A 115,343-nucleotide genomic window follows, 5' to 3' on the forward strand; every position below is an offset into this window, starting at 1 on the left:
AGATAAAAACCCTCCTACACTAATGTGTGGAAGGGTTTTTTATTTACTGAGGTTAGTGTGATATTTATCTCCTTGTATATGGTATTTAGCATTTACATATTGTCTTTGTTTTATTTGATGTTTTTTTAAGTTTTATTTTATTTGTTTGGAACGCAAAAGAAAATATTTTCTTAGTATCTTACGTTATTATATTCTATTTAACCATCAATCTTTTATCAAAATGAAAACAAAAACAAATTTATTTCTTATTACGGCTTCTATTTTAGCCATCACATCCTGCCAAGACAAGAAACAAGATATTGAAGGAACTTCAAAGAAACAAAATGCTGAAAAGCCATTGACTGTGCAATGTTACAAAGCTATATATGAACGTGATACAATAAATTTACAAGTTGAGAAATTCAATGGTGGTAAGATTGGAGGCAATATGCAAATTCAATTTGATAAAATGCCGATAAAAAAAGGTGCAATTGCAGGTAAATTTAGTGGTGATACCTTATTTGTTAGTTATACCTTTATTGAAGGTAGTAATGAAAAAATAACTTTCAAGAATCCTATGGCTTTTTTAAAACGTGGAGAGCAGCTGATTTTAGGGAATGGCAAAATGCAGACTACTATGGGTGCTACCTATTTCGTAAAAGGAGAACCTATTGATTTTGATTCTGTCAAGTTTAAATTCGACAAGGTTGCATGTGAATGATTTTAAAATCACATAATAACGGTTTGTTAGTTTTTTAAATAAATGCTATTCTAAGGTCAAGAGTTTATTTAATTTGTTCTATTCTCAAGACGATTGCTTTTTTTGTAGCGTAGCAAAATTAAAATGCTTCCGTCACTTCGAGTGCTTTTGTGTAGCGAAGCATAACAAAAGTGTATCGAGAAGTCGTCTTGTTTGCAATACTGTTCTCGATAAACTTTTAACAATAAAGCTATGGCATTATTGTTAAAAGCACTCGAACTGACGGCCTAGCTATCGGTATTGTGAGTGGTTTTGTGTAACGCAGCTTATCAAAGTTTATTTCACCGTCACTTCGAGTGCTTTTGTGTAGCGTAGCGAAACAAAAGGGTATCGAGAAGTCGTCTTGTTTGCAGCATTGTTATCGATACACTTTTTACAATAAAGCTATTGCATTATTGTAAGAAGCACTCGAACTGACGGCCTAGCTATCGGTATTGTGAGTGGTTTTGTGTAACGCAGCTTATCAAAGTTTATTTCATCGTCACTTCGAGTGCTTTTGTGCAGCGAAGCGTAACAAAAGTGTATCGAGAAATCTTCATGTTTGCAGTACTGTTCCAGATACGCTTCGTACAATTAAGCTATTGTATTATTGTACAAAGCACTTGAACTGACGGCGTAGCTTTCGATACTTGGCGAGCTTTTGAGTATCGCAGCGTAGCAAAAGTATATCGAGAATTAGTATTGATTAAATAAATTCATTTTATTCTACTGCTTGGCCAAAGGTGAGTAAGTTGTGATCCGGATCAAGTAACGCAAATTCCTTCTGTCCCCATGGTTTGATGTTTAATGGTGCATTTGGGTGTATAGCTGTGCCTTTGTCAATCAATTCTTTGTAAAATTTTTCTATTTCGTTGGTCCTGATGTAGGTACCTGAGTAGTTTTCTAACGAGTCTAATTCTTTAAATTCAAAAAAGTGAATTTCTACTTGGTCTCTTTTTACTATTAAATAGCCTTCATAATCATGGGCGCTCACATCAACAAATCCGAGTTGCTGTGTGTAATAAGCTTTGGTTACAGCTTTATTGCGCATTGGAAGTTTAGGATGAATTTGTGTCAACATTTTGGTTTATATTTTTGTTGGTTATATTTTTGTTTTTACTGTCTGATATAATAGCTTTTAGTCGATAAAACGCTAAGGTAATTATTTTAAACTTCGTTTTTTACTGCATTTTTACTTATTCTTGGTGATTTTGTTATTGTGTTTCAGATAATTGATAAACGGCGACCTAAGCATCCACTTTATTTTATTACCATTGCTATTTGTACGAATATTTTAGTCGGTAAATCAATAAGTGGTTGTTTTTGCATTTGTTAAAACCATCCTAAAATTGTTATATTTGTTTACTTTATTTGACCAAGCATATTTGTTGGTTAGGCTTACAAAGTTCAATCCAAAAACTATGACCCCAAACGAACAAACCAATACCACGTGGCTGTTTGAAATAACACCTAAAAATAAATTTTTCTCCCTCAATTTAAAGGAAGTATGGCAATACCGTGACTTGTTATTTTTGTTTGTAAAACGTGACATTGTAACGGTTTACAAACAAACTGTTCTCGGACCACTGTGGTTTTTCATTCAACCTTTATTTACCAGTATCACTTTTACCATCATTTTTAATAATGTAGCAGGGATTAGTACAGGCACAGTCCCTCCTTTTTTATTTAATTTGGCTAGTATTACGGTTTGGAATTATTTCACCTCTTGTTTGAACGGTACTTCCAATACGTTTGCAAACAATGCTGGTATTTTCGGAAAAGTTTATTTTCCCCGAATTATCGCACCTTTAACAGTGGTAATTTCAAATTTGGCTAAGTTTTTAATTCAGGTGTTTATTTTTCTTTGTTTTTTTATCTATTACTATAGCCAGAATGCTGCAATTTCTTTTAACAGCGCTACTGTTTTTTTTCCTTTAATTGTTATTTTATTGGGAGTGCTTGGACTTGGGTTGGGTATGATGATTTCGGCATTAGTAACCAAATACCGTGATCTAACGTACCTTATTGGCTTTGGTGTTCAATTGCTCATGTACATTTCGGCAGTCTTTTTTCCTTTAGAGTTAATTGCAATTAAAATGCCCAATTATGCTTGGCTTGTAAAATACAACCCCTTAGCGTATTGCATAGAAGCTACTCGTTATATGTTACTAAGTACGGGTGAATTTCCAATTTGGGGTATGATCTATACGGTGATGATTACAGTTAGTGTTTTTTTAATAGGGTTACTTTTGTTTAATCATACTGAAAAGAAATTTATTGATACGGTTTAAAGTAAGAATTGAGAATTGAGAATTGATTTTTAATTATTCACGATTCACTACTCACGATTCACAATTGACTATTCACTACTCACCACTCACGATTCAGCAAAAAATAATGAAAGACATAATATTAAAAGCAGAAAACATCTCTAAACAATACCGACTTGGAGTAGTAGGTACTGGCTCATTGATGCATGACCTTAATCGTTGGTGGCATCAAATACGAGGGAAAGAGGATCCGTACTTGAAGATTGGCGAAACCAACGATCGTTCTACGAAAGGCGATAGTGATTATGTGTGGGCGCTTCAGGATATTAATTTTGAAATTGGTCGCGGTGAAGTTATTGGGATAATCGGGAAGAATGGAGCTGGTAAATCGACCTTATTGAAAATTTTATCACGTGTTACGGCTCCTACAACTGGAAGCATTAAGTTTGGTGGTCGTGTTGCCTCGTTGCTCGAAGTTGGCACTGGTTTTAATGGCGAAATGACAGGCCGTGAAAACATTTATTTAAACGGTGCTATTTTGGGTATGACCAAAAAAGAAATTACTTCTAAACTCGATGAAATAATCGAATTTTCAGGCTGCCAGCGCTATATTGATACTCCCGTAAAGCGATACAGTAGCGGGATGTACGTTCGTTTGGCTTTTGCCGTAGCTGCATTTTTAGAACCTGAAATTTTAATTATTGACGAAGTTTTAGCAGTAGGCGATGCTGAATTCCAAAAAAAGGCCATTGGCAAAATGCAGGATATTTCTAAAACTGGTGGCCGAACGGTTTTGTTTGTGAGTCATAATATGGCGGCAATAAAACAATTGTGTACCAAAACAATAATGATGGAAAATGGTACTGTAGTTTTTGAAGGAAATACTAATGACGGAATTGATTATTATTTACAATCAAACCAGTACGAAGGATACAAAGGGCATTATGTCAACGATGAAGTCAAAGAATCCGGATTTGTAAGTATTTCTATTGTAGATAAAAATGATGCAATTCGAACAGAGTTCGGTTTTGATGAAGCTATTGCAATCAAGATAACAGCACAAGTGGCAGAACAACATCTCAATTCTCAAATGGGTTTTAGAGTTGTAGATAGAAATGAAAGGGTAATATTCACTTCCGAGATAAAATTGGTTGAAGAAGTTAAGAAAGCAGGTTTGCATCAATTTGAGGTTAAATTACCACAGCAATTTTTAGTAGCCAATAAATTTAACCTTACTTTTGGCATGCATATACCCAATGTTCAACTTATAGATTATCAGGAAAACTGCTTGTCTTTTGAGATTGTGGAAACTGGTTCTGATTTTCATATCTATGGGACAAATGATTTTGGTTGTGTTATTGTAGATTGCAATTGGAAAGTTGTATGAAAATGTTAAAAAAAATATTGAAATATATCTTCAGAAGGAATAATGGTAATGTTACTTTAGATGTCAACTCGAAATTTATTGTATGTCCGCAGTCGTCTAATATTGCCAACATAAATATTTCTATGAGAAATCCTTTAGTAGGCAAGAAGTATCTTGAAATAGGTGAAAACTGTTTGTTAAATGGAACTTTTGTTTTCGAAATTAGTGAAGGTAAAATTACAATAGGTGATAGAACTTTTATTGGCGGAGGAACCTTTATTTGCATTGAAGAAATTAAGATAGGAAGTGATGTAATGTTTTCATGGGGTTGCACAGTAGCAGATAATAATTCACATTCGCATGTTTGGTCAGAAAGAGCGAATGATGTGATTTCTTGGAAAAAAGGTGTTGATGAAAATAAAATTGGAGGATACAAAGATTGGACAAATGTAAAGAGGGGAAAGGTTGTAATTAAAGATAAAGCTTGGATAGGTTTTAATAGCATTATTTTGAAAGGCGTAACAATCGGTGAGGGAGCAATTGTTGGGGCTGGAAGCGTAGTTACAAAAGACGTTCCTGATTGGACAATTGTAGCAGGAAATCCAGCGAAAATTATTAGAGAAATTCCTGAGAATGAAAGATAAAATGACCTGGGAAGAAACCATAAAATATATTAGAACGCAGCCTGCTTTTGCAGCCTTAGTTCAAAAGGCTTACTTCGAGGAAAATTTGCATTTGAATGTAGAGCGCTTTCGCAAAAGTGACGAATTTATTGAAACACTTGGCTTGATAAAGCAATCTCAACCCCATGCAAAAACTATTTTAGATATTGGTAGTGGTAATGGAATTAGCGCAGTTGCATTTGCTCTTGAGGGATATAATGTTGTAACAATAGAACCCGATCCAAGTGATACAGTGGGAGCTGGTGCAATCAGAAAATTAAAAGTGCAGTACAATTTATCAAATTTAGAAGTATTTGAAGCTTTTGCAGAAGAACTTCAATTGCCAAATAACAGTTTTGATATCGTTTATGCACGCCAATGCATGCATCATGCATACGATTTAGGAAAATTTGTCGCAGAAGCAAGTCGAGTAATAAAAAAGGGAGGATTATTTATCACTATTCGTGATCATGTGATTTTTGATAAAAAAGATAAAGAATGGTTTTTAGAGAATCATCCACTTCAAAAATTTTATGGAGGAGAGAATGCTTTTACACCTTTAGAATATAGAAGTGCAATGATTGCTTCAGGTCTTGAAATTCTTAAAGAAATGAGATATTACGATAATGTAATTAATTATTTTCCTATTTCAAGAGAAGAAATGTTGGACATGTTCCAAATTAAAAAAGGGAAAGCAATTTTATATTTGAACGAAAAAATAGGAGTGTTGGCAAAAGTGCCATTTTTTCAAAGAATGTATTTGAGGAAAATTAAGTTGAATAAGGAAACTGTATATGATGAAAATAAAGTGCCTGGTCGAATGTATTCTTATTTATGTATAAAAAAATGAAAATATTAATCATAGGTTCAAAAGGATTTATTGGAAGTCATTGTGTTGATTATTTTCAATCCAAAGGATATGAGGTTTTTCAAGCAGGAACTAATACAGCTACGGAAACTAATTATTATCAAATTGAGCCTCAAAATTCTAATTTTTCATTACCTTTTCAGGAGCATCAATTTGATGTTTGTATTAATGCTTCGGGTTCTGCACATGTGGGCTTTTCATTTGAAAATCCTTCAAGAGATTTTGAATTAAATGTGGTCAATGTTCAAAAAATATTGGTAGCAATCCGGGATTACAATCCTACTTGTAAATTTATAAATTTTTCAAGTGCAGCTGTTTATGGAAATCCCAAAATGTTACCTATAACTGAAAACACAGCATGTAAACCATTATCTCCATACGGTTTTCATAAATTGCAAAGCGAATTGTTATTAACGGAATACCATAATTTTTTTGGATTACAAACGTGTAGTTTGCGAGTCTTTTCAGCTTACGGACCAAGGTTGAAAAAACAATTGTTTTGGGATTTGTATCAAAAAGCCCTTCAAGATGATGTTGTTTTGCTTTTTGGGACAGGAAGTGAAACCCGCGATTTTATTTACATAGATGATTTGATGCAAATTATTGATTTGGTTATCCAACACTCATCCTTCCAAGGTGCAATTTACAATGTGGCCAGCCAGCACGAAATTACAATTGCAGAAGCGGCACACCTTTTTATTAATGAGTTTTCTCCTGAAAAGAAGGTATTGTTTAATGGCCAAGTGAAATTAGGAGATCCTAATAATTGGCTTGCTGATATGGAAAACCTTAAAAAATACGGTTTTAAAGCGCAATTTAATTTGTCTTTAGGGCTAAAAAAGTACTCAAAATGGCTAAAAGAAGCAAAGTAGGAATCATTTATAATTATGATGAGAATTGGATTGGGGGTACATATTATATTGAAAATATGATACGTTCTTTAAATTTTCTAGCTAAAGAAGATCAACTAGTGCTTGATATTTTAGCCAAGGATAAAACAATTTTTAAAAACTTAGCCAAGGTTACAAAGTATTCTAAACTCAAATTTTCTAACCAAACAATTAGGCATAATAAGATCAAAAGATTGATTAATTTTTTTTCAGGGAAGCTTTCAGGTAGAGAGGTTTTTAAAAAGAAAATTAAATTTGATGTCATTTTTCCTCTTTTTGACGTTCAAAACCAATTTAAACATGTAAAAAAAATAATTTTTTGGATTCCTGATTTACAAGAAAAATATTTGCCTAATTTTTTTTCAGTAGGTGAGATTCAAGCACGAAATGGTCGGTACGAAGAAATTATAAAATCTAATCACACTATTGTTTTCAGTAGCAATACTGCAATGCAAGATTTTATGAAGTTTTACCCTCATGCAACTAATGATAAAAAAATATTACGGTTTGCTGTTGTACATCCAACTATTGAGCAAAATCTTTTCAATGAAATTGCAGCAAAATATAGAATAATTGGAGAATATTTTATTGCGCCAAATCAATTCTGGCAACATAAAAATCATATTGCTATTATAGAAGCAGTTAAAATTTTAAGGGATAAAAATGTCAAAGTGAAAATTGTTTTCACTGGTAAAGAAAATGATTATCGCAATCCAAATTATACTGATTTTTTAAAAGAAAAAGTTACTTCGTATGGATTGGACAATCAAATACTCTTTTTAGGATTCATTGACAGAAATGAGCAACTACTTTTAATGAAAAATGCAGTAGCTATCATTCAACCCTCTTTGTTTGAAGGTTGGAGTACGGTTGTGGAGGATGCTAAAGCTTTAAATCAAACTCTGATTGTTTCAAATATTGAAGTCCATAAAGAGCAACTTGCTGATAAAGCGTATTACTTTGATCCTTCTGATTCTCAAGAATTATCTACAAAAATGCAAGATGTGTTTATAAATCCTAGTGATAAAATAAAATATGATATAGATTATAAAGTTAATATTGAAGAATTTGCACAGAATTTTAGAAATCTAACTTACAATCAAGAAGACATTCAGTAAAACAATGAACAAAAAACTCTCTATCATCACTGTTAATTACAACAATGTGGCTGGTTTACAAAAAACCGTCGAAAGTGTGCTAAGTCAAACTTGGCGCAACTTTGAGTATATTGTAATTGATGGCGGCTCAACAGATGGTAGCGCAACCTATTTGGCCTCGCACAATACGGAACTAACGTATTGGGTTAGCGAACCTGATCAAGGTATTTACGATGCCATGAACAAAGGTATTGCCAAAGCTACAGGTGAGTATTTGTTTTTTTTAAATAGCGGTGATCATTTTAATCACAATGACGCCTTGGCTCAAATCGAAAAAGAGTTGCAGCAAGATGGCTTTATCTATTTTGATATTAATGTTGTCACTGCAAGTACTAGCTTTACACTGCATAATCCAGAAAAATTTTCATTCGTTTATTTGCATAATAATTTACCTTGCCACCAATGTACCTTTATTCATAAAACAGTTTTTGAACGATTAGGGTATTACGATACGACATTAAAAATAGTAGCCGATTGGAAATTATTGCTCCTAGCGGTTTTAAAATATAATTTTTCGTACCGCAAGGTTGCCGGAGTTTTTACTACTTTTTACCAAGACGGTATTAGCAGTCTTCCTGAAAATAAGGCCACGATCGATGCCGAACGCGCAACGGTATTGGCAACTGAATTTCCGATTTTAATGCAAGACTTAAAAGAGTATAATTATTTACAACGAGTCCTTCGAAATTTGCGAAAATCACGCAAAATTCAATGGATGATTCGTTTGGGTTGGTTGGATCAATTTTAAATAAAACAATGACGCAACATTCAAACACTTTATCAGTCATAATTCCGGTTTACAACTGTCAGCGGTTTATAGCAAAAACCATTGCTTCTGTGGTTGCACAACCACAAGTTACTGAGATTGTCGTGGTTGATGATGGCAGTACAGATCAGTCTTGGCCCTTGCTAAAGCAGCTGCAACAAGAGTTTTCGCTGCTAAAATTGTATCAACATCCTAAAGGCGTTAATAAAGGACGCTCTGCCACACGTAACCTAGGAATCCAAAAAGCTACGGGAGACTATGTTGCTTTTTTAGATGCTGATGATTATTACCTTGAAAATCGTTTTGACAATGATTTTAAAATATTTGAGTCAATCCCGAATTGTGATGGAGTGTATAATGCTATTGGTGCTCATTTTTACACAGATGTGACTACTGAACTGCAAGCAAATTTGGCACTCTATACCGTTTCTGAAATCATAAAACCCCAAGAGCTATTTGAAAATTTACTACTTGGTTGCAGAGGTCATTTTTCAATAGACGGCTTAACCGTAAAAAAAACTGTTTTTGATAAAATAGGATTATTTAACGAAAAACTACAAGTCGCAGAAGACACTGAAATTTTTTGGAAAATGGCTTTAAGATGCTACTTACAAACGGGTGTTATTGATAAACCTTTGGCAATTAGAGGTGTTCATGAAGCAAATGTCTTTTATAATGAGGTACTGTATAAATCGAACTATTTCGAAATGTTACAATCGATCTTGATTTGGGCTAGTAAGAATAAAATACAAAAATCGCTTTTGGATATTACTTTGAAACAAATATGGATGTTAAAACATAAACAAAATGATAATCTATTAGCGGAGCTTCAATTATGGTTTAAGTTGTTTTTTTCAAGTAGAAGACTGTTTTATTCTACTTTAAATATAAAATATTTCCCTTTGGTCAGAAGACGAAGACAATATTTTAGTTTTTTTTACTCAAAATGATCACTTAACTATGTGCAAATGAATTTTTCAATATCGGTAGTGATACCCGCTTACAATGTAGAGCAATTTATAGAGACAGCAATTGTTTCAGCCTTACAACAACCGGAAGTAAGTGAAGTTGTTGTAGTTGATGATGGTAGCACGGATAGCACTTGTAAAATTGTTAAGACACTGCAAACTTCAAATCTGGCAATTAAACTTTACTTTCATCATAATCACATTAATAAAGGTCGCTCAGCCACTCGTAATTTGGGAATAAAAAATGCAAGGAATAATTACATTGCATTTTTAGATGCCGATGATTATTATTGTCCTGATAGATTCTTGAACGATAAAGAAATTTTAGCAAATAATGCTTCATTAGATGGTACTTATAATGCAGTAGGATTTTATTATTACCGCAATGCTTCAAAAGAAGAAATTTTAAAAAATAAAATAAGTACACTTTGTCAACGTGTTCCGCCAGATGAATTATTTGATGCTGTTATTACAAGTAAATATGGATATTTACATTTGAATGGCCTAACCCTTAAGAAAACTGTTTTTGATGTGATAGGTTATTTTAATGAAGATTTAATGGTTGCCGAAGATTCCGATTTGATTTATAAATTGGCTTTAAAATGTAGCTTAGTTTCAAGTAATATCTTTAGTCCAGTTGCCAAAAGAGGCGTCCATAACACCAATATTTTCAATCAGGATGAAATCTATAAAGTATATAATATTAAGTTGTACGAATCAGTTATTTTTTGGAGTTGTAAGCATGAAATTGCGTTACAACAAATAGATAAAACGTTGTATTGGTTGTGGGTTTTTAAAATTAGAAATTGTAATAGCATTACAAATGATACTTTCTATTGGTTTTATCTATTTTTTTCAAATCCTAAAATTTTATTTTCTTATTTAAGTATTAAATATTTTCCAATAATTAGACAAAGACAAATCCTTTTTCCATTTTTGTATCGTTAGAACCAATTGTAAACCATGTTACCACCAAAACTTTCCATCATAACCGTTAATTACAACAATCTTTCTGGCTTACAAAAAACAGTCGAGAGCGTTGCCAGTCAAACCTGGCAGGAATTTGAGCACATCATTATTGATGGCAGTTCAACTGATGGGAGTGTGGCATTTTTAGAAAGTAAATCACAACAATTTTCATATTGGGTAAGTGAGCCGGACAAAGGCGTGTACCAAGCCATGAACAAAGGCATTGCTAAAGCGAAAGGTAAATACCTACTTTTTTTAAATAGTGGGGATCATTTTTTTTCGAATACGGTGCTAGCGCAATACCATCACCACCTTGCAGCACAGCAAATTATTTACTTTAATTTGCAAGTAGTTGAAGGCGCAACTCGTTTTATTAAGGAATATCCTGAAGTGCTGTCTTTTTCGTATTTTGTACAAGATACTTTACCGCATCCCGCAACTTTTATAGCCAAAAGCGCTTTAGAACAAACCAAAGGCTACAAAGAAGATTTTAAAATTCTATCCGATTGGAAATTCTTTATCGATAGTATTTGCAAAAATCAAGTATCCTATAAAAAGGTAAACAGCACATTGGCTACTTTTTATATTGGTGGTATGAGTTCCAATCCTGCCAATTGGTCTTTAAAACAAGCAGAACGGCAACAGGTTTTAGACAATGAATACGCTTTGTTTGTACAAGATAGTGCAGAGGCCGTGCTTTATAAAAATATAGTAACTACCTTTAAAAAATCAAGAATTATAAGATTGTTGGTGCAGTTAAAATTTCTTAATCGTTTTTAAAAATGAGTGCACTAGTTTCTATCATCGTTCCCTGCTACAAGCAAGCTCATTTTTTAAAGGATTCTCTGCAATCAGTTTTAGATCAAACCTATACTAATTGGGAATGCATTATCGTGAATGATGGCAGTCCAGACAATACCGCTACATTGGCGGCACAATGGTGCGCTGCTGACAGTAGATTTCGATATGTAGAGAAAATAAATGGCGGATTATCCTCGGCTCGCAATGCCGGAATTGCTACTAGTAAAGGCATTTATATTTTACCATTAGATGCAGATGATGTTTTACATCCCGAGTATTTACAACAGACTGTTCCTGAATTAGAGCAAAATGATGAAGTAGCAATTGTATCTTGTCATACCAAATTTTTTAAGGATACCATACAAAATACATTTCAAGAACAAAAACCAATTGGTACGACCTATCACGCCATGCTTTTTGAAAATAATTTGGTTGCTACCTCTTTGTATAGAAGAAAAAGTTGGGTAAACGCAGGAGGTTACGATGAAGGTATGAAGCTAGGTTTTGAAGATTGGGATTTTTGGATTTCGCTTCTAAAAACGGGTAAAACCTATCACGTTGTACCAGAATTTCTGTTTTTTTATCGAAAAGCACAGCAATCCATGTTAACAGCTACTTTGCAGAATCATAGGATTGCAATTTTGCAGTACATGATGACCAAACATAAAGAGTTGTACCAAAAGCATTTTGATAATACGATTTCATATTTGTTTTTTTTAACTAATATGTATCGTAACTCTGAGCAAAAAATAAAATACTCGTTCGCGTTCAAAATAGCAAAAATTATAGCAAAACCTTTTTCGATTTTTAAATCAAAAAGTAAAATAAACACCAACTCTACGCTATGATTTCAGTAGTCATCAGAAATAAAAATCAAGCTACGGCTTTGTCTTTTTTGTTAAAAAATCTAACAGAGCGATACAGCGCGGACATTGCTGAAATTATTGTTGTCGATAATCTTTCAACAGATTCCAGTAACGAAGTTGCGGAACAATATGGCGCACGTTTCATTACTATCGAACATTTTAGCTTTGGCGGCAGTGCTAATGTTTGTGCCAATGCAGCACAGCATCCAATAGTGGTTATTTTTAGTGCTCACTCGTATCCGGTGAGTCCAGATTTTTTTAAGGTGATTCAAGCAAAATTTAATAATAATCCTAAATTAGCGGGCTTGCGTTGTTTGCATCGCACCAACGATTACCGCAATTATATCAATAACATCTCAGCAAAGGCAGACCCTAACAAATCAGGCTTGATATTTTCAGGTTCGGCTTTCAGTAAAACAGTTTGGGAAAAATATCCGTTTCGAGAAGACGTATCTACTTTTGAAGACAAAGAATGGACCGTTCGGCTACTCAGTCATGGCTACGATATTGAATTTGCTCCTGTGGTTTTTAGTTACGAAATAAAAAGAACACCCAAACAGTTGTTTTTTAGATTCAAAAATGATGTGGTAGGCAATTATCAATTGTGGCATCAAGAGGTAAGTTTAGCTAATGCTTGCAAAGGATTTATGGGTGGAATCTGGAACAGTGGTAAACAGTTTTTCATCGATTGTTACTACCATAGTAAGCGATTATTGTTTTTACTATCTTTTATGGGTAATAAACCTAAAAAGTTCTAAATCAAGTCAAGTCTATATTTACAAAGTATAATTTCAAAATTCCATATATGTTTACATCTGCAATAGAACAATTAAAAAAACACTTTCGAACCTTAAAAAATGGATTGGCTGTGCATCCGTTGTTTTCGCGCTATGATAAGTATCAATTGGATCAAATCAATAGAAAAACAAATACTACAAGACACATTCACTTGAAACCCAAAGGCTTGAAATATGGTATTACAATCCGCCAAAATTTTGTTGATAAGGATGTAGTTTTCTATGTGCTGCAAGAGCAATATCATTTGCCGCCTACTGAAGCAACACTTCGGTCCAATCCAGTTATTTTAGACTTAGGAAGTAACATCGGTTTAACAGTGGCTCATCTTAAAAATCAATATCCTTCAGCCACAATTATTGGATATGAAATGAATCAGGAAAATTATTTTTTGGCTGTAGCCAACACTCAAAAGTATCCTGATGTACAAATAGTAAATACAGCGGTTTGGATAGAAGATGCTACCGTGAGTTATGCTAAAGAAGCTAATTTTGATTCCTATTCTATAGTAAATCAAGCTAAAGACAGTGCTGCCAGTCAGCAAATTACAGTGCCTTGTTTACAACTTTCGACTATTTTTAAAAATCATAATTTAGATTATGTTGATTATTTGAAAATGGATATTGAAGGCGCCGAAGAGTCTATTTTGCGTGCAGCTGATTTGAGTTGGATGCAAAAGGTAGGAGCCATGAATATTGAAATGCATTTGGACAATGAAGCTGATTTGGACCAATTTAAATTGATAATTGAACAACAAGGTTTTAAAGTTTGGAAAGATCACAAGCATTGGTCTAGTATATTTGCTGTACGCGAATTAACTTTGTCGTAAAACTGTCATTATAAAGCGATAAAAGGTAAAGCAAACAATGTAAATATGAACGATAAAGTATCCGTGATTATTCCGTGTTTTAACCAAGCACAATTTCTAGAAGAGACTTTGCAATCAGTTATAAATCAAACTTTTACCAATTGGGAATGTTTGATTATAGATGATGGAAGCACTGATACTTCCAAAATTATCGCGGAGAATTACTGCAATTTAGATCCTCGATTTCAATATGTTTTTCAAACAAATGCGGGTTTAAGTAGTGCTCGTAATACCGGATTAAAATTGGCACGAGGAACTTATATTCAGCTTTTGGATGGTGACGATTGGTTACATCCGCAAAAATTCGAATTACAAATACAAGATTTAAAAGAAGCTTCGATTAGTATTGCAGATTATTTTTCTTTTCTAGACGGAACGCCCAATACAGCAGCGCCTAATAGGTATTTAACGCCTTTTGTATCTGAGAAATCGTATGTAAACCAAATTATTTTAGATTGGGAATATAGATTGTCTATACCTTGTCATTCTGTTTTATTCGAGAGAAATTTACAATGCCAGAATGCCATTTTTTTTGATGAAAATCTTCCCAACCATGAAGATTGGGTTTTTTGGGTGCAATTGTTTTACAAGGCAAAAAAGATTAAGAATAATAGCAAGGTATTAGCCTATTATCGTATCCGCCAAAAGTCTATGAGCAGCAATTATACGGTGATGCGACAAGGTTTTTTACAAAGTGCAGATATTCTAATACAATATTTTGAAGCACAAAAGGATCCTTTCTATCGAAAAGTAGTCAAACTCAAAAAAAGAGAAATTTTAAATAAAAATAAAAACACTATTTTTAAAAAATTAAAGGCTCGCATTAAAGCCAAAATTCTTCACTTTTACCAATATGTTAAAAACAATTAAACCCATAGCTATTTATTTACCACAGTTTCATCCCATTCCAGAAAATGATCAGTGGTGGGGCAAAGGGTTTACAGAGTGGACGAACGCGGCTAAAGCGCAACCGCTTTTTAAAGATCATTATCAACCCCATTTGCCTGCAGATTTAGGGTTTTATGACTTGCGACTTGAAGAAGCCCGGCTTGCTCAAGAAGCATTAGCAAAGTCATATGGAATTTACGGTTTTTGTTATTATCACTATTGGTTTAATGGTAAGCAAGTACTTGAGGAGCCATTGCAACGTAAAATTAGAAATCCAAAAGAAGATTTGCCTTTTATGATGTGTTGGGCCAATGAGAATTGGACAAGAACTTGGATTGAAGCAGAACGCGATGTATTGCTTAAACAAGAATACTCACCCGAAGATGATGAAAAACATATTGAATTTTTAATTCCATATTTTAAGGATGACCGCTACATAAAAGTCAACGGTAAACCTGTTTTTATGGTGTATCGTCCAAATTTGTTTCCAGATATGTACAAAACCATTCAAACATGGCGTAAATTGGTACAGCAAGCAGGGTTTCCTGATTTGTATATCGGATTTGCTCGTAAATCTGTCAATAAAGTTTTTATGGATTGTTTTGATTTTGCCTTTGAATTTCAGCCCAGTTTTTCAGATACTCCTGTGGCACCAAAAGCAACCTTATGGGAAAGAGTTAAGATAAAAACAAAAAAAATAACAGGTACATCCGCACCACCAAAAGTCATCATAAATGATTATGAGGCGTATGCGAATCATCAAATGAATAACACCTTCGATCCAAAGGTATATCCAGGTATAACTCCCATGTGGGATAATACTGCTAGAAAAAAAAACTATCCTTTCATTCTGCATCAATCAACACCTGAAAAATACAAACAATGGCTGCAGCATATTGCTGATAATTTTCCTTGGAGAAAAGCGTCAGATACATTTTTGTTCATCAATGCATGGAACGAATGGGCCGAGGGAAATCATTTAGAACCTTGCCAAAAATGGGGTACTGCATATCTTGAAGCAACCCAAGAGGTAATAGAAGGTCAATCAAAAAAGATTTCCAAATGAGCAATATTACCGTAAGTATTTTTATGCTCACCTACAATCAAGAAGCGTTTATTGCTCAAGCGATTGAAGGCGTTTTAATGCAAAAAACTACTTTTAGAATCCAGTTGGTCATTGGGGAAGATTGTAGTATCGATACTACCCGACATATTTGCGAAAGCTATGCGGCAAAATATGGTGACCTTGTAAAATTACTGCCAAGCCCAACTTCAAACCAAGGCTTGATTGCCAACTATATGCGAACAATAGCGGCATGTGATGGAACCTATGTTGCTATTTGCGATGGGGATGATTATTGGATTGACGAAAATAAATTACAAAAACAAGTTGATTTTTTAAATAGTAATCCTGAGTATTCAATTGTTTATACGGCTGTGAATAAATTGTTTATTGATGGGGGTATAGAATCCTATGGATATTCATTCAACAAAACAACGTTATTTTACGAAGATTTGATACAGCAAAACAGTATTTTTTCGGTAAGCGCTTTGTTTGAAAACCCTCAACTGCAAGGAGCGGGTATTCCCTCTTGGATTGGAAAATTCCCTTTTGGTGATTGGCAAACCTATCTCTGGATTTTGAAAGATGGTTCAAAAGTACATTATATGGATGAGGTAACGGCTGTTTATCGCATGAACATTGGTGTCTCATTTGGCATCATGAAAAAAAACAGTACATTTATTGAGGTTTTGGTGCGTATTTTACAAGATGTACTTGCAGATGCCAACTTTAAGCATAAAAAGCATGTCACAGCAGTCAGTCTTTTTGATCGCCAAAAAGATTTGATAACTTGTTACCATCGTGAAGCTTCGTATGGCAAAGGTTTTCAACTTTTTTTAAAGAATTTAATTGGAGTACCACAGCAAATGCATTGGATAAAATTTTATTTGTATTCTCTGTTGAAAAGTTAAAATTTATGTACAAACAAACTTCAAATTAAGATGCGAATTTTGATGGTATCTATCCCCAATCATCATTTTTTTCAATGGGTAAACCAATTGGAAAACAGTGGGCATGAGGTGATCTGGTTTGATGCTTCAGACGGAGGAGCAGAGGTGCAACGCATTAAATGGGTACATCAAATTAAAGGTTGGAAATTGAGATGGGATTTTCCATTTCGACAAACCATCAAAATGAATTACCCAAAAATTTCTCAATGGCTCGCTAGATTCAATGAAAAAGACATAGCCGTAGTTTTTGAAAAATTGATTGATCAGTTTCAGCCTGATTTAATTCATAGTTTTGAAATGCGTTTAACGGGCTTACCCTTGATTAAGGTATTGCAAAAACACGGTTCGATTGCTTTAGTGTATTCTTCTTGGGGCAGTGATTTGTATTATTTTAAAGCATTAGGCGTTTCGCAAGAACGTGCATATCAATTTTTACAAAGGGTAAACTATTTAATCACTGATTGCCATAGAGATCATGAAATTGCAAAAGCTACAGGTTTCTCAAATACTTTTCTTGGAGTGTATCCTGGCAATGGAGGAATAGCTATTAAGCACGATTATATAAAAACGAGAGAAAATCGCAATCAAATTATTGTGAAAGGTTATGATGATGGGGTAGGAAAAGCGCATGTTGTTCTACAAGCCTTGAAAATGGTAAAAAAAGAACTTTTATCTCCTTATGAGTTGTTTGTTTACAGCGCTGATGAAATAATTGTTCAAACTATAAAAATGGATTTATTTTTTCAATCATTGCCTTGTAAAGTGATTCCTAGAGGTCAGTTTCTGGCCAATGAAAAGCTTTTACAAATAATGGGAAAAGCAGTGCTACACATTGGCAACAGTGTATCAGATGGAATGCCAAATGCTTTACTTGAAGCAATGGGTATGGGCGCTTTCCCTATTCAATCTAATCCAGGAGGTGTTTCCGAAGAGGTGATTTCAGATGGTAAAAATGGATTTTTAATTCAAGACCCATTGGATGCAGCCGCAATTGCAAACCAAATTGAAAGTGCTTTGCTTGATGTTGATTTAATTAGTAATGCAATGGATTACAATATTGAATTGATTAAGCAACGATACGATCGTACGATGCTTAAAAACAATATTATTAAAATGTATAATGATATCTTTGATTTAAAAAGACAATAATTAATTAATGGTCACACTTGTATTAACCAATCGCAATCGCGATTTTCGAATTGTAAAAAAATGTTTGGATTCGCTCTTGAATCAAACCAATGATGCTTTCGAGTTGTTTTTTATAGACTATGGTAGTGACTCAGAATATGTAGTGGCTTTAAAAGTAGCAATTCAAGCGTATCCAAAAATTAAACTGATTCTATGCCCGGTAAACGGACAGCTGTGGAATAAAAGTCGAGCCATTAATATTGCATTGAAACAAACAACTACACCCTATTTTTTAGTAGGTGATGTCGATTTAATTTTTGCACCACATTTTATTAATACAGTTTATACTTTAATGAATGACCAACAAGTTTGGTATTTTCAATACGGCTTTTTAGCCCAACAAGAATCTCTTTTAAATAAATCTTTTGAAGACTATACCGTTGATTTTAAAGGTAGTCCAGAGGTTACAGGTACTACATTATTTCCTACTTCTGGTATTCAAAGTATCAACGGTTTTGATGAGTTTTATCATGGTTGGGGTGCCGAAGATACAGACATGCATGTTAGGATGCAGTTGCTCGGTTATGCAATCAAATTTTATGATTCAGATTGTATCATTAAGCACCAGTGGCACGCCAAACAATATCGCAATAAGAAAAGTAAACATCCATTTCACATCGGTTTAGAACAAATTAATCACGAATATTTACAACTTACCAAGACAACAAAGCGATTGATTGTAAATCAAAAACAACCTTGGGGTTTATTAGCAGAAGAGTTTTTATATCAAAAATTGAACAACGCAACATTTGATAATTCGCTTCAAATAACAAATTCAGTTAAAAAAGTGAATGCAGTTTTGTCACAGTTGCATAATTTTAAAGATGAAAGTATTCATTTAAAAATTGTTTCAATTGGGGTTAAAGAAAGATGGAAAAACAAAATTAAGAATCGAATAGCAAACAGAATTTACGATGAACTGGAATTAGAGTCAATAAACTCGTTGATTCTGGAACAGATTGTGCAATTTCATCGCAATAATCCGTATCATTACACTTATGATCGAAAAGCTAAATTTATCGAATTGAAAATGATATTCTAAAAATTTGGAATTCTCGTTGAGTTGATTGATAATCAAAATAAAAGATACTTATCTAAAATGAAAAAAATAGGACTTATTCCACTACGTAAAAATTCGAAGGGAATCCCAGGAAAAAATAAAAAGAAAATGGTCGGACGCCCTCTGTTTACATGGGTGCTTACGGCTGCTATTTTTTCTGAGCTAGATGAGGTATATGTTTTTACAGATGATCAAGAAGTTATTGATTTTGTGCAGCGGGAATACCATTGGACTGCTAAAGTAAAAGCACTACTACGAGTGGATGAAAATGCTACTGATACCGCATCGACTGAAAGCGCTATGTTAGAGTTTTCAGAAAAAATAAATCACGATTACGATATCATATGTTTATTGCAAGCAACTTCACCTTTTACAGAGGCTTGCGATATCAATGCAGTATTGCAACAGCTTGTTGAACAACAAAAAGACAGTGCCTTAACGGTAGTAAAAACTCATCGCTTTACTTGGAATACTGATGGAACACCTCAAAATTACGATTTCAATCACCGTCCAAGAAGACAAGATTTCAATGGTTTGTTAGTCGAAAATGGTGCCGTTTATGCTAGTACGAAACTGGCATTCATAGAATCAAAAAGCCGTTTGAGTGGTGCAGTAGGTCTGGTAACAATGGAAGAAAATAGTTATACCGAAATTGACAGTCCTACCGATTGGCTTATAGTTGAAAATTTGTTGATGGAACGCCAAAAGAAACGAAAACAAAACCAAAGGATTGACTATCTGGTACTAGATGTAGATGGCGTGTTTACAGATGGTTCCGTTTATTACGATAAAAGTGGAGAGCTAGCCAAACAATTTGACATGCGCGATGGTATGGGCCTCGAAATACTACGTCAGCATGCGGTTGAGGTGCTCGTATTAACCTCCGAAAATTCAGACTTGGTGGCGCAGCGTATGAAAAAATTACAAATTGAAGCTACTTTTTTGGGTGTAAAGGACAAATATTCCTTTTTGAAACAAGTTCTTGCGAGTAAAAATAGTAGTTTTGGAGCGGTGGCTTACATGGGCGATGATGTAAACGATTTGACCAATATGTGCACTGTTGGACTTTCTTTTGCTCCAGCAAATGCAACATCAACAATAAAACATCATGCCGATTTTGTTCTCGGATCAGCCTCAGGTGCTGGTGCAATAAGAGAGGTATGTGAAACGATTATAAAGTACAATAAAAGATATGAGTAATTATAAAAAGCCATATGTGATTGCCGAAATTGGTTGCAACCACAAAGGGGATATGGAAATAGCTAAGGAACTAATCAAGATTGCTAAAATTTTCTGCAATGTAGATGCGGTGAAGTTCCAAAAAAGAAACAACAAAGAATTATTGACCGAGGAGCAATACAATGCGCCGCACCCCAATGCCTCTAACTCCTACGGAGATACTTATGGCGCACATCGAGAGTTTCTAGAATTCAATGTGGAGCAGCATCGTGAGCTAAAAGAGTACTGCGAATCGATTGGGATTACCTATTCTACTTCAGTTTGGGACACTACTTCAGCTAAAGAAATTGCTTCTTTGAACCCAGAATTTATTAAAATTCCGTCGGCTTGTAATAATAATTACGACATGTTAGCCTGGTTGTGCGATAATTATCAGGGAGAAATTCACATTTCAACAGGAATGACTACTAAAGATGAAGCGGACACTTTAGTTAACTACTTTCTCGAAAAAGGTCGTAATAAAGATTTGGTGTTGTACAATTGTACCTCAGGCTATCCAGTACCTTTTCAAGATGTATGCTTGTTGGATATCAACTTGCTACAACAAAAGTACGGTGACAAAGTAAAGCACATTGGATTTTCAGGTCATCATCTAGGTATTGCCGTAGATGTAGCAGCATATACACTTGGCGCGAATATCATAGAACGACACTACACCATTGATCGAACCTGGAAAGGTACGGATCATGCAGCCTCTTTAGAACCTATGGGCTTGCGTAAACTTGCACGAGATTTGCATGCAGTGCATAGTGCTCTGGCTTTCAAATCAACCGATATATTGCCAATAGAGCAAGTGCAGCGCGATAAATTAAAAAACAGAAAGTCGTAAACGACTACAACATATTCTCGTCACTTCGAGTGCTTTTGAGTAGCGTAGCGAAACAAAAGTGTATCGAGAAGTCGTCTTGCCTGCAGTACTGTTCTCGATACATTTTACACAATAAAGCTATCGCATTTTTGTTTAAAACACTCGAACTGACGATTATGGTCGAGTCGGTAAGGGCGTCACTTCGAGTAGCTCAACGAAACAAAAGTATCTCTTTACCGTCACTTCGAGTGCTTTTGAGTAGCGTAGCGAAACAAAAGTGTATCGAGAAGTCGTCTTGCTTGCAGTACTGTTCTCGATACATTTTAAATAAAAAAGCTATCGCATTTTTGTTTAAAACACTCGAACTGACGATTATCATCGAGGAAGAAGTTCCCGTCACTTCGAGTAGCGCAACGAAACAAAAGTATCTCTTTACCGTCACTTCGAGTGCTTTTGAGTAGCGCAGCGAATCAAAAGTGTATCGAGAAGCCGTCTTGCCTGCAGTACTGTTCTCGATACATTTTAAATAAAAAAGCTATCGCATTTTTGTTTAAAACACTCGAACTGACGATTATGGTCGAGTCGGTAAGGGCGTCACTTCGAGTAGCGCAACGAAACAAAAGTATTTCTTTACCGTCACTTCGAGTGCTTTTGAGTAGCGCAGCGAAGCAAAAGTGTATCGAGAAGTTGTCTTTTTTGCAGTACTGTTCTCGATACATTTTACACAAAAAAGCTATCGCATTTTTGTTTAAAACACTCGAACTGACGATGTATTAACGTCACTTCGAGTAGCGTAACGTATCAAGAGGTCAAAATAACTTTTAAAAATAAAGCTAAGGATGAAAGTATCTTATGTCTATATCTTAAAATGTTCAGATGAAACTTATTACACAGGAGTAACTAGTAATTTGGATGCTAGGATGATTAAACATGAATCTGGCTTTTATCCCGACTGCTATACCGCTAAGCGCAGGCCATTAGATCTCGTTTTTTATGCTGAATTTACAGATATAAATATGGCCATTGAAAAAGAAAAACAAATCAAAAAGTGGTCGCGTGCGAAAAAACAAGCACTCATAAATGGAGATTTTGATGCCTTGCCCAATTTGGCTAAAAAGAAGTTTTAATCTTTTTTAATTGATAAATGTTTTTTATCGTCCTGTTCTCGATACACTTTTTAAAATAAAGCTATCGCATTATTTTAAAAAGCACTCGAACTGACGATTATCATCGAAGATTTATTTTCGAGCACTTCAAGTTGTTTTACACAGCGCGCCAAAACAAAAGTGTATTTATCAACCGTCACTTCGAGTGCTTTTGAGTAGCGCAGCGAAGCAAAAGTGTATCGAGAAGCCGTCTTGCCTGCAGTACTGTTCTCGATACATTTTAAATAAAAAAGCTATCGCATTTTTGTTTAAAACACTCGAACTGACGATTATCATCGAGTCGGTAAGGGCGTCACTTCGAGTAGCGCAACGAAACAAAAGTATCTCTTTACCGTCACTTCGAGTGCTTTTGAGTAGCGCAGCGAATCAAAAGTGTATCGAGAAGCCGTCTTGCCTGCAGTACTGTTCTCGATACATTTTAAATAAAAAAGCTATCGCATTTTTGTTTAAAACACTCGAACTGACGATTATGGTCGTGGAAGAAGTTCCCGTCACTTCGAGTAGCTCAGCGTATCGAGTTCTCGATACATTTTTTAAAATAAAGCTAACGCATTATTTTAAAAAAACACTCGAACTGACGATGTATTGTAACGTCACTTCGAGTGTTTTTGCGTAGTGCAACGGAGCAAAAATGTATCGTTCGTCACTTCGAGTGTTTTTGCGAAGTAAAACGAAGCAAAAATGTATCGAGAAGTCGAACTAACGAATATGATTTAAGATTTAATTCACCGTCACTTCGAGTAGCGCAGCGTATCGAGAAGCCATGTTCTTCGATTGGCTTTACATTTTTTGTACCCAAACTAAATGGCATCAGCAGAAAAAGCAGTAGGTTTGTAGCATTCAAAAAAGTAGTACACTTGGTCGTGTACGTATATAAACCAAGCATGCATGAGTAAAAAAATATTTGTGTTTTTCCCTGATGGCGTAGGATTACGAAATTTTGCTTTCACCCAATTCAAAACTTTGGGAGAGCAAAAAGGTTTTGATATTGTATATTGGAACAACACTGTTTTTTCTTTAGAAAAAGAATTAGGCTTCAAGGAAGTAAAAATCGAAAACCATCGCATCAGCAGGCTAACTCCCATTTATACCCGAATACGAAAACACATTGAGTTGAATGTATCTCGCAAGAAATTCAACGATGACGTGTATCCCACCTATAAATTTCCTTATAGCTACAACGGAATCAAAAATACCTTGATCACGCTTTTCACCAAAGTGATGATTGGATTAAATTCTTCAGAAAAAGGAATTGTTCGTATTCGCAAACGAATCAATAGTTTAGAGCGTGCTACTGAAAAATACCAGTATTGCAAAGCGCAATTGCAAGCGCACCAACCTGATTTGGTTTTTTGTACCACACAACGTGCAACACAATCTATTAGTGCCTTATTGGCTGCTCAAGATTTAGGAATCCCGACGGTTTCTTTTGTGTATTCGTGGGACAATGTACCCAAAGCCATGCAAGTTGTAGAAACCGACTATTATTTTGTTTGGAGTGAGTTAATGAAAAATGAGGTTTTAACATACTATCCTTTTATTAATGAGGGACAAGTTATCGTAACAGGTACTCCACAATTTGAACCGCATTATGATGCGGAATTATTGCAAACCAAGGAAGATTTTTTTACATCTTATAATTTAGATCTTTCCAAAAAATACATTTGTTACTCTGGTGACGATGAAACTACTTCGCCACTAGACCAATATTACTTGGAAGATTTGGCTAATGCCGTTCGAAGCTTAAATGCTAAAGGTCATAATTTAGGTATAATTTATCGCAAATGTCCTGTAGACACAACTACGCGCTACGATGCAGTATTGGCAGAAAATAATGATTTGATTGTGGCAATTGACCCGTTGTGGAAACCCATGGGAACCAGTTGGAACGAAATTTTACCCACTAAGGAAGACCTTGCGCTATTGCACAACATTTGTGCACACACCGAACTAGTGACTAATGTGTGTTCGTCCACTGTTTTTGATTTTGTTGCCCATCAAAAGCCATGTATTTATTTTAACTACGAACAACCACAACTTAAAAAAGGAATTCGCGATATAGGACAAAATTATAAATACGTCCATTTCCGCAGTATGCCAAGTCAAGAAGCCGCCATTTTCTGCACCAATAAAGCGGATTTAGAAAGCCTAATCGAAAAAATAGTAACAGGTAAGCTCACCAATGTAAGCGAATGTGAAAAATGGTATGCAATTGTAGCTGGACCAACGCCAACACAAGCTTCTCAAAAAATATGGGAAGGTATTTCTGGAATATTACAAGAACAAGAAGGCAAATTAGCAGAAGTATAAATCCTATAGCATGAGGAAATTTGGTGTTTTTATTGGAATTTTCCTGTTCTTGGGTTTGTCACTAGCAGTTGCATTAGACTATGGTTTTACCACTATTTATAAACAGGCGGTACCTCGTACTAAATTTCAATATTTGCGAAGTTTATCCAATACCAAAGTCAATTATATTTTTTTAGGATCTTCTAGAGTTGAAAATGGAATTGATCCCAAAGTAATAGAACAATTGACTCAAAAGTCGGTTGCAAATGCGGGTTATGAGGCTGCAAAATTGGGAGATTTGTACACTATGTTACAATTGGTGCAAGAATACCGCATCAAAGCAGATACTGTTTTTATACAAATTGATTATATCTTTGATATAGAAGGGAATTCAATCAATTTGCCATATGAAATGGCACCATTTACACGTGAAACTACAGCTGCAAAGGAGTATTATTTAGATTATCTAAATAAACCTCTGGCTTTCTATTACTTTCCTTTTTATCGGTATCTCGATTTAGATCAAAAAATAGGTTTTCGGGAACTATTTGCCAATGCCATTGCTAAAAAAACTCAGGTACTCACCAACCAAGGATTTAGTCCTCTGCAGCCCTTGGCTGGAAATGGCATTCATGACAATCATGAAGCTTTGCCCGATGAAATTAGAAGTGGTAACATATATCTCGAAAAAATAAAGCACTTTGCGACCGTACATCAAATGAAAATTGTGTTCTTTTGCGCTCCTTTTTGTGAGCACACTAAAAATTTAGATTACATTAAAAAATTAAAAATGAAAATTCCAGAACTATATGATTTTTCAAAATCCATCAAAGAGGAGTCTCATTTTGTAAACTGTTTTCATTTAAATGCTACAGGTGCAGCACGGTTTACCGAAATTTTTACTCAAACAGTTCTAAAAAATCAAAAATAATTCCCTGTTGTATGTTTTTTAATTCCTTATCCTTTGCGCTTTTTCTTCCTATAGTTTTTGTTTTGTATTGGTTTGTTTTCAATAAAAATAAAACCACTCAAAACACTTTACTAATTATAGCAAGCTATTATTTTTATTCTTGTTGGGATTGGCGATTTTTATTTCTATTGGTCTTCTCTACTTTTTTAGATTATTACACCGGTATTCAAATTGAAAAAGCCAAAAAAGAGTCGGCCAAAAAGTTTTGGTTTTGGTTGAGTGTGGGAGTTAATTTGGGTTTTCTCGGAGTTTTCAAATATTATAATTTTTTTGCCAGTTCTTTTGCCAGTTTGTTAAATGGTTGGGGCATACAAAGCAGTCCGTTGTTGTTAGAGGTGGTGCTTCCGGTTGGAATTTCCTTTTATACTTTTCATGGGCTATCGTATGTGATTGATATTTATTTAAAACGCATTAAAGCAGAACGTAATTTTGTAGATTATTCCCTGTTTGTAAGCTACTTTCCTCTGCTAGTAGCCGGACCTATTGAGCGCGCCACACATTTACTACCTCAAGTAAAGGTGAAGCGAAATTTTGATTTTGAAAGAGCTAAACAAGGAGTTTATCAATTCGTTTGGGGATTGGTAAAAAAAGTCGTCGTTGCAGATACCTGCGCTACTTATGCTAATGCTATTTTTGATCATCATGAGAACATGAATTCATCGTCACTAATTTTAGGTGCTGTTTATTTTGCCTTTCAAATTTATGGTGATTTTTCAGGATACTCAGATATGGCTTTGGGTATGTCAAAGTTATTTGGAATCGACTTGCTTCAAAATTTCAACTATCCCTATTTTTCAAGAGACATAGCCGAATTTTGGCGCAGGTGGCATATGTCGTTGTCCTCATGGTTTCGAGATTATGTCTATATTCCGCTTGGTGGAAGCAGTGGCGGTATGGGAATGAAAGTTCGAAATACATTTATTATTTTTCTAATTAGTGGATTTTGGCATGGTGCCAATTGGACATTTATTGCTTGGGGTGCGATAAATGCGGTTTATTTTTTACCCTTATTACTTTTGAACCGCAACAGATCGAATATGGGTACTGTCGCTCTACCGTGGGAATGGCAATCGGTTAGCGTGTTTTTTCAAATGCTTCTCACATTTGCCTTAAGTTGCTTGGCTTGGATTTTTTTCAGAGCACCAAGTATTGAGGCAGCAGTAAGCTACATCGTTCGCCTTTTTACGGAAGGTACTTTCGCTTCGCAATATTTAGAAAACGAGCGATACAACTACGAAATTTTGCTTTTGCTAGGTGTTTTTGTACTCGTAGAATGGTACAGTCGTACCAAAGTAGAGCCTATTTCTGGGAGATATTCTTGGCTCAAATTAGCGGCTTGCTTGCTTGCCATTATCGCTTTAGGGACCTATTCAGATTATAAAGAGTTTATTTATTTTCAGTTTTAAGAGTTGCTTTACTCTTTGTTTTCCAAATCTCAAACAGATTCCTTCAGTAGAGTTTGATAAAATCCTGTAAAGATTTATGAAAAGACAAACCAAAATTGGGGTTGATCCTATAATTTTTAAAACACAATTAATAGCAAAATTGTAAATGAAACATTTTTTAATTTTTATCATAAAAATAGTTCTAGTGACATTTTTGTTACTAGTTATCTTAGATGTCGCTTATACAAAAGTGTATCTGCAATCTACCAACCGAGGGAAAATTGGACATGTAGTCAATTCAAAAGACAAGCAGTATGATGTGGTTGTATTGGGATCGTCGCGTGCTAACAATCATTTTGTGACTCCAATGTTTGAGGCTAAGGGATTGAAAGCATTTAATTACGGTATGAGTGGCGGTCATCTGTTCGAAGCTTCTTTGATGCTGAAACTGATGATGGAGCAAAACTATAAAATCAAGAATATCATACTAGAAGCCGACTTAAATTTGTCCAACGAAAAAGAGTCCGAAACAGTAGCGGCTCGTTTTATGCCATACTTACACGAATCTACAGTTATTGCAAATCATTTCGAAGAGCAGCAAGGTTTTAATGCTAATTATTATCTGCCTTTTTATAGGTATATTATCGCAGATTCTCAAATAGGGTTTAGAGAAATGTATCAAACGGCATTGCAAAAGCCAACCAATGCTTTAAACAATCTAGGTTATTATCCATTAGGCAAAAAGCCAAATGCCAATATGAAAAACAACATTACAAATCTGAAACCCTTACGCAACAAATACTACGAAGAAATTAAGCATCTTTGTAAAGTGAATAATATCAATTTAATTGTTTTGATGACGCCGATGTGCGAAAATACAAAAGGCCTAAATTATTTTGATAAAGTTAAAAAGTTGTATCCTGAGATTTATAATTATGAAAATGCCGTTATCGAAGATCGTTACTTCTCTTCTTGTGGCCATTTGAATGATGCGGGAGCGCGAAAGTTTACACAAGTAATTATTCAAGATTTTTTTACAAAATAATAATAACATGGGATTAAAAAACACGCTCAAGTCTTTATTGGGTATGAACACCATAAAGTTCATAAAATCTAAATTTCAAACAGCAAGTGATAAAAAGCAGATTGCGGATCGCAGGAGGTTTTATATGCAGTTTTTAAAAGAAGGTAGTTTGTTTTTTGACATCGGAGCCAATTACGGTAATAGAATTGAACCTTTGGTCAACGAGCCAATAGAAATTATCGCCATCGAACCACAGATAGAATGTGTTCGTTTTTTACAGAAACGATTTGGTAAAAAAATTACGGTTTTGCAAAATGGAGTAGGCAAGACAATGGATAGTAAATTGATGTACATTGCCACTAATGCTAATATTTTGTCTTCTTTTTCAAAAGATTGGATTGATTCTACAAAAAATAGTGGTAGGTTCAGCGCTATTAAATGGGACAAAACCAGAACTATTGAGATGGTAACTTTAGATTATTTAATTGCTACTTATGGTAGCCCAGATTTTATAAAGATAGACGTTGAAGGCTTTGAGCTTGAAGTGTTACAAGGTCTAAATCAAACCGTTAAAATGTTATCAATAGAATATACAGTGCCAGAGCGTTCTGAAGAATTGTTGGCTTGTTTGTCCTATCTAAATGATTTGACAAAACAACAAGCGCAATACAATTACTGCATCACTGAAAACACAGATTTTGCCTTGCCCAATTGGGTTTCATATGATCAAATGTTACACGAAGTGAAAGCAGAAAGATTTGTACATTCGTTATTTGGAGATGTTTATGTTAAATTTACACCTACAGTTGAATAGAAATAGTTGGTTTTGCAATATGTTGCGAACAAAAAAACGATTTTATTTTTGTGTAAAACGTTCAAACTAATGTAACTTGTGTTTCGTGAAATTGAGTGTTTTTTCATAGAGAAACGTGGTTAAAATGAAAAATGCGCTGTCACTTCGAGTAGCGCAGCGTATTGAGAAGTCGATACATTTTTAAAAATAAAGCTGATGCATTATTTTAAAAAAGACTCGAACTGACGACATTGGTTTCGTCACTTCGAGTGTTCTTGCGGAGCGCAGGGAAACAAGTTCTCGATACATTTTTAAAAATAAAGCTAATGCATTATTTTAAAAAACACTCGAACTGACGACATTAGTTTCGTCACTTCGAGTGTTTTTGTGGAGCGCAGCGGAATAAAAATGTATCGAGAAGCCGTGCTTTGTAAAACAATTCAGAAATAAAAAATAAAATAGTTTAAAATACCACACCCAAACATACAGTTATGCACCTTGCTTTTTTAACTTCAGAATACCCACACGAGCGCGTGACTCATGCCGCAGGAATTGGTACTAGTATCAAGAATTTAGTGGTAGCGCTATCAAAAATGGGAGTAAAAGTAACAGTGGTGGTTTATGGTCAAAATGAGAATATAATCCTTGAGGAAAACGGGGTATCCATACATCTGATTAAACATCAGAAATATAAAATGATGGGATGGTACTGGCATCGAAAGTACCTGCAATCCTATTTAAATCATTTAATTTTAGCCGAAAAAATTGATGCTATTGAAGTTCCTGATTGGACTGGAATAACGGCATTTATGAAGTTGAAAGCACCTCTTGTGATTCGTTTTCACGGAAGTGACACCTATTTTTGTCATTTAGAACAACGAAAACAAAAACGGAAAAATTATTGGTTCGAAAAACTGGCAGTCAACAAAGCTGTAGCCTATATAGCGCCTACTACTTATGCGGGTAAGGTTTCAAAAGAATTGTTTCATATCAAAGGGAAACCCATTCAAACCATTCATTATGGCTTGGCGCTTGAAAATTTCGAAAATGAAAACCCAACACAATTCAGTCGAGGAACCATTTTATATATTGGAACCATTATCAGGAAAAAAGGCGTTTTTGAACTTCCTTCAATCGTACAACAAGTACAGCAGCAGCAACCAGAAGCACGAGTTTTGCTCATAGGAGCCGATGCGCCCGATGTACAAACGAATAACAAATCGACTTGGGAGCTATTGCAAAAGGAATTTGAAAGTAAGGGCTGCCAAAATGTTCACTATTTAGGTAAAATTCCATACCATCAAGTGCAGCAACAAATTAAAGAGGCACATGTTTGTGTTTTTCCTAGTTACGGGGAAACGCTTGGTATGGTGACTATCGAGTCAATGGCGTTGAGAAAATCCGTGGTAAATACATCAATTGGATGGGCACAAGAATTAATTGAAGAGGGAATTAGTGGCTTTTTGGTACATCCGTCAGACCACAACGCCTTTTCTGAAAAAATAATTACGATTCTCGAAAATGATGCGCTGGCTGCAACGATGGGAGAGCAAGGGCGAAAACGTGTAGAGACTATTTTTGACATCAAAAAAATAGCCCAACAAAATCTAGTTTTTTACCAATCAATACTTGCTAAGTCGTGATCATCGTTTACCATCATAAAAATAAGGTTACTACTGTTAAGCAAAATCAGTTGGATATCATTGATTTTGTAGGTCAAGCTGTTGCCGCTGTTATGGTGCAGTTGGCACGTAAAAATCAGGAGGAAATCATCGTTTGGTGTGCGCAAGAATGCGCTGAGGTTTTCAACGAAAACGAAATTTCACTATTGCTTCATCATCAAAAAATGATGATCTCCTATGGCACGGCGCAAGAAAGTTATTTGGGTCGTAAAATGGGTTATGTAGAAGAATCTCCTTTTTTAAATGTAAAAAAAAACGTTTTGTATCCCACATGGCTGATGAGTAGCACCGTAGGAGCAATTCACGCCAATGTTTTGCTTTTATTAGCTCATAAAATTCCCGCCGATGATCATTTAGACTATTTTCTGAATTCTATTGCTAAAATAGGGATGTTGAACGGGCTTTTGTGTTATTCACAACCGCGATTATTAAAAAATAACATACAGAAGAACACTGAACAAGTAGTAAATAATTTTGTCTTATTCCGTTTTGTAAGGCAGCATTATAAAAAAAGGTGGTTGCTACTGTTGTTTTTGAATTTAATTGTTTTTGAAAAGCAATTGGCAATTTTTCCACTACTTAGTGCCTTGGCTTACCGTTCTCGAAAAAAGGTGCAGCTCAGTTTTGATGACGTGTTAGTACAGTCGGTAAAAAAAGTCGTAGCAGACAAAAATATTGATGTTATTATACCAACCATTGGCAGAAAAAACTATTTGCATGACGTTTTAAAAGATTTAGCACAACAATCGCATTTGCCAAAAAAAGTTATCATCGTAGAGCAAAATCCACAACCGGAGAGTGTATCCGAATTGGATTTTTTACAAGCTTCGAATTGGCCTTTTGAAATCAAACATATTTTTACCCATCAAGCAGGAGCTTGTAACGCGCGAAATATTGCATTAAATGAGGTGCGCAGTGAATGGGTATTTTTAAATGATGATGATAATCGTTTTGGGCCAAACCTTATTGAAGCTGTTGTTGAAAAATTAGAACAGTATGGTACGGAGGCTTGTACGACTGCATATTTGCAACCTAATGAAGCCCAAAAGTTTGGAATGATTCATCAATCGGGTATCTTTGGCTCTGGAAATAGCTTTGTTAAAGCCAGCGCTTTGCAACACATTCGTTTTGATGCTGCTCTAGAATTTGGTTACGGCGAGGATACCGATTTTGGAATGCAATTGCGTCAATCAGGTGTTGATATTATCTATTTCCCAAGCTTGCACATCACCCATTTAAAAGCGCCAATGGGTGGATTTCGAATCAAGATAAAACAAAAATGGGATGACGATATTATCCTTCCCAAACCATCGCCAACGGTCATGTATGTTTTTAGAAAACATTATACTCGAGAGCAATTATTGTGTTATAAATTAGTTTCGTTTTTTAAATTACTCAAAAAAGAGCCATGGCACAGTTGGGTTTCATTTATACAACAATACGAACGCAAATGGCAAAGTAGCCTATCTTGGTCAAAAAAAATATAAAATTATGAATACGACATCGCCGATGATCAGTTTTTTAATCACCCACTACAATAGGTCGCAAGATTTGTTGCTGTGTATAAACGCTATTCGTGCTTTAGATCTTTCTAACTACGAAATCGTGGTGTGTGACGATGCTAGTGAGTTGCAACATTTAGAAATTATTCAACAGTACCCTATCGACCAATTGTTGTTGGCTAATAAAAATGGCGGTTTAGCGGCAAATATTAACCGCGGTTTGCATGCTTGCCGCGGACAGTATATCATCTATTGCCAAGAAGATTTTATGTTGTCAAACCAACTACCAACTATTTTACCAGAATGCTTGGAGCTTCTGTCTTCAAAAAAACTAGATTTGATTCGTTTTGTATCCAATATGAATTTTAATTCGACTTCTAGTCTTAGTACAAATATCAATAGGATTCCAAAGTTTGCATTTCGTAATTTTTTACAAAATTATTACCAATACAGTGACCATCCTTTTATTACAACTAAAGATTTTCATCCTACTTTTGGCTTTTATCAGGAAGAAACTTCTGGTCGATATGGTGAAACCGAATATGCTATTCGAATGCTAAAATCGGCAGCCAAAATTGGAATTACAAAACAGGCTTTTGCTACCACGATTGAGGGAAGTCAATCAGTTTTGGCTAATGAAAGCGGAGCCGTTACAAATTCTTTTTCTTTCAATAAAAAAGCGATGCAATGGGCGAGAGCATTTCGTCTTTATGCAGAATTACTATTGTATGATAAAAAAAATCGAGGTTTAAAAACGTATAAAAATTTTAGAAATTAAGATCAACTACATGCTCAAAATATATACGGATAGCACATTTTTAACCGCCGAGAACCGCCGTTGCGTCTTTCCGTTGCTGTTTGATATCTGGTATACCCAAAACCGAGAATTGTTGCAGATTTATGAGCTTGTTGCTAGCATGGAGGAGGCTGAAGTAGTTATCGTGCCCATAGACATTGCTGAGTTTTATATGAACAAACAAATAGCTTGGTTGCGGAATTTTATAGGTGAAGCATTAGCACTTAACAAAAAAGTGTGGGTTTACTCAGCCGGTGATTATGGACTAACCATAACGCAGTCTGTATATACCTTTCGATTGAGTGGTTTTGATTCAAAATTATCAGAACGAACTTTTATTATGCCATCTTTTATTGCAGATCCTATCCAGTATGCTGCATCGGGAGGAGCGCCGATTCCGAAAGAAGAAAAAGCGCGAATTGGTTTTGTAGGTCATGCTAGTCGTTCGAGTGCCAAATGGATCAAAGAATGGGGTGTTTATATGCTACACAATTACAAACGATACACTAAAAAATTATATACAGATTACCAGGGTTTTTATCCCTCAAGTATCAAACGATTTGATTATTTGGTGGAGTTAGCACGAAATAAAAAACTCTCAACTGATTTTGTGTACCGTGAGCAGTACCGGGCGGGAGTAAAAACAGAAGAAGAAAAAGAACGAACTACTCGCGATTTCTTTCTAAACATTGATAATAATCCTTATACGTTTTGTTTGCGTGGAGCCGGAAATTATTCAGTTCGATTCTACGAAACACTTGCTATGGGCCGAATTCCAGTTTTAGTCAACACAGATTGCAGATTGCCACTTGCCGAGTACATCAATTGGGAAAAGCATTGTGTGCTAATCGATGATCAAAATCCTAGTGAAGCGCTGGTCGATTTTCATCAAAAAATCACTCCGCAGGAATTCGCAATAATGCAACGAAATAATAGAACGCTGTGGTTGAATTATCTATCGCGTGAATCCTATTTTACCCAAATAGCAACTCTTTTTAAAGACATGAAGTAATGAAATTCGCACTTATCATTTGCACATACATGCGGCCTAAAGCTCTTATGCAATTGCTTCAATCAGTAGCAGAACAAACCGTAGCGCCTACTGAAATTGTTATTGTGGACGGCTCACTCAACGACCAAACACAGCAAGCATTGCAGCAAAATGAGCTAAAACAATTGCGTTACTTTATGGTATCGGCGCAAGATCGTGGCTTAACCAAACAGCGCAACTATGGTATTGCTCGCGTAAGTAAAGAGATGGAAGTAGTCTGCTTTTTAGACGATGATATTGTTTTAAAAAAGGACTATTTTGCACAATTACTTAAGACATATGATGAATTTCCCGATGCTTTGGGTGTTGGTGGAGCCATTTGTAACGAAAATAAATTTGAATTTGTGGGTTATGATTATCAACCCAAACAGTCTGAATTTTATTTTGATGGGTACAAACAAATGGATGGTAGTAGGTTCTTGCTCCGAAAAAAATTAGGATTGGATAGCGATTGTCCTCCGGGTTATTCTTCATTATATTCGCATGGACGAAGTGTGGGTTTTTTGCCTTTGAGCGGAAAAACGTATCCTGTTGAAATGCTCATGGGTGGAGTGGCCTCCTTTAAAAAAGAAGTTTTTGAGCAGTTGCAATTTTCAACTTATTTTGAAGGCTATGGTTTGTATGAAGATGCCGATTTTAGTTTGCGCGTTTCAAAATTAGGAAATCTGTATCTGAACACTGCTGCACAGTTGTTTCATTATCACGATGCAGCAGGCAGGCCCAATCAGTACCATTATGGGAAAATGGTGGTGCGGAACGGCTGGTACGTATGGCGTGTAAAAAATCCAAATCCTACTTTTCTACACCGATACAAATGGAATGCTATAACTTTGTTGCTTACTGTAATTAGGTATTCTAACGTAGTTACCACTTCGAAAAGGAAAGAAGCTTTAACCGAAGCAATAGGAAGAACAGTGGGATGGTGGAGTTTGATACTAAATAAACCTAGATAGAGGATAGAAAATTTGGTATTGGTATCAAAAATAAACGAAAATTATTGTAATTCGTAAACTAAAAAAAGGAATGTATTTATTAGTAGCAACATGGACTCATCATTTGAATCATTTGATTTATTCTTATTTCTATTTCTGTAAACGAGAGAAAATAAGAGTTGACATCCGCAAAGATACAAGCATAGTTTCAAATGGAGCTGTACTAGTAATTGACAATAAAAAAATATTTTTTGATTATTCAGATGACTATTTGTTTATGGAAAAGCCAGAACGATTTCATCAGTATTACAAGCGGTCACTTCGAGAAGTGGATCATTCCGGAAATGTTTTATCATTAAATTTTAATGTGCCATTGGCATATAAAAGTGTTTCTCTTTTATGGAATATGAACGGCGATATTTTATTTGATAAGTGGAGCAGAATAGAAGTATTAAAAGCTTTAGATATTTTTGGGTTAGTTTCAAAGTCATCGCATTCTATTTTAGATGTTCGTCGATATCCTGAAACAGCAATTGATAATGGGGGGAAAGTTTTGTTTCATACCCGTCTATGGAATCCAGATAATCACCCCGATCCTGAAGAAAAGGAAAGAAGGCGTTTGCAAAATGAATTCAGAATCAATGCATGCAGAATCATAAAAGAAAATTTCAAAGATGCCGCCGTTGGTCTTTTTGCTGATAGCTTATCACAAAAAATGGCTCCTGATTTGTTGCTACATCCTAATGAAGCAAAGAAAAATAACTATTTAAACCGTTTAAAAAATTACGACATAGGTATTGCTGACGATGGTTTGAAGGACACTCCTGGCTGGAAAATTGGAGAATATTTGTTTTACGGAAAAGCGGTTATAACAACACCTCTCAATGTGGTAATTGATAATTTCAGTCCGCATACAAATTATGAAGTTTTGACTTCACGATCTTCTTTTCAAGAATTACCAGACAAAATAAATAATTTATTAAAAAATAAATCGTATTTCGAAATGGGTCTTGCCAATAAAGATTGGAGCGATCGCTATATACACCCTAAAAATTACATTGACAGAATTGTATCAAATCTAAAAATATAATGATTATGAAAAGAGTTTTGGTACGAGTACAGCAAGGAATACGATATTTTTTCATCAATTTTTTAGTGGCATTGGGTTTTGAAAAAATAAAATTGAATGAATTGAAATTCCCCATGCATTTGAGAAATAATTCATCAGACATTTTAACTTTTCATCAAATATTTACTTTTAAAGAATATGGAATGAATTTGGGCTTTGTTCCAAAGTTTATAGTCGATGCTGGTGCAAACATTGGGCTTTCCGCTGTCTTTTTTACAAATAAATTTCCAGATGCGACAATTGTTGCCGTCGAGCCAGAAAAGTCAAATTTTGAAATGCTTTTGAAAAACACTAACAAATACAAAAATATTTTTTGCGTAAAGAAAGCGATTTCCAATCAGTCGGATTTAAGTTTCGATGTTGTCGATAAAGGTTTTGGTAATTGGGGATTTGTAACTCAATTGAAAAAGGATATTCAATCAGAAAAGGTAGTTGATCAAGTCGATTCATTAACTATTAATGATATTTTAGTTTATAATGAATTGGAATGTTTGGATTTACTTAAAATTGATATCGAAGGAGCAGAAAAAAACTTATTTGAAAGTAATTATGAGAATTGGTTACCTAAGACAAAATGTATAATAATCGAATTGCATGATGGCATCACAAAAGGCAGTTCAAAAAGTTTTTTTGCAGCCATTAGCAGATACAACTTTTCATATTTTAACAGGGGTGAAAATTTGTTGTTTATAAATAATGATTTATGAAATTTTTGATCATTACACAAGTCCCGCATGTACAAAAAAACGGGCACTATTATTCTTACGCACCCTACATTGATGAAATGAATATTTGGGGTCAATTTGTATCCCAAATTACCGTTGTAGCACCTTGTTTAAAAGCGGAACCTACTGCCATAGACAAAGAGTACGAACACCCAGAAGTTAAGTTTACAGCCGTTCCTGCAATCAATTTATTATCCATACTATCAGTTTTTAAAGTAATTGTAATGCTGCCGTTGTTGCTTTGGCGCATTGCAAAATCGATGAATCAAGCAGATCACATTCACTTACGCTGCCCCGGAAATATGGGCTTGTTGGGAAGTATTGTTCAAATAGCTTTTCCTTCAAAACCCAAAACTGCTAAATATGCGGGCAATTGGGATCCAACCGCAAAACATCCGTGGTCGTATCGTTTACAAAAATGGATTTTATCGAACACCTTTCTTACGCGTAATATGCAAGTACTGGTTTATGGAGAATGGCCCGTTAGTTCAACCAATATAAAGTCTTTTTTTACCGCCTCCTATGCAGCTGCGGATGTAGGTGATGTGGAACCGAAGTCAACCGAAGATTGTATTTCCTTTATTTTTGTTGGAGCCTTAGTCAAAGGTAAAAATCCGATATATGCAATTCAGCTTGTTGAAGAGTTGGTACGCCAAGGGTTTGTGCTGCAATTAGCGATGTATGGCGAAGGTCCAGAGCGATCTAATTTGGAACATTATATTGATAAAAATGATTTAAAAGGTAGCGTTGTTTTATACGGTAATCAAAACAAAGCAACTGTAAAACAGGCTTATCAAAATAGTCATTTTGTAATTTTACCATCACAATCCGAAGGTTGGCCCAAAGCGCTTGCTGAAGGGATGTTTTGGGGTTGTGTACCAATGGGTACGGCGGTTTCCTGCGTGCCTACGATGTTAGATCACGGTCAAAGAGGGGTATTATTAGAACTAGAGATTGATGCCGATAGTAGAAAGATTGCCAGCCTTCTTAAAAATGAAAAACAATTTGATGAGTTACAAACGAGTGCTGTGGCGTGGTCTAGAAATTATACCACTGATTCTTTTGCAAAAGCTATTCAGGTACTACTTTCAAATCCAAACGATCAGCGCATAAATCATTTTAGTAAAGCTTTAAATGATGATGAAAAAGTGCCAATTCGAATCATGCAATTAATCGATTCGTTAGAAGCAGGTGGAGCAGAGCGAATGGCCGTAAGCTATGCGAATGCTTTATCAAAACTAGCGGACTACTCTGCTTTGGTGGTAACGCGAAAAGAAGGCCCTTTACAAGATCAATTAGATGCAGCAGTACCGTATTTCTTTTTAAGAAAAAAAAGGAGTGTCGATTTTAAGGCAGTTTGGCGCTTGAAAGGCTTTGTTAAAAAGAACGGAATTCAGGTGGTGCAGGCGCACAGCACCTCATTTTTTACAGCGGTTTTGCTTAAATGTTGTTTGCCAGCCCTTCAAATAGTATGGCACGATCATTATGGCGACAGTGAATTTTTGAAACAAAGACCAGCAACTGTATTAAGATGTAATGCGCCGTTTTTTAGTGGTGTTGTCACTGTCAATCAGAAACTCAAAAATTGGTGCGAGAGGGTTTTAAAAGTGCCTTATGTATTGTATTTGCCCAATTTTACTGCACAGGAGAAAAATACTGAACTTAAAACCAACTTGCTGGGTCTGTCAGGAAAACGCATCTTGTGCTTGGCTAATTTAAGACCTCAAAAAGACCAGTACCTTTTACTTGAAGTGGCTAATAAATTGCGGTATTCTCATCCAGAATGGACTTTTCATGTTGTAGGAAAAGATTTTGAAGATGAGTATGCTGCAACAATTAAGAAGATGCATTCCGACTTAAAACTAGAAAAAAATGTGTTTCTTTACGGCAGTAAAACCGATGTGGCTGCAATTATCCAGCAGGTAGATATTGCAATTCTAACTTCTAAATCAGAGGGTTTACCGGTAGCTCTTTTAGAGTATGGTGCACATAAAAAAGCAGTGGTAGTTACAAACGTTGGCGAAGTTCAGGCTGTTGTGCAAAATGGTTTAAATGGTTTAGTAGTGCCTGCCCAAGAGGTGCAATTATTTTATGATGCGATAGTACAATTGATTGAAAATAGTACACTACGAGATAATTTAGGACAAGCCCTTTATGATACTGTGCAAGATCATTACTCTGAAATAAGGGTAATGTCCAACTATTTGAATTGGTTGAAAAATATATTAAAATGAGAAAAGAGGATCAATCCTACTTGATGATTATACTGTTTCATATCCTAATTGGTTTTATGGGATATGCTTTGCCGTTTACCACAAAAATTTATGGGTACGGTATCTTTTTATACGGCATTTATTATGTTGTAAAAAATCAAAACCGAAATAATGAAGCTCTTTTAGCTGCAGCTTATATTGTGGGCAGTGAGGTTTTTTTACGAATGACCGATGGCAATCCGTTGTATGAAATCTCAAAATATGCCGTGATGGTATTTGTTTTAATTGGGATGTATTATAGCGGTTTCTCAAAAGGAGCTGCACCATATTGGATATTCTTAATTTTACTGGTTCCTGGTGTTGTTCTAGCCACTTTTACGCTCAATTTTGATACTGATATGCGAAAAGCAATTGCCTTTAATATGTCGGGTCCCGTTTGTTTGGGGATAGCATCTTTATATACTTTTAGAAGGAAAATTTTATTGGTAGATATTAATCGAATTTTGCTTTGTATTGGATTACCCATTGTTACGACAATGGTATACCTCACGCTTTACACTCCATATGTTCGCGATGTTATATCTAGTACACAATCAAATTATGAAACGTCCGGTGGATACGGGCCCAATCAAGTGGCAACTATTTTAGGTTTAGGCATGTTTGTTTTTTTATCACGCATTATTTTAGAATCCAAATCAAAAATACAATTGTTTGTAAATGTAATTTTAACTCTTAATATCGCTTATCGCGGCATGATTACATTTTCGAGAGGTGGGATGATTACAGGTTTTTTGATGATTGCTTTACTACTTCTTTTTTTATACTTTAAGTCAAATACTAGAGGAAAAATTAAACTTAACTATATATTTATTTTTGTTGTTTTGGCTAGTTTTGCTACCTGGAGCTATACGTCTTTTCAAACGGGAGGACTTATAGATAAGCGTTATGCCAATCAAGATGCTGCTGGCCGTGTTAAAAAAAGCCAATTTACAGGTAGAGAAGAAGTAGCTCAAAGTGAAATTAATACCTTTTTAAAAAATCCAATTCTTGGAGTTGGCGTTGGTAGAGGCGCTGAGGTTAGACTACAAGAAACTGGTGTTTTTGTGGTCTCTCACGACGAAATTACCCGTATGTTAGCGGAACATGGATCATTAGGTGTTGTAGGCTTGGTGTTGCTGTTTTTTACTCCCTTAGTTTTGTATTTAGAGAACAAATTCAACATGTACTTGTTGTGTTTTGTTGCTTTTTGGTTTTTGACTATTAATCATGCCGCTATGCGTACTGCGGCTCCCGCATTTGTCTATTCACTTTCTTTGTTGAATGTGCAATTAGGATTACCCCAAAAAAAGCGATTAGAAAATGATTGAAACTTTGATTGATAGTGTTAGTTGGCAAAGTATGCAGCATTAAAAGGCAAATAGAACGAAAACTAACTACGTTGCTTTTATTAAAGATTTGTTAAAAAAACAACTTTGAACCAAATTGAATTCAGTCAAAATATACTAAATTGCAAACCCAATCAAAATACCACACATGTTTGCAGTTGATAAAATGCATTTTGAAATTTCAGAGCGAAAGATGTTACTTCGGCTTTTTGATGTGTTTTTTGTTTTAAGTGCTTTGTATTTATTGACTTATGTAAAAGCTTTTAATTATTTTGCTGTTGAGGCTGGAACCTACCACCGAGCGATTTTATTGGCCGTTTATCTTAATTTATTCGGAACAATCTTCGAAATGTACAATTTACAAGTGGCAAGCAATCAGTTTCAGGTGCTTAAAAGTACTTTAATTACAGCCTCTACCACGGTACTGATCTATTTGTTAACCCCCTATTTTTCGCCTACTTTACCTAACAATCGACTTCAAATCGCCTTGTTTTTTATAGTTGTATTTCTGAGTTTATTTGCTTGGAGAATGCTTTATGTAAGCTTTTTAGCTTCCAATAGATTTTTTCAAAAAGCAGTACTGCTCTGTGATCGGGTGCAAGTAGAAGAATTAATTAAAGGTTTAGAAAATATTGATCCCCACTACAAAATTATTGGATTTGTTCCTTTGGATTTCGAATCGCAACAAGAAGTCTATCCCTATGTAAAGGAACTTGATGGAGAGGCAATGCTCTCGTTTGTGAAAAAACATGGAGTTTCAGAGTTAGTGATTGCTTCGCAAATAACTACGGGAATGACTACTAGTTTGTATCAGCAATTACTTAAAGCATTAGAATCGGGAATAATTATTAGAGAATATACACAAGTTTATGAAAGTAAAACGCAGCGTATTCCACTGCAACACATGTCTCGTGATTTTTATCGGTTTTTTCCTTTCAGCCGCTCCAATCAAAATAAATTATATTTAGTTACCCTACGTGGCTTTGACGTTTCAGTTGCCGTTGCGGGTTTATTAGTGGGTTTGGCTTTATTGCCTTTGATTTTGTTAGGAAATGCTTTGGCTAACCGTGGTTCTTTATTTTATACACAAGAACGTGTGGGTAAGGATGGGGCTGTTTTTTCTATCCTTAAATTCAGAACGATGGTTAAAAATGCGGAGGAAAATGGTGCTGTTTTTACAAAGGCTAACGATTGCCGAGTGACTGCTTTCGGTAAGTTCATGCGAAAAACTAGAGTAGATGAGTTTCCACAGTTTATCAATATTCTTAAAGGAGATATGGCAGTAATTGGTCCAAGACCTGAGCGTCCTGTTTTTGTGAAAGAAATAGCAGCAAGTATGCCATTTTATGAAACGCGACACATTATCAAACCGGGGTTGACGGGTTGGGCGCAAGTCAATTATTCGTACGGAGAAACACTACAAGATAGCTTGATAAAATTGCAATACGACTTGTATTACATCAAGCACCGTTCTATTTATTTGGATCTAAACATCGCTTTTAAAACCATTACCACTGTTCTTTTTTATAGAGGGCAATAAGGTTATTTGATTTTGTTTTTTTATTGGTGCTTTGTTCGTAGTCCCTAGTCCTTTAGTTCTGAGTCCTTAATACTTAATACTCACCACTCACGATTTACCACTCACAATTCACTACTCACCATTTACTACTCACCATTCACAAACTAAATAATAATAGGAATTGGTTTTTTGTTTTGAATTAACATCCTAATTGATAGTGCAGCACTCGTAATTACAATTGGTAGCACTAAAATTAAATGCGGTTTGTTGAGACAATAAGCGGTATAAATAGCCAAAGCAATTAAATTAATTGTAGCCAAGTAGCAAATTATTTTTTTGTTTTTCATCCCATAAGCCCACAATAATAATAGCAATAGAGGATTAAACACCAAAAGGTTATAATTATTGGCTAATTCTGCGTGTAAAGAAAAGCTCCAAGCTGTTGCAAATAATACTCCAATCAGTCCTAAAACCGTCATGAAAAATAAAGAAAGTCCTTTTTTGTTGAAACCTACGATAGCAAATAAAATTAAAATATAGCTGTACGGATTATTCCACCACGAAAAAGGAGTTGACTGGTTGTAGGGCAATACCGTTACTGTTTCTTTGGCTAGAGCTGATTTATTAAACTGTACTTTCTTCAGGCTTTCTAACAAATCAAAAGGTAAAAAAATGCGGTTGGCTGCTTTGTCTACTTTGGAGCCGAAGATGATGCTTGTGCCAAGTTTTTCGTAAAAATGACCATCAAAATAAGGTAGTAATACATCGCGATAACTGTTATCAGTAGCCTCTTTTTTAGTGATTAGGTCAGTGCCAACAGCTTTATTGATGGCATCGACTACCATAGTAGTACAGTTTTTATCAATGAATTTGTAAGTATAATGACTTTCTGCTGAGATGATATCGTTTTGTAGTTGTTCAAAAAGTCGTTGTTTGGCATCAAGTGGGAGCATTAATTCTTGCTCATAAACCGCTCTTTGTTCGTATTGGTATTGACCGATGAAATCTGTATACGAATGGGCAACGGCAAAATACTGTAAATCGCCTTTGGCAAATTTCATCACGAAGTTGGGCGTTTTAAAATCGAAAGCTCCATAGTTGTACACTGCATCAAAGCTCGAAGTTACGTCTTGAACTCGAACCGCTGTATGGCCAAACAAAGAGTACGACTCGTTACCTGTGCCACAAGTAAGCACAGTGATTTTGCTTTGGGGGGATAACGATAGCGGTTGGGCATCAATAGCAATGCTACATATTGCGATTAAAAAGAAAATAATGGATTTGTAAATTGAAAATTTCTGCATGAAATTCATTTTTATATTGTTATTCAATAGCTGCGATACTGTTTCTTTTTTATTTCCGAAAACAACAAAAGCACTGCAACTAATTGTTAATATGTTACCTTCTAAAAAGACCTAAATTGACTTTGACTGAAAAAATATTTGAGTACAAGGCGGTACTTTGATCGCCAATATCCGTCAGTGCGTAGTCAATTTGAATACCTTTGTATTTGAATCCGAGACCTATGTTGGGTTGAAATCCTACTTTGTCGGTACCGTCTAATTGTTGTACGTTCTGGAAATTTCCCATTCCTGCACGAAGAAAAACCAGATCGGTATAACCAAACTCAAAACCCACTGCTGGATCAATACTAACAAAATCAGTAGCAATGAGGTCATTGGTTTTGGTGAAACGCATATTCAAGTTAGCCGCTGCTTCAATGCTGTAATCGTATCGGATGATAAATTTTTTTGCCAATCCTAATTGTGCTTTTGGAGCTGTAATTTCCGTACTTTCTGGTAATTCTTGATTTTGTCCCGGGATGGCGTTGGCAATTTTTTGATACTCTTGTTCGTCAATATTCCAAACGTTATAAGTTGTTGTAATGTCGCGCACCATTATCCCAAAAGACCAACTGTTGCGCTCAAATTGTATTCCTGCATCAAAACCAAATCCCCAAGCATCGGCAAACTTTCCAATAACTCTGCGAATAACTTTTGCATTTACTCCGTATTGAAAACCAGGAACAGGTAATTTTCGTGCGTATGAGAAAGTAAAACCATAGTCAGCAGTTGAGAATAAACTTATCCTGTTGTAATCAATATTGCCTTCGCTGTCAATTAATTCAGTGGTATTTAAAATGTCATCTACTCCTAAGCGGATAAGTGAAATTCCGTAAGCACTGCGCTCGTCAATAGGGCTTGCATAGGCCAAATAATCGTACTGCGCAATATTTGCAAAATAGTTGGCATGCATGAATGACACTTCATGATCCTCTAATTGAACCAATCCTGCGGGGTTCCAATAGCCTGAGTTGACATCTTTTGTGGAGGCTACAGCTGTATTGGAACGTCCTAGAGCAGCTGCATCAACACCGATGTTCATAAACTCATTAGAATATTTTCTAACTGTTTGTGCAAAGGTGCTCATAGAAAGCAATGCGAATACAAAGAGAAGGCTTTTGTGTAAGGATGTCATTTTTACAAACAATGAGGTTTGTTTAATTTTTATCAAAAATAGAATTTTTTATTCAGCTGACTTTCATTTCCTGCTGAATTCTTTTGCATTGATAGGATCTAAAACTATTGCTGAACAACGTTTCTAAAACAGTTACAACAACACTTTCAATATGGGAATTAAGAAAGACAAATTTAAAAACGACCACTACTCCTAAAAACTATCTTAAAAACGTATTTTTCATTGCCATATTGTACTAAATTTGCGCACTTATACTTTAAATCACAAGTCTATGTCGTTTGTAAAACATCTTCCTAATTCTATTACCTTACTTAATCTTTTTTCAGGATGTATCGCTCTTGTTTTTGCATTTCAGCAAGATTTTGAAATGGCTTTTTATTTTGTGTGTTTGGGTATTTTTCTGGATTTTTTTGATGGGTTTTTCGCACGTATGTTTCAGGTTTCTAGTCCACTAGGCTTGCAATTAGATTCGTTGGCTGATATGGTAACTAGTGGCGTAGTGCCCGGCGTGGTGATGTACCACATGTTGGTAAGTCATGCTTCTACTGCTCCTGCGCCTCATTTGCAAATACTCCCGTACCTGGGTTTTATAATTACTTTAGGATCGTGTTACCGTTTAGCAAATTTCAATATTGATACGCGTCAGACTGATTCGTTTATTGGTTTGCCAACTCCTGCTAATGCATTATTTATCTTGAGTTTGCCTTTGGTTTTAAAATACACCGACTCACTAATTGCAATAGAACTATTAACAACAAATTACTTTTTATTGCTCATTACTTTATTGAGCGCCTATATGTTGAATGCTGAAATCCCGTTGTTTTCTCTAAAAATTAAAAAATTAAGTTGGGCAGGTAACCGTTTGCAAATCGTCTTTCTTTTAATTTCTGTATTGTTATTAGTATTTTTCCAATACCTAGGAATTCCGTTAGTGATTCTTTTTTATGTTTTACTTTCTGTGGTAAATAACAAAATGTTACAAAAGTAAATTTGTCGAAATGGCCAGACAAAAAATAGTTAGAAAAACGCGTACTGTACGAAAACCTAAAAAAAACAGCAATTGGCGTCGCTTTTTGTTTTCAAAATATCTAATCGGTTTTTTAGTTGTTTGTTTACTGCTAGCTCTGGCGTATCATTACTGTAATGGATTAGCTTATTATTTTAGTTTTAAAAGTGATAAATCAAACACTGAAAGCGCATTATCTAAAAAACTTTCAGACGTTAGAAATATACAAGTACTTGCAAAACATGAAGGTAAAAGCATTGGGATTGATGTTTCTGAATACCAAGGTGCAGTTAGTTGGTCTTACGTAGATACTTTAGAACAAAAATATCCTATTGACTTTGTATTTATCAGAGCAACTGTTGGGAGAGATCGAAAAGATCGCAAATTTGAACAAAACTGGCTTGGTGCCAAAAAAAATAAAATGATCAGAGGTGCTTATCATTATTACCGTCCTAACGAAAATTCTTTAGAACAAGCCAAGCTTTTTATTGAAACAGTACGTTTACAAAAAGGCGATTTGCCACCTGTTTTAGATATTGAAAAATTGCCTAAAAATCAATCAATCGCAAATTTAAAAATTGGTTTGCGACGATGGTTGGAGGCAGTTGAAAAACATTATGGTGTTCGTCCCATCATCTATTCAGGAGAACGGTATTATGATGATTTTTTGAAAGACGAATTTAGTGACTACCTTTTTTGGATTGCCAATTATAATTTTTACCGTGAGTCGATTGATTCTGATTGGTTGTTTTGGCAGTTTACTGAAAAAGCAACGGTGCCAGGAATTGATGAAAATGTAGACGTAAATATTTACAATGGCGATCTGCAACAATTGCGTTTTATTACCATAGAATAGTTGGTTGATAATTTTTTCTTATTGTTTTTGAGAACGGAAATGCTTTGGCAAAAAAAAAAGAGTTCTCAATTAGAACTCAATTTTCTTTTTACGCAATTCAAAGTTTTGACCTAAGTATACTCTTCGAACCATTTCATCTTCTACTAATTCTTCTGGTATTCCCGCTTTTAAAATACCACCTTCAAACATTAAATAGGTTTTGTCGGTAATGGCTAAGGTCTCTTGCACGTTATGGTCGGTGATCAAAATACCGATGTTTTTATTTTTAAGTTGCGCCACAATTCGCTGAATGTCTTCCACCGCAACAGGGTCAACTCCCGCAAAAGGTTCATCTAATAAAATAAACTTTGGGTCGGTAGCTAAGCAACGCGCAATCTCGGTACGACGGCGTTCTCCACCCGACAACAAATCACCACGATTGGTACGAATGTGTTCTAAGCTGAATTCGGCAATCAAACTTTCCATTTTGGCTACTTGTTCAGCTTTTGTTAAGTTGGTCAATTGCAGCACGCTCAAAATGTTATCCTCGATACTTAATTTTCTAAAAACAGAAGCTTCTTGCGCTAAGTAACCAATTCCTTGCTGCGCTCTTTTGTACATTGGATAATCAGTAATATTCAAATCATCCAAAAAAATGTTACCAGAATTGGGTTTAACCAAACCAACAATCATGTAAAAAGAGGTAGTTTTACCAGCACCATTTGGCCCCAATAAACCCACGATTTCGCCTTGGTTTACCTCTACCGAAATGCCTTTTACAACACTACGACCTTTATAGGTTTTGATCAAATTCTCGGCTCTTAATTGCATTACTTCTTGTTTTTATTTTAATGATATAGTGGTTTTAGAAACTATAGTTTTTAGTTTCTGAGTTCAAATGAACAACTAAAACTAAAAACTAAAGCCTCCTTTAACAATTTATTTGGTTGCGTTTTCTTCTAGCGCTTCCCAAAATTCGTACGCACGACGCAAGTGTGGCACCACAATAGTACCGCCAACTAGGGTTGCAATTCCCATAGCTTCCATCATTTCCTCTTTGGTTACGCCTTCTTTATGGCTTGTTTCTAAGTGGTATTTTACACAGTCATCACAACGTAAAACAGCTGATGCTACTAATCCAAGGAGCTCTTTTGTTTTTACATCTAAAGCACCCTCGGCATAAGCGTTTGTGTCTAAATTAAAAATACGTTTTACAATTTTATTATTGTCTGCCAATAATTTTTCGTTCATTTTAGAACGGTAGTCGTTGAATTCTTGAATGATATCAGCCATTGATTTTTTGTTGATTTTTTACTACTATTTTTGATATTAAGATACTTGCTTCATAGATGATTAGCATCGGAATGGTAACAATTATTTGACTAACCACATCTGGCGGAGTTACAATTGCTGCTACAATTAAGATTATAATTACAGCGTATTTCCAATATTTTCGTAAAAATACGGGTGTTACTAAACCAAGTTTGGTTAAGAAATATATAATTATTGGTAATTCAAAGAATAACCCACATGCGATGACACTAGTTTTGATTAAACTGATGTAGGAGTCAATACTGAATTGATTTTTTACAACGTCACTTATTGTAAAAGTGGCAAAGAAATTCACTGACATTGGAACGATTACAAAATAGCCAAACAATACGCCCAAGAAAAATAAGAGGGACGAGGAAAAAATGAAAAGCTTGGCGTGCTTTTTTTCAGAGTCATACAAAGCAGGGCTAATAAATTTCCATAATTCCCACAAAATAAAAGGGAAACCAAGAATAAATCCTGCCGTGATACACGTCCAAATCAAAACATTAATTTGGCCTTCCATATTGGTGTTTTGGATGATAAATGGCATCTCGGTAACGCAAATAGTTTCAGCAAAACCCAATTGATTGGACAAATCACAGAAAAAGCGATAGGTTACAAAGCTAGGTTTTGTAGGGCCAAAAATAACATCGTCAAAAATATAATCACTGATAAAAAAAGTGATGGTAGCCAAAACTAAAATAGCAATGGTACTGCGGACTAACAACCATCTTAATTCTTCAAGATGATCTAAAAACGACATTTCGTTTAAATTCTTTTTTGCCATTATACGATTCCTTCTTTTAATATGTCATGCAAATGCAATACTCCTTTGTACTTTCCTTCATCGACTACAATTAGCTGCGTAATCGAAAAATCCTCCATAAGATTAAGTGCGTCCTCAAGGCGATTTGCTGAGCTAGTGACTTTTGGGTTTTTGGTCATGATATCTTTTGCGGTAAGCGCGGCAAAGGTATCGGTTTCGTTTAGCATTCTACGGATGTCACCATCAGTAATAATTCCAATTACTTGTTCGTTTTCAACTACAGCTGTTACGCCAAGTCTTTTTTCTGAAATTTCGAAAATTACTTTTTTAATCGGAGCGTCTGGAGTTACCATTGGTTTTAAACTATGCTCTAACAAGTCTTGTACGCGCATGAGTAACTTTTTACCCAAAGCTCCACCCGGATGGTAAACGGCAAAATCTTCGGCTTTGAAACCGCGCATTTCCATTAGGCAAACAGCTAAAGCATCGCCCATTACCAATTGTGCAGTAGTACTATTGGTTGGAGCCAAATTATTAGGACATGCTTCAGTATCAACTGTTGTGTTTAAAACATAGTCGGAACCTTTTGCTAAAAACGAAGTCATGTTTCCGGTGATGGCAATTAAGGTGTTTCCAAATCGCTTCAATAACGGAACCAAAACTTTAATCTCAGGACTGTTGCCGCTTTTAGAAATACAGATAATGATATCTTCGTTTTGGATCATCCCTAAGTCACCGTGAATGGCCTCTGAAGCGTGTAAAAACAGCGATGGTGTTCCCGTTGAGTTGAACGAGGCTACCATTTTTTGAGCAATTATCGCGCTCTTTCCAATACCAGTAACAACCAATCGCCCCTTAGATTGATAAATGGTAGTGACGGCTGAAATGAAATTTTCGTCCAGATAGTCAGTAAGTTTGGCAATTGATTGGCTTTCGGAAAGGATGGTTTTTTTGGCACTAGCCAGTATATTTTCTTTAGTGATCAAAACAGAATGATTAAAATTTGTATGTGTAAAAGAAATTTGTACCTTTAGGTATTGCAAATTTATACAAAATACCGCGTAATAAAGAATGAATTCAAACGAAATTGACATACACAAAGAATTAAAGAAGTATTTTGGCTTTAGCCAATTTAAGGGATTGCAGGAACAGGTCATAAAAAGTATTTTAAACCAAAAAAATACGTTTGTGATTATGCCTACAGGTGGAGGAAAGTCACTTTGTTATCAATTACCCGCTTTGATTCAAGAGGGAACTGCAATCGTAGTTTCGCCTCTTATCGCCTTGATGAAAAATCAGGTAGATGCTATTCGTAGCTTATCTTCAGAAAATGGAATAGCCCATGTTTTAAACTCCTCGTTGACCAAAACTGAAATCACACAGGTGAAAGCCGATATCACTTCAGGTTTGACGAAGTTGCTTTATGTGGCCCCAGAATCCTTAACGAAAGAAGAATATGTTACTTTTCTTAAAAATGTCACTATTTCTTTCGTTGCCATAGATGAGGCGCATTGTATTTCAGAATGGGGTCATGATTTTAGACCAGAATACCGTAATTTGAAACACATTATCAAACAATTGGGTGATGTACCAATTATTGGTCTTACTGCAACGGCAACCCCAAAGGTGCAGGAAGATATCTTGAAAAACTTAGATATGTCTGATGCTACCACATTCAAGGCATCGTTTAATAGACCTAATTTGTACTACGAAGTACGCACGAAAACAAAAAATATTGAATCGGACATCATTCGATTTATCAAACAAAATAAAGGCAAATCAGGAATTATTTACTGTTTGAGCCGCAAAAAAGTGGAAGCTATTGCAGAAGTTTTACAAGTAAACGGAATTTCGGCGGTGCCTTACCACGCTGGTTTAGATGCTAAAACTAGAGCCAAGCATCAAGATATGTTTCTGATGGAAGATGTTGAGGTAGTAGTTGCTACAATTGCCTTTGGTATGGGTATTGACAAGCCAGATGTACGTTTTGTAATTCATCACGATATTCCTAAATCACTTGAAAGTTATTACCAAGAAACGGGTAGAGCAGGTCGAGATGGTGGCGAAGGACATTGTTTAGCCTATTACTCGTACAAAGATGTTGAGAAATTAGAAAAATTTATGTCTGGCAAACCTGTTGCCGAACAAGAAATAGGATTTGCATTATTACAAGAAGTAGTGGCTTATGCTGAAACCTCGATGTCTCGACGAAAATTCATCCTGCATTATTTTGGTGAAGAATTTGACTCAGCTACCGGAGAAGGTGCCGATATGGATGATAACGTTCGCAACCCAAAAGTGAAAGTAGAAGCACAAAAAGAAGTGGTGCAATTGCTAGAAGTAGTGCGTGACACCAAACACTTATACAAATCAAAAGAAATTGTCTTCACACTAATTGGACGTGTCAATGCGGTAATCAAAGCGCATCGTACTGATTCACAATCCTTTTTTGGATGTGGAACAGCTCATGATGAAAAATATTGGATGGCTTTGTTGCGCCAAGTATTGGTCTCGGGTTATTTGTCAAAAGATATTGAGACTTACGGAATTATAAAACTCACTCCAAAAGGAGCTGATTTTATAGCTAATCCGGAATCGTTCTTCATGTCAGAAGATCATGAATACAATGAATCAGTAGATGAAGCTATTGTTACGGCAGCCAAATCAACAGGTGTTGCTGATGAGGTTTTGATGGGTATGTTGCGCGATTTGCGTAAAAAAGTAGCCAAGAAAATTGGCGTTCCTCCATTTGTGGTTTTTCAAGATCCTTCGCTGGAAGATATGGCATTAAAATATCCAATTTCAGCAGCAGAATTAATAAATATTCATGGTGTTGGAGAAGGTAAAGCCAAGAAATATGGTAATGAATTTTTGTCTCTAATTAGTCGCTATGTCGAGGATAATGATATTGTTCGTCCAGAAGATTTAGTTGTTAAGTCTACTGGAGTTAATTCTGCCAACAAGCTGTACATCATTCAAAATATTGACAGAAAACTATCTCTGGACGATATTGCTTCGGCAAAAGGTTTGAATATGGATGCTTTGATTAAAGAAATGGAACAAATTGTGTACTCCGGAACCAAACTTAATATCAAATATTGGATTGACGAAATGCTCGATGATGATCAGCAAGAAGAAATTCATGAGTATTTCATGGAATCAGAAACAGATAGTATCGAAAAAGCTTTGAAAGAATTTGATGGTGATTACGATTTAGATGAATTGCGACTGATGCGAATCAAATTTATTAGCGAGGTTGCCAATTAATAACCAATTCAAGAATTTTCCTCTACCCCAAATGTATGGTCATCAGCATAATTATTCCAACTTATAATGAAGCGCTTATAATAAAAAATACAATCTTGCATTTGCAAAAAATTATACCGCCTTCGAAATGTGAAATCATCATTTCTGATGGTGGTAGCACGGATGATACGGTACAAATTGCTCAAAAATTAGGTGCTTTAGCCGTTGTTTCTCCTGTAAAAGGACGCGCTGGGCAAATGAATTTTGGCGTGCAAAAGGCATCAGGAGACGTGTATTTTTTCTTGCATGCCGATAGTTTACCTCCTGCAGATTGTTATCTATCACTACAAAAAGCCTTTGCTAAAGGGTATAATTGTGGAAGTTTCCGCACTAAATTTGATTCCGATAGTTTTCTTTTAAAAGTCAATGCCTTTTTTACACGCTTCAACTATTTATTTTTTAGAGGTGGTGATCAGGGGATTTTTGTAACCAAAGCACTTTGGGAAAGTGTCGGTTCTTACAAAGAAGAAATGTTTATCATGGAGGACTATGACTTCATTGCGCGAATTTGGGAACAAGGAAAATTCAAATTAATTCCTAAATCAACTACTGTCTCTGCGCGAAAATATACTGATAATACATGGTTGACTGTGCAATTGGCTAATTTAAAAATTGTACGCATGTATAAAAAAGGAGCCTATCAAACTGATATGGTGACCACGTACAAAAATCTTTTAAACTATCGTAAAAATGCATTTTAAAGACAAAGTAGTCTGGATTACAGGCGCATCTTCAGGGATAGGAAAGGAGCTTGCTTTGCAGTTAGATGCGTTAGGAGCAATTTTGATTTTAACATCTTCTAATCAAAGTTTGTTGAGTGAATTGCAGCTGCAGTTGCAAAAATCAAAAACACTAGTTTACAATTTATTAGACATAAAAGGAATTCCGGGATTGGTTGAAGAGGCTTTAGCTTGTTTCGGGCATATTGATTACGTGATTCAAAGTGCTGGTATTAGTCAGCGTGCTCAAGCTACCGAAACTGATATGGCAGTTTATGAAAAATTAATGGCCATAAATTATTTTGCTCCAGTTGCAATCAATCAATCTTTGTTGCCTCATTTTATTGCGAAAAACTCGGGCCATAGCGTTATAATTAGCAGCGTAGCTGGATTAATGGGATTTCCTTTGCGATCGGGGTATGCAGCCTCTAAACACGCCATTAAAGGATATGTCGAAACGGTACAATGCGAATTACTTGAAACCAAAGTACTGCATTCTATCGTATATCCAGGAAGGATTGATACTCCGATCTCGAAAAATGCCCTGCAAGGCGACGGACAACAGTACGGCACAACCGATGCGAATAACGAAGTGGGAATGAACGTAAAAATTTGCGCCCAAAAAATTATTAAAGGTATTCAAAAAGGTAAAAAATCAATCGTCATTGTCAAAGCTGAACGTATTTTGCTGTGGCTATGGTGGTTTTGTCCCGCTTTGTATTATAAAATTGCTCATAAAAAAGGTTTACAAAATTAATATATAAACAGTCTATGCATCAGTATTTATCAGGAATTCAACAAGTAGGAATTGGAGTTAGTCAAGCGACAAAAGCCATGCATACTTATAAACATCTTTTTGGAATGGATGTTTTGATTTTTGATGACGAAGCCCAGGCAAGTTTAATGACACAATATACAGGTGGAGTCGTATATAGCCGCCGTGCTATTTTGACCATGAATTTGCAAGGCGGTGGCGGTTTAGAAATTTGGCAATTTAAAGACAGAACTCCAACTAAAGGTCCTCAAGTTGTCTTAGGTCAATTAGGGATTAATGCGGCTATTTTAAAATCTCGAAATTTAAAACAATCGCACCAACGTCTTTCTGCAATACAAGGTCTGGTTGTGAGTGCAATTGCGTCAGGGCCTGATGGTCAACCTTACTTTTATGTAGCCGATACAGATTCAAATCATTTTAAAATTATTCCCTCTACTGATTGGTTCCAAAATAATGATTTTGATTTAGGTGGTGTAGTAGGAGCGGTTATAGGAGTAAGCGATATGGGAAAATCTATTGCTTTTTACCAAACAATTCTTGGACTTGATAACATTGTATATGATGAGCAGTGTGTCGAAAAGGGTCATAATTTTAAAAAAGTAGGACTTTCTAAAGCTGCAACAGGTAAGGGAGCATTTAATACTTTGCTCGGAAATGTAACTGTTGAATTGCTGCAAAATTTAGATCATAAACAACCTAAAATTTACGAAAACAGGTTTTGGGGTGATTGTGGTTTTATTCATCTTTGTTTTGATGTTGTTGCTATGGATGCGCTTAAAAATCATGCAGCTACACACGGATTAGAGTTTACAGTAGATAGCAACAATACCTTTGCGATGGATAATGCCTCGGGTAGATTTTGTTATATCGAGGATCCAGATGGTACCTTAATTGAATTGGTAGAAACACACAAAGTTCCTATTCTAAAAAAAATTGGTTGGTATTTAGATCTTCGCAAAAGAGATCAAGAAAAGCCATTACCGCGATGGATGATAAAAATGCTAGCTTTAAGTAAGGTAAAGTAATTACAAACTTTTATAAGTTTTGTAAAACCAAGCGCTTAGGGGCATGCCTATCAAGAGTATTAATGCTGCACTCCAATTAAAAATTATTCCTGTAGCAATAGCCAGAATAGATACCAAAACGGGGTAAAATAGCAATAACATTCCAAACAACACGGAGTCGTAAAAAACAGTATTCTTAGTTTTTTGCAAGGCTATTTTTTTAACCGTGAAATAAATTCCATAATTAGACAAAAAACCTATAAAGGCTGGTATCGCAACAATGTATTTTATAAATTTTGTTTGTAAGATTGCTCGCTTAGGAAATAATGCAACATCCTTTGTGTCATTTTTAACCAACAAGTTAGAGGTCATTCCTGTTTTTAATTGTTGGTTGAAAGCATTGAAAAAAACAGCTTCGTTCTCTGGTGTTTTTTTATCAATCGAAAAGCTTCGATTAAAATGTATTTCAACTTCTTTCGGGTTTTTGCTAAAGGAAGAATAATTGATCGCAGTAGGTTGAATTCGTACATTGGTTAATCCTGCTTCAGCTGCCATTAGCGCTAATCGAGCAGTCCCTTTTTTTAACGGACGTAACTGCCATTCGTTTTTGCAAATTCCTTCAGAGAAAATTAAAATCGTTTGATTCTGTTGGAGTAAATTGATACAAGTTTGAAACGTATCATCGTTTTTACTCAAATTATCTTTTCCTTCACTTAATCGGTAAATTGGAATTAAATGCAAGGCTTTTAAAAATTGTGCTACTAATGGTTTTTTGAACGCATCGCCTCTTGCTAAAAAATAAATGGTTTGCGGGTAGTGTACAGCAATCACGATCGCATCAAAAAAAGAATTTGGATGATTGCTTGCTAAAATGGTAGGTTGATTTGCTACAAAAGGCTCGTGAAAACGCGCTATCGCTTTTTTGGTGTACAATGGCAAAGCCACAGAGGCTGCTAGTTTTAAAAAATAATACATAGGCAGTTATTTCCAAATAAGCGGTAAGTCTTTCTCCTCGTCGATATCTGTTAATTTTGGAAGGTCAAAATAAGTTAGATTATTTTCTTTCACATCAGTAATCGTGTCAGAGTATACCGTTTCAGTACTCCAAGTTTTATTTAAAAAAACGAATTCATGTAGTTTTTTCATACCCAACAAATAATAACCACCGTCAAAAGTTGGCCCTATCACAGTATCGTATTTTTCAAGTTGAGTAAAAGCGCCTTCAATAATTGTGGAGGTCAGTTCATAGCAATCGCTACCAATGATACAAATCGAGGTATAACCCAAGCTAAAAACTTCTTGAAAAGCGGCATTCATTCGCTCTCCTAAATCCGAACCATGTTGCACTTTCTTATGAAATTCGGTCTCCGGCCATTGATCTTTTTGTACAATGGCATCAGAATAAAATAGAAATTTATCAGCAAAAACTGGGTTAACAAGTGCCTGAGTATGGTGCAATAGTTTTTTATAAATTTCTAAAGCTTTTTCATTCCCAATTGTTTTAGCCAAGCGAGTTTTTACTTTGCCTAATTCTGGATTTTTAGTAAATAAAATGATTGCATTTTTTTGCTGCATAATTTAAAATTAAAAAGCTGCAGTTGGTTAGAACTGCAGCTTGTTTGGGTTAACAACAACCGCCTCCGTTATAATGAAAGGTCGACTCACTGATGTAAATATCACTTCTGTTGAGGTCTGCTAGCGCTTGAGCTGTTTTATCGCATACTGCAAGAGGCTGATTTTTTAGTAAAGTATGGCCTTTTTTATCATCAAAGTAAGCCTCTGTACCATAATAAATTGCTGCTTTTCCAGTAAATACGCACGGTCCGTCACTTGGCATTTGGTCTTTGATGGCGCAAACTTCGATACTTTCAATAAAGATTAGTTCATCTGTCGCATAATTTGCAGGATCTAAAATTCGGTACGGTCTTCTTCCTCTAATTTCGATAGTTCCAAAACCAACATCAGTTAACATCTTGATGTATTCTTTAATCGGAATACTACCGCTAAGGCATAAAGCTCTTAAGTGGTCATCATTACGTAGGGTTTCGTTCATTTCTTGCTCACAAGTAGGATCACTCATAACCAATCGACCACCTGGCTTTAGGACACGATACATTTCTTGTAGCGCTTTTTTCAAATCATCTGTTTTGAAAATATTAAACAAGCAGTTTTGTGCAGCAATATCGATACTTTCATTTTCAATTGGTAGGTTTAAAGCATCTCCTTTTTTTAGTTCGACAAATTCACTTTTGAACCAATCGTTTTCTTGTTCAGCAACAATAAAATTCTGACGAGAAGCTTCTAGCATTTCATCGACTACATCTACACCAACTACACCACCTTTTTGGCGAGAAAAATAAGCAAATTGTAGTAACTCCATTCCGCCACCTACGCCAACATAAAGAATTTTTGGGTTGTTAATTAAGTCTTGTGCAGAGATGGTGCTTCCACAACCGTAATTCATTTCTTGCATAATTTTTGGAATCTCCAAACCAGGGAATTTCCAAATAGGTGTAGTCGTGCAGCACAATCCTACGTCAGGTGTTAAGGCGGCATCGCGGTAAAGGTTGACGGTAGCGTCTAAATAATTTTCCATTCGATTGTATTTCTTCTTATTATTAATTTTAAGTTTTAAATTTCGTTTCAAAGAATCCTTTTAAGAAACGTTGCGCTATGCAACAGCTCCTCCACAACTACTTCCAGAACCTGCTGTACAACCGTAACAGTGGTTGTTTACAATTATAGAGCGATCTTGCAACGCACTTGCATTAAAAGTACTGATGTGTTGTGTTGTTGGGTTACTTACCTTTAATTCTAACATTTGATTAAAATCACAGTCGTAAATATAGCCGTCCCAACCTATTGAAATTGTGTTTCTACACATTACATTTTCTGCGGCTGTTGGGTTAAAGGCATCGATTAATTTGGTCATATAATCTTCGTAATTTTCGGATGTGATCAAATAATCAAGATAGCGACTTACAGGCAAATTGGTTATGGCAAATAGGTTGTTAAAACTAATTCCAAAATCATTAGCAAGTGCCGTTTTATATTCTTTCTCTAGTGCATTTTGATCTGGCGGTAAAAAGGCTCCTGCAGGATTGTAAACCAAATTTAATTTTAATTCGGAGTCTTCTTTGCCATAGCCCACCTCGTTTAGCATTTGCAAAGCTTTGATAGAACTTTCAAAAACACCATCACCGCGTTGTTTGTCAGTTCTATTTTTCGAATAAAACGGTAAAGAAGAAATGACTTCAATTTTATGTTTTTTGAAAAACTCAGGTAGGTCGTTGTATTTTTTGTTGGCAGTAATGATAGTCAAATTGCAGCGAACGTACATTTGAATACCTAGTTTACTTACTTCTTCAACAAACCATCTGAAGTGTGGATTCATTTCAGGAGCGCCGCCAGTCATGTCTACAATTTTAAAAGTAGGATTGGCTTTGAGAACTTCAATGATTGTTTCCATTGTTTCTTTGGTCATGATTTCCTTTCGATCAGGACCTGCGTCGACATGGCAATGCGTACAAACTTGATTGCACATTTTGCCCAAATTGATTTGAAAAACTTCAAGAGCAGTAGGACGAAGAGGACGCAAACCAATTGTATTTAGTTGGGTATGAAATGGTGTAAATCGTGTAGGATTTTGTTCCAAAACTGCCAGTTGATGCTCTGCTTTTGATAAGGAGTTAGCTGTAGCTTTAAGTGATTTTAATTTAATTTTTACAAATTCGCTCATAAACTTATTTTCTTGACTTTATTCATCATTTGAACACCATGAACCAAACTAGCTCCCCCACGAATGGCTGCAGCAACATGTACGGCTTCCATCATTTGGCTTTCGCTGTATCCTTTTTCGTAGGCATCAGAGCTGTAAGCATCAATGCAATACGGGCATTGCACAGCATGGGCAACTGCAAGTGCAATTAATGATTTTTCTCGTGCTGTAAGAGCACCTTCTTTAAAAACTTCTCCGTAATAACCAAAGAATTTTTCGCCCATTTCTTTTTGAAATTCAACGATGTTGCCAAATTTTTTGAGGTCATCTGCGTTGTAATAATTTTTATCCATCTCAGTTTTTAGTATTTAAAATTTTCTAGAAATAAACTCCAATCGTAATCGTTATATTTTAGTTTTGGTTTTGTGCCTTTGGGAATGATTTTTAAATCTTCACAAATTTTTAAAATGCCTTTTTTGTTTCCAAAGTCTCCTCGAAACCAACTCATTAATATAGGTAGGTGCAAAGTATTTTTATCCTTGTCATAGCGCGCGTCATTGCTCAAATAACTTTTAGTAGCTATGTCAAGTTGCTCGTTTATTTTAGCGGGATCGTAAGAGAAAATTGGTGGACAACTTTTTGCCCCACAATTCAGGCTAAAATGAATTCTATAATCCACCTTTTCTACACGGTATTTTTTCTCTAATTGGGTCGGAAACAACTTCGAAAGTTTTCCTAAACTCAATTTAATGCTTGATCTTCTTAAAAAACCGTGTTCAATCATGTCTAAACTCAATTTGTTTCCAGCAACTACAAATTGCTTCGATTTAAAAAAGGAGTTGCGACTTTTGTATTTTTCAGGATCTTTTTTTAAAGCATAATTAGTAAACCCATTATAAAGGTTGATAAAGAAGGCTTTCTTAAGATCATCTGAACCCAGTTGAGCGAGTAATTCTTTTTCATCTGCTTTTGCAATAGCCTCGATTAAAGAAACAGTAGTAGTGTCACCATATTTAGCAGCTTCAATAAAATCTTGCGAAATTTTCACATAATTTTTCGGCTGCGCCAATGCGACTTGAACAAAACAAAGGATAAATATTATATTTTTCATAGCATTGTTTTCGTAAATTTATTATTATTTACGAGATTTACCAATAATAGTTTTATAATATGACATATTTACAACAGATTTTAGAATCAACAGAATTTTTAGTTTCAAAAGGAATAGCAAGTCCATCAATTGCAGTGGTTTTAGGAACAGGTTTAGGAAAATTTTTAGACCATCTGGTAGTTGATCAGACCATTGATTATGCTGATATTCCTCACTTTCCAGTTTCAACTGTTGAATTTCACAAAGGCAAATTAGTAATAGGAACAATAGGTGACAAAAAAGTAATTGCCATGCAAGGCCGATTCCATCTTTACGAGGGATATTCTTTGCAGCAAGTTACTTTCCCTATCCGAGTATTGCATCGATTGGGAGTAAAGCATTTGTTATTAAGCAATGCTGCCGGCGGAATAAATAGTGCTTTTAAAAAAGGCGATTTAATTTTACTAGATGATCACATCAATTTGCAAGGAGGTAGCCCGCTTTCTGGTTTAAATAGTTTTGAATACGGAGGAATTTTTCCAGATATGAGCGCGCCTTATGATGGCTTTCTGAATAAGATGTTTCAACAAATAGCTGAAAAATCAGCTTTTGAATTAAAAAAGGGAGTGTATGCTTCTGTTTACGGACCGCAACTTGAAACCCGTGCGGAATACCGTTTTTTGGGTCGAATTGGTGCTGACATGGTAGGAATGAGTACTACGCCAGAAGTAATTGTAGCCAATCAGTTAAAATTACCGTGCGCTGCCGTGAGTGTAATTACTGACGAGTGCGATCCAGATAATTTAAAACCTGTTGATATAGCCGAAATTATTGCAATAGCTGGCAAGGCCGATGAAAAATTAAGCCAATTATTTGTTGACGTGATTAACAGTTTAGGATAATTTTATCCCTCGTACAATTCACCACGATGAGGTTTTAGTGCATCACGAACGGCAATCATGTGCTCATCGGTTACAACCATAAAGGCAAGGGCTTGCATTTCGCCTTGTACCGTGAATCCGGTAATGGATAAGGGGAGCTTTTCGATTTGAATGTATTCTTTTAAATGGATTTCGTGGTGTTCAGCTGTTTTGGCTGCTGCCGGTCCGCGGAAATCCCAAATTAATTTTATTTTTCTTGCCATTTTGTATCGTTTTGGTGCTTGATATTATTCGAGTGCCAAAGGTACAAAGACTATTTTAAAAAGGGAGTCTTTCCTTATTTTCAAAAGCCTTTATTGGAGCGCTACTAGATGTCGGTTCAAAATAGTACTTTTGCACACTAATTCCGTGTTGAAAAATACTATTTAGGAATTTAAAGAATCCAATACGTTAAAAAAATGCCGCAAGAACTCTTATTACAAGTCTCTCCCGAAACCGCAGCAAGTGAGTCGCTGTTAAAAACTCATTTGTCAAAACAAATCAAAGTTGCTGTTCAAGATATTGATCATGTTGTAGTTTTAAAAAGGTCAATTGATGCGCGCCAAAAGGCCATCAAAATAAACCTTAAATTGTCAATTTTTTTAAAAGGTGAGCTTTTTCAAGAGCAAAAGGTACAACTTCCAGACTATCCCAATGTCGCTTCTGCTCAAGAGGTTATTGTGGTTGGTGCAGGCCCGGCAGGTCTTTTTGCTGCTTTGCAATTGATTGAATTGGGTTTAAAGCCAATTGTAATTGAAAGAGGCAAGGATGTTCGCGGACGACGTAGAGATTTAAAAGCCATAAATCGAGACCATATTGTCGATGAAGATTCTAATTATTGTTTTGGTGAAGGTGGTGCAGGAACGTATTCTGACGGTAAATTATACACTCGCTCTAAAAAACGAGGCGATGTAACTCGAGTTTTAGAATTGTTTGTTGCTTTTGGAGCGTCATCTGATATTTTGGTCGATGCGCATCCACATATTGGTACTAATAAGTTGCCACAGATTATCCAAGACATGCGTGAAAAAATTATCGAATGCGGCGGTAAGGTTTTATTTGAAACCCGTGTTACGGATATTTTGGTGAAAAATAATGAGGTTGAAGGGATTGTAACCCAAAATGGCGATACCATTTTAGCTCAAAAAATTATTTTAGCAACTGGTCATTCAGCTCGAGATATTTTTGAACTATTAGATAGAAAAAAGATTTTTATAGAAGCTAAGCCTTTTGCTTTAGGCGTGCGTGCAGAGCATCCGCAAACCTTGATTGATAGCATTCAGTACAGTTGTGATTATAGAGGCGAACACTTGCCACCAGCGCCTTACAGCATTGTCAAACAAGTAGGAGGTAGAGGAATGTACTCTTTTTGCATGTGTCCGGGAGGCGTAATTGCTCCTTGCGCAACAAGTCCTGGAGAGGTGGTAACCAACGGTTGGTCGCCTTCAAAGAGAGATCAAGCTACCGCTAATTCTGGAATTGTAATTGAGTTGCAATTGGCAGATTTTAAACCATTTGCTAAGTTTGGAGCGCTTGCTGGAATGGAATTTCAAAAAAGTATTGAGCAAAAAGCTTGGCATCTTGCGGGAGAAACCCAAAAGGCTCCTGCACAGCGAATGATTGATTTTACACAAAGTAAAGTTTCAAGCGATATTCCAAAAACATCCTATGTGCCTGGGACAACTTCGGTAGAAATGGGACAAGTTTTTCCTGGTTTCTTAACGCAGATTTTAAGGGAAGGTTTTAAAGAATTTGGAAAATCAATGCGCGGTTATTTAACTTATGAAGCAATTCTTCACGCACCAGAATCACGAACTTCATCACCGGTTCGTATTCCTAGAGACGTGTACACTTATGAGCATGTTCAAATTAAAGGTTTGTATCCTTGCGGAGAAGGTGCAGGTTATGCTGGCGGAATTATTTCAGCTGCAATTGATGGTGAAAAATGCGCTCAGATGATTGCAACTGTATTAAAAAACAAATAGTTTTTATCTCAACCGAAATCACGACTTTCGTAAGTTTTTAATCTACCCTTAAGTTTTAAAATTAAATGCCGTTGTTTTTTGCTTTTTGAAGCAGGAGCAACGGCATTACTTTTTATTTTTTGGAGTTCATTTCCATATAATCAATGGTTAAATTTGATAAGGCTTTCATACCCAACACAAATCCACTCTCGTCGATATAAAAATCTGGGGTGTGATGCGGCGCTGTCTCAGCAATGGGTTTTCCTTTTGGCGCACCACCAAGAAAGAAATACAAACCCGGAACTTTTTCTTGAAAATACGAGAAATCTTCGGCGCCTGTTACAGCGGGAGTTATTGAAACTTTATTTTTTCCAGCTGTGGCTTCGAGTGTGGGAACCATTTTTTCAGTTAGTTCAGGATCGTTGTATGTAATTAGTGTTTGATTGGTGATTTTTACATCTGCTGTTACACCTGCGCTTTCTGCGATTCCCTTTACTACTTGGTTTAATCGATTGTGTAGCAGTTTTTGCACCTCTTTGTCAAGTGATCTGATGGTTCCCGTCATAATTAATTCTTCGGGAATCACATTAGAGCGAACACCTGCATTGATTTGGCCTACGCTGATAACTGCAGCCGATTCTGAAAGGTTAACGTTTCGGCTCACAATAGTTTGAATGCCCATAATCATCTGTGCTGCGGTAGCAATAGGATCTACGCCCAACCAAGGATAGGCTCCGTGCGTTTGTTTGCCCTTTAACTTGATGGTAAACCAGTCCGAAGCAGCCATTGTACCTTTCGAACGGTATTTAATTTGTCCAACTTCAGTTTGCGCGTTAATATGAAGTCCAAAAATAACATCAACCTTCGGATTTTGTAAAACGCCTTCTTGTACCATTAATTTGGCACCACCTTCTTCACCTTCTGGTGGACCTTCTTCGGCGGGTTGAAAAATGAATTTCACGGTTCCTTTTAAATCTTTCTTTATTGATGCAAGGATTTCAGCAGTTCCCATCAATATAGCAATGTGCGTATCGTGTCCGCAGGCGTGCATCACGGAAACTGCTTTCCCATTATATTCACCCTCTGCTTTGGATGCAAAAGGAATTGCAACTCTTTCTTTTACGGGCAGTGCATCAATATCCGCTCTTAACGCAACTACAGGCCCGGGTTTACCGCCTTTTAAAATACCTACAACGCCTGTTTTTGCTACGCCCGTTTGCACTTCTAGTCCTAAACTTCGTAAATGAGTTGCTATTTTTTCGGCTGTTTTAAATTCTCGGTTGCCTAATTCAGGGTTTTGATGAAAATCCCTTCTCCAAGAAATAACTTGAGATTCTAATGCGGTTGCTTTTTGGTCAATTTTTGCTTTTAATGATCCAGTTTGCCCAGAGCTTATGCTACTCACGGCGAGTAATCCTAATAAAGGAAAATATTTTTTCATGGTTTTTGGTTATTTGTTGCAAGTTAAAATTTCCTGTGATTTTAATTTTATGTTTTCAAAGGAAAGGTTATCAGACAAATATAACGAATTTCTAATAGCTAAGAAGCTAGTACTCGAACTTCAACCATTGCATAAAAAAAACGCCTCGGTCTTAGTGACAAGGCGTTGTAGTAGTATTACTTTTTTTTCAATCTGTTTTTGAATAATTTTTCAAATTTTTCTAATTTCGGTTGAATGACCATCTTACAATAAGGCTGTGAACTATTGTTTTTGTAATAATTTTGATGGTACGACTCGGCTTTGTAAAATGCAGTCAAAGGCTCTAGGGTTGTCACAATTGGACTATCGTATACCTTGGCTTTGCTTAAATCTTTGATTAAAGCTTGTGCAATTTTTTTCTCATTCTCGTTCTTGTAAAAGATAGCGGAGCGGTATTGTGTTCCAACATCAGCGCCTTGTCTGTTGAGTGTTGTTGGATCGTGAACGGTAAAAAACACTTTAAAAATCTCATCTAAATTAGTAACATTCTTATCGTAAGTAAGTTGCACTACCTCTGCATAGCCTGACTGACCAGTGGAAACGTCCTCATAAGTAGGGTTGCTCGTTTTTCCGCCTGCATATCCAGATACGGCGCTTTGAACACCAACCAAATTTTCGTAAACTGCCTCAACACACCAGTAACAACCGCCAGCTAATGTGATGGTTTCTAAATTTGGTTTCGACTTGTTTTGAGCAAATAATCCCGTTGTTAAAAGTAGGAGGGTAAAAAGTATCTTTTTCATATTATTTGGTATCAGGTATAAAATCTAAAGCAATGGAGTTCATACAGTATCTTTTTCCAGTAGGCTCCGGACCGTCATCAAATAAGTGGCCAAGATGTCCGTCGCATCTTCCGCAAAGCGCTTCGATGCGCTCCATTCCTAAAGAATTATCATTTTTATAAACCACACTGTTTTTATTGTCTTGTTCAAAAAAGCTTGGCCATCCGCAATTACTTGCAAACTTGGCGCCTGATCGAAAAAGTTTATTTCCACAAGCAGCACAATAATAGGTTCCTTTTTCATCGGTATTCCAATACTTTCCTGTAAAGGGTCTTTCGGTATCGGCATTACGTGAAACTTCGTATACATCTTCGGGTAAAACTTTTTTCCATTCTGCATCGCTAACCTTTAACTTGGTTTGGTCAGTATTAGAATAATATGGATTTCCTGGTTTCGAGATGGTGTTTGCAGCACTTACAACGACAGGCGCGGCTTGTTTTTTTGAAGTTTGTGCACACGCAGTTAGCATGAATAGCGGTACAATAAACAATTGACAAAGAATTCGTTGAGCTGTTTTCATGATTTTATTTTTTTAATTTCAATACAAATGTAAATTGCTTTTTACAATTAAAGCGTCGCCTAAAGGACAAATTAATACTTGTTTAAGCGAATTTTATAATAACATTTACGGTTAAAAATTGTCTTTGGATTGATACAGCTTTAAAGATTCGTGTAATTGAACTTGAATTTCCAGCCCTTTTTTAATATCAAAAAAGATTTTCATCTTGTGAGTCAGTTTTGTGTGATGTAAAATCCTTTTTTCAATGTGCAAGATGGTTTTAAAAGCACAATTTTAGTTTTTTAAAAGATTTTCTCTCAGATTTACAGCTGATAATTTTTGTAAAAGCAATACTATTTTGCAATGGAAATAGTTGATTTTTGCTTGAATTATAAAGTATAATTTTGAATCATCATAAACGATTCAAAACGGAATGTTAAAGACTAAGGGGCAAATTATTTTTTTGTACTTTTGGAAGCATAATAAAGTAAAATGGTAGAAGAAAATGTAATTTTAGTAAATGAAAACGATGAGCAAATAGGTTTAATGCCTAAATTAGAAGCACATCAAAAAGCAGTTTTGCATCGTGCTTTTTCCGTTTTTGTTTTAAACACCAACAACGAAATTATGTTGCAGCAACGGGCACATCATAAATACCATTCTCCTTTGTTATGGACCAATACGTGCTGCAGCCACCAACGAGAGGGCGAAACTAATATTGAGGCAGGAAGTCGCCGACTTTTTGAGGAAATGGGTTTCAAGACGCCGTTAAAAGAACTTTTTCATTTTATTTACAAAGCCCCTTTTGATAATGGATTAACAGAGCATGAGCTTGATCATGTGATGATTGGTTACTCTAATGACGAACCGAATATTAATCCTGAAGAAGTGGAAGCGTGGAAATGGATGAAAATTGAAGATGTAAAAACCGATATGCTTCAGCATCCTGAACTATACACGGTGTGGTTTAAAATTATCTTTGATGAGTTTTACCATTATTTAGAAGAACATAAAAGTCCATTAGCGCCCTAAACGCTTACCTTAATACTATCAATATGAGAGTTACTATTTCGAGAAAAGCCCACTTTAATGCGGCGCACCGTCTGTACCGAAAGGATTGGACCTTTGAACAAAACGATGCCATTTTTGGCAAATGCAATAATCCTAATTTTCACGGTCATAATTACGACATGACGGTTAGCGTAACGGGGGCTATTGATCCTGAGACAGGTTATGTAATGGATGTGAAGTTTTTGAGCGATATTATAAAAGAAGAGGTTGAAAATCAATTTGATCACAAAAACTTGAATTTGGATGTGCCAGAGTTTAAAGATTTGAATCCTACTGCCGAAAATATTGTAGTCGTAATTTGGGATAAAATCAGAAAGAGAATAAAGCCTGAGTTCGATTTAGAAGTAGTTTTATACGAAACGCCGCGTAACTTTGTAACCTACCGAGGAGAATGAAAGAGCTAAAAGTAGGTGATGTGATTCCGCATTTCTCAGCAATAGATACCGAAGGGAATTTGTTTGACAGTAAAACTGTTTTAGGTCAAAAGCCTCTTGTAATTTATTTTTATCCAAAAGACAACACGCCGGGTTGTACCGCACAGGCTTGTAGTTTCAGAGATCAATACGAGGATTTTAAGGAATTGGGTGCTGAAGTAATTGGAATAAGCGGAGATAGTACTAGCTCGCACCAAAAATTTGCCAAGCAATTTAAGTTGCCTTTTATTTTGTTATCAGATAGTAACAAAGCCATTCGTAAACTTTTTGGAGTACCAACGGGTTTGTTCGGATTAATGCCAGGAAGAGTAACCTATGTGACTGATAAAAATGGTGTGATTCAAATGATTTTTGACAGTATGATGGCGACTAAACACATTCCAAAAGCTTTACAAGCCATTCAAAAGTTGACATCTAAATAGATTACGTTTTTATTTACACGAACCGTTGTGCGCCGATTGTAAAAAATAGAGTAGCGGTTGCGAAGATTATTTTTGAGCAAGTGATGATTTTAGGTCCTAAAGTACTTCATACTTAACGGAAAAGCTTCTATTTTAGAAATTTACAAATCATAGCAGCTAATAGAAAGATTATGTGTACTTTTGCAAACGCAAATTAAAATTCAAATTTTAAATAAATAGAAATGGCAAACGTTAAAAATTTAAAGAAAGACATCAACTACGTTTTAGGAGATATTATTGAGGCAGTTTACTTGTTCGAGATTTCAACTACAGGAAAACCAACTACTGAAACTAACAACTTAATTGACGAGGCTATTGCTGCTTTTGATGTTTTGATCACAAAAGTAAACGCTAAAAACGTTGAAAATAAAAAAGCACACTTCAAGCAAATCAATGTTGAATTGGAACAAACTGCAAATCAATTGATTGCTAAAATCAACGAATTGTAGTCGAAAAAACCGATAAAAAAAGTGTAAAATTATTTTGGAGAAGTCAAATTCATCCTTATATTTGCACCGGAAATGAGACGCCAGCGTAGCTCAGTTGGCTAGAGCAGCTGATTTGTAATCAGCAGGTCGTGGGTTCGAGTCCCTCCGCCGGCTCATTGTAAAAACCACCTTTTTAGGTGGTTTTTTTTTGTTTTATACTTAAGTTGTTCAGTTGCAATGGCTTTGAATTTTAATGAAAATTTCTTTTAAAAAACATTTGTATTATTCAAAAACCGCTGTATATTTGCACCCGTAATGAGTCGCCAGCGTAGCTCAGTTGGCTAGAGCAGCTGATTTGTAATCAGCAGGTCGTGGGTTCGAGTCCCTCCGCCGGCTCTTCGATAAACCATCTAACTTTTGTTAGGTGGTTTTTTTTTTGAACTATATCCAAGGAGCTATGTGCGCTGTTAATTGTACTAGTTTTCTATTTGAGTAGCTTTATAATTCACTATGTGTAATTCCTTTTTATTATTTATTAATACTGCATTGTTGTTTTTAACGACTGTTAAGCGATTAAAATATTTTTTAAACTATAGTTGTGTTCTTTAATTTTAGTTGCGCACCAAGCAAAAAAAAAACCATCTCCTTGAAAGGAAATGGTTTTTATGATGGGGCAAATTTTTGCAATTGTTTACTGTTTTGCGCCAGTTACAAATTTGGTTAATTTTTTACCATATAACGACTGTGCTACTTTTGGAGACATCGCCTTTTGAATGGTATCTAAATATTTTATGTTGATGTCGTAAATCTCAGATAAGGCAATGTATGGTGCTACTTCAAGATCTCTGTTGTTCAAAGCAAAATTAGTTGCGAACAAATATCTGCGTTTAAGGTTAGAGTCTTGTTTGGCTGATAAACTATCAACTACAGCATTGTTTTGTCTTTTGATCGCTTTGAATTTTTTTTCAACCAAGTTTAAATTCTCATCTGTGAAACGGCTTTTTATTTTTTTATACTCTTCAAATACATCATTGTTTTTTGATCCTGTTACAACAGCATCGGCTAAGTAATTATCTAATGAGGTTTCGATGGTTAGATTTCCTGGTTCTGCAAAAAACGAAAGATTGTTATCTAATGAATTGGTTACTCCACGGTCTAATGACAGATACAACATTTCAGGTGATTCAAGTGTGAAGTGACTTTCAAAAGTAGATTTGCCATCAATTTTAATCGAATCAAGAATTACTAACGAGGTGTCAACAAAGCGTTGTAGGTATAAAGTTCCGTTTTTTAATCCTTTAATGTTTCCGGTGATATGCACATTGCCTTTTGATTCGGTTTTAGAACAAGCTGCTAAAACAAGCACGCCAAGCACTGCCAAAATTGATTTTTTCATTTGAGTTTGATTGTTTTTGATAATTCATTTTTGCGTTATTACTGGAATTTTTGCCCAGAAACGACCCCAAGTTTGAATTTGTTATTTTCGCGCAAAATAAAGAAAATTGTTGGAATGAACGGATGCTAGTTTCATATTTTGACAAAAAAAATCCTAATTCATTTCTAAATTAGGATTTTTATACTGCTTACTCTTTTTTTAGCCTTTCAACCAAGCATCTTTCAGTGTTTTTTTAGTCGAATCTGAAGCGTTAAGGCTTTCTACTTCTTCGTAAGGTAGTTTTACTTTACCTGTAATCACTTGTTCTTTGCCATTACGTTTTATTTTTATCGCAATTGTTTCGTCTTCTTTCCATTTTTGACTATCGGTAATCAAGTCGTAAATGTTTTCCAAGCTGTAAGCTTTGTTATTAAAAGAAAGTAGTACATCATCACCTTTTAAACCTAATGAAGTGAAAAAGACGTTCAATTCATTATTAGGTAAAACCAAAATTTCTTTTGTAGCTTGGTTCACTGTGATGTAAGGTGTTTGTCCTTTTAAAAACACATTTCCTGGTGATTTTGTTGTTGTTTTAGAAACACCCACTTTTGCTAAGAAATCAGCATAAGGTATTGGAGTAGGTCCTGCAACATAAGTGTTCAAGAAATCGCCAACTTCTGGATAAGTAAATGAAGTGATTTTGGCAAACAACTCTTCGTCATTAAATGGTTTTGAAGCGCCGTATTCAACAGATAATTTTTGCATTAAGTCTAAGATACCTCTTTCGCCATTACTTTTTTCACGGATAATTATATCCAAACACATTCCTATCAGAGCTCCTTTTTCGTAAACGTTCAAGTATTGTGCTTTGTAAGGTTCTGTCAGAACATTAGCGCTCATGGTTGTAAATGGCATAGTGTCATTCATTTTTGAGGCGTGTTCGATCTTTTGAGCCATTCGCGTGTAAAAATCTTCTTCGGTGATTAGCCCTTGATTAATTTGGAATAAGTTAGCAAAATACTCAGTTACCCCTTCGTACATCCATAAGTGTTTTGACATTTTTGGTGTATTGTAATCAAAGTAATGGATCTCTTTCGAGTGGATGGTAAGTGGAGTTACAATATGAAAAAATTCATGCGAAACTACATCTTTCATGTTTTTTACTAATTCGTCTTTTGGTAATACTTCAGGCATTACAACCGTTGTAGCTGTAGGGTGTTCTAAAGCGCCAAAACCCTTAGCATCATTAGGTTTCATGCTTGATAAATACAATAATACGGTGTACTTTTTTGTTGCATTTATTTTACCCATAAATGTTTTTTGAGCAATCATCATTGTTTTCATTTCAGGAGTGATGCTCTCTGCAGTTATTTTGCCGCCAGGCGAAAATACTCCAATCAAAATTTCCATTCCATCAACAGTAAAGGTCGTATAGTCAGGTTTGGCATACATCACCGGATTTTCGATCAATTCAGCATAACGAGGCATGCTAAATACGTCATTGGTTTGACTTGCATCTTGATCAGTCATTGAGGTAGCTCCCCACAAGTTTGCAGGATGGGCAATGTTTACGGTATATGGTAAGTCGTTTTTGTCTTTAAAAAAACCTACAAAGCCATGCATGTTCAACATGAAATTAGTTCCTGCATCAATATTAGTTCCTGCTGGTGAAAACACATCGTTATTGCCAAAACCATTACCTTTTTCGGTGTCAAAAGTATCATTTACCAAATATGTAATTTTCGCTAATGTTTTTGCGTTTTTGATCACCCAAGTATTTTCATCGGCTTTACTGGTAGTAAGTAAATTTCCTTTACTATCAAATGCTTTAAAGTCTTCGAGGTATTTGCCGTAATCATCAACAGAGTAGGTTCCTGGAATTATCTTTGGGATACTATATGTTGTTTCATCAGCATTTATTTTTGGAGCAGCAACGGTAACCAAGACCTTGTCGTCTTTTACATCCGTTAAGTTAATGTTTACATTAATTTGTTCTTTGGCTTTTGCCGATGTTACGGTATTTGTTGTTTTACAACTCCATAGTACGCTTGCAAGCGCTAAGGAATAAAGTATTCTTTTCATTGTGTATATTTAATTTTGCTTATTGGTCGGTGTAAAGCACCATTTGTTACAATTGTAGTTTTTAAAAAAGTAAAAGAATTTGGCTTTTATCGTTTTACAATTGGAATACTATGTTTGATATTGGAACTCATGGAGTAAAGCCAGTGTTTCTTCAGTATTGGGTACTTCAATGAATAATTTTTTGAAAGTATGATTTTGTAATTCTACAATAATACTATTCGATTTGTCGCACACATCCCAAAAGTTTTTGCCGTTTTGATAATAGGTTCCTGCTGCAATAATTCCGGGAATTTCGGTACCAGGACATCTAAAACCTTTCCAGAATTTAATTGCAGTTTCATCTTGATAAGCTTTGGTAATTTGATCTTGTCTAACCGTTATTTGATTTTCAAAAGCCCATAATTTATGCCATCCTTGAATTTCAAATAGTAAATAATCATCTTTTTTAGTAACGTGAACCATGTTTTTTGGTGGTTTAAAACAAAAAAACTCCTGATAATTTCAGGAGTTTTCTGTATTAGTCTAATTTATTTTTTATGTAATATTTACCGTCTAAGTCTTCATCAAAATCATCAATTTTGACGGGTTTTGGTTTTGGTTTATTTGCAATTGCTTTCTTTTTCCACATCTCGAATTTTTCAACTGGCATTTTCTTTTTCATGATTTCGAGAATCTCTTTTTCTGCCAGACCAAATTCTTTTTTTATGATTTCAAAAGGATTTTTTTCTTCTAAAGCCATAGTAACAAGTTTTTCTGTTTGCTCCCAGTTTAATTCTTTTCGGTTACTCTTTTTCATCACGTGAAAATTAATTCAAATAAGTTGTTAATGATTAATAAATTACATTTCTATTTGATATCAATATTAAGAAAAAAAATAATTAGTTTTTATCAAATCCTTGTTTTTTTTACGTTCTAACTTTTTTTTTCTTGAAAGGAGGCTTTTGAGATCTTTTATTTTAAAAAATACGCATTTCAAATTGGTTTTTGAGGCGGTTATATTACGATTCTAAATGTTAAATTGATTCGGTTGCCAACTGGTTTTGCGGTTTTCGGAATTTGATGTTTCCAGCAATGTTGCGTGGTCCCTTGCATTAGTAAAAAACTTCCGTGCTCCAGGGTTATACTTTTCTTTAAATCGGTAATCTCGTTGTGCTTGAGTTGAAATTGTCTTTCGGCGCCAAAACTAAGTGATGCAATTACCGGATTAACACCTAATTCTTTTTCGTTATCGGCATGCCAGCCGTTGCTGTCCCTTCCGTCGCGGTATTGATTGAGTAGCACAGTGCTAAAATGCGTTTGCGCCACAGCTTCGACTTTCTCCTTCAGCTGAAGTAAAAGTGGCGACCAAGGGTGCGGCTGCATTGTGATATTAGAATACGAATAGGATTTACCCTCGTTGCCAAACAAAGCGGTAAGGCGTGGCTGCGGATACACTTTGCCAAAAACACGAATGTCGTCTTGTTGCCACGGGATATTTTGAAGCAAATCAGTAAAAATACGATCGGCTTCTTCTTTTGAAAAAAAATGAGGGAAGTATTGAATGTCTGCATCAGGAAGCTGAAGTAAAAACGATTCTGACGTATTGTCAAATAAAGAGTTCATGGCTCTTAGGTGTATTGGTAAGCCCAAAACATTAAAGCGAACTGCAAGGGCATGCGTAAAAGTAGCAACCATTTAGGTAAACCCATATGTGCTTTTGGATCAAAATACATGTACAAATGCGTTGGGAAAATAGCAATCAACAAAGCAATGACGCCCCAAGCAGCATAGGCGGAGAGTACAGGTACACACAATGCAATTCCTAAAATAATTTCGGCAGCACCACTTGCGTAATTCATAAGCTTGTGGTTTGGAATGTAAGGCGGAATGATTTTTAAATACAATCTAGGATTGCGAAAATGATTGATTCCCGCAATGAAATAAATAAAAGCCATCCCGTACAAGTGCCAAGGTAAATTCATGATAAATAGATTTGTCACGAATTTATAAAAAATTAAATGAAATTATCATAAATGTTTTAAATAGAAATTAAGCTTTTTTCTTAAAATTCACATTCATAATCACAATTGCCAAGATGATTAAAACAATTCCAATCCATTGAAGCAAAATTACTTTTTCGTTCAAAAGAAAATACGCCATTAATACTGATACGGGAAGTTCCAGAGCCGAAACAATACTCCCCAAACCAATTCCTGTTAAAGGAAACCCTGCGTTTAAAAGCATTGGCGGGATAATTGTTCCAAATAGAGAAAGTATAATTCCCCATTTAAGGAAAATAGTAAAATTAAAATCTTTTGCCGTAGAAAAAACTCCTAATGCATCAGCTATTGCTGGAAATTGATTTGGAATTATTTGCGTCATTAGTGCGAAAATTAAAACCATTATTCCGCCACCAAAAAGCATGTAAAGACTTCTTTGTGCCGATGAAATTTCGGTTGCAATTCTGTTTGCAGTAAACATGGTTGTGGTAAATGAAGTTGCTGCTAATAATCCAAAAAAGATTCCTAATGGATTTAATTTCACATCTGCATTTAGTAAGTTAGTTGCTAAAACAGTACCAATTAAAACAATAATTACAGATATAGTTTTGACTTTAGAAGGAGCTTTTTTCTCTAAAAACCATTCTAATAGAACGCCAATCCAAACTGTTTGCATTAAAAGAACAATAGCAATTGAAACAGGAATGTCAAATTTTACCGCTAAATAATAAAAAACGCTCGTTAGTCCAGTTGAAGTTCCAGCAAGCATCAATTGTGTTTTGTTTTTTTTAGAAGCTTTAACCGCTGTATTGTTGTTGCGGTTTCTTTGAAATGCATTTATAAATAAAATTCCAATAATTCCAAAAACAAATTGTGAAACAGTTACTTCTGCAGTTGTATAATTTTCATCATAAGCCATTCTTACAAAAGTTGCCAGCATTCCGTAGCTTGTAGCGCCCAATCCAACTAAAAAAACTCCTTTAAGTACACTATTATTTATCATCTTTGTTTCAAATTTTAAAAGCGGGCAAAGATAGTTTTTTAAAGTGATTAAAAAAGCCCTTTCACGGGATCATTCATAAGTCCGATTTTTTTAGGGTCAAATTGTAGTTTGTTTTGCAGCAAGGACGCGTACACACTTCTAAAATCCAATTGATGTTTTAAATCGCCTTGATCTAAATCAGCTAAATTTGGGTTGGCTCCAATAACCATTCCTTTGTTGCTTCCGCCAATGATAAACATAGGAGCTGCAGTGCCATGATCGGTACCACTACCATTGTCTTTTACACGGCGCCCAAATTCAGAAAAAACGACGATTGTTACTTGCTGCAGTTGTTGTGATTTTTTTAAATCTTGGTAAAAACTAAAAACAGCATCATTCAATTCAGTTAATTTGTTTTTATGAATGGCTAGTTGATTGTCATGGGTATCAAAACCGTTTAGCGATGTGTAATACACTTTTGAGTTCAAGTTTCCCTTGATAAGTTTGGCAATCCACTCTAAATTTTTGGCTAATCCTGTTTTTGGATAAGTAATCTCTGAGGCTGCAGCTTTGCTAATGGCGTTTTGAATGTCATCTGCTCCTTCAACTACTGAACTAGCAATTTTTCGAACAAAATCCAATTGCGGATTAGTTGAAAGCTGAATTGGCGCTTCGGAATTTCTTTTCACCACAAATCGGCTCGGATCTTTTATTGTAATAGAATTGGGAGCATCTCCTTTCAATGCCAAATTATCAATGGTGTCAATATTTACTCCAGCAGTTGGTTGGTGCTCTTTGCATTGCAAATCTAAATAGCGACCTAGCCAGCCATCATTCAAATATTCTTGCTCTTTTGGGGCTGTTTGCCAAATTTCTTGACTGCGAAAATGGGAGCGAACTGGATTTGGGTAACCTACATTTTGCAAAACACTCAAATCGCCGTTTTGTTGCATTTGCGCAAAGCCACTTAAAGCAGGATGAAAGGCCATGCCATTTGTAGCTGAAGCAACATCACTTTTGTTGATTGCGATTTTTGGGCGCAGTTGGTAGTACAAAGGATCTGAAATCGGAATAAAAGTATTCAAGCCATCATTACCGCCATTGAGTTGTACAAAAACAACACATTGTTCACCAACAACCAAATTATTTTGTGAACCGTAAGAATATAAAAAGTCAGGAAGTAGCAATGCGCCACCAGTCAGCGTTCCTGTTAGTGTTAAAAAGTGTCTTCTGTTCATAACTGTGGGATTTAAATGAGTTGAAACTCGGGCGATTTTACCATATAATTAAACAAACGCAATACGGCATAATCAGCGCCAATGGCATTGCTGTTAAAATCGTATTTTATTATTTTTTCAAAGTCGGCTTGTGTGTTGGCTTCTACTTGAAATAGCAAACGGTCAGACAATTGAGCAATTATTTTTTTGTGTGATGCGTTTTTATCCCACTTAAGTTGCACTGGAATTGGGCGTATTGGTTTGTCGTTCATCATTTTGTTCGCATTTTGGTTCCTGAAATTTCCTTTTCCATTACAAAGCAAATCGGCTACATTGTTGCGCTGTAAGTACATTTGAGAACTCAACCACGAATTGCCGCCGTCCCAACCTTTTACATTGGGTTGATTGAATAAATCCATGCCTTGTTCTTTCATAAAAAGTACCAAACCGCGCGTATTTGGATTTTTTATCTGTAACTCATCTAATAGTTGCAGACTGAATTCAAGTGGATTTTTAATCTTTGAACCAGCCGTTTTTTTATCATATTCTTCGGTTATCATTTTTACCAAAAGCGGTTGTATTTCAAAGTTTACTTTTCGGAAATAATCACCGTAGTACAGCACCAAATCTTCTGCAGGATCATCATAAATAAACCACTGCAGTATTTTTCGGGTGATTAAATAGGGTATGGCCTTTTGTTCAAAAATAGCGTCAATGAGTTGATCGGCTTTTAAATTCCCTTTTTTACCCAAATAAGTAAAAGGCTCATTATCTTCAAGAAACTTTCTGTATTGTGCTTTCTCCTCGCCAATACCTAAACCCGCGAGTCCTTTTGCTCCGTTTTTGATATCCATTTCGGTGTAATTCCCAATACCAAGAGTAAAGAGTTCTAAAAGTTCTCGACTTAGGTTTTCGTTCCATTTTCCTTTTCGATTGTCAACATTATCGAGGTAACGCACCATCGCATTGCTTTGAACGATTAATTTGGTAAGCGTTTTGAAATTCCCAAAAGCGTGGGTTCTTATGATTTGGTTGTGTTGGTAAATCCAATAATTGACTTTTACTTTTTGAATGGTCGATACAAAATGGTTGTGCCAAAAGCAGGTCATTTTTTCACGAAGCGGAAAAGCATCTTGCTGCATTTTTTCGATCCAAGCCATTTTCATTTCAATTGCCGTTTGCGCTTCTTGCTTTCGGATGGCTTTGGCTTGATCTGAGTTTACATCTTTGAGTGTTTGTCTCAGCTCTTTAAATTCGGCCAATGTTTTTGGGCTTGTAGTCAAATAATCGGGCAATTGGTCATCAATTGTGGTAGCAAAAGATTTTTCGAGAAAATCATTCACGCCATTTTTTTCAATAAAATCGGCTTGTTTGGCCGAAAATCCGAGTCGTAAGGACCATAATACAGATGATTTCATATCGGTAATTGCTTTATTATTAGACGGCTTGAGTTGTAAAAGGTTTAAGGCTGAGGCTAATTCTTAACATTTTCCATCAAAAAAACAATTTCATGAACCGTGCCATTGTAACATATTCTCTGCAATTGGTACTAATGGGCATCAATCACATCAATCATGAAAAAAATCATTGGCTTAGCAGTAGTAAGTATGTTTCATTTTTACACAGCCTCTGCACAAACGGCCCCAGCACAAAAAACAGAAGTCGAGACTGAAAAAACGAACGAATTAAAAGAAGTAACAATCGTTAAAAACAAAAAGGCCATCGAGCAAAAAGCCGATCGGACTATTTTTAACTTTTCGGAACAGGCCAATCTCAATACCGGTTCCGTTTTAGAAGGAATCAAAAAATTACCCGGTTTAATCGCTTCGGATATTGCCGGAATGATGTATCAAGGCAAGCAATTGGATGTTTTTATGGACGGGCGTCCGTTGAATATTTCTACCAATGAATTGAATGCTTTTTTGGAAGGAATGCCAGCCAACGCTATCGAAAAAATCGAAATTATTACCCAGCCAGGAGCCGAGTTTCCTGCTACTTCCGGAGGTGCAATCCTTAACATTATTACCAACAGGAATGCGAAAAACTATTTGAGTGCAACGTATACCAACAGCACCAGCATTACAGATTATAATGATGTTCGTTTGCGAATGAACAATAGTTTGTTATTGAGTGCTAAAAATAAATATTTTGGATGGCAGCTTAATTTTGGTCAAAACTACCGCGAGTCTGCAGTTTGGACAGCTTTGGAACGCAAAGAAAACGGAACAACTACGGTTTTATCAAAAACCGATGCCGACCGATTGGGACGCACTAATTTTGTGAAATCGGCTTTGACATTCGATATCGGAAAGGATCGATTGCTTTTGAATTATGACTTTACAAAAAACGACAACAACAGTAATACCTTGGCTTCGGGTCCTGGATTTAATACTGACGATACTTCGGTAAGCGATGGTTTGCGTCAGGATGCTGTGGTTACGTACCAGAAAAAATTTGATAATGCCGCCAAGAAATTAGAGTTCAAATTCAATTATAATTCTAATACCAACGATTTCCTATTGCGTCCAACTGCCAATACAACACCAACACTGGATAACACTTCGCATCAGAAAGTCTACAACGGAAAAGTAGATTTTTCGCAGCCTTTTGATTTTTCTGACGAAGGTAAATTGAGCATTGGAGCTTTGTACGAAGAGTTGCTTTTTGATACTTCAAACAGAGGAATTACCAATTTAGAGTACAAACGAAGAACAGCCGCCAGTTACTTTGAAGTGCAAACAAAATTTGACAAATTGAATTTCATTGTTGGAGGTCGTGCCGAAGATTACAATATCACAGGTAACACGGATGTAGCTGCTTTGAGCACTTTTAAACAATTTAGATTTTTTCCTAATGCAAGTGGGCAGTACAATTTTACCAATGCCATCAATTTTAATGTGAATTACAACAAGAAAATTACCTTGCCAAGTACATCAGCATTAAACCCAAACAATACTAACTATCAAAACCCAAATATAGAATACTCAGGAAACCCGAACTTACAGCCAACTATTTTTGATAACTACGAAGTAAAACTGAGTGCTTTTGATTACGCTTTTATTAGTTATAATTTGAGTTCGGCTAAAAATCAAGTTATTCAAAGGGTAATGGTTGACGGCACTGTTGTTGCCAATACCAACGAAAATATTCCAGAAGTAAAAATTCACAACTTCAATATCGGGATGCCAATTCCGTACATGCTTTTTACGAAAGGATTAGCGGAGACAATGAAAATGAACGTAAATCCAGATACCATGAATTTTTTATATGTGTATGCTGGATACCAATTGCATGATATTCCTAGAGTTGACACGAAAGGTTTTTGGGTTTTAAACTTCATGTCGCAGTTAGTGTTGCCACAAAAGATAAAGTTTGTTGCCAATTACAATTATATCGTACCAAAGGGAAATTACTTCTATTTTATTGCCGTGGCTCCCATCCGCAATTCGCTTGATTTGACTTTTTCGAAAAAGTTTTTAAAAGATCAATTGACATTGTCTGTGTATGTAGATGATGTTTTAGATAAAAATCGTAATGCGTTCAATGCTTTCGAAACGCCAATTTTTATCAGTAACAAGCAAGATACGAGACGTTTTGGTTTTAGTTTGAATTATAAAATTCCAACACGTAACAAATTGGCTAAAGAAAGTCCAAGTTTGTTAAACACCGATAAAAAAGAAGAAGGTGGTTTGCTAAACCAATAATTGTCATCATCTGCTAAATTAAAAAATGCTCCTAAAAATTCTGTTTAGGAGCATTTTTATTTATTTTTCATTTTGTACCAAATCGCTCAGGTGCAAGCGCAAGGCATTAACAGATATCGATATTTCCCAAAACGATAAGCCGAGGGAAAGTAATAGAAAAAACAAACTTCCTCCAAACAAATAGATGCCTGCCGTTGCTTGTTCTAAAAAAAGTAAAAGCATAGCAAAAACACTCAAAAACAAGCTCAAAACACCTGCCATTTGCATATTGCGAATAAGCGTTAGGCGCAGGTTCAGATTTTTTATTTCTAGCAAAATGAGCGCGCTTTCTTTTTCCTTATATGTTTTTTTTAAACCGCGAACAATGGTTGCTATGGTTAAAAATCGGTTGGTGTATGCTAACAAAATTAAGGAGGTAGCGCCAAAAAGTAGGGCAGGAGTTTCAATTTGTAAATTCATGTTTGCTGTTTTATAAAGTAGGTTCAACCATTATGGTTAGGCTGTAGCCAATGTAAATTGTAGCTGCTCTTCGGTGTCAAGCAAAGGTACTAAAACAAAATTGCGCTTTCGCGAATGCGGCTCGTTCACTTGAAATTAAAATGCTGCATTTGCAACTTTCATCTTTCAATTTTATTATTTTTGATTTGCCAATCTTGTTACAAAAAGATTTTTTTTCGAGTAAATAATTTTCAAAGAGTCAATGGTAATAAAGACTTGGCATTGAACAAAGACTGTTGATACAAAGCAAAGTTGTACCAATAGGAATTCTTTTTTTAAGAAAACCAGATTAACTAACTGTATTTTAATACCAAAACTGAAATGATGTACCATAGTTTCAAATACCGCTTAAAGAACATTTTTATTCATCAGTTAAAAGATTTTGGTACCTTTTTGGGTGTTTTATACGTCGTCGTGATTGGTTCGGCCGTGATGTTACTCGAAAAAAGTGTTGATTTTGGGCAAATCCTTCATTTAGATATTCGTGCTACTTACGAGAGTTTGCTCTCTGTAACCAATATTTTAGTTTCTATTTTGATAGGTATTTCATTGACTACTTTTTCGGTTATTTTTGTGGTGATGCAGTTGGCTTCGTCACAGTTTTCTCCCCGAATTCTGAGGCATTTTTTGATAACCGACTTTAAAATGCAGAAATTCATCGGCCTTATTGTAGGGAGTATTTCGTTATGTATCTTGCCGCAATTAGTAACCGTTTTTATTCCTGAAACTCCGTTTTTAGTTACTTTATCTCTAGGCACATTGTTAGCTTTTTACGGTTTATCGTGGTCGTATCCCAACATGATTACCTATTTGAGCATCAATATGAATGTGTCTAGTATTACAAACAGCATCAAGGTAGATATGATGGCAGAGATTAATTTACTCTACCAAGAAAATTGGAAAAAAGGGAGTAGTTTGTTGTACAAAAGGGCTTTAATCAATTCAGATAAATACAAAATACAAATTTTAAGTCCGTTTGATTCTGGTTATTTAGATAGTGTCAATTATGTAAAACTCAAAACTATTGTTGATGTACTAACGGATTCTGACCTTGGGGATTGTTTTGAAAATGCGTATCAAAAACCCATCATTGGCGAGTTCATCATGAAAGAAACTACTACTTTGGTGACTTTGGTTTTTAATCAACCTTTAACGGCAACCCAAGCGCAAGTGGTGCAACGTAGGGTTGGCGTTGTGGTTAAAAGCGCCTTTAAAGTGGAGCAATTCAGGAGTCATACACAAGACATCAATTTTGGGGTACGTAAATTAGTTGATATTGCCATCAAAGCGATATCTCCAGCAGTGAATGACCCTACAACTTGCTTGAATTGTATTGATCAAATAGGAGAAATTGCTAAGGAATTGGCTTTGAAATCTTTTCCTTCAACGGATGCAAAAGCTTTGAGTACTGCTAAAATTCAGGTCAATGAGTTTGATTTTGAAGAATTTATCGACTTTTGTTTTGATCAAATTTTTCAATGGGGAAAAGAGGATCCAACGGTTGTAAAAAGAATTCTGAGAGCCATTCGAACGATAATTCCTTTGGTTGAAAATCCTTTTCATTTGAAGGTTTTAATTCAGCAAGTAGAGGAAATGGAATTGAGTACACTATATAATTTGGAGAATTATCAAACGGGAGCTTTAAAAATCTCTAAAGAAAAATTGATCACCATTGAAAATGAGTTGGTTCATTTTAAGAATAAAGCAAAGCGACAAATTGCTTCCATTGATCGTGCAGGAATACTGTCTTTTTACGAAAATGAGTTTGTACCTCAAAATGAGGTGATTGCAGTAGCGCAACAACAAGCTTTGCACTATTTGCGTCAGTATGCAAGCTAATGTAATGCTGTAAAAAATGCGATAGTTCCATATTAAATTTAATTTTGTAGTTAAAAATTTACAAAATAACTCTCATTTTCCTATGGTGTTTGAATACAAAGAAAAAGCAATTCTCTCGCATTTAAAAATCAACTGCTAGCCTCTACTTTTACTGAAGTATTAAAATTATTACTTTCTAAAAGCTTCTTATGATAGTCGCATTTGGTTTAATCATTAGCTAACAATCGTTTCAAGATTTTTTTTAATTGTTTTATCTTGTCTTTTTGAGCTTATGTGTTTGATCTTTAGTTGGTATTTTTAATTTTATCGTGATATATTAAAATTGTTTATGACTATCATTATAAATATAAATAAAAATTAATGATTAGGCTATTGTACTTTTGCACTATGAAACACAAAAGCCCCAATATGAAATAAACTAAAAGCAAAAATGGCGTTTTTAACTTTAGTTTTTGTTTTTTATTTGGGTTTAAAGAGCAATCGAAATGACCGAAAATATCATTTGATATTCGCTTTAGCAATATTAATTTTTTATGTTCTATTTCACTTTGACACCAAAAAAGAAAGCATGAAAAAGCAATTTCAATTTAAATTAATCGAGGGGAAATTTGAACCTCTTGAGGCAGGAAAAGTTTTGTATTCGCTGATCAACACCAAAGTAAATTACCACAGTTTGGAAAAATACGGCAGTGAATTTAGGTTTAATAGAGATTTTCAGCATTCAAAACGACGACAAGAAACTTTAATAGAGGCATCTGATTATATTAGAATTTTGATTAAAGAGGCTGAGGAAAAAGATTTAGAATTGCTCATCAACGGCATCATTCAAATTGAGGTAAGGCCTAAAGCCAAAACAGATGGAGCTATTTAAAGACAGAAAGTTACTGATCGCAACCAAACATCAGAAAGAGCGGGTAATTGCACCCATTTTTGAAAATGGGCTTAGTGTAAGCTGTTTTGTTCCTACTGTTTTTGATACAGATGTTTTTGGCACTTTTGCTGGTGAGATCGATAGGAAATCAACTGCTTTACAAACGGTTCGCGAAAAATGTCTTGCTGCGATGACTGCCTTTGATTGTGATTTAGCCATAGCAAGTGAAGGTTCGTTTGGAGCGCATCCCAGTTTATTTTTTGCGCAAGCGGATGAAGAGTTTATGATTTTAATTGATAAAAAAAACGAACTCGAGATTGTAGTACGAGAAATCAGTTTAGACACTAATTTCTATGGAACAGTAACTGAAACTTGGCAGGATTTATTGGATTTTGCAGATAGAATTCACTTTCCTTCTCATGCTATTATTTTGCGTAGCGGTCCCAAAAATAACGAATCAATTCTAAAAGGAATTGACAACATGCCGCAATTACAAAGTTGTTTTGAGCATTTGCAAAAAATATACGGTTCTGTTTACGCCGACACCGATATGAGAGCGCATTACAACCCTACACGCATGAGAGTTATTGAAGTAGCGGCTCAAAAGTTGCTTCAAGCCGTTCAATCTGTTTGTCCGGAGTGCAGCACGCCTGGATTTGTAGTTACTGAAGCTAAAGCTGGTTTGCCTTGTGAGTGGTGTAAATCGCCAACTCGTTCTACTTTAAGCCATGTTTATAATTGTAAAAAATGCCAACACACACTTGAAGTTTCATTTCCGTATCAAAAAACAACAGAAGATCCCATGTATTGTGATTATTGTAACCCTTAAGTAATGAATTCTATATCAAAATCTATCCCAGAGGCAATTGCATTATTAAATCAAGAAGAAGTTATTGCCATTCCTACAGAGACTGTTTATGGGTTAGCAGGAAATATTTTTAGCCCTAAAGCTATCGCTTCTATTTTTAGCATCAAAAAAAGACCAACTTTCAATCCTTTAATCGTACACTTAAAATCAGTTGAAAGTTTGCCTCAAGTTGCACGAGAAATTCCAATTAAAGCTGCGCAATTGGCTGCTGCTTTTTGGCCAGGTCCCTTGACGATGGTTTTAAAAAAGCAGTCCAATGTACCAGATTTGGTCACGGCTGGTAAAGATACCGTTGCAGTACGTGTGCCTAATCATGAGCTTACTTTGGCACTTTTAGAACAGCTCGATTTTCCTTTGGCTGCACCAAGTGCCAACCCGTTTGGGTCTATTAGTCCAACGCAAGCCAGTCATGTAGCGCAGTATTTTCAAGAAGAGGTTCGCTTAATTTTAGATGGTGGAAGTTGTCAAAAAGGCATCGAGTCGACCATTATTGGTTTTGAAAACGACGAGCCTGTTTTATATCGTTTAGGTTCTCTTGCTATTGAGGACATTGAGGCGGTAGTGGGGCCTGTAGCAGTGCATAATTACAATGAAAAAGCACCGCCAGCTCCAGGAATGTTAGCCCGCCATTACGCGCCCGCTACAACTACGCAGTTGACTACTACTATGAGTTTGGATTTAAACCAAAATTTGAAATTGCGAGTTGGCGTGTTGTCTTTTAGTAACACTTATCAAAGTGACTGTATTGTTGCGCAGGAGGTACTGTCAAAATCAGGCTCATTAGCAGAAGCAAGCTCCAATTTATACGCAGCATTACACCGCTTGGATAGCCAAGAATTAGATTTGATTTTAGTGGAGCATTTTCCAGATATTGGATTGGGTAAAACTATTAATGATAGACTAAAGCGGGCTGCTAAAAAATAAAAGACTGGTATTTTTAAACTTTACACATCAAAACAATTGACAAGCACATCGTGCAATTGACAATAAAAAAACTTAATCATGAATTTGAATTTATTAATTGAAAACCTTACCAATCCCGCTTTACTCTTTTTTGTCCTCGGAATCATAGCCGTTTTAGTCAAAAGTGATTTGCAAATCCCAGAGGGCAGCTCTAAGTTTATTTCTTTGTATTTGCTTTTTGCAATTGGGTTTAAAGGAGGTCAAGAGTTGGCGCACAGCCATTTTACCATTGATATTGTATGGTCGATCTTTTTTGGAGTTGGAATCGCTTTGATTATTCCATTGTATTGTTTTTTTATTTTAAAGAAAAAATATAGCATCGAAAACGCAGGAGCTATTGCGGCCACCTACGGCTCTGTTAGTGCAGTAACTTTTGTAACAGCAGTTTCGTTTTTAGAATTGCAAAATTTCACTTTCAGTGGTCATATGGTAGCTGTAATGGCCTTAATGGAAGCTCCAGCTATTATTGTTGGTGTCATCTTAATTAGATTGTTTAGTAAGGAGAATGTACTGAAAACAAAATTATCAAACATTGTTATTCACTCTTTTACTAATGGTAGTGTAATTTTAATTTTAGGAAGTTTAGTTATTGGTTTGCTCGCTAGTGATCAACAAGCATTGGGAATAAAACCTTTTACTACAGATATTTTTAAAGGTTTTCTAGCCTTATTTTTATTAGATATGGGAATTGTAAGTGGCCGTAAATTAGGTGATTTCTTTAAAAGTGGCTGGTTTAGTTTTGCCTTTGCCGTAGTAATTCCTTTAATCAATGGAAGTGTTGTTGCCTATTTGAGTCATTTTGTAACAGCCGATATCGGGAACCGTTTCATCTTTTCTGTATTAGCGGCAAGTGCATCGTACATTGCTGTACCAGCCGCCATGAAAATTGCTGTTCCTAAAGCAAATCCGGGAATCTTTTTGCCAATGGCACTAGCGGTAACATTCCCTTTTAACATCACTTTTGGGATGCCCATATATTTTGCTATTATTAATTGTTGATTTCGGCTTCCATTATTGAGTAAAAAAAAGAGGTAGTTTTTTAGGCTACCTCTTTTTTTGATGAAAATTAATCTTTTAAGAATAGAATAATTATTTAATCGTTTTAAGCATTTCTTCAACAGCTCTTTCTAATTGTTTGTCTTGTCCGTTTAAATAATCTTCGTATTTCATAGCAACGGGAATATCTGGATTGACTTGCAAGTTTTCAGTAGGTCTGTTTTCTTTTCCGATAGTAGCTACCATTGGAATTCCGAAAACCAAAGTAGGATCAATTTGAGTTTCCCACCAAACAGCCGTTCCTGTTCCTGGAACGCCCATTCCGATTAATTTTCCGATTCCGTTTTGTTTGTACACGTATGGGAAAATGAAAGCATCTGAATAATTGCCTTCGCCCATTAAAACACAGCTAGGTTTAGTCCATCTTCCTAATGGTTCTGCATCTTTCAAGCGGTTGCCTTGTGGCGCAAATTCAAGGTAACGTTTGCCACTCAATAAGGTATTCAAATCATCGTGTAACCAGCCACCACCATTAAAACGAGTATCAACAATCAAAGCTTCTTTTTCGAAATTTTTACCCATCACTTGGTCAAAAACTTCTCTAAAACTGCCGTCATTCATACCTTGTACGTGAACGTAGCCTACTTTTCCATTACTCAATTTTTCAGTAATCTGATTCATCTTGCGAATCCAACGGTTGTACATTAAACCCGATTCTTCACCAAATGAAATCGGTTTTACAGACTCTTGAAACGCTACACCATTAGCATCTACACCTGAAATTAGGATTAGTTTACCTGTCTTTCTGTTTAGAAATTTAGCCCAATCTGTAGTAGCAGTAATTGCTTCGTTGTCAATTTTATTGATAGTAGCACCTGCTTTTAACTTTGAATTCGTTTTGTCAAAAGGCCCGCCTACAATTACTTCAGTAACTTTTAAACCATCAGCGGCATTTTTTTCATCGTACAATAAACCCAGGCAAGCTGTAGCATCCATGTTTGGAGGTGTAAAACTATAGCGACCTCCTGTGTGCGAAGCGTTGAGTTCTCCTAAAATTTCACTCAATAATTCTTGGAAATCATAGTTGTTATTGATGTGTGGTAAAAATTTAGCATAAGTATCTTTATACATTTTCCAATCTACGCCATGTAATTTTGGGTCGTAAAACTTCTTAGCGGTTTGTCTCCACATGTGATTGAAAATGTAGTTACGTTCCGCTTCGGTATTTAAAACCATTTCAGCCGAAACGTTAACTCCTGTGATTTTTCCGCTTTCGGTATCAATTTTAGATAAGCTTCCGTCGTTTCGAACAAACAATGTTTTATTGTCTTTGCTTAAGAATAAAGTACTTGGCGATGATCCTAGTTTGGCTAAAATCTTAGTTTCTTTGGTTTTGGTATCAGTTACCCAAAGGTCGAATCCTTTTTCAAAAGATGCTAAATAGAACAATTTACTACCTTCATCATTAAACACAAAATCTGCAATAGATGAGCTGTTAATTGTAACACGAACTTTTCTAGTTTCAAGGTCAGTCAAATCTGGATTCCAAACTACTGCTTCCTCTTTTTTAGGAGTCTCTTTCTTGTTTTTATCAGTGCTAGCAGCTGTTTTTTTGTCTTCCGCTTCTTTTTCTTTATCTTTTATTTCTTTTGCTAGTGCCGCTTCTTCTTTGGATAATTTAAAATTTTCAAAGTCTTTTTTATCGAAAAATACGGCGTACACGTCAAGTTCTCTGCTGCCTTGATTGGCCAATGATTTACGACCTTCTTTGCTGCTCAGCCACGCTAATGCTTTGCCTTTCATTTGTTGTTTGGCTGCGTCTTCGCCAAAACCACTCATAATTGGGTATTTAGTTTCGGAACCATCAGCTTTGATCATCGCGGTATGCGTAGCATTGAAATTGCCCATGCTATCATCTACAAAAAGCCATTTGCTATCATCGCTCCAGTTGAAACCAAAATCGCCATCAGAATAACTGTGATTTCTACCTTCTGGTAAAATGGTTCTTGTGGTTTTGTTGGCTAAATTGTACACACGAACAATGTTGCGCTCTTCAACGAAAGCAATTTCTTTTCCGTCTGGGCTAAATTTAGGTAAGAACTCTTCTTTGTCAGATGTAATCAATTTTTCTTCCTTGATTAAAGTAGCAGCATAAAAATAAGCTTCTTCTTTTCGTTCGATTTTTGCCGTAAATAAATCCCAACTGTCACCACGTTCTGAGGCGTAAATAAGAGTTTTGCTGTCTGGTGACCATTGCACATGGCGCTCTTGCTCCGGTGTATTGGTAATTCTTTTGGTACTTCCACCGTCGGCATTGGTCACAAAAATTTCACCTCTAGAAACAATTGCAATTTCTTTTCCGTTCGGGCTTGGCACAAACTCTGAAATAGAACCTGCAATAGGCACGTTTTTCTCCACATTGCCTTTACCATCATTTTGGATTGTAATTTTTACTTTTTGTGGACTTTGGCCTTCTTTCAAAGTATAAATTTCTCCGTCTTGCGAAAAGCACAAAGTATTGTCTTGTGCTACGCTTAAATGACGTACCGGATTGTTTTTGAAAGTAGTTAAGGCCGTTGCTGTTTTAGCGCCTAGATTTTGCTTGAAAATATTTTGATTGCTACCGTCAGCTTCGCTCAAAAAGAAAATATTTTGGTTGTCATTGCTGTATACCGGCTCGCGGTCTTCGCCTTCGTAAGTGCTTAATTGGGTGTAGGTTTTTTTGTTAACGTCAAATACCCAAATATCACGCGTTACACTGCTGGTGTGGTGTTTACGTAATGGGTCTTCGTAGCCTTTGCGGTCTTGAAAAACAATTTGATTCCCTGCTGCATTGTAGCGCGCATATTCTATTCCGCCCTCAGTAACCAACACCGGTTTTCCGCCAGTTGCTGCAACTGTGTAAAGGTTTTGGAACAAACGCGGCGAATAAAAATGGATGTTGTTGTTGCTCGTTTGACGGCTAGAACCAAATAACACATTTTTACTATCAGGTGAAAAGTCATACGGATAATCAGCTGCGGAGTTAAAGGTTAGTCGGGTAGGAGTTCCTCCAGTTACGGGTAGCGTAAACACATCAAAATTTCCGTAGCGGTCACTAGCAAAAGCAATTTGCTTTCCGTCTTTGCTCCAAACAGGCATCATGTCGTGTCCTTCATGAATGGTAATAGGAACTGCAGTTCCACCTTGTGCATTAACTACATAAATATCGCCTTTGTAGCCAAAAGCAATGTTTTTACCATCAGGAGAAAGCGCGGGATGGCGCAGCCAGAGGGCATCTTGTGCAAATGTTACCGTACTTGCCACTAGCAACAAGCCACAGTATAATGAAGATTTTAAGTTCATAGTTTATTAGAATTTAGTTCTTCCTTTAGTAGCTTATTTAGAGATTTTGTTACAGGATTTGTATGTTTATTGAGATTTGAAAAAGTATGCAAGGAGTGGATTTTTTAACTCTGGGTTATGGTTTACTCACTTTTTATTCTAGTAGAATGCAGCATATCAAACTTCCAGCCTTTATCGGTTAAAATGGCCGTGGCACTTTCTAGCCAATGTGCTTTTCTAATAATTTTATCATCAATAGAAATGGTTGCATGGTTGTGGTAGGCCACCCAAGCCGTTTTGTTGGTAACTTTGATGTCAATAATTTCAATCGTGTTTACTCGTTTTGGCATGGGTAATTTGAGTTTGGCTTTGTTCAAATGTGTTGCAATGGTGTCGTTATTCCACACTTCGCCGTGTTCCAAAAGCAGGAAATCTTTGGTGTAGTATTTCTCAATGTTTTTCGGTTCTAGTTTGGACCAAATTTCATCAAACGAGTCGAGTACTAGTTTTTCAATCTGTTTTTTGTGGGTTTCATTTGAAACTTGACCAAATGCCATCGAATTAAAAAACAACATCAATATTATGGTGTTACGTGTTTTCATTTTTGTTGAAAGTAAATTAAATATCAGTTCATGATTTTAATGTAGTTGTTTTTTCAGATTTCTGCAATTTTTAGAATTTTGAACATTAAAATCACTGTGCTTTTTTTAGAAAAGTAGACACTTGTCCCGAATGATTATCAGTGCGATAAAACCCCAGCTGTTCGCCATAACAACAATCAGTAACTTACCTTTTCACCATTCGCAATGAATACAATTGCATCAAAATGTTCAAAATAATTAAATGCTGTATTGCCCATGCCGAACATACCGATAAATTTTTTACTTCTGATGCTAGGTGCTTCTTTTGCAATCAAATTTGAAATAATTATAGCATTTTTGTTTGTGTTGGGTAGAAGGTTTAGCAAGTTGTTTGGCTGTTTTGCTTGCGAAAGAATATATTGTGATTTTCGATACGGCATCGTGATTGGCGCAAAAGCAATGTGATATGTCTGTCTATCGCTTTGTTGAAGGAATTGTGATCCCATGATTTTGCCTTTCATGAATTCTTGATTCAACCTTGAAATATGAGCATTAGCAGCCCAGACAATAATTTTCTCTTGCTTTAATGATTTCGCTATAAAGTCTAAGTTTTTTGCCATTTGACCATCACGTATTGCGTAGGCATCTGATTTCGGTGTTGTATATTGCAAAATCATACTTTTAAAACTTTGAAGAAATTGAAACCAAATCCCGTTTTTCACAATTAGATTATTAGTAGATAAGTTCTCGATGGTCTCTACAAGAACTGCCACTTCTTTTTTTGTCAATTTTTTTTGTAGTTCAGGACCTTCGCTGCAAACAATCTCTACATTATTTTTAAATGTAAGATCATAAGCGATTTTGTTTTGATCTAAATATAAAAAGAGCTTGTTGGAAAAATTTTGAAAGCTAAAAGCAGAACTAAATTGATTATCGAAACCCCAGATTGTCACTTGCTGTTCCTCTAAAAAGGCGAATAGCTCTTTGCATTGTTTTGATTTTGCCCAAAAGGAATACAAATCATTTTTGTCATGAGTGTAATTTAATGCAAAGAAATCACCTTCAAAAGCAATATGCTTAAAACCATATTCTAAGACGAGGAATTTTACAAATTTTGTTTTTGCCTCAAAGTCGGAGCCTATGTGGTGTTCTGATTCTCCCAGAAAAATCATGTTTTTGTCTTTGATTTCTGCAGATAATTCTTTCTTCACGTCGTTATTAAGCAGATTTTCGATCGAATCTAACGCAATTACAGACTTTTGTGCCAATAGAGCGTTTACAAAAAATAATGTTAAAATAATTGTATAATCTTTCATCGTAAAAAATTGTTATCGCGAATATTTCTATGATTTAGTTTACAATATTCACATTGCAGCGCAAAGTTTTAAGAACGTTTTTTAAATACTTCGATCAGCTGGTTAACCCATCCTAATTTAGTAAAATTTAACGAAATAGGCTTCTAATCCTATCAAAGATATTTCGTTTGCGGACAATAACAACTTCTCCCATCATCATTTCAGTTGGAATCATTTCTATTTTAAGATTGTTTTCTGCTTTCAGTACCTCAATTTCTTTACTTTCCATTCCGATATAATGAACATGTAGCCACTTCGATTTTGAATAATCTTTGAATGGTATCTTAATTGTAAATTTCCCGCTGAAATCTGTGGTTACGCTTGTTTTAGATTGTTTATGTTCAATTACTGCTCCGGGAAGTGGTGTGCTTGTTTTTGCATCAGCGGTTAATTTTTCTAAAACCATACCTGATACGGTTACAAAAGAGGTTTCTGTTTGTTCAACAGTAGCAGAGCTCAATTTTGAATCAATAACTTCTATTTTCGCTTTTTCTTTTTGAGCCAATGCAGGCACTGCGGTCAAAAGAGACGTAAAACTAAAAAGTACTCCCCAAAAAGGTGCCGATGTAGGATTTGAATTGGAAAACTCTGAATTGATTTGATTTTTAGCTAATCTACCGCAAACGGATGTGTTATTCGAAATTTTACTCAAAATTTGAGCTTTACTGTATAACTCAAAATTGATGACTTCTTTTTTACAACTTGCGCAAAATTTACCTTGATTTGTAGCACTCATGGAATTCCAATCTGAGTGACATGGTTTGGGTATTTCTAGTTTGTATTTCATATTTTGCTACAAAGTTTAAAATTCAACAATTTGACGGTTTGACTTCTTAATTCTTCTTTTAGGTTCACGAATCTCTTTGACTGCGCATCGCAAGGTATATCATGTAGCTGAAGACATTCACACAGCAGCGCTTTATTGATATAGTTTTGGTTCTTTCATTCCTTGTTTTACATAATAATCTTTATTCATTTCAAAGTGACTTGTCGTCATCTCATTATAATATTCTTTAAATGAAGATAAATTATATTTTAATCTCAGATTATCAATATTTAATGAATCAAGTAATCCGTTTTTTGGAATTGCTTGTCCTATTTTATTGTATGTAACTTGCGAACCAAATCTCTGCTTTTGGTTTAGGTTAATTGCAATTCTGTCCTCAAGCATTGCATAATTAGATTTTTCTGCATTATTTTTCTCAATTTCTTTTCCTAGTGCTTTAAGCATTTTCTGTTGGAACTTAATATCATTGTCCGCGTGTTGAATAGTAATCCAGAATTTTTTCGAGTATTCTTGACCAATTTTATCATATTCCAAATAACCATATTCTGCATATATTTTTTTATTTTTTTTTTGATTATCAAGACCAACACTATCACTTTTCATCTCAAAAATTTTCCACGCTTCATTTTTTCCAAATTTTTTAAGGAGTTCTTCAGAAGGAGTTGCAAAACTATATTTTTGGTCAATAGTAAATATGTAATCTAGTTCAGCAGTTAATTTTTCTTTATCGGAACTCGATATTTCTTTAGTTGAATTACAACTAATTATAACTAAAATTAAAAATAATAATGATTTTTTCATCTATTTCGATTTTTATGACAAAATTGCCTATACTTGCACATAATTAAAAAAAACTTCCCAAACACTAAACAGTCTAGCTCGAGACATTCGCACAGCAGCCCAAAGTTTATAAGATTGTTTTTTTTGAACAGATTGAGTAGATGGGAGTTTTATTTATTTGTTAACCAGTCAATTGGAATTAATTTCAAACCATCTCGCCATACTTCAGTTACCGATTGCTCAAATCTTTCATTTTTTAGATAAGCGTGGTCTGTGATTATAACTTGTAATTTTGGTGTCAATGATTCAACTACATTAAACATAAAATCGAACATTTTATTAACTGCTATTTCATCTGCACTTACTTCAACAACATTGTCATTTTTTTCTGGTGGATAATATACTTGTGTAGGTTGGTCTATAATTATAAAACTTGGTACAGGTCTATTGTTTTGAATGAAATGTTTATGAAGTGCAAATACGATGAGTAAGTGATAAGCAACCCAATTGGCGCCACTACCTATTTGAGGTAATGCAATTGGTTTAGTGTCAGAGTCAATAAACATAGTTAATTTATTTATATCAAACCTGATTGGGTTATTTTCATATTCAACATCTAAATCTTCAACCCATTTACTCATTTGTAAATTAATTTTGTTTAATATCGATAACAAAGTTTCTCTTTCATTTTCGCTGTCAACAGTTTTTTCTAATTCAATAATACGTGATTTTAGATTTTCTATTTTAGAATTAATATTTTCTGTTTCTTGTTCAACTGAAACACTTTCTAAAAATAAACTTACTCGACCAATTATCTTTCCTCTTCGCAAATTTAAATCTCTTATAGTTCTAGCTTGTTCATTCTCAACATATAAAGCAGATATACTTTTTTCAATTCTTTTTAATTCTGTTTCCACAGAATGATATTGTGTTTCTACTGAATCTATGTATGACTGAATTCTAGGACTTTCAGCTTTTGTGAATTTTAAATCTTCTTTAATATTAGATAAAGAAATATTTATATTTTCTATAGTAGGTATTGAATTAGAGAGTGGATTTTCACATAACGGACACAATGACTTGTCGTGATTTGAACTATTATACAAATTTATTGATTCAAGCCTAATTTCTTGTTGTTTTGCTTCTGACGAATATCCAAAAGAGCTCTTTAGATAGTCGGTTGCTGCTTTTTTATTGTCAGATATTTTACCTAACTCTATTTTAAATTCACTTCTTTTATCTATTAGTTCCTTTAATGCAGAATTTTCAGCCTTTACTGTAAGTGGTTGAAACTCCCAATTTGAAACATATTCAAGGAAAGTGTATGCTTCTCTTTGATTTTGAGGATTAACAGATTGTTCTAAAATGCCAATTTCTTTAGCTTCATCTATTAAGGAATATGCTTGACTAGTTCCTTCTGATTTTATTTTTTCTGCTTCTCGATTTTCTCTTACTAATCTATTAAGATTCTTTTTTAATTGAGTAATTTCACTTTCAATGGCTAATGAATTTTCATTGACAGCTCCTAAAAAGTAAGGAAGTGTATCTTTAATTGATTGTGGAACAAATTCCTTATTTTGGTTATAAAAAAGTTGATATGGGTCGGCAACTAAATATTGAGGCTGGTAGCAATAAAAACGTGAATGTTTAAAGTTGGCCTTTAACGGTTCTCTTGTTAGAGAGTCAGGAATGTGTATGTTCTCAGAAATACCAATTTTTCGGGTTAAAAAATCTTTCAAAGCATCAACATTTAAATTAGATTTTATATCTTCCAAATTAGGAGGAATTTCTCCAATATTCCGAAGTAGGCAGACTGTAGTTGAAGCTTGAATACCTTTGATATTCGGGTTTTCCCGAGCAATAAATGCTGTCTCCGAATCATTAAAAATAATTTGGATTGCGAAATACGATACGGTATCACGAATAATACCTTCTGGAATATCACAACCACTTGAAGCTAAACAATAATTAATTATTTCAATTAAAGCAGATTTACCCGATTTAGATTCTCCAGTTATAATATTTACTTTCCCAAGTTCAAATGGCAATATTCTTTTTTTACCACTATGGCTATATAATATGATTTTCTGTATTTGCATAATTATGGTGTTATTCTTAAAAATGAGTATATTGATTTGACATCACTTGTTGAAGACAACCATTTACCTAGCATTTCTGCTTTTTTTAATATATCGTTGTATTCTTGATATTCCTCCTTATTTATTATTTTTACTTTTTCGTCACTTGCTAGTATTTCAGCATTTTCATTAATTTCAATTTTGTTATGGGCAAGTAAAAATAATAATGCTTCTTTTGTATATTTTACCATACTTCGTGTACGTTTAGGAAAATCAAAAAACAAATCGTCATTTTGTTCTACCCATACAAAATAATATGTTCTAACCGACCTTGGCATACGTTCTCTGGTAGCTTTGTGTAGTACTATTGGTAATATCAAAAAGGCAAATGCATATGGAAAGTTAGTACTAGTATGTTTGTTATATTCTTTTGCAGTTGCTCTAATAATTTCCCCACAAAACGCAGGATTAAATAAATTTGCAACAATTGTATTTCGTTCTGTCCAACCTAAATTCATATGTCTTTTTTGTAATTTGGATGCCAACCAATTTTTTTAGAATCTGAAAGCATTTGATAGCTTCCCCTTGTCAAATAGTCCTCATTGAATTTTTCTCGAATTTTGATTTGTGGACAAGTTTTGGCAAATTGCTCCATATAAAACCCTCTTCCAAGTTCAATGACTTCTTCGATGTTTTTTTCTTCTGCTTCGTCACACATTATATCAAAGATGTTTTGCCAGTAATCGTATAGTTTTACGTCATATTGTTCTTCTTCATCGGGGTTTAATAATTGAAGTCTTAACCATTTAGAACGTTGTTCAAAGGCTCTTCTGAAATCACTAATTGCTCTTTTTAAAGTTCTTGAATTAGCATTTATTTTTATTAGGTCTAATTGCTTTAAAAAATTCCTCTCCTTTAAATTTTCAACATCTTCGTCTGTTATTTCTAGTTGAACAGAAAAATGATTCGGTAAATTATCTGCTTGAAAAGAATCACTGATATTAGCTATTTTTAATTGTAATTCACTTGAACTAATAGAGTCGATTCGTGAAGTTAAATTGTCTATTGATTTTGCAAACCACCATCCTTCTAATATTTCAAGAAAAGCATCTAAAGAACTAGGGTACGTTGAATAAATAAGTTCTTTTTTTATTTTATCATTAATTTCGGTTATTCCGATTGAATTATCTAAAATCCTAATTCGTTTAATTAAACTTTTTTTATTATCAACAGATAAACTTTGATATGCTAAATATGCTTTTGCATTAGTTTTGTTTGAAGATTCTGTTGAAATTTTATCTAGACTTTTAATTATTTCTAAAATTTCACTGTCTAAGGATATATTAGATTTGAATTTATAAAGCAAACTTGAAGTAGGAATCTCTTCAGTAGTAATTAAATTGAAAATTGTAGTTTCTAAGTCAATTAAGTCATTGTTTATATGCTCAGACCATATTCTTATTGTTTTCCAAAAGTCTACGCTGGCATCAGTTAAATTCGCCTTGTTTTTAATATGTAATTTGGTTTGTAATAGTTGTAAAGTATTCACATCCTCAATTTCAATGTCATCTAGATTTTCAATTCTGATCTTTGGGTTGTCAAGTTCTTTAGAGTATGTAAGTAAAATTAGTAAAGCATATTTAATTTGGTAGAAGTAACCCAAAGATGGTTCTCTCGCAGAAAAGTCAGTAATTGTTTTTATCATATATCTTAATTTTATTTAGGAGATTTTTTCTGCAATGTTATATAACTCGAAAATAAGCTTAACAAACATTCCCAACCCCAACAATCCAGCGGAATTAAAAAAGTTCCATCTAACCTCATTCATCCCTCAAATATATTAAAATAATCTTACAAATTGTGTTTAAAAAAAACGACTTTGTAAAAATTATCCGCCTCAAATAGCCCCGATAGCAGCGAAAATCCTTTGCGGTGGCGGCAGCCAAAAGCAAAAATTGCAGCGCATAGCGGGAGTATACGGCTGCTGAAAACTGTTGGTTTACTCCAAAAAAAAAGCCGCCCCAATTGGGACAGCTTTTATGTGGTAAGATTCCGAAGCAAGTTCGGAATAAGCGCTTCATACCATTTTAGGTTATAAAATGGGTTGACTGCTTATTTAATCAGCTCGAAACTTCTTTTTACAAATGCGGTTAAGGCTTCGCCTTTTAGCAAGTTTTGAGATAGTTTAGCTAAGTCTAGCGCTTGTTTTACTAGGCTTTCTTGAGCGTCTTTGTCTTTGTTGTTTAGGATGCTGCTGGCCAATTCAGAGTTCGTGTTTACTACTAAATTGTACATTTCAGGCATGTTGCCCATCCCGAACATTCCGCCGCCACCGGTTTGGCTCATTTCTTTCATACGGCGCATGAATTCTGGCTGTGTGATGATAAATGGTGCCGAGTTGCTGTCTAGCGCCTCTAGTTGTACGCTGTACGTTTGTTTTGGTACAATGGTTTCTAGAACGGTTTTTAGGCTGGTTTGTTCCTCATCTGAAAGTTTTGAAATGGTAGTTTCGTCTTTCTTGATCAAATTGTCAATATGGTCTGAGTCTACACGTACAAAAGTCAGGTTGCTGTTGTCGCCTTCAATTTTCTGGATTAAGTGCGAGATAATTGGAGAGTCTAGCAACAATACTTCGTATCCTTTGTCTTTGGCTGTAGCAATGTAAGAGTGCTGCGCATCTTTGTTTCCTGCGTACAAGATCACCAGTTTGCCATCTTTATCGGTTTGTGTAGCAGCTAGTTTTTCTTTTAATTCTTCGAGCGTGTGGAATTTGCCATCTACGGTTGGGTAAAGTACAAAGGCTCCTGCTTTTTCGTAAAACTTGTCTTCGGATAACATTCCGTATTCCAAGACAATTTTAATGTCGTTCCATTTTTGTTCAAAATCTTCACGGTTTTCTGTGAACAATGATTTTAATTTATCGGCAACTTTACGCGTGATGTAATTAGAGATTTTTTTAACGGCAGCATCAGCTTGCAATCCTGAACGAGATACGTTCAACGGAATGTCTGGCGAGTCTACCACACCTTTTAACATCATTAAAAATTCAGGTACAATTCCTTCTACGTTATCGGTAACATAAACTTGGTTTTGGTACAACTGAATTTTGTCTTTCTGAATTTGCAAATCAGATCCTAGTTTTGGGAAATACAAAATACCAGTTAAGTTGAACGGGTAATCTACATTTAAATGAATGTGGAATAACGGTTCGTCAAACTGCATTGGGTACAACTCGTGGTAGAAGGTTTTATAATCCTCAGCAGCCAATTCAGTAGGTTGTTTGGTCCAAGCTGGATTTGGGTTGTTGATGATGTTGTCTACGGTAATTGTTTCGGCAACGGCATCTTCTGGAGCGTCTTCTGCCTTCGGCAATGTTTGTGTTTTAGTTCCAAATTTAATTGGAATAGGCATGAATTTGTTGTACTTGTTCAACAATTCTTTGATTTTGGCGTCTTCTAAAAATTCTAAAGAATCTTCAGCAACGTGCAAAATAATTTCAGTACCGCGTGTAGTTTTATCAGCTGGTTCTAAAGTGAATTCTGGGCTACCATCACAAGTCCAGTGTGCAGCAGGCTCGTCTTTGAATGATTTGGTTATGATTTCTACTTTCTCGGCTACCATAAAAGCAGAGTAAAAACCAAGACCAAAATGTCCGATAATTCCAGAATCTTTAGCAGAATCTTTGTACTTGTCTAAGAACTCTTCGGCTCCTGAAAAAGCAACTTGATTGATGTATTTTTCAACCTCATCAGCAGTCATTCCTAAACCTTGATCGATGATGTGGATTTTCTTTCCTTCTTTATCAATTTTTACCTCGATCATTGGGTTGCCATATTCTACTTTGGCCTCGCCAATACTGATCAGATGCTTTAATTTTAAAGTGGCATCGGTGCCGTTCGAAATTAATTCTCTCAAGAAAATTTCGTGGTCGCTGTATAAAAATTTCTTGATTAAGGGAAAGATGTTTTCTACTGAAACATTAATTTTACCTGTTGTCATATTTTTTAAAGTTTAAAATTAAATTTTGTATCAAATAGCTTTCAAATAGAGTACCAATTGTAAATAGAGTGACAAAATGTCGGACTTGGGAATTATGATACAAAAATTAGAAATTCTGAAACATATTACAGGCATTGCTTCTTATCTTTGTACGAGTATTAATCCATCAAAATATTTAAAATGAAAAAAATTATTTCGATATGCTTACTGTCTGTTTTGATGTTTGCATGTAAATCAACTTCAGCCACAAGTACAAAAACCGATAGAAAATCACAAGTAGCCATTAAAGGTGACTGGGTTATTAGTTCTGTAACCTATCCGGGATCTCAATATGTAAAAGTGAACTCTTTTCAATTAGCAGACTCAGAGTGTTTTGTGGGAAGTACTTGGAAATTTGTTTCGAACAATAACAAAGGAACAATGGCTTTGACAAAAGCGAATTGTGTTGCTTTTAGCTCTCCAATTACTTGGTTTGTAAACGATCAAGGTCAGTTTGTTTTAAAAGTTCTTGATGCTGGTATTAAAGCAAAAAAAGTTAGAGACGGTTATATTTTAGGACTTGCTAATCAAACCGAAACTTCATTTCAATTGGTAGATCGAGTTGATGTAGCCGGAAAAATGACTGATGTAGTATACCAATTTCAAAAAGCAAACTAAAAAAATAAAAATATGAAAAAGATTTCAGTAGTTGCAATGGCAACAATAATGGTTATAGGTTCAATATTTACAAGCTGTGAGGCTGTAAAAAATACCAATCAAAAACAACGTGGTGCAGGTATTGGTGCCGTAGCAGGAGCAGTAATTGGTGGTGTTTTGGGTAACAATCTAGGTAAAGGTGGAAAAGGCGCAATGGGTGCTGTTTTAGGTGGTGTTATTGGTGGAGTTGCCGGTGGTGCTATTGGTAATAAAATGGACAAACAAGCCCGCGAAATTGATGCTGTACTTCCAGGTGCTGAGGTAGTGCGTGTAGGAGAAGGAATTAAATTAGTATTGAATGAAAATGCAGTGCGTTTTGATACCAACAAATCTACTTTGACTGCTGCTGCAAAAGCAAACCTTGATAAATTAGTTCCTGTTTTTGGAGAATATCCAGATACTAACATCACAATTTATGGTTACACAGACAGTACAGGTCCAGCAGATTATAATTTGAAACTTTCAGGCGATAGAGCAGCCTCAGTACGTAATTATTTGGCAAGCAAAGGAGTATCGTCTTCTCGTTTTCAAGTAACTGGTTTGGGGATCGCTGATCCAATCGCTTCTAACGAAACAGTGGAAGGCAGAAGCCAAAACCGTCGTGTAGAATTTGCAATCACAGCCAACGAAAAAATGATTAAAGACGCTGAAGCTGAAGTTAAAAAATAAGCTAAAACTACATTAATAACAAGAGCTGTTTCTTTCCAGAAGCAGCTTTTTTTGTGTTCAAAATTGTTTTAAAGATTGTAAATTTGCGCTTTAATTTTTGATGATGCTAGAAATAAAAAACATACACTTTTCCTATAGTGACACTCCGGTGATTAAGGACATCAGTTTTACGGTAGAGAAAGGACAAAATATAGCCATTATTGGCGAAAGTGGTTGCGGAAAAAGTACGTTGCTAAAACTCATCTACGGCTTACTTGACCTCAACGAAGGCAGTATTAGCAACGATGAAAAACCTATTCTTGGCCCTAAATACAACCTTATTCCGGGAGTAGATTACATTAAATACTTGGCGCAAGATTTCGACTTAATGCCGTACACCACCGTTGAGGAAAATGTAGGTAAGTTTTTGTCGAGCGCTTTTTTACCCCTAAAAAGACTTCGTATTCAAGAACTGCTTGAAATGGTCGAAATGACCGAATTTGCCAAAGTAAAAGCCAAAGACCTGAGTGGTGGTCAGCAGCAGCGTGTGGCCTTAGCCAAAGCGTTGGCTCTCGAGCCTGAAATTTTATTGCTTGACGAACCGTTTAGTCACATTGATAATTTCAGGAAAAATGCCTTACGCCGTAACTTGTTTGCCTACTTAAAGAAAAAAAAGATTACCTGCATCATTGCCACGCACGATAGCGTAGATGCCTTGTCATTTGCTGATGAAACCATCGTGTTGCAAAAAGGCGAAGTAGTGGTAAAAGGACCTTCAAAAACAGTTTATGAAGTACCGCCAACCAAATATGTAGCTTCGCTTTTTGGTGAAGTTAATGAGTTCATGCTCTCGCAAATTATAGATATTGACCCCGCGGACGACGAGTATTTACTGCTCTATCCGCACCAATTAAAAGTTGTTGATAATTCAAAAATGACTGCGATCGTCAAACAATGTTACTACCGCGGCGGCCATTTTTTAGTAAAAGCAGCCTTTGATCGCAGAGCTATTTTCTTTGAGCACGACACGGAGTTAGACTTTAATCAAGAAGTACGCTTGATGCTAGCCTAAAAAATCAAGATCGAAAATGTAAAAAAATGCCCCAAAAAGTCAAGCGCAATTTGGGGCATTTTTTATGCAGAAAAGTTAAAAACGCTTTCGTTTCAGCTAAGGATTATGTTTTTTGGTACTGCTTTTTTTTAGGGAGCAGTTGTTTATAGCCTCGCACACGACTTGTCCCGCTGTTCGTTATATCTTGCTGGCAATCCCGATGTTTCGGGATTCGCCCAGCAAGGATGCCACTTCCATCGGGGCTCGAGAGCACGTTTTGTTTTAAGAACTTGATCACCAATAACTTCTCGATACAATTTTGCACCGTAAAGCTGCCGCATTACGTTTCAAAATCACTCGAAGTGACGTTTGAAATTCCTTAAAATTTATCAGTTTTTTTGTGGTTCATTACGAATCGTCAAGTTAAGAAATTCGTCAGTTCGAGTTGAGTAGCAATTTGCGCTAGAAAATTGGTAGGAAGTATCGAGAACTCTTTAAAAACAAAACTTCTCGATACAATTTTTAATCGTAAAGCTATCGCATTACTATTTAAAATCACTCGAAGTGACGCGAATCAAACACACTAGTTTGTTATTCCGAATAGTCAAGGTAAGAAATTCGTCAGTTCGAGTTGAGTAGCAATTTGCGCTAGAAAATTGCTACGAAGTATCGAGAACACTTTTTAACCAAAAACTTCTCGATACAATTTTCAATCGTAAAGCTGTCGCATTACCATTCAAAATCACTCGAAGTGACGGAAGTTCTGTTTTCACAAAAAAACCAGCCCGAAATCAGATTGATTCAGGGCTGGTTTAATGTATCTAGCTTTACAACAGAAAAGTTTTTAGTTTTTCAAATGTTTTTCTAAAAACTGATCTTGTTCCCAAAGCAAGTGCAAAATATTCTCTTTGGCTACATATCCGTGCGCTTCTTTTGGTAAAATCACCATACGTGCTGGGCCACCCAATCCTTTTAGGGCTTGAAAATAACGCTCTGTTTGCAAGGTAAACGTTCCCGGATTGTTATCCGCTTCACCGTGTACCAATAACATAGGTGTTTTCATTTTGCCAGCGTTCATAAAGGGAGACATCGCTGTGTACACTTCTGGACTTTCCCAGTAATTGCGTTGCTCACTCTGAAAACCAAACGGAGTTAAAGTTCTGTTGTAAGCACCACTGCGGGCAATGCCACACGCAAATAAATTAGAATGTGTAAGTAAATTAGCTGTCATAAACGCTCCGTACGAGTGTCCGCCCACAGCTACTTTTTTACGGTCAATGTATCCTAAAGCATCAACAGCATTAATAGCTGCCTCAGCATTGTCAACCAATTGCGTTATGAAATTATCATTTGGCTCCGTCGTTCCTTCACCAATAATAGGGAAGGCCGCATCATCAAGTACCACATAACCTTTAGTTACCCAATACACAAACGAACCATAACTTGGGAAAGTGAATTCATTTGGGTTTTGTGTACTTTGTCCCGCTGAGTTTTTGTCTTTGTATTCTGCTGGATACGCCCAAATCAACAATGGCATTTTTTCTTTTTTAGCCTTGTCGTAACCTACTGGCAAATACAAAGTTCCTGATAATTCAACACCGTCTTTACGTTTGTATTTAATCACTTCTTTACTCACATTTTTAATACTTTCAAACGGATTTTTGAATGATGTAATTGGTGTCAGTTTGTTTTTTTGGTAAATGTTGCGCAAGTAATAGTTTGGATACTCGTTTTTAGATTGAATTTGTACCAAAACGGTTCCTTTCTTGAAATCTTCAATTTCGATAACATCTTCTTTTTTATCTATGTAAGTCGATGTGTACAAGCGCTTGCTTTGCAATGTTTTTAAATCGAACTCACTAATAAAAGGAAATTGTCCGTTCTTCGTAAAACCAGCACCAATTAAGAACGCTTTGTTGTTTTCTAAAGCAAGTACATATCTGTTGAATTCATTTTTGCGCGTTTCAAAATTTCCTGGATCAGCATACACGTCTTGCGAATTGCGGTCAAAAATTACTTTTGGTGCTTGCTTTGGCTGAGATGGGTTAAAAAGATAAGTTTTAGTATTACGCGTATCGTACCATTCGTCCATTAAAATAGCAACGTTTTCATTACCCCACATGATGCCGCTAAAACGTTGAGGTGTTTTTACAAGCGATTTTGCTGGAGTTGAAAAAGGTGCATTCCAAGTAAATACCTCATCTCTAAATTCCACTTTGTTGGCAGGATCACCAGCGTCAAGTGCTTCAACATACATCAATGTAGCAGCTTGATCGGCTCTCCATGTCATGTTGCGTTTGCCTTTGCGCACGGCCATAAAACCTTTCGGAATAATTTCAGTCAACGGAACTTCGTTTACTGTTTTTACCTCGTTACCGTCTTTATCATATACCACTGATTTTGATGGGAAACGACTTAAAGGAACAATGTAAGAAAACGGTTTTTGAATGGTGGTAAGCATCAAGTAATTGCCATCAGGCGAAAAGCTTTCTCCGGCGTACATAGCTGCTTTTTTAAACAAAGTTGCTGTTCCGTCTAAACTAACTTTGTACAACTCAGAGGTCATGATGTTTTCAAAATTGATCTCATCATTGGCGTTTTTCAACATGTCAGGATACGTTCTGTTTTGCGATTTCGATCCATCGGCATTCGAAATAATAGGACCAGCAGGCAAGTCTTTCTTTGCATCCAAAAGTGCGGGTCTGTTTTGAGGTAACATTTTAACCAAAATAGTGGCATTGTCTTTCAACCAGCTAAACGGATTGCCAATATTAGCATTAACACGAGCTTCAGTAAGTCGAGTCGCTTTTGCCGTAACAACATCAATAACCCAAAGTTCAACACCCGTTGCGGTGGTATTTGAAAACGAAATTTTACTGTCGTTTGGCGACCAAGCAATGTTACTTATTTTAGCATTTGCTGGTAAACCTGCTACTTGCATTTCGTTGCTATCTTTTACTTTTCGCAGTTTTAAGTTGTTCACGTAAGTAACGGAGCTTGAAATATTCGTCACCGGATTGATACGCAAACCGCCCAAGCGCAGTTCATCTTGATTCAAATCATCTAGCGTTTTGTAGGTGCTGCGATAGGAAAGGAGTAGGTATTCTTTTTTGGTATCCATCGATACGGATGGAGCGCGTTCGTAATCGGCCAATTCGAGTATCGATGCCGATGGTTTTTGATAGCTAAGATTTTCTTGCGCAAAAGCCGAAATGCTCAGTCCAAGCGCAATAAATAGCGAGATTTTAAATTTCATACTTGATAATCATTTTAAATTAGAGTTAGTCTTGTTGTATTACAAGTCTAAAATACCGCAAACTTGTTACATTTGAAAAAATTAAAACACTTTTAACTTTTGCCAACCTACTCAGGATACCCATTTTAGCTCCAAATTGGATTACAGCACCCTTTTTTTATTTAATTTGGACTTGTAAAGCCCCGTAAATGGCTAGAAACTGGTTATTTGGTAAAAAAGTAGTAATTTAGTAGCCCTAGTTTTAAGGTATGTTTTAAATTTGCAAACTGATTTTAATAAAATAACAATTATATGTATCATTCAAAAATAGCAGGATTGGGTTATTACGTTCCTGAAAATGTAGTAACAAATGACGATTTATCCAAAATCATGGATACCAATGATGAGTGGATTCAAGAGCGAACTGGAATTCAAGAACGCCGCCACATCATCAGAGGAGAAGATACAACAACCTCAATGGGTGTAAAAGCTGCCGAGATAGCAATAGAACGCGCGGGTGTTGCCAAAGAAGATATTGACTTTGTAGTTTTTGCTACGCTAAGCCCTGATTACTATTTTCCAGGACCTGGAGTTTTGGTACAAAGAGATTTGGGATTAAGAACCGTAGGTGCATTAGATGTGCGCAACCAATGTTCTGGTTTTGTTTACGCTTTATCAGTAGCTGATCAATACATCAAAACGGGTATGTATAAAAACATTCTTGTTATTGGTTCAGAGGTACATTCTACAGGTTTAGACATGACTACACGTGGACGTGGCGTTTCGGTAATTTTTGGTGATGGAGCAGGAGCTGCTGTTTTGAGTAGAGAAGAAGATATTACCAAAGGAATTTTATCAACGCACTTGCATTCAGAAGGGCAACATGCCGAAGAATTAATTGTAAAAGCACCAGGAATGGGTGGCCGTTGGGTAACTGATATTTTAGAAGCCAACGATCCAGATGACGAAAGTTATTTCCCGTACATGAACGGACAATTTGTATTTAAAAATGCTGTAGTTCGTTTTAGCGAAGTGATTAATGAAGGATTGCAAGCAAATAATTTGCAAGTTTCTGATATTGATATGTTGATTCCACACCAAGCCAACTTGAGAATTAGTCAATTCATCCAAAAGAAATTTGACTTAACAGACGATCAAGTGTACAACAACATTCAAAAATACGGAAATACTACTGCAGCCTCTATTCCGATTGCTTTAACTGAAGCATGGGAAAAAGGAAAAATCAAATCAGGTGATACTGTGGTTTTAGCAGCATTTGGTAGTGGTTTTACTTGGGCTAGTGCGATTATTAAATGGTAGTATTTTGATATTTGACATTTTTTTGGTTTGACCGATAAAAGCAAAATAGTAATGAACCTACACTTTTATTGTGTAGGTTTTTTTATATCCATCTGAAACTATATCTTTACTTCTAGATCTAACACCAAAAAAGCATTTTATGGCTAATCGTCGAGACTTTTTGAAAACGGCTGCTATGGCTACTGCCGCGGCTGCATTACCTTCTTTGGCAGATGAAATTGTATCTCAAAAAGAGTCGTTTTCAATAAAAGGAACAAAACCTATTGTACTTTCTACCTGGAATTTTGGTTTGCAAGCCAATGTTGCTGCTTGGGAAGTACTTAAAAATAATGGCAAAGCGCTTGATGCCGTTGAAGCAGGTGTGAAAATCCCAGAAGGCGATCCAACCGAGCGCAGTGTAGGTTATGGTGGAAGACCCGATCGGGACGGTCGTGTGACTCTTGATGCTTGTATTATGGATGAAAATTCGAATATTGGTTCAGTTGGTTGCCTCGAACACATCAAGCATCCTATTTCTGTAGCACGTGCCGTAATGGAAAAATCGCCTCATGTGATGCTTGTTGGCGATGGCGCACTGCAATTTGCCTTATCGCAAGGATTTGAAAAAGAAAATTTGTTGGTTGCCGATTCAGAGCGGGAATGGAAGGAATGGCTTAAAACAAGTGAGTACAAACCTATTGCCAATATTGAAAATCACGATACGATTGGGATGATAGCGCTTGACGCAAATGGCGATTTGTCCGGCGCTTGCACAACAAGCGGAATGGCTTTTAAAATGCACGGCCGTTTGGGAGATTCACCAATCATTGGAGCTGGTTTATATGTGGACAATGAAATTGGAGCGGCAACGGCAACAGGTCATGGAGAAGAGGTAATTCGTATTACAGGCTCACACTTGGTGGTTGAGTTGATGCGTCAAGGGAAATCTCCGCAAAAAGCTTGCGAAGAGGCAGTAGCTCGCATTGTCAATTTGAGTAAAAAGCGTAACAAAGATTTAAATGATATTCAAGTAGGTTTTATTGCCTTAAATAAAAAAGGTGAATTTGGTAGTTATTGTTTGCAAGGTGGTTTTAATTACGCCGTGCATGACGCAACGGGAAATCGTTTGATTGATCCGCCTTATTTTTTAAAGTAATCTGAAAAATAAAAATGAGAGTTAGCTTGAAACGGTTTAAGTGCTCCTTGAAAAATCATAAAATCAAAAACCCGAAGTTGGCAAACTCCGGGTTTTCTTTTTGATAATTAACTACTAAAATCAATGCTAATTCGTTATGAAACTGCATTTGTTATAATTGTAAAGCCAGTTTATTTAATAATGTGGACGTAACTTTATAATTACATATACACATAAGACTACTTGTTGATGGGTTTGTTACATATTATGTCAACTTTTATTTGATTTTTATTTTTTGCTTCGTTGAAGTTAGCATTTACCTTTTCAATGAAAAATGAGATTTGTATTCTTTTTGGACGTTATCTTCAATATAAGAAATTGTAAACCAATAGTCATCGGCTGGCATTGGATTTCCGTTGTAAGTACCGTCCCAACCGTTGCCATTAGGGTCGAGTGTTTTTAAAAGTTTTCCGTAGCGATCAAAAATATAAAGATTTAGGATTCCTTCCCGTGGTATTCCGCTGATGTTCCAGGTGTCGTTATAACCGTCGTTATTCGGTGTAAAGAACTTTGGACTAGAAATTAATCTGATAAAAATAGGAGCGGTAACCAAGCCACAATTGTTTTCTAAAATGGTAATTTCGTGTCGGCCGCTTGATACATTTGTAAAAACAGGGCTATCTTGATAAGGTCCGCCGTCAAGCGAATATGAAAAAACACTTTCACTTCCAACTAATATGCTCGGGATAATTGTTATTGTTTGATTATCAGTAAACCAACTACTAGTTGTGTAGGTGATAGCCGTTGGTAACGCAGAGGCAACAACTTCAAAAGGCACAGGTCCTGACGAACACCCAAAAATAGCAAGATTGATTACATTTAACGTGTAATTTCCTGGGCGGTTTGTGCTAAAGCTGGAAGATGTACCTACAAGGGTTCCAGTTTCGTCGCGCCATTCAAAGTCGTATTGAGGTGCCGAAAAGCCACTTTCTATTACGGCATTGGTAGTGGTTCCGTTTGCAGTATCGATGCATATTGATGGTACTGTTAAAGTAGGTCGCGGGCTATCTGTTATTGTAATTGCAAATGGTTGTTCCGCAGGGCATAGCACAGTTGCTGTGGTACCTGATTCGCCATAGGCATAAATTGTTGTTGAGCTAGTAATTACATCTCCGGGGAAAAATTCAGTATTGGTTGTACTTGGTCCACCTGAATTGCGAAAATATCGCGTCACCTGAGAAGGATATGCGGGTAATGCATACGATTCACAGCGGGTAACCGGAGAAATCGGGGCAATTGCAGGTGTGTTGTAAATTGTAACTGTAAAAGCATCTTCGTCTGTACAATTTACTCGATTGTTATTTTCAACAAAAACATAAAATGTACTTGTGGTGGTGACAGGATTGTAATGAGGTGTCAGTAGAACGCCTGTACCATTCGGACCGTTGGGTGCTGTGTAATAACTTCCCATACCTACTATTGGTGGCAAATTATAACTGTTACATGCAAATTGATCGTCAATTTCGTTAACAAAAGTCACTAAAATATCAATGCTGTATTCAGAAACGCAAGTATTAGGACTGATTGCTGATGCATAAACATAAATCGTACGAGAAGAATCGATAACTGTACCAGCTGGCAACACTGGATTATTGCTTGATGGTCCGCCAGAAAAGGCATAGTATTCCCCGTTTGTTAGATCGTCTAGAATGTAAGGTTGTCCACAGCGAATTACTTCAGTTGGTTTTGCATCAACAGGAGGTGAACTGTTTATTGTTACAAAAAAATCTTCTTCTACAAAACAAGTTCCACTTGGAGCCCTGTCATAAAAATAGATTCGTTGTGATGTAATAATTGGTGACCCAACAGCAAGTAATTGCCCAGTTCCTAATGAGCCTGTGTAGTAGTTTCCAGCATGCGGCACGGCTGGTAAAAAATAGACATCACATTGAGGCGCAGTATCTGGGAAATTTGGTAATGGTTCGATATTAATTGTGATAGTGAAATTTAAAATATCGGTACAATTTTGTCCGGCAACATAGAACCATAAAGTAGTTGTCGTATTAATTAGAGTACCTGCAGGGATTACTGATCCGTTTCCTGCAGCGGCTGTTCTATATTCGCCTACTGTTAGTGCTGGAAGAAGGTAGGAAGAACATGAGTCAACATCTGTAGGAGGGCTAATGCTCGGAAGGCCAATAAAAATTTCAAACGATTCTTCTGAGACGCAGTTTACTGGTAAGGTTAAACTTTCTTTGTACGCGTATATCCGAGTGGTACTTGTAATGATTGTGCCAGGCAAAACTATAAAACCTGTTTTGTTGCTTCCGGTATAATATGTAGCTCCATTAGTATCAATAGGCATTATGTAGCTTGAGCAGGCAAATTGATTGGCATAGGTTGGCAGTGGTGTAAAAGGAATAATCGTTATTGTGAATTGTCGCTCCACAGTGCAATTAGGAGTACTGATCGTATCTTCGAACCAAACGTAAATTGTATTGTTTCCTCCCTTATTGATGATAGTTCCTCCAGGTAAATTCACGTTTCCAGCGGTAGTTGGTCCTCCACTTTGCGCATAATAAGTAGCATAAGGTAATTCAGGCAATTGGTATTGTGTGCAATAAGTGCCTGAAGGTGGAGTAATATCATCCAAATCGGCTATTGTAATATTAAAAGGGTCTTGATTTGTGCAAAGAGCCGACTGATTGTAAACGTATAAATTTCTCGTTGTTGTGCTAATTGTATTTCCTGGAAAAAGTTGAGTGCCGGTTCCGTTAGGCCCTGTCCAATATTGTGCACCGGGACTACTCAAGTTGGGTAATGCGTATGCAGTACAAACAATAACATCAGGCAGAATGTCGATAGATGGTAAAGGATCTACAACTAGTTGAAAACTGGTTGTCACAAAGCAATTATTTTCGGAAATATTTTGTAATCGGACCCAAATAGTGGCTGTTGCACTCAAAAGTTGATAACCCATTCCTAGAACAATTACATCTGTATTGTTGTTGGCTCCTGCTGATGAGGAATGAAAACTGATTCGATTATACGTTGTATCTTGTGTGCCGATGATGTCAGCAATCGCAGCTGATAAATTGAATATAGCGCTCAATGGAGATTCAAATGAATTTCTTGCGCACAAGTTTAATGAAACAGGTTGTGCAGCAATTTGAGGAGAATCTACAATTTGAAGTTGAAACGATCTTACCTCAAAGCATAGCGTTGTTGGGTTTTGAACACGTGCATAAAGTGCTATTCCATTTTGCGAGCTTGAAATAGTTTGACTTGTAGTAAGTGCTCCAGTGTTGGCCTCCGCTTCAGCTTGTGATGAGTGATAAGAGATTATGGTTGATGTAGGCAAGTCATCGCTGGCTCCGGATGCGCTGTTTTCTTGATTGATTCCTGCTAGGATTATGGTACTCATTTGTGTCAAGTCAAAAGTATAATTACTTGCACCGGTATCGCAGCTGTATAGATTTGGCAAAACAGGTAAAATTCCAACTTGCGGATAAATTTCTACCAGAATATCATCGGTCACAGCCACACAACCAGGCTCTTGGTAGGTTACAGTATAACGATGTATTCCTGGTCCAATAGTAGGATTTAAATTATTTAAGTCTAATGTTTCTCCCGTTTGCGCAGGCGAAATTGCTACACCTTCTTTGCTCCAAGAAAATGTGGTGCCTGCTGCCAAACCTGCTGCAGATAAAATAGGCAAAGTACTTCCTGGACAAAATGCCCTATTATTGGCAATTGTATAATCTAAACCTAAAACATCTTGACCAATATTAAAACTATTGGCTTGTAAAAAGATAGCTGAGTCGTAACCCGTATTGGCCCCGCCATCTGCAATGACAATTTTAATACGGTACACGTGATTAATATCCAGTGCTGTTGCAGAGGCAAGCATAGGGATGGTTTGGCCGTTAAAGTTTATTGCTGGTCCAAAGCCACTGCCGTTAAATGCACCAAAATAGTTAGCATTTGCTGAAGGACAATTGGGGTTATATGTCATGTCTCTGATAGTTTCAACAGATACAGGAATAGTGGTATTTGGAATTACCGCTAAGTTTTGCGCAGCCCCACCAGCAGTAAGATCCTCGAGCAAAAACGCAAATGCATCCGAAAAGTTACATTGCGAGGTTCCATATTCTTCAGAGGCAAATAAAAATGAAAAATTGAAATTACTTGTTTTTGGTTGAAAATCGAATTGAATAAAACTCGCATTGATTGAGTTTATGGAAACTCCTGATTGGGAAAGAAGAATTGATTCAAGACTAGTATCACCAGCCCATGCGGTAGTGCCATCGCTCAAAATGGTGTTATTGGGTCCAGGAATTCTGTTGACATCTCCCGTTGATAAAACTACACCACTCGCAAATGGGAAATTGGGATTGCTGTTCTCGAAATAACCAATACCATTGCTCGATCCAAATGAAGTTCCGGTACGGAATTGGATATTAGTTCCGGTAACACAAGGAGAGTTGATTAGCACTTGGTTAACTAATTGTTCTGTACTGTAGGTAGTTGTATTAATACTAACGGATTGACAATAAAGCTGGTAGGTTGACAAGAGCGAAATGAAAATAAGTAATTTTTTCATATCTAAGTTTGTTGTGTTTGTTACTCAAAAATAATCAAATTAGCTGAATTAACCTCTTTTCAATTGGTTTTGTTCGTAGGCTGGTTTCTGTAAACTATTTTTCAGACTTACAATTCCTATAAATATATCATCAAGCAATTTCGAGTTTCCGGCATTATACCTATCTTTGCACACTTAAATAAACACTTAAAATGTCATTACAACAAATTCTTACGCCGTCTATACAAAAAGCTGTCCAAGCTTTATTTGAAGTTACAATCGATAAAGTTGAATTTCAAAGTACTCGGAAAGAATTTGAAGGCGATATTACAATGGTTATTTTTCCTTTACTAAAAGTTTTAAAAGGTGCTCCAGGCGCTTCTAATCCAGTAGAGTTAGGAACAAAAATAGGTGATTATCTTGTAGAAAATCTGCCAGAAGTAAGCCGTTTTAATGTAGTGTCAGGCTTCTTGAATATTGTGATTTCGGATAATTACTATCTTGATTTTTTCAGCAGTATCAAAGACAATCCATCTTATGGTTTTGTTTCTCCAACTGCTGATGCGACTGCAGTAATGGTTGAATATTCGTCGCCAAACACTAACAAACCTTTACATTTAGGGCACGTTCGTAATAATTTGTTAGGATATTCTGTAGCCGAAATCATTAAAGCATCTGGTAAAAAAGTTTACAAAACCCAAATCATCAACGACAGAGGAATTCATATCTGTAAATCGATGATTGCTTGGCAAAAATTTGGTAATGATCAAACTCCTGAATCAACTGGTTTAAAAGGAGATAAATTAGTTGGAAACTATTACGTTGCTTTTGATAAAGCGTATAAAGAAGAAATTACACAACTAATGAACGCGGGTAAAACCGAAGAAGAAGCTAAAAAACAAGCTCCAATTATGCTCGAAGCTCAAGAAATGCTTCAAAAATGGGAAGCTGGTGATGCTGAGGTGAAGGCACTTTGGGCTAAAATGAATCAATGGGTTTACGATGGTTTTGCCATTACATACAAAAATCTAGGAGTTGATTTTGATCGTTACTACTATGAAAGTGATACCTATTTATTAGGGAAAGATGTAGTTCAAATTGGGTTAGAAAAAGGAATCTTCGAAAAAGATCCTGACGGTTCTGTTTGGATTGACTTAACAGATGAAGGTCTTGATCGTAAAATTGTGTTGCGTTCAGATGGTACTGCTGTGTATATGACTCAGGATATTGGTACTGCAATTCAACGTGTAAAAGACATGCAAGATGTAGGCGGAATGGTTTACACTGTAGGGAATGAGCAAGATTACCATTTTAAGGTGTTGTTTTTGATTTTGAAAAAATTAGGCTTTGAATGGGCTAAAAATTTATATCATTTGTCATACGGAATGGTAGATTTACCATCAGGAAAGATGAAATCTCGTGAGGGAACTGTAGTTGATGCCGATGATTTGATGCAAGAAATGACAAACACCGCTCAAAAAATTGCTGAAGATTTAGGGAAATTAGAAGCCTATTCTGACGAGGAAAAAGCGAAATTGTATAGCACCATTGGTTTAGGTGCTTTGAAATACTATATTTTAAAAGTTGATCCAAAGAAACGAATTCTTTTTAATCCAGAAGAGTCTGTTGATTTTGCTGGAAACACAGGACCGTTTATTCAATATACTTATGCTCGTATTCAATCGATTATTCGTAAAGCGACCTTTGATTATTCAAATAAAGTTTCATTAGATTCATTGCATGAAAAAGAAAAAGAATTGGTAAAACAATTGGAGTTGTTTCCTGAAGTGATACAAAATGCGGCTCAGCATCACAGTCCGGCATTGTTAGCCAATTATACTTATGACTTAGTTCGCGAGTACAATTCGTTCTACCAAGCAGTGCCTATTTTAGGTGAAGAAGATTTAGAAAAGAAAAAATTTAGAGTACAACTATCTAAAAAAGTGGCCGATACTATTGCGGCATCTTTTAAATTACTGGGGATTAATGTTCCTGAGAGAATGTAAAATAAAGATCCAAAACGACTGCTTTCTGCGGTCGTTTTTTTGTTTTCAAAAAGCGTAAAAAGCCTTACCAATAATGTAAAGTTCTAATTGCCTAATTTCCTAATTAGTTTATCTTTGCATTTCAAAATAAATCAATACTATGTTCGATAATTTAAGCGATAAACTAGATAAAGCCTTTCACATACTTAAAGGTCACGGAAAAATTACCGAAGTAAACGTAGCCGACACTTTGAAAGAAGTGCGCCGTGCGTTACTTGATGCCGATGTTAATTTTAAAATTGCAAAGGATTTTACCACCAAAGTAAAAGAAAAAGCTATTGGTCAAGATGTATTAACTACGCTTCAGCCAGGTCAATTATTGGTGAAATTGGTTAAAGATGAATTAACTGAATTAATGGGTGGCGATGTGGCCGGAATTAATTTATCAGGTAATCCATCTGTTATTTTGATGTCAGGTTTGCAAGGATCCGGAAAAACAACTTTTTCAGGAAAATTAGCCAATTACCTTTTAACTAAAAAGAACAAAAAACCACTTTTGGTTGCCTGTGATATTTACCGTCCTGCGGCGATTCAGCAATTGTACGTTGTTGGAGATTCTATCGGTGTTGAGGTATATTCAGAACCAGAAAATAAAAACCCCGTTGAAATTGCTCAAAACGCAATAAAACATGCTAAAGCAAATGGGTTTAATGTTGTCATTGTCGATACCGCTGGTCGTTTGGCTGTGGATGAAGAGATGATGAACGAAATTGAGCGCGTACACAAAGCCATTCAACCACAAGAAACTTTGTTCGTTGTTGATGCTATGACGGGTCAAGATGCCGTAAATACTGCAAAAGCCTTTAACGACAGATTGAATTTTGATGGTGTTATTTTAACAAAATTAGATGGTGATACTCGTGGTGGAGCAGCGCTTTCTATCAAAACAATTGTAAACAAGCCAATCAAATTTGTAGGTACAGGTGAAAAAATGGAAGCAATTGATGTTTTCTATCCTGTGCGTATGGCCGAGAGAATCTTGGGTATGGGTGACGTAGTTTCCCTTGTTGAACGTGCACAAGAGCAGTTTGACGAAGAGGAAGCGCGCAAAATTCAAAAGAAAATTGCCAAAAATGAATTTGGTTTTGATGATTTCTTATCTCAAATTCAGCAAGTAAAGAAAATGGGTAATATGAAGGATTTGGTAGGAATGATACCAGGTGCCTCAAAAGCCATGAAAGACGTTCAAATTGAAGACGATGCCTTCAAACATATTGAGGCAATCATCCATTCGATGACTCCTTTAGAAAGAAGTAAGCCGGCTGTAATTGACGTGAAAAGAAAAGCGCGAATTGCAAAAGGATCTGGAACTAAAATCGAGCAAGTCAATCAGTTGATGAAGCAGTTCGACCAAATGAGCAAAATGATGAAAATGATGCAAGGTCCGGGCGGAAAAAACCTAATGAAAATGATGGGCGGAATGAAAGGCGGAATGAAAGGCGGAATGCCAGGAATGAAATAAAATTTAGAAAGTCTTAAAGTCGTCATGATTTTAAGACTTTTGTCTTTACTATATTAAACAACACAACAATGCAACTACTAGACGGAAAAAAAACAGCAGAGGATATCAAAAGTGAAATTGCTGTTGAAGTACAAAAAATGAGAGCCAATGGTGAAAAAGTTCCCCACTTGGCAGCACTTATTGTAGGTAATGATGGCGCAAGCTTAACCTACGTAGGAAGTAAGGTAAAAGCCTGCGAAAGAGTAGGATTTGAGTCTACTTTGGTAAAAATGCCCAATACGACTACAGAAATTGAATTGCTTAAAAAAATTAAGGAGTTAAACGAAGACGATCAAATTGATGGGTTTATTGTGCAATTACCACTTCCTAAACAAATTGATGAGCAAAAAGTTTTAATGGCGGTTGACCCAAGTAAAGATGTAGATGGTTTTCATCCAGAGAACTTTGGGAAAATGGCATTGGATATGACCACTTTTATTCCTGCAACACCATTTGGTATTCTAGAATTGCTTGATCGCTATGGAGTAGAAACAAAAGGAAAGCATACTGTTGTTATTGGCCGCAGCCATATTGTGGGTAGACCAATGAGTATTTTGATGGGGCGAAAAGGTTTTCCGGGGAACTCAACGGTAACACTGACACACAGTTATACCAAAAACATTGAGGAAATTACCATTCAGGCCGATATTATTATCACAGCCTTGGGTGTTCCTAATTATTTAAAAGCGGATATGGTAAAACCTGGCGCTGTAGTTATTGACGTAGGGATTACTCGTGTTCCTGACGAAAGCCACGAAAAAGGTTATGTTATTACTGGTGATGTCGATTTTGATCAAGTAAGCAAAAAAGCATCATTCATCACCCCAGTTCCTGGTGGAGTAGGACCTATGACTATTGCCATGTTGCTAAAAAACACGCTTTTGGCAAGGGAAATGAAAAGAAATAAATAAAGATTTTTTAATGATTAGAAGCCTCAAATTTATTTTTGGGGCTTTTTTTGTCTTAAGATGACCTTAAAATAAACCTAGCAAAAGCTTGTAATCTAAATTTAAAGAATACTTTTGCACCACTAAAAAATAAATGGTAATGGACGATTATTATTCGGAAATGTTAAACTAATGTAGCACTTGAACTATTTTCAGGAGGCTATACATAAACCTATAGAATTTTGAAATGAGAGCTTTTTACAAAAACAACAACGGATTAAGTGCCACTACTAATTGGACTCCAAACTGCTGGATCAATATCGAATGCCCTACCCAAGCAGAAAAAAAATACTTACTTGAAGAATTACAAATTCCCGAAGCATTTTATAATGACATTGAAGATATTGACGAAAGACCAAGGATAGAAATTGAAAATGGTTGGACGCTGATTATCATGCGAATTCCTGTGAAAAGCAACGATGTAAAGTTGCCTTTTCATACGATTCCTGTTGGTGTTGTTTTCAAAAGTGAAGTTTGTATCACCATTAGTTTTCATAAAACAGAAATGCTTTCTGATTTTGTGATTTACACCCAACGTAAAAAAATCGATATTAAGGACAACTTTGATTTGGTGCTCAAGCTATTGTTATCCTCTAGTGTTTGGTTTTTAAAATACTTGAAACAAGTCAATCAAAAGATAAAATTAGCCGAGGATAATCTAGAAAAATCAATCAAAAACGAAGAATTACAGGCTTTACTCCAAATAGAAAAATGTTTGGTTTTCTTTATGACTTCCTTGAAAGGCAATGATATTTTGCTTCATCGAATCAAAAATATCAAATCTCAAAAAGAACATTTTGATTTAGAATTATTGGAAGATGTAGAGATTGAATTGCGCCAAGCCCAAGAAACTACCAATATATATAGTGACATCTTAACCGGTACAATGGATGCATACGCCTCTGTGATATCAAATAATATGAATACGATTATGAAGCAAATGACTTCAATTTCGATTATTTTGATGATTCCGACTTTGATTGCCAGTTTATACGGCATGAATGTACCCAACGATTTAGAGAACAACCGCTATGGCATCTGGATTGTAATTGCATTTTCTATTATTCTTTCGTGCTTTGGAGTATTTTTGTTCAAAAAGAAAAGATGGTTTTAAGAAACATTTTATAAAAAAAAAAATATTTTTTCTCCTTCCTT

Annotated in this window: 102 protein-coding genes and 2 tRNA genes; 66 read left to right on the top strand and 38 right to left on the bottom strand. The window is 35.7% G+C overall.

The window, feature by feature from the left end; all coding sequences use genetic code 11:
- Positions 1 to 220: 220 nt before the first annotated feature.
- Positions 221 to 700 (top strand): hypothetical protein, encoded by a 480-nt coding sequence (locus L1S34_RS08800; RefSeq protein WP_236363708.1) that lies wholly within the window; start codon positions 221 to 223, stop codon positions 698 to 700.
- Between the two features lie 739 nt (positions 701 to 1,439).
- On the opposite strand, the gene L1S34_RS08805 is transcribed toward L1S34_RS08800, so the two are convergent.
- Positions 1,440 to 1,799, bottom strand: coding sequence for a bleomycin resistance protein (locus L1S34_RS08805; RefSeq protein WP_236363709.1), 360 nt, complete (start codon positions 1,797 to 1,799; stop codon positions 1,440 to 1,442).
- Between the two features lie 340 nt (positions 1,800 to 2,139).
- On the opposite strand from L1S34_RS08805, the gene L1S34_RS08810 reads away from it, so the two are divergent.
- The 36 genes from L1S34_RS08810 to L1S34_RS08990 all read left to right on the top strand — a co-directional run bounded on the left by L1S34_RS08810 (position 2,140) and on the right by L1S34_RS08990 (position 41,742).
- Positions 2,140 to 3,009 carry an ABC transporter permease gene (locus L1S34_RS08810; RefSeq protein WP_236363710.1) on the top strand — a complete coding sequence of 290 codons (870 nt, stop codon included), beginning with the start codon at positions 2,140 to 2,142 and terminating at the stop codon, positions 3,007 to 3,009.
- 106 nt (positions 3,010 to 3,115) lie between these two features.
- The gene (locus L1S34_RS08815) at positions 3,116 to 4,375 is read left to right on the top strand and encodes an ABC transporter ATP-binding protein (RefSeq protein WP_236363711.1); all 1,260 of its coding nucleotides are present in this window, start codon (positions 3,116 to 3,118) and stop codon (positions 4,373 to 4,375) included.
- Positions 4,376 to 4,392: 17 nt separating this feature from the next.
- Positions 4,393 to 4,998 (top strand): acyltransferase, encoded by a 606-nt coding sequence (locus L1S34_RS14910; RefSeq protein WP_305070433.1) that lies wholly within the window; start codon positions 4,393 to 4,395, stop codon positions 4,996 to 4,998.
- Positions 4,988 to 5,866: a class I SAM-dependent methyltransferase gene (locus tag L1S34_RS08825; protein ID WP_236363712.1), complete on the top strand. Its 879-nt coding sequence runs from the start codon at positions 4,988 to 4,990 to the stop codon at positions 5,864 to 5,866. The genes L1S34_RS14910 and L1S34_RS08825 overlap by 11 nt, the downstream gene beginning before the upstream one ends.
- Positions 5,863 to 6,756, top strand: a complete 894-nt coding sequence (locus L1S34_RS08830; RefSeq protein WP_236363713.1) for an NAD-dependent epimerase/dehydratase family protein — start codon at positions 5,863 to 5,865, stop codon at positions 6,754 to 6,756. Before L1S34_RS08825 ends, L1S34_RS08830 begins: the two co-directional genes overlap by 4 nt.
- The gene (locus tag L1S34_RS08835) at positions 6,735 to 7,892 is read left to right on the top strand and encodes a glycosyltransferase family 4 protein (protein ID WP_236363714.1); all 1,158 of its coding nucleotides are present in this window, start codon (positions 6,735 to 6,737) and stop codon (positions 7,890 to 7,892) included. The genes L1S34_RS08830 and L1S34_RS08835 overlap by 22 nt, the downstream gene beginning before the upstream one ends.
- A gap of 4 nt (positions 7,893 to 7,896) precedes the next feature.
- Complete coding sequence (locus tag L1S34_RS08840) at positions 7,897 to 8,679, top strand: glycosyltransferase family 2 protein (protein WP_236363715.1); 783 nt, start codon at positions 7,897 to 7,899, stop codon at positions 8,677 to 8,679.
- Between the two features lie 8 nt (positions 8,680 to 8,687).
- Entirely contained in the window at positions 8,688 to 9,647 is a 960-nt protein-coding gene (locus L1S34_RS08845) for a glycosyltransferase family 2 protein (RefSeq protein WP_236363716.1), read from the top strand.
- An 18-nt stretch (positions 9,648 to 9,665) separates the two neighbouring features.
- Positions 9,666 to 10,613: a glycosyltransferase family 2 protein gene (locus tag L1S34_RS08850; protein ID WP_236363717.1), complete on the top strand. Its 948-nt coding sequence runs from the start codon at positions 9,666 to 9,668 to the stop codon at positions 10,611 to 10,613.
- A gap of 15 nt (positions 10,614 to 10,628) precedes the next feature.
- Positions 10,629 to 11,414: a glycosyltransferase family 2 protein gene (locus L1S34_RS08855; RefSeq protein ID WP_236363718.1), complete on the top strand. Its 786-nt coding sequence runs from the start codon at positions 10,629 to 10,631 to the stop codon at positions 11,412 to 11,414.
- 2 nt (positions 11,415 to 11,416) lie between these two features.
- Complete coding sequence (locus tag L1S34_RS08860) at positions 11,417 to 12,283, top strand: glycosyltransferase family 2 protein (RefSeq protein WP_236363719.1); 867 nt, start codon at positions 11,417 to 11,419, stop codon at positions 12,281 to 12,283.
- Positions 12,280 to 13,059: a glycosyltransferase gene (locus L1S34_RS08865; RefSeq protein WP_236363720.1), complete on the top strand. Its 780-nt coding sequence runs from the start codon at positions 12,280 to 12,282 to the stop codon at positions 13,057 to 13,059. Before L1S34_RS08860 ends, L1S34_RS08865 begins: the two co-directional genes overlap by 4 nt.
- A 47-nt stretch (positions 13,060 to 13,106) precedes the next feature.
- Positions 13,107 to 13,925, top strand: a complete 819-nt coding sequence (locus L1S34_RS08870) for an FkbM family methyltransferase (protein ID WP_236363721.1) — start codon at positions 13,107 to 13,109, stop codon at positions 13,923 to 13,925.
- 45 nt (positions 13,926 to 13,970) lie between these two features.
- Positions 13,971 to 14,834 carry a glycosyltransferase family 2 protein gene (locus L1S34_RS08875; protein WP_236363722.1) on the top strand — a complete coding sequence of 288 codons (864 nt, stop codon included), beginning with the start codon at positions 13,971 to 13,973 and terminating at the stop codon, positions 14,832 to 14,834.
- The gene (locus L1S34_RS08880; RefSeq protein ID WP_236363723.1) at positions 14,818 to 15,918 is read left to right on the top strand and encodes a glycosyltransferase WbsX family protein; all 1,101 of its coding nucleotides are present in this window, start codon (positions 14,818 to 14,820) and stop codon (positions 15,916 to 15,918) included. The genes L1S34_RS08875 and L1S34_RS08880 overlap by 17 nt, the downstream gene beginning before the upstream one ends.
- A complete protein-coding gene (locus L1S34_RS08885) occupies positions 15,915 to 16,826 on the top strand; it encodes a glycosyltransferase family 2 protein (RefSeq protein WP_236363724.1) in 912 nt (303 codons plus the stop codon). The genes L1S34_RS08880 and L1S34_RS08885 overlap by 4 nt, the downstream gene beginning before the upstream one ends.
- Positions 16,827 to 16,868: 42 nt before the next feature.
- Entirely contained in the window at positions 16,869 to 18,014 is a 1,146-nt protein-coding gene (locus L1S34_RS08890; RefSeq protein ID WP_236363918.1) for a glycosyltransferase, read from the top strand.
- A gap of 7 nt (positions 18,015 to 18,021) precedes the next feature.
- A complete protein-coding gene (locus L1S34_RS08895) occupies positions 18,022 to 19,095 on the top strand; it encodes a glycosyltransferase family 2 protein (RefSeq protein ID WP_236363725.1) in 1,074 nt (357 codons plus the stop codon).
- 57 nt (positions 19,096 to 19,152) lie between these two features.
- Positions 19,153 to 20,313, top strand: a complete 1,161-nt coding sequence (locus tag L1S34_RS08900) for an acylneuraminate cytidylyltransferase (RefSeq protein WP_236363726.1) — start codon at positions 19,153 to 19,155, stop codon at positions 20,311 to 20,313.
- On the top strand, positions 20,306 to 21,181 hold the full coding sequence (locus L1S34_RS08905) for an N-acetylneuraminate synthase family protein (RefSeq protein ID WP_236363727.1): 876 nt from the start codon (positions 20,306 to 20,308) through the stop codon (positions 21,179 to 21,181). The genes L1S34_RS08900 and L1S34_RS08905 overlap by 8 nt, the downstream gene beginning before the upstream one ends.
- Positions 21,182 to 21,999: 818 nt before the next feature.
- Positions 22,000 to 22,287, top strand: a complete 288-nt coding sequence (locus L1S34_RS08910) for a GIY-YIG nuclease family protein (RefSeq protein WP_236363728.1) — start codon at positions 22,000 to 22,002, stop codon at positions 22,285 to 22,287.
- A 927-nt stretch (positions 22,288 to 23,214) separates the two neighbouring features.
- A complete protein-coding gene (locus L1S34_RS08915; RefSeq protein WP_236363729.1) occupies positions 23,215 to 24,636 on the top strand; it encodes a CDP-glycerol glycerophosphotransferase family protein in 1,422 nt (473 codons plus the stop codon).
- A 10-nt stretch (positions 24,637 to 24,646) separates the two neighbouring features.
- Positions 24,647 to 25,546 carry a hypothetical protein gene (locus tag L1S34_RS08920; RefSeq protein WP_236363730.1) on the top strand — a complete coding sequence of 300 codons (900 nt, stop codon included), beginning with the start codon at positions 24,647 to 24,649 and terminating at the stop codon, positions 25,544 to 25,546.
- Between the two features lie 11 nt (positions 25,547 to 25,557).
- The gene (locus L1S34_RS08925) at positions 25,558 to 26,991 is read left to right on the top strand and encodes an MBOAT family O-acyltransferase (protein WP_236363731.1); all 1,434 of its coding nucleotides are present in this window, start codon (positions 25,558 to 25,560) and stop codon (positions 26,989 to 26,991) included.
- A 145-nt stretch (positions 26,992 to 27,136) separates the two neighbouring features.
- Entirely contained in the window at positions 27,137 to 28,015 is an 879-nt protein-coding gene (locus L1S34_RS08930; protein ID WP_236363732.1) for a hypothetical protein, read from the top strand.
- 7 nt (positions 28,016 to 28,022) lie between these two features.
- Entirely contained in the window at positions 28,023 to 28,808 is a 786-nt protein-coding gene (locus tag L1S34_RS08935; RefSeq protein ID WP_236363733.1) for an FkbM family methyltransferase, read from the top strand.
- 470 nt (positions 28,809 to 29,278) lie between these two features.
- Positions 29,279 to 30,430 (top strand): glycosyltransferase family 4 protein, encoded by a 1,152-nt coding sequence (locus L1S34_RS08940; protein ID WP_236363734.1) that lies wholly within the window; start codon positions 29,279 to 29,281, stop codon positions 30,428 to 30,430.
- The gene (locus L1S34_RS08945) at positions 30,427 to 31,956 is read left to right on the top strand and encodes a glycosyltransferase family 2 protein (RefSeq protein WP_236363735.1); all 1,530 of its coding nucleotides are present in this window, start codon (positions 30,427 to 30,429) and stop codon (positions 31,954 to 31,956) included. Before L1S34_RS08940 ends, L1S34_RS08945 begins: the two co-directional genes overlap by 4 nt.
- A gap of 4 nt (positions 31,957 to 31,960) precedes the next feature.
- A complete protein-coding gene (locus L1S34_RS08950; RefSeq protein WP_236363736.1) occupies positions 31,961 to 32,749 on the top strand; it encodes a glycosyltransferase family 2 protein in 789 nt (262 codons plus the stop codon).
- 10 nt (positions 32,750 to 32,759) lie between these two features.
- Entirely contained in the window at positions 32,760 to 33,779 is a 1,020-nt protein-coding gene (locus L1S34_RS08955; protein ID WP_236363737.1) for a glycosyltransferase family 47 protein, read from the top strand.
- Positions 33,779 to 34,771: a glycosyltransferase family 2 protein gene (locus tag L1S34_RS08960; protein ID WP_236363738.1), complete on the top strand. Its 993-nt coding sequence runs from the start codon at positions 33,779 to 33,781 to the stop codon at positions 34,769 to 34,771. Before L1S34_RS08955 ends, L1S34_RS08960 begins: the two co-directional genes overlap by 1 nt.
- A gap of 70 nt (positions 34,772 to 34,841) precedes the next feature.
- A complete protein-coding gene (locus tag L1S34_RS08965; protein WP_236363739.1) occupies positions 34,842 to 35,840 on the top strand; it encodes a hypothetical protein in 999 nt (332 codons plus the stop codon).
- 92 nt (positions 35,841 to 35,932) lie between these two features.
- Positions 35,933 to 36,586, top strand: a complete 654-nt coding sequence (locus L1S34_RS08970) for an FkbM family methyltransferase (RefSeq protein ID WP_236363740.1) — start codon at positions 35,933 to 35,935, stop codon at positions 36,584 to 36,586.
- Positions 36,583 to 38,838 (top strand): glycosyltransferase, encoded by a 2,256-nt coding sequence (locus tag L1S34_RS14915; RefSeq protein ID WP_370637599.1) that lies wholly within the window; start codon positions 36,583 to 36,585, stop codon positions 38,836 to 38,838. Before L1S34_RS08970 ends, L1S34_RS14915 begins: the two co-directional genes overlap by 4 nt.
- Complete coding sequence (locus tag L1S34_RS08985) at positions 38,835 to 40,184, top strand: O-antigen ligase family protein (RefSeq protein WP_236363741.1); 1,350 nt, start codon at positions 38,835 to 38,837, stop codon at positions 40,182 to 40,184. Before L1S34_RS14915 ends, L1S34_RS08985 begins: the two co-directional genes overlap by 4 nt.
- Positions 40,185 to 40,350: 166 nt before the next feature.
- Positions 40,351 to 41,742 carry an exopolysaccharide biosynthesis polyprenyl glycosylphosphotransferase gene (locus L1S34_RS08990; RefSeq protein WP_236363742.1) on the top strand — a complete coding sequence of 464 codons (1,392 nt, stop codon included), beginning with the start codon at positions 40,351 to 40,353 and terminating at the stop codon, positions 41,740 to 41,742.
- 143 nt (positions 41,743 to 41,885) lie between these two features.
- Here the strand turns inward: L1S34_RS08990 and L1S34_RS08995 are convergent, their stop codons facing one another.
- Positions 41,886 to 43,025 carry a lipoprotein N-acyltransferase Lnb domain-containing protein gene (locus tag L1S34_RS08995; protein WP_236363743.1) on the bottom strand — a complete coding sequence of 380 codons (1,140 nt, stop codon included), beginning with the start codon at positions 43,023 to 43,025 and terminating at the stop codon, positions 41,886 to 41,888.
- A 94-nt stretch (positions 43,026 to 43,119) separates the two neighbouring features.
- Positions 43,120 to 44,106 carry a PorV/PorQ family protein gene (locus L1S34_RS09000; RefSeq protein ID WP_236363920.1) on the bottom strand — a complete coding sequence of 329 codons (987 nt, stop codon included), beginning with the start codon at positions 44,104 to 44,106 and terminating at the stop codon, positions 43,120 to 43,122.
- Positions 44,107 to 44,470: 364 nt separating this feature from the next.
- Between L1S34_RS09000 and L1S34_RS09005 the strand changes: the two genes are divergently transcribed.
- Both L1S34_RS09005 and L1S34_RS09010 read left to right on the top strand, forming a co-directional pair.
- The gene (locus tag L1S34_RS09005) at positions 44,471 to 45,187 is read left to right on the top strand and encodes a CDP-alcohol phosphatidyltransferase family protein (protein ID WP_236363744.1); all 717 of its coding nucleotides are present in this window, start codon (positions 44,471 to 44,473) and stop codon (positions 45,185 to 45,187) included.
- Between the two features lie 10 nt (positions 45,188 to 45,197).
- Positions 45,198 to 46,061 (top strand): glycoside hydrolase family 25 protein, encoded by an 864-nt coding sequence (locus tag L1S34_RS09010; protein ID WP_236363745.1) that lies wholly within the window; start codon positions 45,198 to 45,200, stop codon positions 46,059 to 46,061.
- 69 nt (positions 46,062 to 46,130) lie between these two features.
- On the opposite strand, the gene lptB is transcribed toward L1S34_RS09010, so the two are convergent.
- The 4 genes from lptB to L1S34_RS09030 form a co-directional block, all read right to left on the bottom strand.
- A complete protein-coding gene (gene lptB, locus L1S34_RS09015) occupies positions 46,131 to 46,871 on the bottom strand; it encodes an LPS export ABC transporter ATP-binding protein (protein WP_166136374.1) in 741 nt (246 codons plus the stop codon).
- Positions 46,872 to 46,979: 108 nt separating this feature from the next.
- Positions 46,980 to 47,333 (bottom strand): carboxymuconolactone decarboxylase family protein, encoded by a 354-nt coding sequence (locus tag L1S34_RS09020; protein ID WP_166136377.1) that lies wholly within the window; start codon positions 47,331 to 47,333, stop codon positions 46,980 to 46,982.
- On the bottom strand, positions 47,326 to 48,141 hold the full coding sequence (tatC, locus tag L1S34_RS09025) for a twin-arginine translocase subunit TatC (RefSeq protein WP_236363746.1): 816 nt from the start codon (positions 48,139 to 48,141) through the stop codon (positions 47,326 to 47,328). Before tatC ends, L1S34_RS09020 begins: the two co-directional genes overlap by 8 nt.
- Complete coding sequence (locus tag L1S34_RS09030) at positions 48,141 to 49,106, bottom strand: KpsF/GutQ family sugar-phosphate isomerase (protein WP_236363747.1); 966 nt, start codon at positions 49,104 to 49,106, stop codon at positions 48,141 to 48,143. The genes tatC and L1S34_RS09030 overlap by 1 nt, the downstream gene beginning before the upstream one ends.
- A gap of 85 nt (positions 49,107 to 49,191) precedes the next feature.
- Here L1S34_RS09030 and L1S34_RS09035 point away from each other — a divergent pair, with 85 nt between their 5' ends.
- Genes L1S34_RS09035 through L1S34_RS09050 form a run of 4 tightly spaced genes read left to right on the top strand, consistent with a single transcriptional unit; the run spans position 49,192 to position 53,945 of the window.
- Positions 49,192 to 51,387, top strand: coding sequence for an ATP-dependent DNA helicase RecQ (locus L1S34_RS09035; protein ID WP_236363748.1), 2,196 nt, complete (start codon positions 49,192 to 49,194; stop codon positions 51,385 to 51,387).
- 35 nt (positions 51,388 to 51,422) lie between these two features.
- Positions 51,423 to 52,127, top strand: coding sequence for a TIGR04283 family arsenosugar biosynthesis glycosyltransferase (locus L1S34_RS09040; protein ID WP_236363749.1), 705 nt, complete (start codon positions 51,423 to 51,425; stop codon positions 52,125 to 52,127).
- Positions 52,117 to 52,902: an SDR family NAD(P)-dependent oxidoreductase gene (locus tag L1S34_RS09045; protein ID WP_236363750.1), complete on the top strand. Its 786-nt coding sequence runs from the start codon at positions 52,117 to 52,119 to the stop codon at positions 52,900 to 52,902. Before L1S34_RS09040 ends, L1S34_RS09045 begins: the two co-directional genes overlap by 11 nt.
- A 14-nt stretch (positions 52,903 to 52,916) precedes the next feature.
- Entirely contained in the window at positions 52,917 to 53,945 is a 1,029-nt protein-coding gene (locus L1S34_RS09050) for a VOC family protein (protein ID WP_236363751.1), read from the top strand.
- Here the strand turns inward: L1S34_RS09050 and L1S34_RS09055 are convergent, their stop codons facing one another.
- From L1S34_RS09055 to L1S34_RS09080, 6 genes are all read right to left on the bottom strand, one after another.
- Complete coding sequence (locus L1S34_RS09055) at positions 53,946 to 54,899, bottom strand: 1-acyl-sn-glycerol-3-phosphate acyltransferase (protein ID WP_236363752.1); 954 nt, start codon at positions 54,897 to 54,899, stop codon at positions 53,946 to 53,948.
- Between the two features lie 6 nt (positions 54,900 to 54,905).
- Positions 54,906 to 55,499 (bottom strand): TIGR04282 family arsenosugar biosynthesis glycosyltransferase, encoded by a 594-nt coding sequence (locus tag L1S34_RS09060; RefSeq protein WP_236363753.1) that lies wholly within the window; start codon positions 55,497 to 55,499, stop codon positions 54,906 to 54,908.
- Positions 55,500 to 55,548: 49 nt separating this feature from the next.
- Entirely contained in the window at positions 55,549 to 56,520 is a 972-nt protein-coding gene (gene arsM / locus L1S34_RS09065) for an arsenosugar biosynthesis arsenite methyltransferase ArsM (RefSeq protein ID WP_236363754.1), read from the bottom strand.
- A gap of 75 nt (positions 56,521 to 56,595) precedes the next feature.
- Positions 56,596 to 57,663: an arsenosugar biosynthesis radical SAM (seleno)protein ArsS gene (arsS, locus tag L1S34_RS09070; RefSeq protein ID WP_236363755.1), complete on the bottom strand. Its 1,068-nt coding sequence runs from the start codon at positions 57,661 to 57,663 to the stop codon at positions 56,596 to 56,598.
- Positions 57,660 to 57,995 carry an arsenosugar biosynthesis-associated peroxidase-like protein gene (locus L1S34_RS09075; protein WP_114753010.1) on the bottom strand — a complete coding sequence of 112 codons (336 nt, stop codon included), beginning with the start codon at positions 57,993 to 57,995 and terminating at the stop codon, positions 57,660 to 57,662. Before L1S34_RS09075 ends, arsS begins: the two co-directional genes overlap by 4 nt.
- A gap of 8 nt (positions 57,996 to 58,003) precedes the next feature.
- The gene (locus L1S34_RS09080) at positions 58,004 to 58,753 is read right to left on the bottom strand and encodes a DUF547 domain-containing protein (protein ID WP_236363756.1); all 750 of its coding nucleotides are present in this window, start codon (positions 58,751 to 58,753) and stop codon (positions 58,004 to 58,006) included.
- A 59-nt stretch (positions 58,754 to 58,812) separates the two neighbouring features.
- Between L1S34_RS09080 and L1S34_RS09085 the strand changes: the two genes are divergently transcribed.
- Complete coding sequence (locus L1S34_RS09085; protein ID WP_236363757.1) at positions 58,813 to 59,634, top strand: purine-nucleoside phosphorylase; 822 nt, start codon at positions 58,813 to 58,815, stop codon at positions 59,632 to 59,634.
- Positions 59,635 to 59,636: 2 nt separating this feature from the next.
- On the opposite strand, the gene L1S34_RS09090 is transcribed toward L1S34_RS09085, so the two are convergent.
- On the bottom strand, positions 59,637 to 59,876 hold the full coding sequence (locus tag L1S34_RS09090) for a hypothetical protein (protein WP_236363758.1): 240 nt from the start codon (positions 59,874 to 59,876) through the stop codon (positions 59,637 to 59,639).
- 195 nt (positions 59,877 to 60,071) lie between these two features.
- Here L1S34_RS09090 and L1S34_RS09095 point away from each other — a divergent pair, with 195 nt between their 5' ends.
- Positions 60,072 to 61,637, top strand: a complete 1,566-nt coding sequence (locus L1S34_RS09095) for an NAD(P)/FAD-dependent oxidoreductase (protein ID WP_236363759.1) — start codon at positions 60,072 to 60,074, stop codon at positions 61,635 to 61,637.
- A 112-nt stretch (positions 61,638 to 61,749) separates the two neighbouring features.
- Here L1S34_RS09095 and L1S34_RS09100 read toward each other — a convergent pair whose 3' ends face one another.
- The 3 genes from L1S34_RS09100 to msrB form a co-directional block, all read right to left on the bottom strand.
- Positions 61,750 to 63,057, bottom strand: coding sequence for an amidohydrolase (locus L1S34_RS09100; RefSeq protein ID WP_236363760.1), 1,308 nt, complete (start codon positions 63,055 to 63,057; stop codon positions 61,750 to 61,752).
- Between the two features lie 176 nt (positions 63,058 to 63,233).
- Positions 63,234 to 63,839, bottom strand: coding sequence for a peptide-methionine (S)-S-oxide reductase MsrA (gene msrA / locus L1S34_RS09105; protein WP_236363761.1), 606 nt, complete (start codon positions 63,837 to 63,839; stop codon positions 63,234 to 63,236).
- Position 63,840: 1 nt separating this feature from the next.
- On the bottom strand, positions 63,841 to 64,398 hold the full coding sequence (gene msrB / locus L1S34_RS09110) for a peptide-methionine (R)-S-oxide reductase MsrB (RefSeq protein WP_236363762.1): 558 nt from the start codon (positions 64,396 to 64,398) through the stop codon (positions 63,841 to 63,843).
- Between the two features lie 471 nt (positions 64,399 to 64,869).
- Here msrB and idi point away from each other — a divergent pair, with 471 nt between their 5' ends.
- From idi to L1S34_RS09140, 6 genes are all read left to right on the top strand, one after another.
- Positions 64,870 to 65,409 carry an isopentenyl-diphosphate Delta-isomerase gene (gene idi / locus L1S34_RS09115; protein WP_166136431.1) on the top strand — a complete coding sequence of 180 codons (540 nt, stop codon included), beginning with the start codon at positions 64,870 to 64,872 and terminating at the stop codon, positions 65,407 to 65,409.
- A 23-nt stretch (positions 65,410 to 65,432) separates the two neighbouring features.
- Positions 65,433 to 65,843: a 6-pyruvoyl trahydropterin synthase family protein gene (locus L1S34_RS09120; RefSeq protein ID WP_166136434.1), complete on the top strand. Its 411-nt coding sequence runs from the start codon at positions 65,433 to 65,435 to the stop codon at positions 65,841 to 65,843.
- Complete coding sequence (locus tag L1S34_RS09125; RefSeq protein WP_236363763.1) at positions 65,840 to 66,304, top strand: peroxiredoxin; 465 nt, start codon at positions 65,840 to 65,842, stop codon at positions 66,302 to 66,304. The genes L1S34_RS09120 and L1S34_RS09125 overlap by 4 nt, the downstream gene beginning before the upstream one ends.
- Positions 66,305 to 66,525: 221 nt before the next feature.
- Entirely contained in the window at positions 66,526 to 66,792 is a 267-nt protein-coding gene (locus L1S34_RS09130) for a hypothetical protein (protein WP_166136440.1), read from the top strand.
- A gap of 79 nt (positions 66,793 to 66,871) precedes the next feature.
- Positions 66,872 to 66,945: transfer RNA gene (locus tag L1S34_RS09135), tRNA-Thr, on the top strand.
- Positions 66,946 to 67,093: 148 nt separating this feature from the next.
- Positions 67,094 to 67,167: transfer RNA gene (locus L1S34_RS09140), tRNA-Thr, on the top strand.
- Between the two features lie 295 nt (positions 67,168 to 67,462).
- On the opposite strand, the gene L1S34_RS09145 is transcribed toward L1S34_RS09140, so the two are convergent.
- The 9 genes from L1S34_RS09145 to L1S34_RS09185 all read right to left on the bottom strand — a co-directional run bounded on the left by L1S34_RS09145 (position 67,463) and on the right by L1S34_RS09185 (position 75,824).
- The gene (locus L1S34_RS09145; RefSeq protein ID WP_236363764.1) at positions 67,463 to 68,167 is read right to left on the bottom strand and encodes a DUF4369 domain-containing protein; all 705 of its coding nucleotides are present in this window, start codon (positions 68,165 to 68,167) and stop codon (positions 67,463 to 67,465) included.
- A 198-nt stretch (positions 68,168 to 68,365) separates the two neighbouring features.
- Positions 68,366 to 70,228 (bottom strand): M61 family metallopeptidase, encoded by a 1,863-nt coding sequence (locus L1S34_RS09150; protein ID WP_236363765.1) that lies wholly within the window; start codon positions 70,226 to 70,228, stop codon positions 68,366 to 68,368.
- A gap of 108 nt (positions 70,229 to 70,336) precedes the next feature.
- Positions 70,337 to 70,690, bottom strand: a complete 354-nt coding sequence (locus tag L1S34_RS09155; RefSeq protein WP_236363766.1) for a hypothetical protein — start codon at positions 70,688 to 70,690, stop codon at positions 70,337 to 70,339.
- 55 nt (positions 70,691 to 70,745) lie between these two features.
- On the bottom strand, positions 70,746 to 71,024 hold the full coding sequence (locus L1S34_RS09160) for a DUF2805 domain-containing protein (RefSeq protein WP_166136450.1): 279 nt from the start codon (positions 71,022 to 71,024) through the stop codon (positions 70,746 to 70,748).
- Positions 71,025 to 71,221: 197 nt separating this feature from the next.
- The gene (locus L1S34_RS09165) at positions 71,222 to 71,830 is read right to left on the bottom strand and encodes an alpha-ketoglutarate-dependent dioxygenase AlkB family protein (protein WP_236363767.1); all 609 of its coding nucleotides are present in this window, start codon (positions 71,828 to 71,830) and stop codon (positions 71,222 to 71,224) included.
- A gap of 5 nt (positions 71,831 to 71,835) precedes the next feature.
- Positions 71,836 to 72,189, bottom strand: a complete 354-nt coding sequence (locus L1S34_RS09170; RefSeq protein ID WP_236363768.1) for a DoxX family protein — start codon at positions 72,187 to 72,189, stop codon at positions 71,836 to 71,838.
- Positions 72,190 to 72,256: 67 nt separating this feature from the next.
- A complete protein-coding gene (locus tag L1S34_RS09175; protein WP_236363769.1) occupies positions 72,257 to 73,210 on the bottom strand; it encodes a DMT family transporter in 954 nt (317 codons plus the stop codon).
- Between the two features lie 47 nt (positions 73,211 to 73,257).
- Positions 73,258 to 74,427 (bottom strand): DUF1501 domain-containing protein, encoded by a 1,170-nt coding sequence (locus L1S34_RS09180; RefSeq protein ID WP_236363770.1) that lies wholly within the window; start codon positions 74,425 to 74,427, stop codon positions 73,258 to 73,260.
- Between the two features lie 11 nt (positions 74,428 to 74,438).
- Positions 74,439 to 75,824: a DUF1800 domain-containing protein gene (locus tag L1S34_RS09185; RefSeq protein WP_236363771.1), complete on the bottom strand. Its 1,386-nt coding sequence runs from the start codon at positions 75,822 to 75,824 to the stop codon at positions 74,439 to 74,441.
- A 156-nt stretch (positions 75,825 to 75,980) separates the two neighbouring features.
- Here L1S34_RS09185 and L1S34_RS09190 point away from each other — a divergent pair, with 156 nt between their 5' ends.
- The gene (locus L1S34_RS09190) at positions 75,981 to 78,110 is read left to right on the top strand and encodes a TonB-dependent receptor domain-containing protein (protein ID WP_236363772.1); all 2,130 of its coding nucleotides are present in this window, start codon (positions 75,981 to 75,983) and stop codon (positions 78,108 to 78,110) included.
- A gap of 60 nt (positions 78,111 to 78,170) precedes the next feature.
- On the opposite strand, the gene L1S34_RS09195 is transcribed toward L1S34_RS09190, so the two are convergent.
- Positions 78,171 to 78,569 carry a DUF2721 domain-containing protein gene (locus L1S34_RS09195; RefSeq protein ID WP_236363773.1) on the bottom strand — a complete coding sequence of 133 codons (399 nt, stop codon included), beginning with the start codon at positions 78,567 to 78,569 and terminating at the stop codon, positions 78,171 to 78,173.
- A 360-nt stretch (positions 78,570 to 78,929) separates the two neighbouring features.
- Here L1S34_RS09195 and L1S34_RS09200 point away from each other — a divergent pair, with 360 nt between their 5' ends.
- From L1S34_RS09200 to L1S34_RS09220, 5 genes are all read left to right on the top strand, one after another.
- Positions 78,930 to 80,447 (top strand): DUF2254 family protein, encoded by a 1,518-nt coding sequence (locus L1S34_RS09200; protein ID WP_236363774.1) that lies wholly within the window; start codon positions 78,930 to 78,932, stop codon positions 80,445 to 80,447.
- Between the two features lie 568 nt (positions 80,448 to 81,015).
- Positions 81,016 to 81,318, top strand: coding sequence for a hypothetical protein (locus L1S34_RS09205; protein ID WP_166136475.1), 303 nt, complete (start codon positions 81,016 to 81,018; stop codon positions 81,316 to 81,318).
- Entirely contained in the window at positions 81,305 to 82,147 is an 843-nt protein-coding gene (locus L1S34_RS09210) for a DUF6671 family protein (protein WP_236363775.1), read from the top strand. The genes L1S34_RS09205 and L1S34_RS09210 overlap by 14 nt, the downstream gene beginning before the upstream one ends.
- 3 nt (positions 82,148 to 82,150) lie before the next feature.
- The gene (locus tag L1S34_RS09215) at positions 82,151 to 83,110 is read left to right on the top strand and encodes an L-threonylcarbamoyladenylate synthase (RefSeq protein WP_236363776.1); all 960 of its coding nucleotides are present in this window, start codon (positions 82,151 to 82,153) and stop codon (positions 83,108 to 83,110) included.
- A 78-nt stretch (positions 83,111 to 83,188) separates the two neighbouring features.
- Positions 83,189 to 84,148, top strand: coding sequence for a sodium-dependent bicarbonate transport family permease (locus L1S34_RS09220; RefSeq protein WP_236363777.1), 960 nt, complete (start codon positions 83,189 to 83,191; stop codon positions 84,146 to 84,148).
- 90 nt (positions 84,149 to 84,238) lie between these two features.
- Here L1S34_RS09220 and L1S34_RS09225 read toward each other — a convergent pair whose 3' ends face one another.
- The 9 genes from L1S34_RS09225 to htpG all read right to left on the bottom strand — a co-directional run bounded on the left by L1S34_RS09225 (position 84,239) and on the right by htpG (position 97,049).
- On the bottom strand, positions 84,239 to 87,490 hold the full coding sequence (locus tag L1S34_RS09225) for a S41 family peptidase (protein WP_236363778.1): 3,252 nt from the start codon (positions 87,488 to 87,490) through the stop codon (positions 84,239 to 84,241).
- 122 nt (positions 87,491 to 87,612) lie between these two features.
- Entirely contained in the window at positions 87,613 to 88,071 is a 459-nt protein-coding gene (locus tag L1S34_RS09230; protein ID WP_236363779.1) for a DUF4440 domain-containing protein, read from the bottom strand.
- 176 nt (positions 88,072 to 88,247) lie between these two features.
- Positions 88,248 to 89,366, bottom strand: coding sequence for an erythromycin esterase family protein (locus tag L1S34_RS09235; RefSeq protein WP_236363780.1), 1,119 nt, complete (start codon positions 89,364 to 89,366; stop codon positions 88,248 to 88,250).
- 127 nt (positions 89,367 to 89,493) lie between these two features.
- Positions 89,494 to 90,192 carry a carboxypeptidase-like regulatory domain-containing protein gene (locus L1S34_RS09240; protein WP_236363781.1) on the bottom strand — a complete coding sequence of 233 codons (699 nt, stop codon included), beginning with the start codon at positions 90,190 to 90,192 and terminating at the stop codon, positions 89,494 to 89,496.
- Between the two features lie 132 nt (positions 90,193 to 90,324).
- The gene (locus tag L1S34_RS09245) at positions 90,325 to 90,993 is read right to left on the bottom strand and encodes a DUF6624 domain-containing protein (RefSeq protein ID WP_236363782.1); all 669 of its coding nucleotides are present in this window, start codon (positions 90,991 to 90,993) and stop codon (positions 90,325 to 90,327) included.
- Between the two features lie 149 nt (positions 90,994 to 91,142).
- Entirely contained in the window at positions 91,143 to 93,071 is a 1,929-nt protein-coding gene (locus L1S34_RS09250) for a DUF3732 domain-containing protein (RefSeq protein WP_236363783.1), read from the bottom strand.
- Between the two features lie 2 nt (positions 93,072 to 93,073).
- Positions 93,074 to 93,568, bottom strand: coding sequence for a three component ABC system middle component (locus L1S34_RS09255; protein WP_236363784.1), 495 nt, complete (start codon positions 93,566 to 93,568; stop codon positions 93,074 to 93,076).
- The gene (locus tag L1S34_RS09260; RefSeq protein WP_236363785.1) at positions 93,565 to 94,755 is read right to left on the bottom strand and encodes an ABC-three component system protein; all 1,191 of its coding nucleotides are present in this window, start codon (positions 94,753 to 94,755) and stop codon (positions 93,565 to 93,567) included. The genes L1S34_RS09255 and L1S34_RS09260 overlap by 4 nt, the downstream gene beginning before the upstream one ends.
- Positions 94,756 to 95,162: 407 nt before the next feature.
- Complete coding sequence (htpG, locus tag L1S34_RS09265; RefSeq protein WP_166136506.1) at positions 95,163 to 97,049, bottom strand: molecular chaperone HtpG; 1,887 nt, start codon at positions 97,047 to 97,049, stop codon at positions 95,163 to 95,165.
- 180 nt (positions 97,050 to 97,229) lie between these two features.
- Between htpG and L1S34_RS09270 the strand changes: the two genes are divergently transcribed.
- The 3 genes from L1S34_RS09270 (at position 97,230) to L1S34_RS09280 (ending at position 99,465) form a co-directional block, all read left to right on the top strand.
- The gene (locus tag L1S34_RS09270; RefSeq protein ID WP_236363786.1) at positions 97,230 to 97,706 is read left to right on the top strand and encodes a lipocalin family protein; all 477 of its coding nucleotides are present in this window, start codon (positions 97,230 to 97,232) and stop codon (positions 97,704 to 97,706) included.
- A gap of 12 nt (positions 97,707 to 97,718) precedes the next feature.
- Positions 97,719 to 98,414: an OmpA family protein gene (locus tag L1S34_RS09275; protein ID WP_236363787.1), complete on the top strand. Its 696-nt coding sequence runs from the start codon at positions 97,719 to 97,721 to the stop codon at positions 98,412 to 98,414.
- Positions 98,415 to 98,517: 103 nt separating this feature from the next.
- On the top strand, positions 98,518 to 99,465 hold the full coding sequence (locus L1S34_RS09280; RefSeq protein ID WP_236363921.1) for an ABC transporter ATP-binding protein: 948 nt from the start codon (positions 98,518 to 98,520) through the stop codon (positions 99,463 to 99,465).
- A gap of 823 nt (positions 99,466 to 100,288) precedes the next feature.
- Here L1S34_RS09280 and L1S34_RS09285 read toward each other — a convergent pair.
- A complete protein-coding gene (locus tag L1S34_RS09285) occupies positions 100,289 to 102,700 on the bottom strand; it encodes a S9 family peptidase (protein WP_236363788.1) in 2,412 nt (803 codons plus the stop codon).
- 291 nt (positions 102,701 to 102,991) lie between these two features.
- Here L1S34_RS09285 and L1S34_RS09290 point away from each other — a divergent pair, with 291 nt between their 5' ends.
- Both L1S34_RS09290 and L1S34_RS09295 read left to right on the top strand, forming a co-directional pair.
- Positions 102,992 to 103,999 carry a 3-oxoacyl-ACP synthase III family protein gene (locus tag L1S34_RS09290; RefSeq protein WP_166136518.1) on the top strand — a complete coding sequence of 336 codons (1,008 nt, stop codon included), beginning with the start codon at positions 102,992 to 102,994 and terminating at the stop codon, positions 103,997 to 103,999.
- 139 nt (positions 104,000 to 104,138) lie between these two features.
- Positions 104,139 to 105,134 carry an isoaspartyl peptidase/L-asparaginase family protein gene (locus L1S34_RS09295; protein ID WP_236363789.1) on the top strand — a complete coding sequence of 332 codons (996 nt, stop codon included), beginning with the start codon at positions 104,139 to 104,141 and terminating at the stop codon, positions 105,132 to 105,134.
- A 295-nt stretch (positions 105,135 to 105,429) separates the two neighbouring features.
- Here the strand turns inward: L1S34_RS09295 and L1S34_RS09300 are convergent, their stop codons facing one another.
- Positions 105,430 to 109,716 carry a T9SS type B sorting domain-containing protein gene (locus L1S34_RS09300; RefSeq protein WP_236363790.1) on the bottom strand — a complete coding sequence of 1,429 codons (4,287 nt, stop codon included), beginning with the start codon at positions 109,714 to 109,716 and terminating at the stop codon, positions 105,430 to 105,432.
- A gap of 191 nt (positions 109,717 to 109,907) precedes the next feature.
- Between L1S34_RS09300 and argS the strand changes: the two genes are divergently transcribed.
- From argS to L1S34_RS09320, 4 genes are all read left to right on the top strand, one after another.
- A complete protein-coding gene (gene argS / locus L1S34_RS09305; RefSeq protein ID WP_236363791.1) occupies positions 109,908 to 111,701 on the top strand; it encodes an arginine--tRNA ligase in 1,794 nt (597 codons plus the stop codon).
- Between the two features lie 139 nt (positions 111,702 to 111,840).
- Complete coding sequence (gene ffh, locus L1S34_RS09310) at positions 111,841 to 113,202, top strand: signal recognition particle protein (RefSeq protein WP_236363792.1); 1,362 nt, start codon at positions 111,841 to 111,843, stop codon at positions 113,200 to 113,202.
- A gap of 68 nt (positions 113,203 to 113,270) precedes the next feature.
- Positions 113,271 to 114,152 carry a bifunctional 5,10-methylenetetrahydrofolate dehydrogenase/5,10-methenyltetrahydrofolate cyclohydrolase gene (locus L1S34_RS09315; protein WP_236363793.1) on the top strand — a complete coding sequence of 294 codons (882 nt, stop codon included), beginning with the start codon at positions 113,271 to 113,273 and terminating at the stop codon, positions 114,150 to 114,152.
- Between the two features lie 223 nt (positions 114,153 to 114,375).
- On the top strand, positions 114,376 to 115,302 hold the full coding sequence (locus tag L1S34_RS09320) for a magnesium transporter CorA family protein (protein ID WP_236363794.1): 927 nt from the start codon (positions 114,376 to 114,378) through the stop codon (positions 115,300 to 115,302).
- Positions 115,303 to 115,343: the final 41 nt, after the last annotated feature.

The sequence above is a fragment of the Flavobacterium sp. K77 genome, from assembly GCF_021608205.1.
GTDB classification, from domain to species: domain Bacteria; phylum Bacteroidota; class Bacteroidia; order Flavobacteriales; family Flavobacteriaceae; genus Flavobacterium; species Flavobacterium turcicum.

Coding starts and splice junctions, on each gene's coding strand:
- L1S34_RS08800 (WP_236363708.1), top strand. CDS start 221: ATGAAAACAAAAACAAATTTATTTCTTATTACGGCTTCTATTTTAGCC.
- L1S34_RS08805 (WP_236363709.1), bottom strand. CDS start 1,799: ATGTTGACACAAATTCATCCTAAACTTCCAATGCGCAATAAAGCTGTA.
- L1S34_RS08810 (WP_236363710.1), top strand. CDS start 2,140: ATGACCCCAAACGAACAAACCAATACCACGTGGCTGTTTGAAATAACA.
- L1S34_RS08815 (WP_236363711.1), top strand. CDS start 3,116: ATGAAAGACATAATATTAAAAGCAGAAAACATCTCTAAACAATACCGA.
- L1S34_RS08825 (WP_236363712.1), top strand. CDS start 4,988: ATGAAAGATAAAATGACCTGGGAAGAAACCATAAAATATATTAGAACG.
- L1S34_RS08830 (WP_236363713.1), top strand. CDS start 5,863: ATGAAAATATTAATCATAGGTTCAAAAGGATTTATTGGAAGTCATTGT.
- L1S34_RS08835 (WP_236363714.1), top strand. CDS start 6,735: ATGGCTAAAAGAAGCAAAGTAGGAATCATTTATAATTATGATGAGAAT.
- L1S34_RS08840 (WP_236363715.1), top strand. CDS start 7,897: ATGAACAAAAAACTCTCTATCATCACTGTTAATTACAACAATGTGGCT.
- L1S34_RS08845 (WP_236363716.1), top strand. CDS start 8,688: ATGACGCAACATTCAAACACTTTATCAGTCATAATTCCGGTTTACAAC.
- L1S34_RS08850 (WP_236363717.1), top strand. CDS start 9,666: ATGAATTTTTCAATATCGGTAGTGATACCCGCTTACAATGTAGAGCAA.
- L1S34_RS08855 (WP_236363718.1), top strand. CDS start 10,629: ATGTTACCACCAAAACTTTCCATCATAACCGTTAATTACAACAATCTT.
- L1S34_RS08860 (WP_236363719.1), top strand. CDS start 11,417: ATGAGTGCACTAGTTTCTATCATCGTTCCCTGCTACAAGCAAGCTCAT.
- L1S34_RS08865 (WP_236363720.1), top strand. CDS start 12,280: ATGATTTCAGTAGTCATCAGAAATAAAAATCAAGCTACGGCTTTGTCT.
- L1S34_RS08870 (WP_236363721.1), top strand. CDS start 13,107: ATGTTTACATCTGCAATAGAACAATTAAAAAAACACTTTCGAACCTTA.
- L1S34_RS08875 (WP_236363722.1), top strand. CDS start 13,971: ATGAACGATAAAGTATCCGTGATTATTCCGTGTTTTAACCAAGCACAA.
- L1S34_RS08880 (WP_236363723.1), top strand. CDS start 14,818: ATGTTAAAAACAATTAAACCCATAGCTATTTATTTACCACAGTTTCAT.
- L1S34_RS08885 (WP_236363724.1), top strand. CDS start 15,915: ATGAGCAATATTACCGTAAGTATTTTTATGCTCACCTACAATCAAGAA.
- L1S34_RS08890 (WP_236363918.1), top strand. CDS start 16,869: ATGGTATCTATCCCCAATCATCATTTTTTTCAATGGGTAAACCAATTG.
- L1S34_RS08895 (WP_236363725.1), top strand. CDS start 18,022: ATGGTCACACTTGTATTAACCAATCGCAATCGCGATTTTCGAATTGTA.
- L1S34_RS08900 (WP_236363726.1), top strand. CDS start 19,153: ATGAAAAAAATAGGACTTATTCCACTACGTAAAAATTCGAAGGGAATC.
- L1S34_RS08905 (WP_236363727.1), top strand. CDS start 20,306: ATGAGTAATTATAAAAAGCCATATGTGATTGCCGAAATTGGTTGCAAC.
- L1S34_RS08910 (WP_236363728.1), top strand. CDS start 22,000: ATGAAAGTATCTTATGTCTATATCTTAAAATGTTCAGATGAAACTTAT.
- L1S34_RS08915 (WP_236363729.1), top strand. CDS start 23,215: ATGAGTAAAAAAATATTTGTGTTTTTCCCTGATGGCGTAGGATTACGA.
- L1S34_RS08920 (WP_236363730.1), top strand. CDS start 24,647: ATGAGGAAATTTGGTGTTTTTATTGGAATTTTCCTGTTCTTGGGTTTG.
- L1S34_RS08925 (WP_236363731.1), top strand. CDS start 25,558: ATGTTTTTTAATTCCTTATCCTTTGCGCTTTTTCTTCCTATAGTTTTT.
- L1S34_RS08930 (WP_236363732.1), top strand. CDS start 27,137: ATGAAACATTTTTTAATTTTTATCATAAAAATAGTTCTAGTGACATTT.
- L1S34_RS08935 (WP_236363733.1), top strand. CDS start 28,023: ATGGGATTAAAAAACACGCTCAAGTCTTTATTGGGTATGAACACCATA.
- L1S34_RS08940 (WP_236363734.1), top strand. CDS start 29,279: ATGCACCTTGCTTTTTTAACTTCAGAATACCCACACGAGCGCGTGACT.
- L1S34_RS08950 (WP_236363736.1), top strand. CDS start 31,961: ATGAATACGACATCGCCGATGATCAGTTTTTTAATCACCCACTACAAT.
- L1S34_RS08955 (WP_236363737.1), top strand. CDS start 32,760: ATGCTCAAAATATATACGGATAGCACATTTTTAACCGCCGAGAACCGC.
- L1S34_RS08960 (WP_236363738.1), top strand. CDS start 33,779: ATGAAATTCGCACTTATCATTTGCACATACATGCGGCCTAAAGCTCTT.
- L1S34_RS08965 (WP_236363739.1), top strand. CDS start 34,842: ATGTATTTATTAGTAGCAACATGGACTCATCATTTGAATCATTTGATT.
- L1S34_RS14915 (WP_370637599.1), top strand. CDS start 36,583: ATGAAATTTTTGATCATTACACAAGTCCCGCATGTACAAAAAAACGGG.
- L1S34_RS08985 (WP_236363741.1), top strand. CDS start 38,835: ATGAGAAAAGAGGATCAATCCTACTTGATGATTATACTGTTTCATATC.
- L1S34_RS08990 (WP_236363742.1), top strand. CDS start 40,351: ATGTTTGCAGTTGATAAAATGCATTTTGAAATTTCAGAGCGAAAGATG.
- L1S34_RS08995 (WP_236363743.1), bottom strand. CDS start 43,025: ATGCAGAAATTTTCAATTTACAAATCCATTATTTTCTTTTTAATCGCA.
- L1S34_RS09000 (WP_236363920.1), bottom strand. CDS start 44,106: ATGAACATCGGTGTTGATGCAGCTGCTCTAGGACGTTCCAATACAGCT.
- L1S34_RS09005 (WP_236363744.1), top strand. CDS start 44,471: ATGTCGTTTGTAAAACATCTTCCTAATTCTATTACCTTACTTAATCTT.
- L1S34_RS09010 (WP_236363745.1), top strand. CDS start 45,198: ATGGCCAGACAAAAAATAGTTAGAAAAACGCGTACTGTACGAAAACCT.
- lptB (WP_166136374.1), bottom strand. CDS start 46,871: ATGCAATTAAGAGCCGAGAATTTGATCAAAACCTATAAAGGTCGTAGT.
- L1S34_RS09020 (WP_166136377.1), bottom strand. CDS start 47,333: ATGGCTGATATCATTCAAGAATTCAACGACTACCGTTCTAAAATGAAC.
- tatC (WP_236363746.1), bottom strand. CDS start 48,141: ATGGCAAAAAAGAATTTAAACGAAATGTCGTTTTTAGATCATCTTGAA.
- L1S34_RS09035 (WP_236363748.1), top strand. CDS start 49,192: ATGAATTCAAACGAAATTGACATACACAAAGAATTAAAGAAGTATTTT.
- L1S34_RS09040 (WP_236363749.1), top strand. CDS start 51,423: ATGGTCATCAGCATAATTATTCCAACTTATAATGAAGCGCTTATAATA.
- L1S34_RS09045 (WP_236363750.1), top strand. CDS start 52,117: ATGCATTTTAAAGACAAAGTAGTCTGGATTACAGGCGCATCTTCAGGG.
- L1S34_RS09050 (WP_236363751.1), top strand. CDS start 52,917: ATGCATCAGTATTTATCAGGAATTCAACAAGTAGGAATTGGAGTTAGT.
- L1S34_RS09055 (WP_236363752.1), bottom strand. CDS start 54,899: ATGTATTATTTTTTAAAACTAGCAGCCTCTGTGGCTTTGCCATTGTAC.
- L1S34_RS09060 (WP_236363753.1), bottom strand. CDS start 55,499: ATGCAGCAAAAAAATGCAATCATTTTATTTACTAAAAATCCAGAATTA.
- arsM (WP_236363754.1), bottom strand. CDS start 56,520: ATGGAAAATTATTTAGACGCTACCGTCAACCTTTACCGCGATGCCGCC.
- arsS (WP_236363755.1), bottom strand. CDS start 57,663: ATGAGCGAATTTGTAAAAATTAAATTAAAATCACTTAAAGCTACAGCT.
- L1S34_RS09075 (WP_114753010.1), bottom strand. CDS start 57,995: ATGGATAAAAATTATTACAACGCAGATGACCTCAAAAAATTTGGCAAC.
- L1S34_RS09080 (WP_236363756.1), bottom strand. CDS start 58,753: ATGAAAAATATAATATTTATCCTTTGTTTTGTTCAAGTCGCATTGGCG.
- L1S34_RS09085 (WP_236363757.1), top strand. CDS start 58,813: ATGACATATTTACAACAGATTTTAGAATCAACAGAATTTTTAGTTTCA.
- L1S34_RS09090 (WP_236363758.1), bottom strand. CDS start 59,876: ATGGCAAGAAAAATAAAATTAATTTGGGATTTCCGCGGACCGGCAGCA.
- L1S34_RS09095 (WP_236363759.1), top strand. CDS start 60,072: ATGCCGCAAGAACTCTTATTACAAGTCTCTCCCGAAACCGCAGCAAGT.
- L1S34_RS09100 (WP_236363760.1), bottom strand. CDS start 63,057: ATGAAAAAATATTTTCCTTTATTAGGATTACTCGCCGTGAGTAGCATA.
- msrA (WP_236363761.1), bottom strand. CDS start 63,839: ATGAAAAAGATACTTTTTACCCTCCTACTTTTAACAACGGGATTATTT.
- msrB (WP_236363762.1), bottom strand. CDS start 64,398: ATGAAAACAGCTCAACGAATTCTTTGTCAATTGTTTATTGTACCGCTA.
- idi (WP_166136431.1), top strand. CDS start 64,870: ATGGTAGAAGAAAATGTAATTTTAGTAAATGAAAACGATGAGCAAATA.
- L1S34_RS09120 (WP_166136434.1), top strand. CDS start 65,433: ATGAGAGTTACTATTTCGAGAAAAGCCCACTTTAATGCGGCGCACCGT.
- L1S34_RS09125 (WP_236363763.1), top strand. CDS start 65,840: ATGAAAGAGCTAAAAGTAGGTGATGTGATTCCGCATTTCTCAGCAATA.
- L1S34_RS09130 (WP_166136440.1), top strand. CDS start 66,526: ATGGCAAACGTTAAAAATTTAAAGAAAGACATCAACTACGTTTTAGGA.
- L1S34_RS09145 (WP_236363764.1), bottom strand. CDS start 68,167: ATGAAAAAATCAATTTTGGCAGTGCTTGGCGTGCTTGTTTTAGCAGCT.
- L1S34_RS09150 (WP_236363765.1), bottom strand. CDS start 70,228: ATGAAAAGAATACTTTATTCCTTAGCGCTTGCAAGCGTACTATGGAGT.
- L1S34_RS09155 (WP_236363766.1), bottom strand. CDS start 70,690: ATGGTTCACGTTACTAAAAAAGATGATTATTTACTATTTGAAATTCAA.
- L1S34_RS09160 (WP_166136450.1), bottom strand. CDS start 71,024: ATGAAAAAGAGTAACCGAAAAGAATTAAACTGGGAGCAAACAGAAAAA.
- L1S34_RS09165 (WP_236363767.1), bottom strand. CDS start 71,830: ATGAACTCTTTATTTGACAATACGTCAGAATCGTTTTTACTTCAGCTT.
- L1S34_RS09170 (WP_236363768.1), bottom strand. CDS start 72,189: ATGAATTTACCTTGGCACTTGTACGGGATGGCTTTTATTTATTTCATT.
- L1S34_RS09175 (WP_236363769.1), bottom strand. CDS start 73,210: ATGATAAATAATAGTGTACTTAAAGGAGTTTTTTTAGTTGGATTGGGC.
- L1S34_RS09180 (WP_236363770.1), bottom strand. CDS start 74,427: ATGAACAGAAGACACTTTTTAACACTAACAGGAACGCTGACTGGTGGC.
- L1S34_RS09185 (WP_236363771.1), bottom strand. CDS start 75,824: ATGAAATCATCTGTATTATGGTCCTTACGACTCGGATTTTCGGCCAAA.
- L1S34_RS09190 (WP_236363772.1), top strand. CDS start 75,981: ATGAAAAAAATCATTGGCTTAGCAGTAGTAAGTATGTTTCATTTTTAC.
- L1S34_RS09195 (WP_236363773.1), bottom strand. CDS start 78,569: ATGAATTTACAAATTGAAACTCCTGCCCTACTTTTTGGCGCTACCTCC.
- L1S34_RS09200 (WP_236363774.1), top strand. CDS start 78,930: ATGATGTACCATAGTTTCAAATACCGCTTAAAGAACATTTTTATTCAT.
- L1S34_RS09205 (WP_166136475.1), top strand. CDS start 81,016: ATGAAAAAGCAATTTCAATTTAAATTAATCGAGGGGAAATTTGAACCT.
- L1S34_RS09210 (WP_236363775.1), top strand. CDS start 81,305: ATGGAGCTATTTAAAGACAGAAAGTTACTGATCGCAACCAAACATCAG.
- L1S34_RS09215 (WP_236363776.1), top strand. CDS start 82,151: ATGAATTCTATATCAAAATCTATCCCAGAGGCAATTGCATTATTAAAT.
- L1S34_RS09220 (WP_236363777.1), top strand. CDS start 83,189: ATGAATTTGAATTTATTAATTGAAAACCTTACCAATCCCGCTTTACTC.
- L1S34_RS09225 (WP_236363778.1), bottom strand. CDS start 87,490: ATGAACTTAAAATCTTCATTATACTGTGGCTTGTTGCTAGTGGCAAGT.
- L1S34_RS09230 (WP_236363779.1), bottom strand. CDS start 88,071: ATGAAAACACGTAACACCATAATATTGATGTTGTTTTTTAATTCGATG.
- L1S34_RS09235 (WP_236363780.1), bottom strand. CDS start 89,366: ATGAAAGATTATACAATTATTTTAACATTATTTTTTGTAAACGCTCTA.
- L1S34_RS09240 (WP_236363781.1), bottom strand. CDS start 90,192: ATGAAATACAAACTAGAAATACCCAAACCATGTCACTCAGATTGGAAT.
- L1S34_RS09245 (WP_236363782.1), bottom strand. CDS start 90,993: ATGAAAAAATCATTATTATTTTTAATTTTAGTTATAATTAGTTGTAAT.
- L1S34_RS09250 (WP_236363783.1), bottom strand. CDS start 93,071: ATGCAAATACAGAAAATCATATTATATAGCCATAGTGGTAAAAAAAGA.
- L1S34_RS09255 (WP_236363784.1), bottom strand. CDS start 93,568: ATGAATTTAGGTTGGACAGAACGAAATACAATTGTTGCAAATTTATTT.
- L1S34_RS09260 (WP_236363785.1), bottom strand. CDS start 94,755: ATGATAAAAACAATTACTGACTTTTCTGCGAGAGAACCATCTTTGGGT.
- htpG (WP_166136506.1), bottom strand. CDS start 97,049: ATGACAACAGGTAAAATTAATGTTTCAGTAGAAAACATCTTTCCCTTA.
- L1S34_RS09270 (WP_236363786.1), top strand. CDS start 97,230: ATGAAAAAAATTATTTCGATATGCTTACTGTCTGTTTTGATGTTTGCA.
- L1S34_RS09275 (WP_236363787.1), top strand. CDS start 97,719: ATGAAAAAGATTTCAGTAGTTGCAATGGCAACAATAATGGTTATAGGT.
- L1S34_RS09280 (WP_236363921.1), top strand. CDS start 98,518: ATGCTAGAAATAAAAAACATACACTTTTCCTATAGTGACACTCCGGTG.
- L1S34_RS09285 (WP_236363788.1), bottom strand. CDS start 102,700: ATGAAATTTAAAATCTCGCTATTTATTGCGCTTGGACTGAGCATTTCG.
- L1S34_RS09290 (WP_166136518.1), top strand. CDS start 102,992: ATGTATCATTCAAAAATAGCAGGATTGGGTTATTACGTTCCTGAAAAT.
- L1S34_RS09295 (WP_236363789.1), top strand. CDS start 104,139: ATGGCTAATCGTCGAGACTTTTTGAAAACGGCTGCTATGGCTACTGCC.
- L1S34_RS09300 (WP_236363790.1), bottom strand. CDS start 109,716: ATGAAAAAATTACTTATTTTCATTTCGCTCTTGTCAACCTACCAGCTT.
- argS (WP_236363791.1), top strand. CDS start 109,908: ATGTCATTACAACAAATTCTTACGCCGTCTATACAAAAAGCTGTCCAA.
- ffh (WP_236363792.1), top strand. CDS start 111,841: ATGTTCGATAATTTAAGCGATAAACTAGATAAAGCCTTTCACATACTT.
- L1S34_RS09315 (WP_236363793.1), top strand. CDS start 113,271: ATGCAACTACTAGACGGAAAAAAAACAGCAGAGGATATCAAAAGTGAA.
- L1S34_RS09320 (WP_236363794.1), top strand. CDS start 114,376: ATGAGAGCTTTTTACAAAAACAACAACGGATTAAGTGCCACTACTAAT.